Origin of the sequence: Streptomyces sp. NPDC014991, from assembly GCF_043080665.1 — a bacterium.
Lineage (GTDB): Bacteria > Actinomycetota > Actinomycetes > Streptomycetales > Streptomycetaceae > Streptomyces.
On the sequence record NZ_JBIBVY010000006.1, the window covers coordinates 170360 to 270657 of the forward strand.

The following is a 100298-nucleotide window of genomic DNA, read 5'->3' on the forward strand; positions in this document are numbered from 1 at the left end:
CCACGACGGCCGCCGGTCGTGCGGCGCCTGCCCCTGCCGGAGGTCCATGGAGGACGCGGTACTGGTCACCGCGCCATCGTAGGGAACCGCGCTGTGCGAGTCCCGTGCAAGCGCGGTACCGGTAGGGACACGGTCGCCCTCCCCGGCCGCCGGGCGCCCTGAGCCGGCCCCGCGACTCCTGGGAGGATGGGGGCGTGACTGGAACCCTTGTCCTCGCAGGTACCCCCATCGGCGACGTCGCGGACGCGCCGCCCCGGCTCGTCGCGGAACTGGCCGGCGCCGACGTCGTCGCCGCCGAGGACACCCGGCGGCTGCGCCGGCTCACCCAGGCGCTGGGCGTCACGCCCAAGGGCCGCGTGGTCTCCTACTTCGAGGGCAACGAGTCCGCACGCACACCGGAGCTGGTGGAGGACCTGCTCGGCGGGGCGCGCGTCCTGCTGGTGACCGACGCCGGCATGCCGTCGGTGTCCGACCCCGGGTACCGGCTGGTCGCCGCCGCCGTCGAGCGGGACATCCGGGTCACCGCCGTACCCGGTCCGTCCGCCGTGCTCACCGCGCTCGCCCTGTCCGGGCTGCCCGTCGACCGGTTCTGCTTCGAGGGCTTCCTGCCGCGCAAGGCCGGCGAGCGGCTGTCCCGGCTGCGCGAGGTCGCGGACGAACGGCGGACCCTCGTCTACTTCGAGGCCCCGCACCGGCTCGACGACACCCTCGCCGCCATGGCCGAGGTCTTCGGCGCCGGCCGGCGGGCCGCCGTCTGCCGCGAGCTGACCAAGACCTACGAGGAGGTGCGGCGCGGCCCGCTGGAGGAGCTGGCGCGGTGGGCCGCGGAGGGCGTGCGCGGCGAGATCACCGTCGTGGTCGAGGGCGCCCCCGACACCGGACCCGAGGAGGTCGGCCCGGCGGAGCTGGTCCGCCGGGTGCGGGACCGGGAGGAGGCGGGCGAGCGCCGCAAGGAGGCCATCGCGGCCGTCGCGGCGGAGGCGGGGCTGCCCAAGCGGGTGGTCTTCGACGCCGTCGTCGCCGCCAAGCGCGCCGGGGAATGAGCCGGTCCGTGCACTTCACGCCCCATGGGACGGCAAAGGGCTGACGAGCCGGGCAAAGCCCACGCGCCTCATCCGCGGTGCTTGGGCAAGCCCGGTCCAAATCGACTCCAACACTCGGCAGACCCCATGCGTTCAGGCCGCCGGCGCAGTCCACTGGTCGCAAGACGCACCCGTCCACAAGGGAGCTGGCATGAGTGAGATCACAGGGGGGACCGGCCTCCACGGCACGGCCACGGCGGTCGTTCACGAGTCGTACTCGTTCGCCTGCATGCGCTGCGGGCACGGGTGGGAACAGTCGTACGAGATAGAGCACCACACGGACGCGCGGGGGGAGAGGTTCGTGCGGTACGTGGCCGACGGGCGGATCGTGCCGTCGCCGCTGAGCCGGCCGGGCTGCCAGAACTGCGACAGCCACGTCGTCCGGATCATGCGCGCGGGCCAGGTCTCCTCGGTGCGCGGCGCGGCCGGGCGGCAGCACCACCGGGTGCCGCAGGCGGGCCCGGCCGAGGCGCCGCAGGTGCCCGGGCAGGGCGCACCGGCCCGGCAGCCGCACCACTGGCACCTGTCCGACCTCCTGCACCCGTTCCAGCGCAGGGCCAGCTGACCGGATCACCGGCCCGCACGGGGCCGCCCCTTTCGTAGGATCGGGGCATGCCTTCGAACACCGGCCGCGGCTCCACGGACCACCGAAACGCGGCACCACCGCTTCCGGCACCCCTCCAGGTGCCCGTCGCCGACTCGCACACCCACCTCGACATGCAGTCCGGCACCGTCGAGGAGGCTCTGGCGAAGGCCGCGTCGGTGGGCGTCACGACGGTCGTCCAGGTCGGCTGCGACATCAAGGGCTCGCAGTGGGCCGCCGAGACCGCGGCGGCGTTCGAGCCCGTCCACGCCGCCGTCGCCCTCCACCCCAACGAGGCCCCGCGGATCGTCCACGGCGACCCCGACGGCTGGTCCCGGCAGGGCGCCCGCACACCGGGCGGCGACGCGGCGCTGGACGAGGCGCTCGCCGAGATCGACCGGCTGGCCGGGCTGCCCCAGGTGAAGGGCGTCGGCGAGACCGGCCTGGACCACTTCCGCACCGGGCCCGAGGGCAAGGCCGCGCAGGAGCGGTCCTTCCGCGCCCACATCGAGATCGCCAAACGGCACGGCAAGGCGCTCGTCATCCACGACCGCGACGCCCACGCCGACGTCCTGCGCATCCTGAAGGAGGAGGGCGCCCCCGAGCGCACCGTCTTCCACTGCTACTCCGGCGACGCCGAGATGGCCGGTATCTGCGCCCGCGAGGGCTACTACATGTCCTTCGCCGGCAACGTCACCTTCAAGAACGCCCAGAACCTGCGGGACGCGCTCGCCGCCGCCCCGCTGGACCTGGTCCTCGTGGAGACCGACGCGCCCTTCCTCACCCCGGCGCCTTACCGCGGACGGCCCAACGCCCCGTACCTCGTCCCGGTCACGGTCCGTGCCATGGCCGCCGTGCGCGGCACCGACGAGGACACGCTGGCGGCGGCCCTGAGCGCGAACACCGCCCGCGCCTTCGGTTACTGACCCACCCGCCGGCCGCGACACGCTGTAGTCGCTCCGCTTTGGAGAGTGACCGGCACTCGGCTAGGTTCTGGGGGCCCGATCCGGACCCCTGTGGCCTTCTGGAGCGTGTCGGCGTGAGCAACTCCCAGTACGAGACCGAAGAGGCGTACGGCCCCTCGGGCGCGCCGCCCGGCGCGCCCGGCGGCGCGTGGCCCGGCCTGCACGACGCGAAGACGGTGACGTACGGGGTCCAGCTCCCGGTCCCGGTGTACGGGGTGGCGTACGACGACACCTACCGGCCCGCGTACGAGGCCCGGACGCCCCCACCCCCGGCGGCACCCATCCCCATGCTGCCCACACCCACGCTCACGCCCGCGCTCGAGCCGGGCGCGCACGCCGGTACGGACGGGCGGGTCACGCGCCGGCGCAGGGCCCGCTCCACCGGGCGTCCGGACTCCGCGATGCGCCGCCTGCTGCCGCGCGCACTGGTCGTGGCCTTCCTGGCCGGCGGCACCACCGCCTTCGTCGCCGAGGACAAGGCCGTCGACCTGAGCGTCGACGGCCGGCAGCGCGTCCTGCACACCTTCGCCGACGACGTGGGCGAACTGCTCACCGAGGAGGGCGTACGGGTGGGAGCGCACGACATGATCGCGCCCACCCCCGGCGCGTCCCTCCACAGCGGCGACGCGGTCGCGGTGCGGTACGGCCGCCCCGTCCGGCTCACCCTGGACGGCCGCCCGCGCGAGGTGTGGACGACGGCGCACACGGTCGAGGGCGCGCTGGACGAGCTGGGAGTGCGCGCCGAGGGCGCCTACCTGTCGGCCTCCCGCTCCCGGCCCATCGGACGCACCGGGCTCGCCCTCGACGTGCGCACCGAGCGCGCCGTCACCGTCCTCGCGGACGGCCGGACCCGGACCGTCCGCACCAACGCGGCCACCGTCCGGGAGGCGGTCGAGGAGGCCGGGATCACCCTGCGCGGCCAGGACACCGTCTCCGTCCCGCCGGACAGCTTCCCCCGCGACGGGCAGACGGTGACCGTGCTGCGGATCAGCGGCGTCCGGGAGGTCCGCGAGGAGCAGATCCCGTTCGGCGTCCGGCGCGTCGAGGACCCCACCCTGTTCCGGGGCACCGAGGTCATCGTCCGGCCCGGGCGGCCCGGACTGCGCCGCACCACCTACCTGCTGCGCACCGTCAACGGGGTCCGGGAGAAGCCCCGCCGGGAGCGGACCGAGGTGGTGCGCAGGCCGCGCCGGCAGGTGGTGCGGGTGGGCACCAGAGCGCGGCCCGCCTCCGTGCACGGCGCCGACCACCTCAACTGGCGCGGCCTCGCGGCCTGCGAGTCCGGCGGCCGACCGCACGCGGTCGACCCCTCGGGGACGTACGGCGGCCTGTACCAGTTCGACACGCACACCTGGCACAGCCTCGGCGGCAGCGGGCGCCCGCAGGACGCACCGGCACAGGAGCAGACGTACCGCGCGAAGAAGCTGTACATGAGCCGCGGCGCGACCCCCTGGCCGCACTGCGGAGCACGCCTGCACACCTAGGCCCTCTCGTTCGGATCATGCCGGGCTCGCGGGTCCGGCCTGATCCGAACGAAAGACCCCAGCCGGCGCGGGGCGCCCGCGGGCCGGGCGACAAGGGTGGGGGCGGACGCCTGGTGAGAGGGCCGGTGCCGCCCCCGTACCCTTGTCCCGTGAGCAGCCCCCTCCCCGACGCCCTCCTCGGCCCGGCCGACATCCGTGAACTGGCCGCAGCACTCGGTGTCCGTCCCACCAAGCAGCGCGGCCAGAACTTCGTGATCGACGCCAACACGGTCCGCCGGATCGTCCGGACCGCCGGCGTCCGCCCCGACGACGTGGTCGTCGAGGTCGGTCCGGGGCTCGGCTCCCTCACCCTCGCACTGCTGGAGGTCGCGGACCGGGTCACCGCCGTCGAGATCGACGACGTCCTGGCCGCCGCGCTGCCCGCGACGATCGCCGCTCGGATGCCGGAGCGCGCCGACCGGTTCGCGCTGGTCCACTCCGACGCGATGCACGTCACCGAGCTGCCCGGCCCCCCGCCGACGGCCCTGGTGGCGAACCTGCCGTACAACGTCGCCGTCCCCGTGCTGCTGCACATGCTCGACACCTTCCCGAGCATCGAGCGGACGCTGGTGATGGTGCAGTCCGAGGTCGCCGACCGGCTCGCCGCCGTGCCGGGCAACAAGGTGTACGGCGTGCCGTCCGTGAAGGCCAACTGGTACGCCGAGGTGAAGCGGGCCGGGGCCATCGGGCGCCGCGTGTTCTGGCCGGCGCCGAACGTGGACAGCGGGCTGGTCTCCCTCGTCCGGCGGACCGAGCCGGTCCGCACCACCGCCGCCAAGGACCAGGTCTTCCGGGTGATCGACGCGGCCTTCGCCCAGCGCCGCAAGACGCTGCGGGCGGCGCTCGCCGGCTGGGCCGGGTCCGCGGCGGCGGCCGAGGCGGCCCTGGTCGCGGCCGGTGTGTCGCCGCAGGCCCGCGGGGAAGCCCTGACCGTCGAGGAGTTCGCCCGCATCGCCGAGCACCGCGACGCCGGGGACGCCGCCCGGCAGGCCGGGTAACGCCCTCGGGCCGCCGGCGCCGGCCCGCGCGCGCCGGCAGCGCCGGCCACCGCCGGTGACCCCGGCACCGCCGGCGCCCTCGGCGACACCGAGCGCCGTCATAACGCGCTGAAGCCCGCACCGCCCCGTACAGCCCGCACCGCCCCGTACAGCCTTCGTCCTCCAAGGAGCCCGGTCAGCAGTGAGCGTCACGGTCCGTGTCCCCGCCAAGGTCAACGTCCAGCTCGCGGTGGGCGCCGCCCGCCCCGACGGGTTCCACGACCTCGCCAACGTCTTCCTCGCCGTCGGCCTGTACGACGAGGTCACCGTCACCCCGGCCGACGAGCTGCGCGTCACCTGCGCCGGCCCGGACGCCGGCCAGGTGCCGCTGGACCGCACCAACCTCGCCGCGCGCGCGGCTCTGGCCCTCGCCGGGCGCCGGGGCATCGAACCCGCCGTGCACCTCCACATCGCCAAGGACATCCCGGTGGCCGGCGGCATGGCGGGCGGCAGCGCGGACGGCGCGGGCGCGCTGCTCGCCTGCGACGCCCTGTGGGGTACGGGCGCCTCCCGCGCCGAACTCCTCGACCTCTGCGCCGAACTGGGCAGCGACGTGCCGTTCAGCCTGGTCGGCGGCGCCGCCCTCGGCGTCGGGCGCGGCGAGCGGCTCACCGCCCTGGAGGTCGGCGGCACGTTCCACTGGATCTTCGCGATGGCCGCACGGGGCCTGTCCACGCCGGCGGTCTTCCGGGAGTTCGACCGGCTGGCACGGGGCCGGGACATCCCCGCACCGGTCGCCTCCCCCGACCTCCTGGAGGCGCTCGCCAAGGGCGACCCGGAGGCGCTGGCGGCGGCCGTCTCCAACGACCTCCAGCCCGCGGCCCTGTCCCTGTTCCCCGAACTGGCCGACACCCTGGACGCGGGCCGCGCGGCGGGCGCGCTCACCGCGCTGGTCTCGGGTTCCGGGCCGACGACCGCGTTCCTGGCACGCGACACCGAGTCGGCGGAGCGGATCGCGCGGGCGCTGCGCGCATCGGGGACGTGCAGGTCGGTACGGACGGCGGCGGGGCCGGTGCCGGGGGCGACCGTCCTCTGAAAGAGGCTCGAAGGAGCATCCCCTCGCACCCCGCACCCACCCCCCGAAGGCCTACGCTAGAAGGCTGACCGATCCCCGCGCACAGGAGTGAAATGGCCGTCAACCTGGTCAATGTCGAGAACGTCAGCAAGGTGTACGGCACCCGTGCCCTGCTGGACGGCGTCTCGCTCGGTGTGTCGGAGGGGGACCGGATCGGCGTCGTCGGACGCAACGGCGACGGCAAGACCACCCTCATCCGGATGCTCGCCAAGCTGGAGGACGCCGACACCGGGCGGGTCACGCACTCCGGCGGGCTGCGCCTCGGCGTGCTCACCCAGCACGACTCCCTCGACCCCGCCGCCACCGTCCGCCACGAGGTCATCGGCGACATGGCCGACCACGAGTGGGCCGGCAACGCCAAGGTCAGGGACGTGCTGACCGGGCTGTTCGGCGGGCTCGACCTGCCCGGGTTCCCCAAGGGCCTCGACACCGTGATCGGGCCGCTGTCCGGTGGCGAGCGGCGCCGGATCGCGCTCGCCAAGCTGCTCATCGAGGAACAGGACCTGGTCGTCCTCGACGAGCCCACCAACCACCTCGACGTCGAGGGCATCGCCTGGCTCGCCGAGCACCTGCGCAACCGGCGCTCGGCGCTGGTCTGCGTGACGCACGACCGGTGGTTCCTGGACCAGGTCTGCACCCGCATGTGGGACGTGCAGCGCGGTGACGTGTACGAGTACGAGGGCGGCTACTCCGACTACGTCTTCGCGCGCGCGGAACGCGAGCGGATCGCCGCCACGGAGGAGACCAAGCGGCAGAACCTGGTGCGCAAGGAGCTGGCCTGGCTGCGGCGCGGCGCGCCCGCCCGGACGTCCAAGCCCCGCTTCCGCGTCGAGGCCGCCAACGAGCTGATCGCGGACGTGCCGCCGCCCCGGGACAGCAGCGAGCTGATGAAGTTCGCCTCCTCCCGGCTCGGCAGGACCGTCTTCGACCTCGAGGACGTCACCGTGCAGGCCGGACCCAAGGTGCTGCTCAAGCACGTCACCTGGCAGCTCGGCCCGGGCGACCGGATCGGCCTCGTGGGTGTCAACGGCGCCGGCAAGACCTCCCTGCTGCGCGCGATGGCGGCGGCGGCCCGTACGGAGGGCGAGGCCCAGCCGACGGGCGGCCGTATCGCCGTCGGCCGTACCGTCAAGCTCGCCTACCTCTCCCAGGAGGTCTCCGAACTCGACCCCGCCCTGCGGGTGCTGGAGGCCGTACAGCAGGTCCGCGAGCGCGTCGACCTCGGCAAGGGGCGCGAGATGACCGCCGGGCAGCTGTGCGAGACGTTCGGCTTCAGCAAGGAGAAGCAGTGGACCCCGGTGGGGGATCTCTCCGGCGGTGAGCGCCGGCGGCTCCAGCTGCTGCGGCTCCTCATGGACGAGCCCAACGTCCTCTTCCTGGACGAGCCCACCAACGACCTCGACATCGAGACCCTCACCCAGCTGGAGGACGTCCTCGACGGCTGGCCCGGCTCGATGATCGTCATCTCCCACGACCGGTTCTTCGTGGAGCGCACCACGGACCGCGTGTTCGCCCTCCTCGGCGACGGCGCCCTGCGGATGCTGCCGCGCGGCATCGACGAGTACCTGGAGCGGCGCCGGCGCATGGAGGAGACGGTCGCCGCGCAGACCGCCACCGCGGCGCCCAAGCCGGCCACCACGGAGCGGAGCGCCGCCGACCAGCGCGTCGCCAAGAAGGAACTCCAGAAGATCGAGCGCCAGTTGGACAAGATCTCCGAGAAGGAGTCCACGCTGCACGCCCAGATCGCCGACAACGCCACCGACTTCGCGAAGGTGGCCGAACTCGACACCCGGCTGCGGGACCTCGCCGGGGAGCGCGAGGAACTGGAGCTGCGCTGGCTGGAACTGGCGGAGGACGCGTAGCCCGCTCGCACGACGCGTAGTGCGCACGCACGGCGTGATCCAGCCGCGTACGACGCGGTCACCCGCCCCAGCGTGAAGGGGGCGTGAAGGCACATAACGGGGGCGTCACGGGCCGGTCCTCCCTTGGGAACAGCGGGGGGCGCGGACCCGTGCGCTGTCGGCGCCGGGTGATAGAAAGAGCCGTCCGAGAACCGACTCAGTACGACCTTGGGTCCGTCACGAACCTCAGGGTGTGGCTGAAAATCAGTGAACGAGGGGGAAGAGCGCTGATGACTCAGCCGCCCGACCAGCCGCCGCAGGGCGGGTTCGGAGCACCGCAGGACCAGCCGCCGCAGCCCGGCGGTTTCGGGCCTCCGCAGACTCCACCGGCCCAGGACGGTGCCGGTGCCCCCGAGGCCCCGCCGGCCCAGGGCGATTCCGGCGCACCTGAGGCGCCGTCGGCCCGGAGTGGTGCCGGTGCCCCGCAGACTCCGCCCGCGCAGGGCGGTTTCGGTGCTCCCCAGGCCCCGCCCGCCCAGGGTGGTTTCGGGCCTCCGCAGACTCCGCCCGCCCAGGGTGGTTCCGCTGCACCGCAGACTCCGCCCGCGCAGGGTGGTTTCGGTGCACCGCAAGCCCCGCCCGCACAGGGCGGGTTCGGTGCTCCGCCGCCGCCCGCCGGTCCGCCGCCGCAGCCCCAGCCGGGGTACGGCTACCCCCAGCAGCCGGGCCCGTACGCCGGTGCCCCCGGCCCCTACGGCTACCCGCAACCCCCGCAGCAGCCGGGCCCGTACGCCGGCCCGCAGCCCGGTTACGGACACCCGCAGCAGCCGCCGTACCACGGCGCGCCCGGCGATCCCTTCCCGGGCGGCCCGGGCAAGCCGGCCGGCCGGAAGAAGACGGCTCTCATCATCGGCGCGGCGGTCGCGGCGCTGCTCGTCATCGGCGGCACGGTGTACGCGGTCACCTCCGGCGACGGCGACGAAGGCCGGAAGACGCCCGTGGCCCAGGGCAGCGACGACCCGAAGCAGTCCGCGACCGGCACGCCGACCGCAGCCGCCGGCGGTGACGACCCGGAGCACCTCAACGAGGGCCGGCAGGCCGGTGACACGAAGGTCCTCTGGTACAAGCCGGCGCCGGACGCCCCGGCGTCGGGCGCCGACGCGCCCGGCCTGTGGATCAGCGGCGACACGGTCGTGAAGGCGGCGTACAAGCAGGTCTTCGCCTTCGGCACGCAGGACGGGAAGAACGCCTGGGGACCGATCGCCTTCCCGCAGAAGATCTGCGCGGTCACCCCGCAGAAGTCGGCCGACGACAAGGTCGTCGTGGCGTACATGAGCGGCGGCAGCGACCGCGCCAAGTGCAACCAGCTCCAGCAGCTCGACCTCGCCACCGGCGAGAAGGGCTGGAGCGGCGAGGTCGCCGACGGCGGGCTGTTCGACAGCGCGCTCACCGTCGAACTGAGCGTGAGCGGCAGGACGCTGATGGTGGGCCGCTCCCAGTCGGGCACGGCGTACGACATCGACAGCGGCAAGAAGCTGTACGACAAGAAGAGGTACGGCGCGGCCTGCTTCCCGGCCGCGTTCGCGGGCGGCACCGGGCGGCTGATCCAGGTGGCCTCCTGCGGTGTGGGCACCGGGAACGAGCACGAGGAGATCCAGGAACTCGACCCGGCCACCGGCAAGGTCCGCTGGACCCGGCCGGTGAAGAAGGGCTGGGAGGTCTCCCGGGCCTACTCCGTCGATCCCCTGGTGGTCTACCTGACCAACCGGGAGAAGAAGGCCTGGAACATCTCCACCTTCACCAAGGACGGCGCGTTCCGTTCGGAGGTCAAGGTGGACGAGAAGTTCGCCCCCCGCTGCGGCTGGGCGATCCTCGAACGCGAACTCCAGGGCTGCCAGGGTGTCGTGGTCGACGCCGACACGCTCTACCTGCCCACCGACACCACCACGAGCGCCAACGAGATCGTCGCGATCAGCCTCTCCGACGGCAAGGCGAAGTGGCGGGTCAAGTCCCCGGCGAACGAGCCGATGACCCCCGTGAAGATCGAGGACGGCAAGCTCGTCGCGTACGTGCGGCCGTCGTACGACGCGGGCGGCCAGGTGGTCTCGGTGCCGGTCACCGGCTCCTCCCACACGACGACCAGGCTGCTGCGGAACCCGCAGGGCGGCGCCGACGCCGAGAACTCCTTCTACGACGGTGTCGTCGACTACTCCGGCGGGCGGCTCTTCGTCTCCTCGGGCCGGCTGTCCGGCAACGACGCCTCGAAGGAGAAGCTGATCATGGCCTTCGGCGACTGAGCCCGGCGCTCGTTCCCGGCTTCCCTCCCGTGCTCCCGAGTCTCCCTCCACCGTCCGGCCGCCCGACCGTCCCCGAGGTACCCGCGCCATGACCCAGCCGCCCCCGCCGCCCCCCAACCAGCCCCCGCAGCCGCCGAACCAGCCCCCGCAGGCCCCGCCGCCCGGCTACGGCTACCCCCCGCCGGCGCCCCCGCAGCCACCGGCGCAGCCCGGCTACGGCTATCCCCAGCCGCCGGTCCAGCCCGGCTACGGCTACCCCGGCGCCCAGCAGAACCCGTACGCCCAGCAGCCCACGCACCCCGGCTACGGCTATCCGGGCCGGCCCGGCCATCCCGGCCAGCCGGCCACCGTGCCGATGCAGCCCCAGCAGGGGAAGGGCGGCGGGCGGAACAACACGGCGCTGTTCATCGTCGTCGCGGCGGTCGTCGCCATCGCGCTGATCATCGGCGGCGGCGTCTGGTACGCCCGGTCCTCCGGCGACGACGGCAAGAAGCACGACACCGCCTCCTCCGGCGGCGGTACCGGCGGCAAGAACGGCGCGGACACCTCCGGTGGCTCCTCCGGCGGTGGCGGCAAGGAGAAGGTGCCGGCCGACACCGCGTCCAAGGTGCTCTTCCAGGTGCCGATGCCCCGGACGGACGACACGATCGGCACCACCGGCTCGTGGCTGACCGACACGGTGTACGCCAAGAGCGGCATCGCCGAGATAGTCGGCTACGACCCGGCCAAGGGCACCGAGCGGTGGACGCTCAAGCTCCCGGGGCCGGTCTGCGCGGCCAGCAGCCATGTCACCTCCGCCGGCCTGACCGCGATCACGTTCCAGCCGAAGATGCCCACCAAGGACAAGACGGCGGGATGCAGCGAGGTCGCCGCGATCGACCTCACCGCGGGCAAGAAACTCTGGTCGAAGTCGATCAAGACGGGCGACTTCCCGATCACGTTCCAGAACGTGACGGTCGCTCAGCACACCGTCGCGGTCGGCAGTTCCGACGGCGGTGCCGCGTTCGACATCGGCTCCGGCAAGGTCCTGTGGCAGCCCAAGCCGGACGACACCTGCTACGACGCCGGCTACGGCGGCGGCACCCGGCTGGTCGCGGTCCGCAAGTGCGGCGCCTACGACAACCGGCAGCTGCACATCCAGACCATCGACCCGAAGACCGGGAAGGTGATCTCCGAGTACAAGATGCCCGACGGTGTCGAGTACGCCTCCGTCGTCTCCACCGACCCGCTCGTGATCGCGGCCGACGTCGGCCACAGCGCGGGCGACGGCAGCGGCGTCTCGGACTACTTCTCCCTCGACGGCAGGACCGGCCGGCTCCTCGCCCGCATCTCCGCGCCCGGCGACACCTACAGCGGCCACTGCGACGGCATCACCCGCATCGAGGGGTGCAGGCAGATCGCCGCCGGCCACGGCAGGCTGTACCTGGCGACCGAGGTCCACGACGGTTCGGGCCAGTACAACAAGACCAACGAGATCGTCTCCTTCGACCTGAACACCGGCAAGCCGGCCCGCGGACGCGCCGAGGCCGGTGACGGCTACACGCTCTCCCCGCTGCGCATGGACGGCGGCAACCTCCTCGCCTACATGGCGCCCCCGTGGAACAAGGGCGGCCAGGTCGTCAGCATCGACGGCGACTCGCTGAGGACGACGAAGCTGCTGGAGAACCCCGGCAACCGCAGCGTGCACCAGGGCGAGAGCGGCCTGCTGCCCGAGTACGCGGAGATCCTCTTCGGCAAGGGCCGCCTGTACATGTCGGCCGTCTTCGTCCACAAGACGAACCCGGCGTACGGCAAGGAGTACCTGCTGATGGCGTTCGGCACGGACGGCTGACCCGGCGCGGCCCCCGTCACTGGTGTCACCCGAATGAGTGACTTGCCGAGAAGTGCCCCGGATTTCATCGATCCGGGGCACTTCTCGGCAAGACAGGCAGCGCGACGTCGAACAAGCGTGTAGCTTCCGGGGGCATGAAGGGCGGGGGTGCCTGGGGGCTTTGGGGGGTTGCTCTATGGGAGTGCGGCTCGTGGTCGTCGACGACCACCGCCTGCTCGCGGAGGCGTTGGCGTCGGCACTGAAGCTGCGCGGGCACCGGGTGCTGGCCGCGGCGGCACCGGCCGCGGGCGCGGCCGACCTGGTGATCGCACGGGCGCCCGAGGTGTGCCTGCTGGGCACGGCGGCCCCGGCCGAGCCGGGGATCTTCGACCCGGTGGTGAAGATCAAGCGGGAACGGCCGCAGGTTGCGGTGCTGGTGCTGGGCCCGGTGCCCTCACCGCGCGGGATCGCGGCGGCCTTCGCCGCGGGGGCGTCGGGATACGTACGGCACGACGAGCGGATCGAGGGCGTCGAGCGGGCCATCGGCAAGGCACGGGCCGGCGAGGCGGCGGTGGCTCCCCAGCTGCTCCAGCAGGCCTTCGGTGAGCTGCTGAACCCCGCCGCCCAGCCCGACGACGAGGCGCAGCGGCTGCTGGAGATGCTGACGCCGCGGGAGGTGGAGGTGCTCGTCAGGGTGGCCGACGGGGAGGACACCCGGCTGATCGCGGCGGGCATGGGCATCGCCTCGAGCACCGCTCGCACGCATGTGCAGCGGGTGCTGATGAAGCTGGGGGTGGGATCACGCCTGGAGGCGGCGGCACTGGCCGCCCGCACCGGCCTACTGGACCGAGCGGCCTCCTTCCGCCCCACCCCGGACCCCCGCCCCTGACACCACCCCCGCCGAAAGCGGCCCGGGGACCCGCGCGCCCCACCCCCACGCACCCGCACCCGCACGACGGCCGGTCAGGACGCGCCGAAGGGGGCGCGGGGAACCGCGCGCTCATCCCCCGCTCCCGCGCCCGAAGGCGGGCGGTCAGGACGCGCCGAAAGGGGCGCGGGGAACTGCGCGCTCAGCCCCCACACTCCCGCATGCGCACGACGGCCGGTCAGGACGCGCCGAAGGGGGCGCGGGGAACCGCGCGCTCAGCCCCCGCTCCCGCGCCCGAAGGCGGCCGGTCAGGACGCGCCGAAAGGGGCGCGGGGAACTGCGCGCTCAGCCCCCGCTCCCGCGCCCGAAGGCGGGCGGTCAGGACGCGCCGAAAGGGGCGCGGGGAACTGCGCACACCCGCACGACGGCCGGTCAGGACGCGGCGAACGAGGCGAACGGGGCGCGGGGAACCGCGCTCAGTTCCCGCGCCCCCGCGCCCGAAGGCGGTCGGTCAGCTACCGCTTCTCCTCCGGCTCCCCCTCCGGAGGAACCGGCGGCGGAGTGGGCCGCAGCTTCAGCCAGCCCAGGAAGAAGATGCCCAGCAGCAGCATGCCGATGCCGGTCCACAGGTTGATGTTGACGCCCCCGGCCTTGTCGATCGCGGCCTGGGAGTCGGTGATGCCGGTGATCGTGACGATGATGCCGTAGACCACGAACAGGCCGCCGATGATGCGGCGGAGGTCGAAGATGCGGGCCGCCGTGGCGGACTTGCCCTCCAGCTCGGTGACTTCCCGCTGGACGTCCTCCTCCGAGTAGGCGGGACGCTCGGGGTGACGGTCGGAGTGCTCGGTCATGGTTTCCTCGATCCTCCCGCGTCAGAACGAGAACGGGATGTAGCAGGCGGCGGCCAGGATGACCGCGCCCCAGCCCAGCAGGGCCGGCCGGCGGTACCAGGCGTCGTCGCCCGCGGCGGGCGGTTCGGACATGCCGGGGGAGCGGGTGCCGTAGACCAGGCCCTGGAGCTGTTCCGCCGGCTTCGGCTTGGTGAACAGGGACACCGCGACCATCACGACCGCGCCGGCGACGAAGCCCGCGATCGCGGAGACGAAGTTGGCGCCCTGGTCGGAGGGGATGGAGATGATGTCCTTCTTGTAGAGGACGAAGTAGTTGACCATCGCCGTCACGGTGCCGGCCAGCAGACCCCAGAACCCGGACTTGGCGGACGCGCGCTTCCAGAACATGCCGACGATGAAGACGACGAACATCGGCACGTTGAAGAAGGAGAACAGCGTCTGGAGGTAGCTCATGATGTTCGAGAACGACGACGCCAGGAACGCCGTGCCGACGGACGCGGCGACGCCGGCCACGGTGATCAGGCGGCCGAAGCGGACGTAGTAGGCGTCCTCACGGCCCCGCACGACGTACTTGGCCCAGATGTCGTTGGTGAACACCGTGTTGAACGACGACACGTTCGCGGCCATACCGGCCATGAAGGCCGCCAGCAGGCCGGTGACGGCGATGCCGAGCACGCCGTTGGGCAGCAGCTCCTGCATCAGGAAGGGGATGGCGTCGTTGTACTGGTAGCCGGAGGCGGCGGTGCCGAAGTTCGGGATGAGCGCGGCGGCGACCAGGCCCGGGATCATCACCAGGAAGACGATGAAGATCTTCGGGTAGGCGGCGATCAGCGGCGTCCGCTGCCCGGCGGAGAGGTTCTTCGCCGACAGGGCGCGCTGCACCTCGGCGAAGTTGGTGGTCCAGTAGCCGAAGGAGAGCACGAAGCCGAGGCCGAGCACGATGGTGAGCCAGTTGGCGCCGAGCGGGTTGGTGCTGCCGATGCCGGTGCCGCCCCAGGCCGTGGTGAAGTTGCCGCCGTGGGTGGCGGTCAGCTTGTCGGTCAGCCCGCCCCAGCCGCCGACCTTCTTCAGGCCGAGGATGGTGATCGGGATGAGGGCGGCGAGGATCACGAAGAACTGGAGCACCTCGTTGTAGATCGCCGAGGACAGGCCGCCCAGGGTGATGTACGCGAGCACGAAGGCGCCGGCGACGACGATGGCGACCCACTGCGGCCAGCCGAGCAGGGCCTCGACGACGATCGCGAGGGCGTAGAGGTTGACGCCCGCGATCAGGATGGCGGCGAACGCGAACAGGATGGAGCTGAGCAGGTGGGCGGCCCGGTCGAAGCGCAGCAGCAGGAACTCGGGGACCGAGCGGACCTTGCTGCCGTAGTAGAAGGGCATCATCACCAGGCCGAGGAAGACCATGGCGGGGATGGCGCCGATCCAGTACCAGTGCACGGTGTAGGCGCCGTACTGGGCGCTGTTGGCGGCCATGCCGAGGATCTCGGTGGCGGCCAGGTTGGCGGAGATGAAGGCCAGGCCGGTGATCCAGGCGGGCAGTGAGCGCCCGGAGAGGAAGAAGTCGAGGCTGGTCTTCACGGACCGGCGGGCGGCGAGGCCGATGCCGAGGACGACGACGAAGTAGATCGCCAGGATCGTGTAATCCAGCCAGTTGGTGGGGAGCCGTAGCCCCGCCGCCAGGTAGGTGGGTGACTCTGTGGGGGTTTGCATGAGAACTCGCTTCGTTGCGCGAACTGATCCAGAGCGGAACCTACGCCGCCGTGTTCAGTATTTGAACACTTCGACTGGTGTTCTTTGTTTGATTGTGATCGAGCCAGGCGATGTCGAGTTGTGATCTGTTATGTTTGATTGTGTTGAGTCATTGGGTGCGGGCACGCCCCCGCGGGGCGTCGAGCAAGGAGTCCGGCGTGAAGAAGACCTCGACCCGGCTGGCCGACGGTCGTGAGCTGATCTACTACGACCTCGGGGACGACACCGTGCGCGACGCGGCCGACCGCCGCCCGCTGGACCGTACGGTCACCACCTCCGAGATCCGCCGCGACCCGCTGCTCGGCGACGCGGTCGCCGTGGCCTCGCACCGCCAGGGCCGCATCTACCATCCGCCCGCCGACGAGTGCCCGCTGTGCCCGACCCGGGGCGAGCGGCTCAGCGAGATCCCGGACTCCTCGTACGACGTCGTCGTCTTCGAGAACCGGTTCCCGTCCCTCGCGGGCGACTCCGGCCGCTGCGAGGTCGTCTGTTTCACCTCCGACCACGACGCCTCCTTCGCCGCCCTGACCGAGGAGCAGGCGCGCCTGGTGCTGGACGCGTGGACGGACCGCACCTCGGAGCTGTCGCATCTGCCCTCCGTCGAGCAGGTCTTCTGTTTCGAGAACCGTGGTGCCGAGATCGGTGTGACCCTCGGTCACCCGCACGGACAGATCTACGCCTACCCGTTCACCACCCCGCGCACCGCGCTGATGCTCCGCTCGCTCGCCGCGCACAAGGAGGCGACCGGCGGGGAGAACCTCTTCGACGCGGTCCTGGAGCGGGAACTCGCCGGGGAGCGGGTCGTCCTCGAGGGTGAACACTGGGCGGCCTTCGTGCCGTACGCGGCGCACTGGCCGTACGAGGTCCACCTGTACCCCAAGCGCCGCGTCCCGGACCTGCTCGCGCTCGACGAGGCGGCGCGCACAGAGTTCCCCCAGGTCTATCTGGAACTCTTGAGGCGCTTCGACCGGATCTTCGGCGAGGGGGAGCCTCCGACGCCGTACATCGCGGCCTGGCACCAGGCCCCGTTCGGCGCGCTGGAGGAGTTCGACGGTGTCACGCGCGACGACTTCGCGCTCCACCTCGAGCTTTTCACCATCCGCCGCACTTCCGGCAAGCTGAAGTTCCTCGCGGGTTCCGAGTCCGGCATGAACGTGTTCATCAACGACGTGCCGCCGGAGCGCGCGGCCGAGCGACTGCGAGAGGTAGCGAGTTCATGAAGTACCTGGTGACAGGTGGCGCGGGATACGTCGGCAGTGTCGTGGCCCAGCATCTGCTGGAGGCCGGGCACGAGGTCACCGTCCTCGACAACCTCTCCACCGGCTTCCGCGCGGGCGTGCCCGCCGGCGCCGCCTTCGTCGAGGGCGACATCCGCGACGCCGGCAAGTGGCTGGACTCCTCCTACGACGGCGTGCTGCACTTCGCCGCGTCGTCGCAGGTCGGCGAGTCGGTGGTGAAGCCGGAGAAGTACTGGGACAACAACGTCGGCGGCAGCATGGCCCTGCTCGCCGCGATGCGCGACGCGGGCGTACGCTCGCTGGTCTTCTCCTCCACGGCGGCCACCTACGGCGAGCCGGAACAGGTCCCGATCACGGAGAGCGCGCCGACGCGGCCGACCAATCCCTACGGCGCCTCCAAGCTCGCCGTCGACCACATGATCACCAGCGAGGCGCACGCCCACGGCCTGGCCGCGGTGTCGCTGCGCTACTTCAACGTCGCCGGTGCCCACGGCGCCCACGGCGAGCGCCACGACCCCGAGTCGCACCTGATCCCGCTGGTCCTCCAGGTCGCCCAGGGCCGCCGCGAGGCGATCTCCGTCTACGGTGACGACTACGCGACCCCCGACGGCACGTGCGTGCGCGACTACATCCACGTCGCGGACCTGGCCGAGGCCCACCTGCTGGCGCTGACGGCGGCCCGGCCGGGCGAGCACCTGATCTGCAACCTCGGCAACGGCAACGGCTTCTCCGTCCGCCAGGTCATCGAGACCGTCCGCCAGGTCACCGGTCACCCGATCCCCGAGGTGGTGGCCCCGCGCCGGGGCGGCGACCCCGCGGTCCTGGTCGCCTCGGCGGACACGGCCCGCGAGAAACTGGGCTGGAACCCGTCCCGCGCGGACCTCGCGGGCATCGTCGCGGACGCGTGGGAGTTCGCGCAGAGCATCACGAGGGAGCACTAGTGGGGGCACAGCAGGTGGCGGAGCGCTTCGCCGAGCTGTACGGGGCGCCGCCGGAGGGCGTGTGGGCGGCCCCCGGCCGGGTCAACCTGATCGGTGAGCACACCGACTACAACGACGGCTTCGTCATGCCGTTCGCACTGCCGCACCAGGCGCTCGCGGCGGTCTCCCGCCGGGACGACGGGCTGCTGCGCCTGCACTCGGCGGACGTCGAGGGCGGCGTCGTGGAGCTGCGGCTGGACACTCTCGCGCCCGGCAGCGACGCGAACTGGACGGCGTACCCGGCGGGCGTGGTCTGGGCGCTGCGCGAGGCGGGCCACGAGGTCACCGGCGCGGACGTCCACCTGTCGTCCACCGTGCCGACGGGCGCGGGCCTGTCCTCGTCCGCCGCGCTGGAGGTCGTCATCGCCCTGGCGCTCAACGACCTGTACGGCCTCGGCCTGAAGCGCTGGAAACTGGCCCGCCTGTGCCAGCGCGCCGAGAACGTCTACGTCGGCGCACCCACCGGCATCATGGACCAGACGGCGTCGTCCTGCTGCGAGCCGGGCCACGCCCTCTTCCTCGACACCCGTGACCTGTCCCAGCAGCAGATCCCCTTCGACCTCGCGGCCGAGGGCCTGCGCCTGCTGGTCGTGGACACCCAGGTCAAACACGCCCACAGCGGCGGCGAGTACGGCAAGCGCCGGGCCGGCTGCGAGAAGGGCGCGGCCCTGCTCGGCGTCGACGCCCTGCGGGACATCCCCTACGCGGGCCTGGACGCGGCCCTGGCCCGCCTGGGCGACGAGGAGGAGATCGTCCGCCTGGTCCGGCACGTGGTGACGGAGGACCACCGGGTGGAACGCGTCGTCGGCCTGCTGCGCTCCGGCGAGACCCGCACGATCGGTCCCGTCCTCACCGAGGGCCACGCCTCCCTGCGCGACGACTTCCGCATCTCCTGCCCGGAGCTGGACCTGGTCGTCGACACCGCCCTGGCACACGGCGCGCTGGGCGCCCGCATGACCGGCGGCGGCTTCGGCGGCTCGGCGATCGTCCTGGTCGAGGCGACCGACGTGGACACGCTGACCAAGGCGGTCGAGGATGCCTTCACCTCGGCCGGCTTCACGGCCCCCCGTGTCTTCGAGGCCGTCCCGTCCCCCGGCGCCCACCGACTCCCCTGAACCCTCCGCCGGCCCCGCACCCCATCAGGGCGTACGGGGCCGGCGCGGCCGCCCCTCGCTGCCGGACCCGCGGGCCCGCCGCGGCTGTTCCGCTTCCCGGCCGCCCTCGCCGCCGTCAGGTCAGGCGTTTGGCCAGCGTGTACTCCGTGACGCCCGGGGGGTAGTCGGGGACCGTGCCGACCACCTCGTAACCCTGTCCGCGGTAGAAGTCGGGGGCCTGGAAGTCCCAGGTCTCCAGGCGGGCCGCCGTGCAGGCGCGGTCGGTGGCGGCGAGGTGTTCGGCCTCGGCGAGCAGGCGGGTGCCGAGGCCGGTGCCGCGGTGGCGGGCGTCGACCCACAGGTAGGTGATGTGCAGCCAGGTGGCCCAGGTGTGGCCGACCAGGCCGCCCGCCAGATCGCCGGCGCCGTCCAGCGCCCACACGTGGAGCGGTGCCTCGTGTTCGGCGGAGGTGCCGTGCAGCGCGGCGAGCACCGGGGACGCCGCCGCGTTGGTCTCCCGCAGGCGTGCGCGGAGCAGATCACGTCGGTGTCTGTCGACTTCCGCCTCAATACGAAACATGCGGCACACGATAAGCGCGCCGGACGGCCAGTTCTGCGAATCGTCTTCCGCCGCGTGCGCGCATCCGTACTCTGAGGAGCAGCACCGGTGGGGGCCGGTGCCGTTCAGGGGGCGAGACAGGCGGGTACGGCGCCCGCGGTGGGGTAGCGGACGCCGCGACGGCGGCGGCCGTGCGGCGGGCGTCCTCGGCCGCGGGTGCCGTGCCCGCGCATGCCGTCGTCCTCCGCACCTTTTCCGGGCTATCCGGACCGGCTCATCCGGAGTCTTCCGGACCTTGGTATCCCCTGCTCCGCGCGGAGCCTGGGGAAGGGGGTTTCGTGGTTCGTATCCGAGTCCTGGTCGTGGACGACCACCGTATCTTCGCGGAGTCGCTCGCCGCCGCCCTGGCCGCCGAGCCGGACGTCGAGGTCTCCGCCGCCGGCAGCGGCCCTGCCGCGCTGCGCTGCCTGGAGCGCGCGGCGGGCGAGGGCCGCCGTTTCGACGTCCTCCTGGCCGACGCCGACCTGGGCGGCGACCTGCCCGGTGGCCGCCCGGCCGTACCGGTGCAGGACGGCGACGCGGAGGGCCTGGTCGACGGGATCTCGCTCGTCGCCGGGGTCCGGGCCGCCCAGCCGCGGGTACGGATCGTCGTCCTCGCCGAGAAGGACGACCCGCGCCGCGCGGCCTTCGCGTTGCAGGCGGGCGCCTCCGGCTGGGTCGCCAAGGACTGCTCGCTGTCCCGCCTGCTGACGGTGATACGCGGAGTGCTGCGCGACGAGACCCATCTGCCGCCGGCGCTGCTGACCGGCGTGCTCCGGGAGCTGACGGCCGCACGCCGGCACCGCACCGAGAGCGAGCGGCTGGTGGAGTCCCTCACCCCGAGGGAACGGGAGGTGCTGCGCTGCATGGTGGCCGGGCTCGGCCGCAAGGCAGTCGCCGAGCGACTGTTCCTCTCGCCGCACACCGTCCGCACCCATATGCAGAACGTCCTCGGCAAGCTCGGCGTCCACTCGACGCTGGCCGCGGTCGCGCTCGCCCGGCGGGCCGGGGTGGGCCCGGCGGACCTAACCGGGGACGTTGTCGAACGGGGCGGTCAGCTGGCGTAGCAGGCCGGCGAGTTCGCCGCGCTGGGCGTGGGTCAGCTCGCCGAGGATCGCCCGCTCCTGGTCCAGCAGGCCCGCCAGTGCCTGGTCGGCGCGGTCCCGGCCCTCGTCGGTCAGCCGGACCAGCACGCCGCGCCGGTCGCTCGGGTCGGGCAGTCGTTCCACCAGGCCCTTCTTCGCCAGCCGGTCGATCCGGTTGGTCATCGTGCCGGAGGTGACCAGGGTCTGGGTGAGGAGCTGGCCGGGGGAGAGCTGGTACGGCGTTCCGGCGCGCCGCAGTGCGGTGAGCACGTCGAACTCCCAGGGCTCCAGCTGGTGCTCGGCGAAGGCGAGCCGGCGGGCGCGGTCGAGATGCCGGGCGAGTCGGCTCACCCGGCTGAGCACTTCCAGCGGCTCCACGTCGAGGTCCGGACGCTCCCGGCGCCACGCTGCGACCAGCCGATCGACCTCGTCCTCCATGGAGATCAGTGTAGTGGTTGTGTCGACATGAAGTCTCTTGATGTCGAGTCTCTTGACGTTGAGATAAATGGGCGGGGAGAGTGGGTCACATGACGACGCCCGCCTGGGACCCCGCCCAGTACCTCCGCCACGCCGGCCACCGGGCCCGCCCCTTCACCGACCTCCTCGCCCGGATCCCGGACCCGCCCGCGGGCCGGCCACGCATCGCCGACCTCGGCTGCGGCCCCGGCAACGTCACCGCCCTGCTCGCCGACCGCTGGCCCACCGCGCACATCACCGGCTACGACAACTCGCCCGCGATGCTCGACAGGGCCCACGTCGAGCACGAGGGGCCCACCGCAGGGGGCGGCCGGCTCGACTTCACCCACGCCGACGTACGCACGTGGACGCCCACGGAGCCGTACGACCTGATCGTCTCCAACGCCACCCTCCAGTGGGTGCCCGGGCACGCCGACCGCTTCGCCGGCTGGACCGCCGCCCTGAACCCCGGCGGCGCCCTCGCCTTCCAGGTGCCCGACAACACCGACGCGCCACTGCACACCCTGATGCGCGACCTCGCCGCCATGCCCCGCTGGCGGGCCCGCCTCGCCGGCGTCCTGCGCCGACCGGACTCCGTCCACACCCCGGGCGCCTACCTGGACCGACTGGCCCGCCTCGGCTGCGCCACCGACGTGTGGCGGACGACGTACCTCCACGTCCTCGCGGGTGAGGACCCGGTGCTCGACTGGGTCAAGGGCACCGGACTGCGGCCCGCCCTCACCGTGCTCGCCGACGATCCCGGGGCACGGGACGCGTTCCTCGCCGAGTACCGGGACCTGCTGCGCACGGCCTACCCGCGCGCGCCGTACGGCACGGTCCTGCCGTTCCGGCGGCTGTTCGCCGTCGCCCGGAAGCCGGCCTGAGCACGACCCCGGGCACGGCAGGAGGGCTCCGGCCCGGACACGGTCAGCATTTGCGGTGGCCTATCAGCCGGGGCTTCTGCTCCAGTCCGTCCAGGCCGTGCCAGGCCAGGTTCACCAGATGCGCCGCCACCTCCGCCTTCTTGGGGCGGCGCACGTCCAGCCACCACTGGCCGGTCAGCGCGACCATGCCGACCAGCGCCTGCGCGTACAGCGGAGCGAGCTTCGGGTCGAAGCCGCGGGACTTGAACTCGCGGCCCAAAATGTCCTCCACCTGCGTGGCGATGTCCGAGATCAGCGAGGCGAAGGAACCCGTGGACTGGGGAATGGGGGAGTCGCGGACCAGGATGCGGAAACCGTCCGTGTACTCCTCGATGTAGTCCAGGAGCGCGAACGCCGCCTGCTCGCACAGCTCACGCGGGTGACCGGCGGTGAGCGAGCCGGTCACCATGTCCAGCAGACGGCGCATCTCGCGGTCGACCACCACCGCGTACAGACCCTCCTTGCCGCCGAAGTGCTCGTACACCACCGGCTTGGACACCCCGGCCTTCGCCGCGATCTCCTCCACCGACGTGCCCTCGAAGCCCTTGGCCGCGAAGAGGGTACGGCCGATCTCCAGCAGCTGCTGGCGACGCTCCGCACCGGTCATACGGGTCCGGCGGGTCCGCCGCTGCTTGTCGTTGCCCGGAGCACCCGGATTGCTGCTGGAGTCGGTCGCCACGGCGTCAATCATGCCGCCTCGGCGGTCTCCCTCCGGCCCCGCGAACCGCCCTCCCCGGTGTCACGGCGGGAATCGATACGCGAGCGTGACGGCCAGCGCACGTCGTACGCCCAGCCGAGCAGCTCGAAGAAGCGGATGAACCGGGCCGACGAGTCGATCTGGCCGCGCATCACCCCGTGCCGCGCCGAGGTGGGGTCCGCGTGGTGCAGGTTGTGCCAGGACTCACCGCAGGACAGCACCGCCAGCCACCACACGTTGCCCGACCGGTCCCGCGACTTGAACGGCCGCTTGCCGACCGCGTGGCAGATCGAGTTGATCGACCACGTCACATGGTGCAGCAGGGCCACCCGCACGAGTGAGCCCCAGAAGAACGCGGTGGCCGCGCCCCACCAGGACATCGTCACCAGACCGCCGATCAGCGGCGGCAGCCCGAGGGACACGAGGGTCCACAGGACGAACTGGCGGGAGATCGCCCGGATGGCCCTGTCCTTGATCAGGTCCGGCGCGTACTTCTCCTGCGAGGTCTGCTCCTCGTCGAACAGCCAGCCGATGTGGGCCCACCACAGGCCCTTCATCAGTGCCGGCAGCGTCTCACCGAACCGCCACGGCGAATGCGGGTCGCCCTCGGCGTCGGAGAACTTGTGGTGCCTGCGGTGGTCGGCCACCCAGCGCACCACCGGGCCCTCCACCGCCATCGAGCCCATGATCGCCAACGCGATGCGCAGCGGCCGCCGGGCCTTGAACGAACCGTGGGTGAAGTACCGGTGGAAACCGATGGTGATGCCGTGGCAGGCGAGGAAGTAGAAGAAGACCAGCAGGCCCAGATCGAGCCAGCTCACCCCCCAGCCCCAGGCCAGCGGCACGGCCGCCACCAATGCCACGAACGGCACGACGATGAACACGAGCAGCGCGATCTGTTCGATCGAACGCTTCTGCTCGCCGCCCAGCGTGGCGGGGGGAGAGGGTGTGTCGGTGGCCTTACGGGCTTCTTCGATCACATCGGAACGTGAGGTCATGCGGTCCCCTGTGGGGTCGAGGGTCAAGACAGGCAGGCACGGGCCGCCGGGACCGGGTGGACTCGCCGGTGCTCCCTACGGTTCCGTAACCTACGGCGTCGTAAGTATGGCAGTGTGCCGCGCCGCGGCAAGAGCCCCGGCCCCTGCGCGTCCGCACGGCCACCTATCCTTGGATGCGGTCGGACAGCGCGGTCCGCTGACGTTTCCCCTTCCCGGACAGTCCGGCCCGTATGCGGCGCCCGCCGCCTGGCAGCCGGCCGGGTTCCCTCCAGACGAGCTTCAACACTGCAAGGAGCCGCACCTGTGAGCAGTGCCGACGACCAGACCACCACGGCCAGCACCGAACTGCGCGCCGACATCCGCCGCCTGGGTGATCTCCTCGGCGAGACCCTCGTCCGGCAGGAGGGTCCCGAACTCCTCGAACTGGTCGAGAAGGTCCGCCGCCTCACCCGGGAGGACGGCGAAGCCGCCGCCGAGCTGCTGCGCGGCACGGAACTGGAGACCGCGGCCAAGCTGGTCCGCGCCTTCTCCACCTACTTCCACCTGGCCAACATCACCGAGCAGGTCCACCGCGGCCGGGAACTACGGGCCAGGCGCGCCGCCGAGGGCGGCCTGCTCGCCCGCACGGCCGACCGACTCAAGGACGCCGACCCCGAACACCTGCGCGAGGCCGTGCAGCACCTGAACGTCCGCCCGGTGTTCACCGCCCACCCCACCGAGGCCGCCCGCCGCTCCGTCCTCAACAAGCTCCGGCGCGTCGCCGCGCTCCTGGACACCCCCGTCCTCGAATCCGACCGCCGCCGCCACGACATCCGCCTCGCCGAGAACATCGACCTGGTCTGGCAGACGGACGAGCTGCGCGTCGTACGGCCCGAACCCGCCGACGAGGCCCGCAACGCCATCTACTACCTCGACGAACTGCACGCCGACGCCGTCGGCGACGTCCTGGAGGACCTCACCGCCGAACTCGAACGCGTCGGCGTCAGGCTCCCCGACGACACCCGCCCCCTCACCTTCGGCACCTGGATCGGCGGCGACCGCGACGGCAACCCCAACGTCACCCCCCAGGTGACCTGGGACGTCCTCATCCTCCAGCACGAACACGGCATCAACGACGCCCTGGCCACGATCGACGAGCTGCGCGGCCTGCTCTCCAACTCCATCCGCTACGCCGGAGCCACCGAGGAACTGCTGGAGTCGCTCGGCACCGACCTGGAGCTGCTCCCCGAGATCAGCCCCCGCTACAAGCGTCTCAACGCCGAGGAGCCCTACCGGCTCAAGGCCACCTGCATCCGGCAGAAGCTGGAGAACACCAAGCAGCGCCTCGCCAAGGGCACCGCGCACGAACCGGGCCGCGACTACCTCGGCACCGGCGAACTGCTCGCCGACCTGCGGATCATCCAGACCTCCCTGCGCGAGCACCGCGGCGGCCTGTTCGCCGACGGCCGCCTCGCCCGCACCATCCGCACCCTGGCCGCCTTCGGCCTCCAGCTCGCCACCATGGACGTCCGCGAACACGCCGACGCCCACCACCACGCCCTCGGTCAGCTCTTCGACCGGCTCGGCGAGGAGTCCTGGCGCTACGCCGACATGCCCCGCGACTACCGCGGCAAGCTGCTGGCGAAGGAGCTGCGCTCCCGCCGGCCCCTGGCGCCGACCCCGGCACCGGTGGACGCGGCCGCCGAGAAGACCCTCGGCGTCTTCCAGACCGTCAGGAAGGCCCTGGAGGTCTTCGGGCCCGAGGTCATCGAGTCCTACATCATCTCCATGTGCCAGGGCGCCGACGACGTCTTCGCCGCCGCCGTCCTCGCCCGCGAGGCCGGCCTCCTCGACCTGCACGCCGGCTGGGCCAAGATCGGCATCGTGCCGCTGCTGGAAACCACCGACGAGCTGCGCGCCGCCGACACCATCCTCGAGGACATGCTCTCCGACCCGTCCTACCGGCGCCTGGTCGCGCTGCGCGGCGACGTCCAGGAGGTCATGCTCGGCTACTCCGACTCCTCCAAGTTCGGCGGCATCACCACCAGCCAGTGGGAGATCCACCGCGCCCAGCGCCGCCTGCGCGACGTCGCCCACCGCTACGGCGTCCGGCTGCGCCTCTTCCACGGCCGTGGCGGCACCGTCGGCCGCGGCGGCGGCCCCTCCCACGACGCCATCCTCGCCCAGCCCTGGGGCACCCTGGAGGGCGAGATCAAGGTCACCGAGCAGGGCGAGGTCATCTCCGACAAGTACCTCATCCCCTCCCTGGCCCGCGAGAACCTGGAGCTGACCGTCGCGGCCACCCTCCAGGCCTCCGCCCTGCACACCGCACCCCGCCAGTCCGACGAGGCCCTCGCCCGCTGGGACGCCGCCATGGACGTCGTCTCCGACGCCGCCCACGGCGCCTACCGCCGCCTGGTGGAGGACCCCGACCTGCCGGCGTACTTCTTCGCCTCCACCCCCGTCGACCAGCTCGCCGACCTGCACCTGGGCTCCCGGCCCTCCCGCCGGCCCGACTCCGGCGCCGGCCTCGACGGCCTGCGCGCCATCCCGTGGGTGTTCGGCTGGACCCAGTCCCGGCAGATCGTCCCCGGCTGGTTCGGCGTCGGATCCGGCCTCAAGGCCCTGCGCGAAGCCGGCCTGGACGCGGTCCTGGACGAGATGCACCAGCAGTGGCACTTCTTCCGCAACTTCGTCTCCAACGTCGAGATGACCCTCGCCAAGACCGACCTGCGGATCGCCCAGCACTACGTCGACACCCTGGTCCCGGACGAGCTGCGGCACGTCTTCGACACCATCAGGGCCGAACACGAGCTGACGGTCCGCGAGGTCCTGCGGGTCACCGGCGAGACCGAACTCCTCGACGCCCACCCGGTCCTCAAGCAGACCTTCACCATCCGCGACGCCTACCTGGACCCGATCTCCTACCTCCAGGTCACCCTGCTCAAGCGGCAGCGCGACGCCGCCGCCGCCGGAGCCAACCCCGACCCGCTGCTCTCCCGCGCCCTGCTCCTCACCGTCAACGGTGTGGCGGCCGGCCTGCGCAACACCGGCTGACAGCCCCCGCCCCGGCATGCGAGGAAGCCCCCGAGGCCGCCAGGCCCCGGGGGCTTCCCGCGTCCACCGTCAGCGCACGCCCACCGCCGTCCGCGGTACCGGGCTCCAGCACGACGCCGCAGGTCTCCCCGCAGGCACCGCGAACGCCCGCTCGACCCCCGGGCCGCCAGGGCCGGACCTGCCGGGAGCCGCACGACATCCCGGGGTCCACGCGGCGCAGCCTCAGGAGTTGTACGTGCCCTGCGCCCGCTCCAGCCCCTCGATCACCAGGGCCTCCACCGCGTCCGCCGCACGGTCCACGAAGTAGTCCAGCTCCTTGCGCTCCGCCGGGGAGAAGTCCTTCAGCACGAAGTCCGCCACCTGCATCCGCCCCGGCGGCCGGCCGATCCCGAACCGCACCCGGTGATACCCCGGCCCCATCGCCTTCGTCATCGACTTCAGGCCGTTGTGCCCGTTGTCGCCACCGCCCAGCTTCAGCCGCAGCGTGCCGTAGTCGATGTCCAGCTCGTCATGGACCGCCACGACGTTCCCCACCGGCACCTTGTAGAAGTCCTTCAGCGCGTTCACCGGACCGCCCGACAGGTTCATGTACGACATCGGCTTCGCGACGATCACCCGGCGGTTCGCCGGCCCCACCGGACCGATCCGCCCCTCCAGGACCTGCGCCTGCGCCTTGCCCGCCCGCTTGAACTTCCCCCCGATCCGCTCCGCGAGCAGATCCGCCACCATGAAACCGACGTTGTGCCGGTTCATGGCGTACTCCGGCCCCGGATTACCCAGCCCGACGACCAGCCAGGGGCCACTTGCAGGGGTGCTCACGTCCATCTCTCCTCGATACGTGTCTCCGCGATACGGGCGGTCTTCCAGATACGCGCCAGCCGCTGCCCCCGACCGGGAACAGCGGCTGACCACACATCATGACGACGGCGGGGATCAGGCCTCCGCGGCCTCGTCGCCCTCGCCCTCGGCGGCCTCCTCGGCCTGCGCGGACAGGACCTGGAGGACGACCGTGTCACCGTCGACGGCCAGCGTGGAGCCGGACGGGAGCGGGATGTCCTTGGCGAGGACGGAGGCACCGGCCTCCAGGCCCTCGACGGAGACGGTGACCGACTCGGGGATGTGCGTGGCCTCGGTCTCCACCGGCAGCGTGTTCAGCACGTGCTCCAGCAGGTTGCCGCCCGGGGCCAGCTCGCCCTCGGTGTGCACGTAGATCTCGACGGTGACCTTCTCGCCCCGCTTCACCAGCTGGAGGTCGACGTGCTCCAGGAAGCCCTTCAGCGCGTCACGCTGCACGGCCTTCGGGATCGCCAGCTCGTTGGCCTTGCCGTCGATGTCCAGCGAGATCAGGACGTTCGGCGTACGCAGCGCCAGCGCCAGCTCGTGACCCGGGAGGGTCAGGTGCAGCGGGTCGGAACCGTGGCCGTACAGCACACCGGGAACCTTGTTGGCGCGGCGGATACGGCGGGCGGCACCCTTGCCGAACTCGGTGCGCGTCTCGGCGCTGAGCTTGACCTCAGACATGTTGATCACTCCTCGGAACAGAGAACGGACGTGGTCACCCGGCCACGAACGGCCTGCTACGAAGAGCGCGTCGATAACGGAGGTTCGCGGAAACGAACACGGCCTCCCTCGCCGAGCAACTCGTGCAGTTTACTCGGAAAGGGAGGCCGCACCCAAAAGGATCAACGGCTAGCGCCGGCGACGACGGTGCAGAAACCTCACTGCTCGTCGAAGAGGCTGGTCACCGACCCGTCCTCGAACACCTCACGCACCGCACTCGCGATCGTCGTGGCGATCGACAACACCGTGATCTTGTCCAGATCCACCGCCAGCTCACCCGGCGTCGGCAGCGTGTCCGTGAACACGAACTCGCTCACCCGCGAGTTCTTCAGCCGGTCCGCCGCCGGACCCGACAGCACACCGTGCGTCGCCGTCACGATGACGTCCTCCGCACCGTGCGCGAACAGCGCGTCCGCCGCCGCACAGATCGTCCCACCCGTGTCGATCATGTCGTCGACCAGGACACACACCCGGCCCTCGACCTCACCCACGACCTCGTGGACGGTCACCTGGTTCGCCACGTCCTTGTCACGCCGCTTGTGCACGATCGCCAGCGGCGCACCGAGCCGGTCACACCACCGGTCCGCCACCCGCACCCGGCCCGCGTCCGGCGAGACCACCGTCAGCTTGTTCCGGTCCACCTTCCGGCCCACGTAGTCCGCCAGCAGCGGCAACGCGAACAGATGATCCACCGGACCGTCGAAGAAGCCCTGGATCTGATCCGTGTGCAGATCCACGGTCAGCAGACGGTGGGCACCCGCCGTCTTCATCAGATCGGCGATCAGACGCGCCGAGATCGGTTCACGACCCCGGTGCTTCTTGTCCTGCCGCGCGTAACCGTAGAACGGCACGATCACCGTGATGGAACGAGCCGACGCACGCTTCAGCGCGTCGATCATGATCAGCTGCTCCATGATCCACTTGTTGATCGGAGCCGTGTGGCTCTGGATCAGGAAGCAGTCCGCACCACGAGCCGACTCCTGGTAACGGACGTAGATCTCACCGTTCGCGAAGTCGAAGGCCTTCGTCGGGACGACCCCGACACCCAGCTGCTGGGCGACCTCCTCGGCAAGCTCGGGGTGGGCGCGGCCGGAGAAGAACATCAACTTCTTCTCGCCGGTCGTCTTGATCCCGGTCACAGCACTGTCTCCTCAGAGGTTGTCTCAGCCAGCCGGCTGCTCGGCGACCTCTCGGCTGGGCGTGAGAGGCCGTATCAGCTGGCAAGGGTGCGGGTGCACGTGTGCGGATGTGCACTTATCACGGTACGCCGTGTTCGAGGCACCCGTTCGCGCTCAGTCCTCGCTCCCACCCTGCCGGGACGCCGCCTCGGCCGCCCTGGCCGCCGCACTCCCCGGACGCTTCCGCGCCACCCAGCCCTCGATATTCCGCTGCTGGCCACGGGCCACGGCCAGCGAACCGGGCGGCACATCCTTCGTGATCACCGACCCGGCAGCGGTGTAGGCACCGTCCCCGACCGTGACAGGAGCCACAAACATGTTGTCCGAACCCGTCCGGCAGTGCGACCCGACCGTCGTGTGGTGCTTGTCCTGACCGTCGTAGTTCACGAACACACTCGCCGCCCCGATGTTCGTGTACTCACCGATCGTCGCGTCCCCCACGTACGACAGATGCGGAACCTTCGTCCCCTCACCGATCGACGCGTTCTTCGTCTCCACGTACGTCCCGATCTTGCCCTTGGCACCCAGCCGCGTACCCGGACGCAGATACGCGTACGGCCCCACGACCGCCCCCGCACCGATCCGCGCCCCCTCCGCCACCGAGTTGTCCAGACGCGCCCCCGCACCCACGAGCGTGTCCCTCAACCGGCTGTTCGGCCCCACCTCGCACCCCTCACCCAGATGCGTCGACCCGGCCAGCTGCGTCCCCGGATGCACCACGACATCCCGCTCGAACGACACCGTCACATCCACCCAGGTGGTCGCCGGATCCACCACCGTCACCCCGTCCAGCATCGCCCGCGTCAGCAGCCGGTCGTTCAGGATCCGGCGCGCCTCGGCCAACTGCACCCGGTTGTTGATCCCGGCGATCTCCGCGTGATCACCGGCCACGGACGCCCCCACCCGGTGCCCGGCCTCCCGCAGGATCCCCAGCACGTCCGTGAGGTACTCCTCACCCTGGCTGTTGTCCGTCCGCACCCTCTTCAGCGCGTCCGCCAGCAACGGCCCGTCGAACGCGAACACCCCGCTGTTGATCTCCCGGATCGCCCGCTGCTCCCCGGTCGCGTCCTTGTGCTCCACGATCGCGGTGACGGCCCCCGTCACCCCGTCCCGCACGATCCGGCCGTACCCGGTGGCGTCCGGCACCTCGGCCGTCAGCACGGTCACCGCGTTGCCGTCCGCCCGGTGCGTCCCGGCCAGCCGCCTCAGCGTGTCCCCGGTGAGCAGCGGGGTGTCCCCGCACACGACCACGACGGTGCCGTCCACGGTCCCGCCCAGCTCCTCCAGGCCCATCCGTACGGCGTGCCCGGTCCCGTTCTGCTCCGCCTGCACGGCCGTGCGCACGTCCGGGTCGATCTCCGTCAGATGCGCGGAGACCTGCTCACGGGCGTGGCCCACCACGACGACCAGGTTCTGCGGGTCCAACTCGCGCGCGGCGGCCAGCACATGCCCGACCAGCGAGCGGCCGCAGAGCTGGTGGAGGACCTTGGGTGTGGCCGACTTCATACGGGTGCCCTCACCCGCGGCGAGAACGACGACGGCGGCCGGGCGGATGGCGCTCACGGGGTTGCCCTTCGGCTCTGGATGGGTGGGGGTGACAGCCGCAGGATACCGGGGCGGATCGGGGGGGAAATGAGTGCGGGCCCTGACGGCGGTGCTGCCGGTCAGGACCCGAACTGAACATGTGCTCCCGGGGGAGGACTCGAACCCCCATGATCAGAGCCAAAATCTGACGTCTTGCCCTTAGACGACCCGGGATTACCGCTATGTCCGAATTCGTAGATCGGATGCGGTGGCAGCCCCTACTATGCCGTACCACCAGCCTTCGACGCGACGGTACAGCTCGGCACTCCGCCGGACCGTGAGGGCGAGACATCCGCGATAGTCCTCGCCGGTGTTCTTTCTGACGGTCTTCGGGTTGTGCCGTTTCAGGGTCGTTCTGTCGAAGGTGCCGCGATCGGCCCCGACGAGGTCCGCCCAGTACTGCTCGGCGGCGTCCACGTCGGCCGACTCGTGGATCATCAACCGGTAGCCCACGTCCTCGCGGTCCACCTCGAGCAGGTCGAGCCACGCCAGGAACAGGCGGATCATGCCGGGGTCGCTGTTGACGAAGATGATCCGTTCGCGGCGGGCGTGAGGTTTGTCCTTCGCCCCCTCGGCCCAGTACAACGCGACACCGGCGATGAACAGTTCACGGTCGGACAGGACGCCGATCTCGTGCTCCGCGACCGCTTTGGTGTGTCGCCGCTCCTCGTCGCGGACCGCCAGCTCGTGCTCCCACCTCTTGCGCGACGCGAGCCTGGCCTGCTCGGCAGGGTTCCGCCGCTCTGGTCGCGGCAGATCCCGTACCCACAGCGAGATGGAACTCTTCGAGCAGCCCAGCTCCACCTGGATCCGGTCGTACGTCCAGCCCTGGAGCCGCAGTTCCCGCGCCCTCTCCCGGAGGTCGTCCTTCGCGTTCGGGCGCTTGGTCCACTCCGGTGGCGGCTCTCCCTCCAGGAGGCGGTTGAGGATGTCATTGTTGTGGACATGTAGGCGGTCACGGATCTGCCGTCGGCTCAGACCCGCCCGTCGCAGGGCGACCGCCCGTTCGCGCAGGGACTCGAAGTCGGTGGGTGTGCCGGGTGCGTGTGTCATACCCGTACCGTCCGGGTGGAATGTCAGGTTCCGGGGGCTGGCGGAGGTGGTTCACCAGTTCGTGGGATAGCGGTGCGTTTCGAGGCCGCCCGGTCACGGAGTGTGGTGTGTGGAGGTCGGGGAAACTCACCGGAAAAGCCGCACCTCCCGCCCGTAGGCTGGGTGCATGACCACGACGGGGGAATACCACACCAGGGCTCTGACCGGCCCCTGGTGGTGGACCAGGTGGCGCAGCGCGGTGCTCGACGGGAGTGTCGCGCTGGTGTCCGCCGTGGAGTGCGGTGCGGAGGGGATCCCGTTCGCCCGGGACGCGGGTGTCCCGGTGTGGGTGGGGATCGTGTTCGGGGTGATCGCCGGGTCGGTGCTGTTGCTGCGGCGCAAGTGGCCGATCGCGGTGGTGCTGGTGGCGATCGCGATCACGCCGGCGCAGATGGGCTTCCTGCTGGGGGTCGTGGGCCTGTACACGCTCGCCGCCTGTGAGCTGCCGCGGCGGGTCCTCGCCGCGCTGGCGGGGATGTCGCTGCTGGGGACGGCGGTGGTGACCTTCGTGCGGGTGCGCCAGGACATGGCGCGGGGGGATCTGACGCTCGGTGACTGGTTCCTGCCGTTCGCGGCGGTGACGACGGCGCTGGGTCTGACGGCTCCGCCGCTGCTGCTGGGCCTGTACGTGGGGGCGCGGCGGCGGTTGATGGAGAGTCTGCGGGAGCGGGCGGATTCGCTGGAGCGGGAGTTGCAGCTGCTCGCGGAGCGGGCCGAGGAGCGGGCCGAGTGGGCGCGTAACGAGGAGCGGACGCGGATCGCGCGGGAGATGCATGACGTGGTCGCGCACCGGGTGAGTCTGATGGTGGTGCATGCGGCGGCGCTTCAGGCGGTGGCGCGGAAGGATCCGGAGAAGGCTGTGCGCAATGCCGCGCTGGTGGGGGACATGGGGCGGCAGGCGTTGACCGAGTTGCGGGAGATGCTCGGGGTGTTGCGGGCGGGGGAGGGCGTGGGCCGGCGGGCTGCTTCGGCGTCCTCGTTGGCGGCGGTGGGGGAGGCGGCCGCGGCGGCGGCTTCGCGGGTGGCCGAGGCGGAGGGGGCGGCGGAGGGTCCCTGGCTGTCGGAGCTGGAGGAGCTGGTGGGGCAGTCGGCTGCCGCGGGGATGGTGGTGGATCTGTCGGTGCAGGGGGAGGTGCGGTCGTATGCGGCGGAGGTCGAGCAGACGGCGTACCGGGTGGTGCAGGAGGCGCTGACGAACGTCCACAAGTATGCGGCGGGTGCGAAGACGTATGTGCGGCTGGCGCACCGGGTGTCGGAGATCGCGATGCAGGTGGAGAACGAGCCGCCGCCGGAGCCCGCGTCGGCGTCGGCGGGGCTGCCGTCGGGCGGGAACGGGCTGGTGGGGATGCGGGAGCGGGTCGCGGCGCTGGGCGGGGTGTTCGTGTCGGGGCCGACGGATGCGGGCGGTTTCCGGGTGTCGGCGGTGATTCCGGCGGCGTAGGGCGGGTGTCGTTCGTGGTGTGCGGTGGTGCGGGGCGGGTGTTCAGCCGGCGGTGAGGCGTACGGGCGGGATGCCGGTGATGAGGGTGGTCAGGGCGTGGTCGATGTCGGGGCCGAGGTACCAGTCGCCGGTGTGGTCGACGGTGTAGACGCGGCCTTCGCTGTCGATGGCGAGGAGGGCGGCGGTGTCGGTCTCCTCGCCGAGGGGGCACAGCTCGGTGCCGAGGGCGCGGCCGAGGTCGCCGAGGGTGCGGGCGAGGTGGCGGCCGTGCAGGGGGTCGAGGCGGAGGGCGGCGGGGGCGATCTGGCGGCCGGGGCCGGTGGGGGTGATGTCGAGTCCGCCGAACTCGGCCCAGGCCTCTACGGCGGCGGGGAAGATGGTGTGCCGGTGGCCTGCGGGTGAGGTGTGTTCGCGCAGGGTGTCGGCCCAGATCTCGGCCTGTTTTATGTCCCAGCGTCCGGGGTGCCAGCCGGCGGCGCGCAGGGCGGCGTCGACGGGTACGGAGAAGCGTGTGGAGGACCCGGCCGGGGTGCGGGGGGCCGGGGGCTGGGGGATGGAGGCGCGGTCGGGGTGCATCTGCCCTTCGTTCGTCGTGCTCGCGGGGTCGTGCCGGTGCGGCGGGTTCCGTCGGTGGGTTGTGTCGGCGGGTTCTGTCGTGGCGGGCGGTCGGCCGTCGGCCGGGGCGGAGGGGCGGTCAGCCGCCGGTCGCGGTGGGGTCGACGATGCGGACGCCGAAGTGGGCGCTGAGGGCGGTGCAGGCCCGGCAGGGGGCGGCGAAGCTGCCGTGGAGGGGGTCGCCGTCCTCGCGTATGCGGCGGGCGGTGAGCTTGGCGTGTCTGAGGGCTTTGCGGGCCTCGCCGTTGGTCATGGGTCTGCGGGCGGCGCGTTTGCTGCGGGCGGCGTCGGCGGTGGTGAGGTGCCGGGAGATGAGGATGGTCTCGGCGCAGCGTCCGGTGAAGCGGTCGCGTTGGGCGCTGGTGAGGGTGTCGAGGAAGTCCTGGACCAGGGGGTGCAGGGCGGGAGTCTGGTCGCTGCGGGTGGCGGTGCAGGTGAGGGTGGCGCCGCGGACGGAGAGGGCGGCGGCGACGGTGGGCAGGATGCCGTCGCGGCGGTGCCGGAGGGTGGGGGCGGGGGGTGTGCCGGTGCCGCTCCAGCCGATGCGGGGGTCGCCGGCCGGCACTGCGGTACTTCCGGTCTGCAACGCGTTCATGCTCGTTTTCCTCCCCGGGCGTCCCCCTGACGGACACAGGGTGCCAAATGCCGTGGCTGGTGGGGAAGCTGGGGCGGCGCGACACGCCCGTACGGGGGCAGGCGGTGACGGAAGGGTGACGGCTGGTCACCGAGTCGGGTGAGGGGGTGGGGTGCGCGGGGAGTGGGGGCGGTGACGGGGATGCGGCGGGTCGGTGACCGTGGTGGGCGCACCGCATAGGCTGTCGCCGTCCGCGATCCACACCGCCGTTCAGGCGCCACAGACAACGCCGCAGGGGGCAACCGCCATGACGACAGGTCGGCTCGGGCTGGGGGCACCGCCCAGCCGCCGGACCGGGGGGCACGCCGCGCCGCCGAACGCGGCCTACGCCGGGCAGGTCGTGCACTTCCCGGACCCGGTGCGGGCGGCGCGTCACCCGAGAGGGGTACGGGTCGACGAGCGGGGCTACCCGGATTTCTCGCCGTACGCGCGCGTGGCGGTGGAGATCGCCGAGCCTCCGGAGGGGTTCGGGGTGGACGAGCTGCGGCTGACGGACTACGTGTCGGCGAACGCGGCGCTGGCGGCGCAGGGTCACGTGTTGTGGGACACGGTGCCGGATGTGGCGACGCCGCACGGCTGGACGTGGCATCACGTGGCGGGCACGCGGCGGCTGGAGCTGATCCCGGTGGAGGTGAAGGCGTTGCTGCGGCACCACGGTGGGGTGGCGACGGCGCCGGTGGACCACGGTAAGCGGGGGACGCGGCCGTTGCAGGAGGCGCGGCCGGCGCACTTCCGCCTGCCGAAGTCGGGTGTGGCGGTGCCGGAGGCGCAGGTGCAGGGGCTGGAGGAGGATCTGGGTTACCGGCTCCCCGGCGCGTACCGCTCGTTCCTGAAGGCGGCGGGCGGTTGCGCGCCCGTCGGCACGGCGCTGGACGCCGAGCTGGGGCTGCTGCTGGACCAGCCGTTCTTCACGGTGCGGGACGAGGCCGCGGTCAACGATCTGGCGTACGTGAACAAGTGCCTGCGCGACCATCTGACGAAGGACTACCTCGGTGTGGTCTTCGTGCAGGGCGGTCTGCTCGCGGTGAAGGTGAAGGGCGAGCGGGCCGGTTCGGTGTGGTTCTGCGCGTACGACGATGTGCGGGACGTGGATCCGTCGTGGTCGCCGGCGGAGCGGGTGGAGCGCCTGTTGCTGCCGTGCGGTGACGACTTCGACGCCTTCCTGTCCCGGCTGGCCGGCCATCCGCCGGAGTTGGAGACGGTGGCGGACCTGATGGTCGACGGCGGTTTCGCACGTGCCGTCCCGGTGTCTTCCGGTTCGGCGTCGCCGGGCCCGGCGGGGGAGTGAGCTGACGACGATGGTGACGTACGCGCAGGCGCAGGAGCGCGCCGAGGAGTGGGTCAACGGCGATGTGCCGGCGTACCAGCACCGCGAGGTGCGGGTGCGGGAGTTCGGGCTGGGTTTCGTGGTGTGGGGTGAGGACCGGGCGGAGGGTCCGCGGTCCGACGCGGGCGGCCAGCGCCTGGTCATCGCCCGGGACAGCGGGGAGGCGACGCTGTGGCCCGCCCTGCCGGTGGGTGAGGTGATCCGCCGGTACGAGGAGGAGTACGGCCGTGCCGACGGGCCCGAGGACGCGGTGCCGGTGGCTGCCGCCCGGGTGGACCTGAACCAGACGTCGTTCCTGCTGACTCCGCCGGAGTGGTTGCAGGAGGCGGCGGACAGGCTGGGAGTGGGGGAGCGGCCGGGCCAGGCCGATCCGGGGCCGGCTTCCGGGCCGGGCTCCGGTTCTGGTGCGGATGCGGCTGCGGTTGGTGCTGCGGGGCCGGTTCCGGGTTCGCCTGCGGGCTCCGGTCCGGCTTCTGATGCGGTGGTTCCTGACGGGGCGCCGGGTGCGGTGTCCTCGGGCCCTGCGGTGGCCTCGGGCGGGGGCGCGTCGGCGCAGACGCAGGCCGGGGTGCCGGTGGGTGCGTCCGGAGAAGTGCGGAGCGGTGCCGAGGTGCCCGGTGCCTTCGGTGGGACCGGGACGCCCGGACCGGTGGACGTGCCTCCGGGGGCCACGCCCTGGGCCGGTACCGACACGAACGCGGACGGCGGGGAGGACGACCGTTCCGTGCCGCTGCCCGCGACGGTGTTCGCGCCGCCGCTCAGCGACCAGGGCGCCCCGCCGCGCCCGCCGATGGCCGCGCCGGACGCGCCGACGGCGCTGATGTCGGGCGGTAGCCGGCTGCCGCCGACGGCGATCGCACCGGCGCTCGACGCGTCGGTCGCGCCGGGCGCCGGGCAGGGCGGCACGCCCCCGCCCCCGCCGGACGCGCCGGTGTACGGCGCCCGGCAGGCACCGGCTCAGGCGGTCCCGGGCACCCCGCCCGCGCCTCCCACGATGCCGGGCGCGCCGGGCACCCCGCAGGGCAGCACGCCGCCGCCTGCGCCGCCGGACGGCCCGTCGTACGGCTACCCGCTGGCGCCGGCCGGTCCGGGCGGGCCGGGGCGGCAGCTCGCGCCGAACGCCGGGGACATCGCGGACGCCGCGACGAGCAAGGCGGCGCCGCCGCCGAAGAAGGCGCGCGGTGGAGTGGGAGCGCCTCCGCCGCCGCCGGGTGTCCCTGGTCTGCCGGGCGCACGCCCGGGGAACGCGGTGACGCCGCCCGCGCCGGGTGCGCCGCCCGCGGGCGGCTATGTGCCGACGCAGCTTGTCTCGGCGCTCGGGCCGGAGGGGCCTGAGGGGCCTGCCGGGTCCGAGGGCCAGGGTGGCGCGGGTGCGCCGGCCGGTCCGGGGAGCGTGGACGGGACGCACGCGCCGGGCGCGCCGAACACTCCGGGCGCCCCCCGGCCGCCTGTCGCGCCTCCGGGCGCTCCGGGCAGTACGCCTCCGGGCGGCGTCCACCAGGCCGCCACGATGCTGGCCGACCCCGGCCGGCTGGGCGGGGGCGGCACACCCCAGCCTCCTGGCGCGCCCGGTGCCCCTGGCGCGCCCGGCGGGGTTCACGGTGCCGTGCACCATGCCGAGACCGTGCTGTCCGCTCCTCCGCCCGGCGGCCCGGGCATGCCCCCGCCGCCGTCCGGTCCGGGCGTGCCTCCGCCGCCCGCCCCCGGCGCGCTCGGTGCGCCGGGCGCCCCCGGCATGTCCCCGGGCGCTCCGGGAGCCCCGCCGATGCCGCCGGGTGCGATGCCGCCGCCGGGTGCGATGCCACCCCCTGGTGCGATGCCGCCGCCCGGTGCGATGCCGCCGCCGGGTGGGCCGTTGCCGGGGCAGGCCGGGGCGTACGGGTATCCGCCGCCGGGGCAGCCGACGGTCGGCCCCGGTTATCAGGCGGTCCTGCGCTACCGCGCGCAGGACGGTTCGGAGCAGCAGCTGATCCGGCGTTCGGCGCCGGGTACGCCGCACCCGGAGTGGCAGATCTTCCATGAGCTGCGGGCGATGAACGTACCGCCGGACCAGGTGCTGGAGCTGCACACGGAGCTGGAGTCGTGCCAGCTGCCGGGTGCCTACTGCGCGCGGATGATCCGGGAGCAGTGGCCGCAGGCGCGGATCGCGAGCATCGCGCCGTACGGCACGGACCACGCGAGCCGGCAGCAGGGCATGCGGCAGCTGCTGGCGCACCAGGGCGAGTTGCACCAGGTGGCGGACGGCCCCGCGCGGCCGGCGCCGGTGCGGGCGCCGCTGCCGCCGGTGCAGGCCGCGCCGCCCGTCCCGCCGGAGGGCATCGCGCAGGAGCTGGCCGCGGCGTTCGGGCCGGGTGTCTTCCGGTTCGAGCAGCAGGCCGTCTCCCGGCAGGGTGTGCCGCCGGTCGTGGCGCACACGCTGGTGGTGGCGGGGCTGCCGCTGGACATGGGTCCGTTCTTCTGGGCGCAGGCGCAGCCGGGTCGTCCGGTGCCGACGCTGGCGGAACTGGCGGCGGAGCGGAGGGTGCAGCCGGCCGCGGACGCGGGCTCGTACCTCGTCATGGGCACCGACTTCGGCAAGGCGCTCTGTGTGCAGTACGGGACGGCGAACATCGTGGCCGTTCCCGTGGAGGCGGGGCCGGGCGGTGCGCCGGTCCCGCCGCAGTTCGTGAACACCGGGCTGCCGGAGTTCGTCCGCTGCCTGGCCCTGCTGGGCCGGATGTGGCGGCTGCGGTACGGGCTGAACCAGGAGCAGGCGGGCCGCTGGACCGTCGACTTCCAGGCGCAGCTGGCCGCGTTGGACCCGCCGGCGCTCGGCTCGCCGGAGAGCTGGTGGTCGGTGCTGCTGGAGCAGATGTGGGACGGACTGCTGTAGCGGACACCGGCCGGGTGTGAGTCCTCGTGCCCTTCACGCGTGCGCGTGAAGGGCACGAGGCGTTTCCGGGTGTCGGGGCCGCCGTCGGCGCGGAGTGCGGGACATCGACCGTGACGTGACTGCGGAGTGTCGCGTTATGAACACTTACGCCCGATCCATCAAGATGTGCGCGAAATCGTCCTGTCGTGTATGTCCGGTGGAAAGGGGTTCCAGGATGAGCAGCGCAGCGATGCCGCCGCACGGCTTCGTGACCGTCCGGGGGCGCGGCTACCGCCCCGACCAGGTCGACGCGTACCTGGAGGCGCTCTCCGAGGACCGCGACGCCGCCTGGGAGCGTGCCGCCCGGCTGACGGTGCTTGCCCGGGAGATGGAGGAGGAGGCCGTACGGCTGCGGGAGACCGTCGCGCAGCTCGTGCCGCAGACGTACGAGACGCTCGGGGAGCCCGCGCGGCGCCTGTTCCAGCTCGCGCTCGAGACTGCCGCTGACCTGCGGGAGCGTACGCGGCACGAGACCGGGCAGGAGGTCGCGCGGGCGGAGGAGCGGGCCGAGGGCGTACGCCGGGAGGCGCGGGAGGCCGCGGACGCGGTCCGTGCGGAGGCCGACGAACGCGCCCGCCAGTGCCTCCTCGCCGCACGCGCCGAGGCCGACGGCCACCGGGTCGGTGCCCGGCGCGAGGTGAAGGAAGGGCGTGGGCAGGCGCTCGGGGCGTTGCGCGAGACGCGGCAGCGCATCACCGCCATGCTCGCCGAGCACGCCCGGGAGCAGGCCGAACGCTGGGCCGAGGCCGAACGCGAGGAGGCCGGACGGGTGGCCGCGCTGGACGCCCGGCACGCCGAACGGGTGAGCCGGGCGGAGGCGGAGCTGTCCGCGGCCGAGCGGGCTCTGGCGGAGGCCCAGGAGTCCGCGCGCCGCCGTGAGGAGGAGGCACACGCGCGTGCCGCCGAGATCGTCGCCGACGCGCGCCTGCGCGGGGAGCGCATCGCCAGGGAGACCGAGCGGGTGCTGTGCGAGCACAGTGAGACCTGGGACGACGTCCAGGCGCACATGGACTCCGTACGTGACAGCCTCATCTCGCTGACCGGCAAGGTGGCCATGGAGTAGCGGCCGGCACGGCCCACGCCCGCGGCGGTGGCCGGCGCGGCGCAGGTCCTGGACGGTGGCCGGCCCGACGCGCGCCTCGCGGCGGTGGCCGGCGCGGCGCACGCGTCGTCAGTTCTCCTTCCGTACCGCTCCCGCCAGGATCCGGGCCTCCACCGCCTCGTACCGGTGCCGCTGCCGCTGCGCCCCGGCGCGGCCGGACAGCACCGTGCCCAGCCAGCCGAAGAGGAAGCCGGCCGGGATGGAGACGAGGCCGGTGGTGGTGAACGGGAACCAGTCGAAGTGGGCGTGCGGGAACGCCGAGGTGGGTGATCCGGAGACGAGCTTGGTGCCCGGCATGAGCAGCAGCACGGTCAGCGAGCCGCCGATCAGCGTGCCCAGCAGCCCGCCGCGGGTGTAGCGGCGCCAGAACAGGCCGTAGACCAGGGCGGGGGCGAGGGCGGAGGCGCCCAGGCAGAACGAGAGCGTGACCAGGGGCTGGAGGCTGTGCTGCTGCACCAGGGTGGCCAGCAGGATCGTCGGCGCGCCGATGGCGAGCGCCGAGACGCGCGCCAGGGTCATCTCGCGGCGGGCCGGCATCTCCTGCACCCGGGCCGCGAACACGTCGTGGGCGAGGGAGTTGGCGCAGGCGAGGATCATCCCGGCCACCGAGGCGAGCAGGGTCAGGAAGATCGCGGCGGCGACCAGGGTGAACAGGAAGGTCTCCGCCGCGGACACGTCGGCGCCGAACACCGCGCGCGAGCCCAGCAGGTAGGCCGTGTTGCCCCGCGGGTCGGCCGCGGCGATCGCCGTACGGCCGACCAGTGCTGTCGCACCGAACCCCACCACCGTGATCACCAGCACGAACAGGGCGACGATCGACACCGCCCAGGACATCGCGCGGCGCACCTGGCGGGCGCTGGAGGCGGTGTACATGCGCATGGTGACGTGCGGCAGGCAGGCGCCGCCGAGTACGACGGTCAGTTCGGAGGCGATCATGTCGAGGCGGGACGCGGGGGTGGTGCCGAACTCCAGCCCCGAACGCAGGAACGCGGGCCCGGCACCGCTTCGCCGCGCCGCGGCGGTGAACAGGGCGCCCGGGTCCCCGTCGAAGCGGCGCAGCACGAGGACGGCGACCAGGGTCCCGGAGCCGACGAGCAGCACGATCTTCAGGATCTGGATGAGGGCGGTGCCCTTCATGCCGCCGATCGCGGCGTAGGCGATCATCAGGGCGCCCACTCCCACGACGCATCCGGTCTTCAGGGACTCGCTGGAGAAACCCAGGATGAACGCCATCAGCTGCCCGGTACCGGCGAGCTGGACGAGCATCAGCGGCAGCAGCGCGGCGATGGTGACCGCGCAGGCGGTGACGCGCACGCAGCGGCCGGGCAGCCGGCGGGCCAGTGCGTCGCCCATGGTGAACCGGCCGGCGTTGCGCAGTGGTTCGGCGAGCAGGAACATCAGCAGCAGCAGCGACAGGGCCGTGCTGAGGGCGAGGACGACCCCGTCGTAACCGCACAGGGCGATCACGCCGCCGGTGCCGAGGACGGTGGCCGCGGAGATGTAGTCGCCGGCGATGGCGAGGCCGTTGCGCAGCGGGGACAGGGAGCCGTAGCCGGTGTAGAACTCGTCGAGGTCGTCCCCGTCGGGGCCGGTCAGCACGCACAGCAGCAGGGTCACCGTGGCGACGGTGGAGAAGGCCACCAGGGACATCGCCCGGGCGGAGTCGCTGAATCCGGAGAGGGCGGCGGTGCCGGCGGCGCCGGTCATCGGCTCGCTCCTCGCCGCGCGTCCAGTTCGGTCTGCCTGCGGATGCGCTCGGCGAGCGGGTCGACGTACCGGCGCGCGGTGGTCCCGTACAGGCCGATCGCCAGCCAGGTGACGGGGAGTTGGACGAGGGCGAGCAGCAGGCCCGCGGGGATGCCGTCGGCGACCGTGCGCGTCATGACCCCGGGGGCGCACGCGGACAGGACGAGGAACAGCGTGAAGTAGCCCAGCGCGGTCAGTGTGGCGGTGCGGCGTTGCCGGCGGTAGGCGCTGCGCAGCACGCGCAGGTCGCTGTGGTGGCCGAGTGGTTCGCGGAGCGGCCGGCTTGCCGGGCGGGGCGGCTCGGGGGGTGCGGGCTGCCAGGGAAGGCCGAGGCGGGGTGGCGGGTCGTAGGACATCCCGGTGCTCCTTGCGTGGCTCGGGTCCGTGACGACGGACCGCAGGGAGGTGGGAGAGCTGAGCCACGCACGCTACTCGCGCGGTCCGGGTCGCGCGGCGTTTTCTCCGAACTGGCCGGTCGGTATGTGATCACGGGACGAGTACGGCGTACCCACCCACGACACCCGCGCCCGCCCACGGCACCGCTCACTCCTCCAGCACCGGGAAGCGTCGTGGCGCCACCAGCAGGAGGAGGACGAACGCCAGCGCCGCCGCTGCCGCCGCGCCGAGGTACACCGCGTGCACCGCCTCCGCGATCGCCCGCCGGGTGGTCTCCGGGACCGTACCGGCGCGCAAGGCTCGCGTGACGGAGTCCAGGTCGCCCGCCCCGCCGAGCCGCGCGGCCAGCACGCCGTTGGCGACGGCGCCGAACAGGGACGCGCCCACGGTCTGCCCGGTCTGCCGGCAGAAGAGCACCGACGCGGTCGTCGTGCCCCGCTCCGACCAGCCCACCGTCGACTGCACCCCGACGATCAGCGGCAGCTGGAACAGGCCCAGCGCCCCGCCGAGCAGCAGCATCAGCAGCGTCGGCTGCCACCACGAGCCGGGATACGGCAGGAAGGGGAACGCGGACAGGATCAGCGCGGCCAGGCCGATGCCCAGCAGCGCGGTGTCACGGAAGCCGATCCGCCGGTAGACGTGCTGGCTGAGGGCGGCCGACACCGGCCAGCTCAGCGTCCACACCGACAGCACGAACCCGGCGGCCACCGGCGTGAGCCCGAGCACCGACTGCGCGTACGTCGGCAGGAACACCGCCGGCGCCACCATCAGCAGCCCCAGCGCGCCGAGCGCCATATTGACGGCCGCGATCGTCCGGCGCCGCCACACCCACCCCGGGATGACCGGCTCCGCCGCCCGCCGCTCCACCGCGACCACCACGGCGGCCAGGGCGAGGCCGGTGCCGAAGAGGGCCAGTGACGGCGCCGACAGCCACGGCCAGGCCACCCCGCCCTGCACCAGCGCGGTCAGCAGCACCCCGCCGCACGCGAACACCGCCAGCGCGCCGGCCCAGTCCACGCGCGCCTGGCGCGCGCGCTGCCGTTGCGGTTCGTGCAGGTGACGGACGATCAGCCACAGGGCGGCGGCACCGATCGGCAGGTTGACCAGGAAGATCCAGCGCCAGTCGGTGTACGCGGCGAGCACCCCGCCCAGCCCGGGACCGGCCACCGCGGCCACCGCCCACACCGTGGACAGCCTGGACTGGATCTTCGGGCGCTCCGCCAGCGGATACAGGTCGGCGGCCAGGGTCTGCACCGTGCCCTGCAACGCCCCGCCGCCCAGGCCCTGGACGATCCGGAACGCGATCAGCGCCGCCATGTTCCAGGCCGCCGCGCACAGCAGCGAACCCAGCAGGAACACGGCCGCGCCCGCCACGAGCACCGGCTTGCGGCCGAAGGTGTCGGACAGCCTGCCGTAGACGGGGAGCGTGACGGTGACGGCGAGCAGATAGCCGGAGAACAGCCACGAGAAGACGGAGAACCCGCCCAGGTCGCCGACGATCTGCGGTACGGCCGTGGAGACGATGGTGGAGTCGAGCGCCGCCAGGGCCATGGCCAGCATCAGGGCGGCGACCACCGCGCCCCGCCGGCCGGTGCCGAGCTGCCGCGCGGCCCCGCCGCGTATCGCCGGTGTCGTGCTCCCCATCGCGATTTCCCTCCCGTGGCCCCGCCCGTTGACGTTCCGTGTCCCCTGCATCCGTCGCCCGGACGACAGCCTCCCACGGCAGGCGTGACCCGGCTCCGACGCGGCGTGCGGGTGGAGGCCCGCCGCACCGAAGGGTGGAGTCGACCCCGGGAACGGCTCCACCCGGCGGTGGACCACCCCTAGGGGTATCTCCGTACTACGGCTCGGGGAGGGGTCGTCCCGGCGGAGGACGAGACCGGCCGGGGGGAGTCCCTAGATTGGCTTCAACGCCGCTGGGGGGCGGCGGACCGCACCGGCGGGGGTGGGGTTTTCCCCCGGGAAAGACGGGGCTCCGCACCAGCGCGCGCCACCCCCGCCGACCGCGAGACTCGACGGCATACCCAGGACGGCCGCCCGGCACACCCGGGCCTCTCACCGACCTGTCGACGACATAGGAGACATACCGTGACATCGGCTGTAACCATTCCCAGGCACGGGGGCACTGGAGGGCGTACGGCCGTTGCCGCACGGGCACGGCAGGTGGTGAAGGCGTACGGGTCCGGCGAGACCCGCGTCGTCGCCCTGGACCATGTCGACGTGGACATCGCCCGCGGCCGGTTCACCGCGATCATGGGCCCCTCCGGGTCCGGCAAGTCCACCCTGATGCACTGCCTCGCCGGCCTCGACACGGTGACCAGCGGTCACATCCACCTGGACGAGACCGAGATCACCGGGCTGAAGGACAAGAAGCTCACCCAGCTGCGCCGGGACCGGATCGGCTTCATCTTCCAGGCGTTCAACCTGCTGCCGACGCTGAACGCGATCGAGAACATCACGCTGCCCATGGACATCGCCGGCCGCAAGCCCGACCGGGCCTGGCTGGACCGGGTGGTGGAGACCGTCGGGCTCGCCGAACGGCTCAAGCACCGGCCGACCCAGCTCTCCGGCGGACAGCAGCAGCGCGTCGCCGTGGCCCGCGCGCTCGCCGCCCGCCCGGAGATCATCTTCGGGGACGAGCCGACCGGGAACCTCGACTCACGCGCGGGAGCGGAGGTCCTGGGCTTCCTGCGCCGCTCCGTGGACGAACTGGGGCAGACCATCGTGATGGTCACCCACGACCCGGTGGCCGCCTCCTACGCCGACCGCGTGCTCTACCTCGCCGACGGCCGCATCGTCGACGAGATGCACCAGCCGACGGCCGACCAGGTCCTGGACCGCATGAAGGACTTCGACGCCCGGGGGCGTACGTCATGACCGTCCTGAGAACCTCGATGCGCAACTTCTTCGCGCACAAGGGGCGCATGGCACTGTCGGCCGTCGCCGTCCTGCTGTCCGTGGGCTTCGTGTGCGGCACCCTGGTGTTCACCGACACGATGAACACCACCTTCGACAAGCTGTTCCAGGCGACCGCCTCGGACGTCACGGTCAGCGCCAGGAGCTCCTCCGACAGCGGCCAGACCGTCTCCCGCACCGGCAAGCCGCCCGTCATGCCGGCCTCCGTGCTCGGCCGGGTCCGCGGCGCCCGGGGCGTCGAGTCCGCCGAGGGCACGGTGTTCTCCACCTCGGCGACCGTCGTCGACGCCGACAAGGACAAGCTGTCACCGAGCAGCGGCGCGCCCACCATCGTCGGCGGCTGGAACCGCAACGACGCCCGCACGATGGAGATCACCTCCGGTACGGCGCCCGAGGGCCCGAACCAGGTGATGGTCGACGCCGACACCGCCGACAAGCACCACCTGCGTCTCGGCGACGAGATCGGCGTGATCACGGCCGTCGGAAGGCACCACGCGCGCGTGTCGGGCATCGCCGCCTTCCGGGTCACCAACCCCGGCGCGGCCCTGTTCTACCTGGACGCCAGGACCGCCCAGCAGGTCATCGTCGGCCGGACCGGCGTCTACACCGACGTCAACGTCACCGCCGCCAAGGGCGTCACGGACGCCCAGCTGAAGAAGAACGTCACCGCGGCCCTCGGGCACACCTACAAGGTGCAGACCGCCAAGGAGGTCGCCGACGCCAACCAGAAGAGTGTCGGAAGCTTCCTGAACGTCATGAAGTACGCGATGCTCGGGTTCGCCGGGATCGCCTTCCTGGTCGGCATCTTCCTGATCATCAACACGTTCTCCATGCTGGTCGCCCAGCGCACCCGGGAGATCGGCCTGATGCGCGCCATCGGCTCCTCCCGCAAGCAGATCAACCGGTCGGTGCTGGTCGAGGCGCTGCTGCTCGGCGTGATCGGCTCCGTGCTCGGTGTCGGCGCGGGCATCGGCCTCGCCGTCGGCCTGATGAAGCTCATGGGCCAGATGGGCATGCACCTTTCCACCGACGACCTGACGGTCGCCTGGACCACCCCGGCGATCGGCCTGCTGCTCGGCGTGCTCGTCACCGTGCTCGCCGCCTACCTCCCCGCCCGGCGCGCCGGCAAGGTCTCCCCGATGGCCGCCCTGCGCGACGCGGGCGCCCCCACCGACGCCAGGACGGGCGCCGTCCGGGCCGGCATCGGCCTGCTCCTCACCGCCGCCGGCACCTGGAGCCTGTACGCCGCCGCCACCACCGACCGCGCCACGACCGGCTCGGGCTGGCTCGGCCTCGGCGTGGTGCTCACCCTGATCGGTTTCGTCGTCATCGGCCCGCTGCTCGCCGCCGGCCTGGTCCGCGTCCTCGGCGTGGCCCTCCTGCGGGTCTTCGGCCCCGTCGGCCGGATGGCCGAACGCAACGCCCTGCGCAACCCGCGCCGCACCGGCGCCACCGGCGCCGCCCTGATGATCGGCCTCGCCCTCGTGGCCAGCCTGTCGGTGGTCGGCTCCTCCATGGTGGCCTCCGCCACCGACCAGCTGGACAAGACCGTGGGCGCGGACTTCATCATCGAGGAGGACCACGGTCAGGTCGTCGACGCGCAGGCCGTCGAAGCCGTCAAGCACACGCCCGGCCTCGCACGGGTCACCGAGTACAAGGTGCTGGACGCCTCCCTGACCACCCCCGACGGCCGCACCACCGCCAAGGAGACGGTCAACGCCGCCGACCCGGCCTACGCGCGCGACGTGCGCACCAAGACCGTGGCCGGCCGGCTCGCCGACGCCTACGCGCCCGACTCGATGTCCGTCTTCGAAGGCTTCGCCAAGGACCACGGCGTCAAGCTGGGCTCCACCGTCACCGTCCACTTCGACGGCGGCAGGACGGCGAAACTGACCGTCCGAGCGATCACCGGCGACGACGTCGTCATCGACAAGGGCGCCATGTACGCGTCCATCGCCACCGTCGCGCGGTACGTGCCCGCCGGCCGGATGCCGCTGGACCAGCTGGTCCTCGCCACGGCCAAGGACGGCCAGGAGAAGACCGCCTACCAGGCGCTGAAGTCGGCCCTGCACGAGTTCCCGCAGTACACCGTGCGCGACCAGACCGACTACAAGCAGGAGCTGAAGGACCAGATCGGCCAGCTGCTGAACATGATCTACGGCCTGCTGGCGCTGGCGATCATCGTCGCCGTCCTGGGCGTGGTGAACACCCTCGCCCTGTCGGTGGTGGAGCGGACCCGGGAGATCGGCCTCATGCGGGCCATCGGCCTCTCCCGCCGCCAGCTGCGCCGCATGATCCGCCTGGAGTCCGTGGTCATCGCCGTCTTCGGCGCGCTCCTCGGCCTCGGCCTGGGCATGGGCTGGGGCGCCACCGCCCAGAAACTCCTCGCCCTGGAGGGTCTCACCGTCCTGGAGATCCCCTGGCCGACGATCATCGCGGTCTTCGTGGGCTCCGCGTTCGTCGGCCTGTTCGCCGCGCTGGTCCCGGCCTTCCGGGCGGGCCGGCTGAACGTCCTGAACGCCATCGCGACGGAGTGACGCGCGCCGCGCCGACGGCCACCGCGTACGGGGGTCGCGGTGGAGGAACCCGGTGCCGGGACGCCTTCGGGCGCCCGGCACCGGGTTCCGCCGTCGCACGGGGCGCCGGCCGGCGGGGCTCGTCCACAGCGGTTGTCCACAGCCGTCGTCCACGATGGTCGTCCACAGCGGTTGTCCACAGCCCCGGCACCGCCGGGCGAGGCGTCGTACGCTGGACACCCCCGGCCGCTCCAAGCGTCGGGCTCTTCGCGTTGCCCCCCACGACCCGGACGGAAAGCCCCCTCCATGAGCCTGCACGGTCTGCTCGACGCCGTCGTCAAGGACCCCGCCCTCGCGGAAGCGATCGGCGCGGCAGCGGACGGCAACCGCACGCATGTCGACCTCGTCGGCCCCCCGGCGGCCCGCCCCTTCGCGGTCGCCGCCCTGGCCCGCGAGGCCGGCCGCCCGGTGCTGGCCGTGACGGCGACCGGCCGGGAGGCCGAGGACCTCGCGGCGGCGCTGCGTTCGCTGCTGCCCCCCGAGGGCGTCGTGGAGTACCCCTCGTGGGAGACCCTCCCGCACGAGCGTCTCAGCCCCCGCAGCGACACCGTGGGCCGCCGCCTCGCCGTCCTTCGGCGCCTCGCCCACCCCAGCACGGACGACCCCGAGACCGGCCCCGTCTCCGTCGTCGTCGCCCCCGTACGCTCCGTGCTCCAGCCGCAGGTCAAGGGCCTGGGCGACCTGGAACCGGTGTCCCTGAGGACCGGCCGGACCGCCGACCTGGACGAGATCGTCGAAGCCCTCGCAGCCGCCGCCTACGCGCGCGTGGAGCTGGTCGAGAAACGCGGCGAGTTCGCCGTCCGCGGCGGCATCCTCGACGTGTTCCCGCCCACCGAGGAACACCCCCTGCGCATCGAGTTCTGGGGCGACGACATCGAGGAGATCCGCTACTTCAAGGTCGCCGACCAGCGCTCCCTCGAAGTCGCCGGACACGGCCTGTGGGCGCCCCCGTGCCGCGAACTGCTCCTCACCGACGAGGTCCGCACGCGGGCGCGTGCCCTCGCCGAGGAACACCCCGAACTGGGCGAGCTGCTCGGCAAGATCGCCGAGGGCATCGCGGTGGAGGGCATGGAGTCCCTCGCGCCGGTCCTGGTGGACGACATGGAGCTGCTCCTCGACGTGCTGCCCAAGGGCTCGATGGCCGTCGTCTGCGACCCCGAGCGGGTCCGCACCCGCGCCGCCGACCTGGTGGCCACCTCCCAGGAGTTCCTCCAGGCGTCCTGGGCGGCCACCGCCGGCGGCGGGCAGGCCCCGATCGACGTCGGCGCCGCCTCCCTGTGGTCCATCGCCGACGTGCGCGACCGCGCGCGCGAGCTGGACATGATGTGGTGGTCGGTGTCCCCGTTCGCGGCCGACCTCGAACCGGACGCCGACACCCTCAAGCTCGGCATGCACGCCCCCGAGACCTACCGCGGCGACACCGCGCGGGCCCTCGCCGACACCAAGGGCTGGCTCGCCGACGGCTGGCGCACGGTGTTCATCACCGAGGGCCACGGCCCGGCCGCCCGCACGGTCGAGGTGCTCGGCGGCGAGGGCATCGCCGCCCGCCTGGACTCCGACCTCGGCACGCTCAGCCCCTCCGTCGTACACGTCTCCTGCGGCTCGGTCGAGTACGGCTTCGTGGACCCGGCGCTGAAACTCGCCGTGCTCACCGAGACCGACCTGTCCGGCCAGCGCACCGCGAGCCGCGACGGCGCCCGCATGCCGGCCCGCCGCCGCAAGACCATCGACCCGCTCACCCTGGAACCGGGCGACCACATCGTCCACGAACAGCACGGCGTCGGCCGCTACATCGAGATGGTGCAGCGCACCGTCCAGGGCGCCACCCGCGAGTACCTGGTCGTCGAGTACGCGCCCGCCAAACGCGGCCAGCCCGGCGACCGGCTCTACATCCCGACCGACCAGCTGGAGCAGATCACCAAGTACGTCGGCGGCGAGGCGCCCACCCTGCACCGGCTGGGCGGCGCCGACTGGACGAAGACCAAGGCGCGCGCGAAGAAGGCCGTCAAGGAGATCGCGGCCGACCTGATCAAGCTGTACAGCGCGCGCATGGCCGCCCCCGGCCACGCCTTCGGCACGGACACCCCGTGGCAGCGCGAGCTGGAGGACGCCTTCCCCTACGCGGAGACCCCCGACCAGCTCACCACCATCGCCGAGGTCAAGGAGGACATGGAGAAGTCGGTCCCCATGGACCGCCTGGTCTGCGGCGACGTCGGCTACGGCAAGACCGAGATCGCCGTACGGGCCGCCTTCAAGGCCGTACAGGACGGCAAGCAGGTAGCCGTGCTGGTGCCGACGACCCTGCTGGTGCAGCAGCACTTCGGCACGTTCTCCGAGCGGTACGGGCAGTTCCCGGTCAACGTCCGGGCGCTCTCCCGCTTCCAGAGCGACACCGAGGCCAAGGCCGTCCTGGAGGGCCTCAAGGAAGGCTCCGTCGACGTCGTCATCGGCACCCACCGCCTGTTCTCCTCCGAGACCAAGTTCAAGGACCTCGGCCTGGTCGTCGTCGACGAGGAACAGCGCTTCGGCGTCGAGCACAAGGAACAGCTGAAGAAGCTCCGCGCCAACGTCGACGTGCTGACCATGTCGGCCACGCCCATCCCGCGCACCCTGGAGATGGCCGTCACCGGCATCCGCGAGATGTCCACGATCACCACCCCGCCGGAGGAGCGCCACCCGGTGCTCACCTTCGTCGGGCCCTACGAGGAGCGGCAGATCGGCGCCGCCATCCGCCGCGAACTGCTGCGCGAGGGCCAGGTCTTCTACATCCACAACCGGGTCGAGTCCATCGACCGCGCGACGGCGAAACTGCGGGAGATCGTCCCCGAGGCCCGCATCGCCACCGCCCACGGCCAGATGTCCGAGGCGGCCCTGGAAAAGGTCGTCGTCGACTTCTGGGAGAAGCGGTTCGACGTCCTCGTCTCGACCACGATCGTCGAATCCGGCATCGACATCTCCAACGCCAACACCCTGATCGTGGAACGCGGCGACACCTTCGGTCTGTCCCAGCTGCACCAGCTGCGCGGCCGGGTCGGCCGGGGCCGCGAGCGCGGCTACGCCTACTTCCTGTACCCGCCGGAGAAGCCGCTGACGGAGACCGCCCACGAGCGGCTCGCGACGATCGCCCAGCACACGGAGATGGGCGCCGGCATGTACGTCGCGATGAAGGACCTGGAGATCCGAGGCGCCGGCAACCTGCTCGGCGGCGAACAGTCCGGGCACATCGCGGGCGTCGGCTTCGACCTGTACGTCCGCATGGTCGGCGAGGCCGTCGCCGACTACCGGCGGCAGCTGGAGACCGGCGGCACCGAGGAGGAACCGCCGCTCGAGGTCAAGATCGAGCTGCCCGTCGACGCCCACGTCCCGCACGACTACGCGCCCGGCGAGCGGCTGCGCCTCCAGGCCTACCGGGCGATCGCCTCCGCCAACAGCGAGGAGGACATCAAGGCCGTCCGCGAGGAACTCACCGACCGCTACGGCAAGCTGCCCGAGCCGGTGGAGAACCTGCTGCTGGTGGCCGCCCTGCGCATGCTCGCCCGCGCGTGCGGCGTCGGTGAGATCGTCCTCCAGGGCACCAACATCCGCTTCGCGCCGGTGGAGCTGCGCGAGTCGCAGGAACTGCGCCTCAAGCGGCTCTACCCCGGCACGGTCATCAAGCCCACCGCCCACCAGGTGCTGGTCCCGCGCCCCAAGACCGCCAAGGTGGGCGGCAAGCCGGTGATCGGCCGCGAACTGCTCGCCTGGGTCGGCGAGTTCCTCACCTCGATCCTGAGCTGACCGGCGGGGGGCGCAGGCCCGGGATCTTCCCGCACGCGCCGGCCGCCCCCCGTAAAGCCCTGCTCGCCGGGGTAACAGTCCCTTGACGCCCCATCCGACGGGCGTCGAAGGGACGTTACCGTGGGGACCGAACGATCCGCCCTTGCCCGGAGGGCGGTTCAGGGCGAGCGAGGGGGCGCAGCGTGACGCGTCTGAGGGGCGGGGTGGTCACCGCCGTGGCCATGCTGGTCGCCGTGACCGGCTGCACGGTGGAGCAGACGGAGGGGTCCTCCGGCCCGCAGCGGACCGCGGGCGGGGGACCGGCCATGGCCGCCGTCGGCTCACTGACCGTCAAGGGGCGCGCACCGAAGACGGGTTACGCCCGGGAGCGGTTCGGCACCGCCTGGGCGGACACCGACTCCAACTCCTGCGACACCCGCGACGACATACTCAGACGCGACCTGGAGAAGGTCAGGTTCACCAGCGGCGGCTGCAAGGTCTCGTACGGGCTGCTGGCGTCCGACCCCTACTCCGGCAAGGAGATCACGTACCGGCGCGGTCGCAGCCAGGTCGACATCGACCATGTCGTGGCCCTCTCGGACGCCTGGCAGAAGGGCGCCAAGTACTGGGAGCCGGGCAAGCGCATAGCCCTGGCCAACGACCCCCTCAACCTCCTCGCGGTCGACGCGAGCACCAACCGCGGCAAGGGGGACGGTGACGCGGCCACCTGGCTTCCCCCCAACAAGGCCTACCGCTGCGCCTACGTCGCCGCGCAGGTCGCCGTCAAGAAGAAGTACGGCCTGTGGGTGACCGCCGCCGAGAAGGCCGCGATGCGGAAGGTCCTTGCCACATGCCCGGACCAGAAACTGCCGACCGGCGGCAACCCCACCAGCGCACCGGAGCGCTTCCGCGCCCGCTGACCGGACCGGCGGCCGGGGCACACCAGTGGAGCCCGGCCGCCGCCGTGGATCACGCGCCGGTCTTGCCCTTCAGGGAACCCAGGACCTGGGTCGTCAGCTTCTTCGCGGTCGCGGCGCCGTTGTCACTGCCCGCCGTCGACAGCACGGTGACCACGGCGTTGCCGGAACGGGCGGCGATGAGCGTGGTGCCGTTCTCCCAGGCGCCGCTCGTCAGCGTCATGGTGTACGCCTCGTCACCGAGCCCCGTGGTGGACTTCCCGGCGAGCTTCACCTTGGCGTGTGCGTCGGTGTCCGTGAAGGAGGCGCACTCGGTGGCCACGGACCGCAGGCTCTTCATCACGGTCTTCGCCGTAGCACCCTGGAACGCGTCGACCTCCTGGGCCACTTCCTCGGTCTTGTCCTGGTTCACGTAGTCGTTCTGCGCGAAGGACACGCCGCCCTTGAAGCCGGACACCTGTATCCAGGACGTGCCCTCCAGGCGGGTGCAGTCCGGCTTCGCCGTGCTCTTGGTGGACGCGGCGATGAACTCGTCACCGCTGTCCGAGGCGCCGTCGGCCTCCGCCTTGAACCCGGCCGGGAAGGCCGACGCCGGCGCCAGCACACGCTTGAGCTGCGTACCGGTGAGCAGACCGGCGTTGGGGTTCTTCGCCTTGGCCGGCTTGGCGCTCGCGGTGTCGGAGGAGGAACCGGACGAACAGGCGGACAGGGCCAGGGGAAGTGCCGCAACCGCGAGCGTGGTGACGACACGGGACGAGAGACGCATGACAGTCCTTCAGAACGGTGGGACGGGGGCAAAGCGGGGGGTGGCGGGGGGCCGCGGAGACGTTGAGGTGACCGCTCGGCCGCGAGGCCAATAAGATCAAAGCTTGTGAACCGAGTCAACACGGTCCACAGGCATCCTTGTGTACACGTCGTGAAGCTCTGGATCATGCGTACGTCGGTATGCTCGATCACACACGGGACGAGGGGAGCGGCAGCCGTGCACGACAACGCGACAGAGGTGACCGCAGCCGGTATCGCACGGCTCGCCGGAGTGGGCCGTGCGGCGGTGAGCAACTGGCGCCGCCGGCACCCGGACTTCCCCAGGCCGGTGGGCGGCAGCGAGACCAGCCCGTCCTTCGCGCTCGCCGAGGTCGAGTCCTGGCTGCGCGCACAGGGGAAACTGGCCGAAGTGCCGCTGCGGGAGCGGGTCTGGCAGCAGCTCGCCGGCCACCCCGAGGGCCCGCTGACGGCTCTCGTGCACGCCGGCTGCGCGCTGCTGCTGATCCACGAACGCCCCACCGTCTGGCTCGACGCGAGCGCCGGTTCCGACGCGCGGCTCGCCGCGATGCTGCCCGGCGCGCTGGAGCAGGTGCTGACACCGCGCTTCGGCGGCGCGAGCGCCGGGCCGGGCGCTGCGCCGGGCGCCGGGCCGGGCGCCGAGGGTGTGAACACCGCGCCCACGCGATTCGCCGTGGACACCGCATCGACGCCCTCGCCTGTGAACACGTCACCGGCCGCGCTGCCCGTGAACAGCCAGTCAGCAGGGCCGCCTGTGAACGCCTCATCGGCGCCGCCACCCGTGAACCCCGTACCGGCGCCACCACCAGTGCACGCCTCACCAACGGTTCACAAGACAACAGCCGTTCACAGCACCTCAGCCGTTCACGGCGCGACCCCCTTCGGCCGCGCCACCCCGTCCGCCCGCGCCACCTCCGCCGTCCGCGCCCCCACCGGCCCCCAGCTCCTCCCCTCCGTCCCCCTGCTGCGCGGTGCCGCCGAGCTGGCCGCCGAGATGGGGGCGCGGCAGGCGTTCGAGTTCCTGCTGGGGCGGCACCTGGACGCCAACCCCCGCCAGTACACGCTCACCCCGGCCGAACTCGCCGGCCTCATGGCCGACCTCGCCGGCCAGGCCCGTACCGTCCTGGACCCGGCCTGCGGCACCGGCGCCCTGCTGCGCGCCGTGGACACCCGCCCCGGCCAGGAGCTGTACGCCCAGGACAGCGCCCCCGACCTCGCCGCGCTCAGCGCGCTGCGGCTCGCGCTGCACACCCGGGCCGCCGTACGTGGTGCCGCGGGCGACAGCCTGCGCGCCGACGCGCACCCGGAGCTGCGCGCGGACGCGGTCCTGTGCCATCCGCCGTTCAACGAGCGGAACTGGGGCCACGACGAACTCGCCTACGACCCCCGCTGGGAGTACGGCTTCCCGGCGCGCACCGAGTCCGAGCTGGCCTGGGTCCAGCACGCGCTGGCCAGGCTGACCGACGGCGGCACCGCCGTCCTGCTGATGCCGCCGGCCGCCGCCTCCCGCCGCTCCGGACGCCGGATCCGGGCCGACCTGCTGCGCCGGGGCGCGCTCAGGGCCGTGGTCGCGCTGCCGGTCGGTGCCGCACCGCCGTACAACATCCCGCTGCACCTGTGGGTGCTGCGCCGGCCGGACCGTACGCCGGCGGCGCCGGAGGTGCTGCTCGTGGACACCGGGAGGTTCGCCGGCGGCGGGCGCGGCGGGCCGGACTGGGCGGCGGTCCGGGAGGCCGTCCTGGACGCCTGGCGTGCGTTCGGACGGGCCGGCCGGCTGGCGGAGCGGCCGGGGCTCGCCCGTTCCGTGCCGGTGATCGCGCTCCTCGGCGACGAGGTGGACCTGGCCCCCGCCCGTCATCTGCCGCCACCGGCGGTGACCGACGGCACGGCGCAGCTCGCCGAGGTGCGCGATCGGCTCGGCGAGACCCTGCGCCTGACCGCCGGCCTCAGCCCGGCTCCGGCCGATCAGCCATCGGCCGATCAGCCATCGGCCGATCAGCCATCGGCCGATCCGGCGCCGGCCGCGCGCCGGCCGGTCACCACCATCGGCGAACTCGCGCGCGGGGGCGCGCTGGTGCTGCGCACCGGCGGGAACGGTGGCCACGCGCGCGTGCCCGTCCTCACCGACCACGACATCCTCGCCGGGACGGGCCCCTCGGGCACGCTCCCGGAGAGCGAGGAGGAGGCCGTGCTGACCGAGGCCGGTGACATCGTCGTACCGGTGCTGGGCGGGGGTGCGGTGGCGCGGGTGATCGACGAGGGGACCGCGGGCGCCGCCCTGGGGCGCAACCTCGTGCTTCTGCGCCCCGACCGCACGGCGCTCGATCCCTGGTTCCTCGCCGGCTTCCTGCGCGGTACGGCCAACAACCGCCAGGCCAGCAGCTACGCCTCCACCGCGACCCGGCTGGACGTGCGCCGGTTGCAGCTGCCCCGGCTGCCGCTGGAGGAACAGCGGCGCTACGGCGCGCGGTTCCGCGCACTCGACGAGTTCGAGCGGGCCCTGCGCCACGCGAGCCGGCTCGGGGAGCAGCTCGTGCGTGGGATGTACGACGGCCTCACCGACGGCACGGTCACGCCCGGCTGATTCCGGGCCGGGTGGCCGTCGGACAACGGTTCGGTACAACCCGGACCGCTTGTCCCTGCCGGGCCATATGCTCGAAGCGACATGCGCACGACCGGCGTCCGTCCGCCCCGCGGAGGACGCCGGCCGGGCGCGCACGCCCACTTCAGGCATCAGGAGCACCATGCAAGGCCACGGCTACGGACAGCCGGTGAAGCAGCCGCCGCACACCGCGTGGCTGGTTCTCCTGCGCGTGCTGTTCGTGGCGCTCGGGATCCTCACCATCGGCTTCCTGGCGTGGGCCATGCTGCTGAGGCTGGCGGCCGTCACCCGGCGGTCGCTGGACTGGGGGCTGTTCGTGGCCGTGCTGGCGGCCGACATCCTCGGCATCGTGCTGCTGGCGGCCGAGCCGGGCGACGACATCCACACGGCCGGCGGCTACACGGGCATCCTGTTGCTGCTCGGCGCGCTCGTGGCCACGACGGGGTACTACCTGGCCGCGGACATCCGCCACTTCCTGGTGCGGCAGCAGGCCTACCGGGCGCAGCAGCAGGCCTACCAGGCGCAGCGGCAGGCCCCGGCGTACGGGTATCCGGCCGTCGCGACGCCGTACACCGCGGCGACGGTACCGACCATGCCGGCAACGCCCACGGCCCCCGTCCACCCGGTACCCGTGCACCCGGCCGCCCCGCACAACCCGCCCGTGGTGCCGCACCCGCCCGTGCCCCGGCCGCCGCTGGCCACCCCGCCGCCGCAGCGTCCGGCGCCCGCCCGGATCGACCAGGTCCGGGCCGAGCTGGACGAGCTGAGCGACTACCTCCGCCGGCACGACGGCCAGGAGGGCGGACGGTGAGCGTGGCGACCGGGCGCGTCGTCGCGGGCCGTTACGAGCTGTCGACGCTCATCGGCCAGGGCGGCATGGGCCAGGTCTGGACGGCGTACGACCAGCGGCTGGACCGGCGCGTGGCGGTGAAGCTGCTGCGGCCCGACAAGGTGGCGGGCCAGGAGGCGGACGAGCTGCGCCGGCGCTTCCTGCGCGAGTGCCGGGTGACCGCGCAGGTGGCCCACCCCGGCCTGGTGACGGTGCACGACGCGGGCACCGAGGGCGAGGAGCTGTTCCTCGTCATGCAGTACGTCGACGGCGCCGACCTCTCCGACCACCTCGCCGAGCACGATCCGTACCCGTGGCAGTGGACGGTCGCGGTGGCCGCGCAGCTGTGCGCCGCGCTGAGCGCCGTGCACGCCGTGCCGATCGTGCACCGCGACCTCAAGCCGCGCAACGTGATGGTGCAGCAGGACGGCACGGTCACCGTCCTCGACCTGGGCGTGGCCTCGGTCATGGACACCGACACCACCCGCCTCACCCACACCGGCTCCCCGATCGGTTCACCCGCCTACATGGCGCCCGAACAGGCGATGGGCGGCGCGGTCGGGCCGTACACCGACCTGTACGCGCTGGGCGTGCTGATGCACGAACTGCTGAGCGGGGACGTGCCGTTCGCCGGCTCCACGGCGCTCGGCGTGCTGCACCGGCACCTGTACGAGCCACCGCTGCCGGTGCGCCGGATCCGCCCCGAGGTCCCCGAGACGCTGGAAGCCCTGGTGCTGCGGCTGCTCGCGAAGGACCCGCAGCACCGGCCCGCGTCCGCGCAGGAGGTGTACGAGGATCTGGCGCCGCTGCTGCCCGCGCGCGGGACGCCCACCGGGGCGCCCCTTGACCCCACCCGCCCCTTCCTGCGCCCGCACGCCCCCTGGCCGGACCGCGCGCGGACCCCCGCGCCGCAGCCCGCCCCCGTCACGCCGACGCCCACGGCGGCGGGGAAGCCCGACGTCGCCGCCGCCGTCGACGACGTCAAACGGCTGCTGGGAGAGGGCCGTATCACGCAGGCCGTCGACATCCTGGGCGCGATCCTGCCGGCCGCCGCGCAACAGCACGGCGAGCACTCCCCGGTCGTACGCACGCTGCGCAAGCAGTACGCGGCCACGCTCATGGACGACGGCCAGTACCGGCGCGCGCTGCCCGAACTGCGCCGGCTCGCCGACGAACGCGCCGCCGAGGCCGGCCAGGCCGACCCGCAGTCCCTGCGCTACCGCTACGAGGCCGCGCAGTGCCTGGAACAGCTGGGCGAACCGGCGGCGGCGCTCGCCGAGTACCGCGCGCTGCTGCCGTACTACGAGAACCAGTACGTGTCCGGGGACCCGGGGCTCGCCCACGAGGTGCGCCGGCGCATCGGCCATCTGCTGCTCGCCCTCGGCGACCGGCCGGCCGCCCACGACACGCTCGCGCGGCTGCTGATGGACGTGGAGCGGCTGCACGGCCCCGGCCACCCCACGGCCGTGGAGGTCCGGCGGACCTTGCAGTGGCTGGGGCAGGTGCGCGGGTAGATTTCGCCGTTCCCTGAGTGTTCTCGTGCACTCCGGGGACGCGGGTTTCGCGGCGGCGGACCGCCGCCGGGTACCTTGCGTTCGTTTTCTACAGGCACGCGCGCGTGCACGATCAGGGGTGGGGTTCATGGCCGGTCATCGGCAGTCCAGGAAGCGCAGGTACATCACGTGGGCGGTGGCCGGTGCGGCCGTCGTCACCGGGGCCGGGATCGCCGCCCAGGCGTCCATGGCCGCCACCACGTGGCCGGCTCAGAAGACCTTCACCGGCCGCGCCTTCGACACGTGCACCGCGCCGTCGCTGTCCGCCATGAAGGCCTGGCACACCGGCTTCTACGGCGCGGCGGCCGTCTATGTGGGCGGGAAGAACCGCGGCTGCGCCCAGCCCAACCTCACCGCCTCCTGGGTGAAGTCGGTCGACTCCCTCGGCTGGAAGCTCATACCGCTCTACGTCGGCGCACAGCCGCCGTGCCGGTCGGGTGCCGACCCCGAGAAGCTGACCGCCTCCACCGCCGCCTCGCTCGGCGCGAAGGACGCCGCCGACGCCGTGGCCAAGGCGTCCGCGCTCGGCATGAAGGCGGGCAGCGCGGTCTACCTCGACATGGAGGCGTACGACATCACGAACAAGTCGTGCAACGACGCCGTGCTGACGTATGTGCGCGCCTTCGACAAGGGCCTGCACGCCAAGACGTACCGGGCCGGCTACTACGGCTTCAGCAGCTCCAGCGCCAAGGCGATCGCCACCGCCAAGGACCGGACGGACCTGCCGGGCAACCTCTGGTACGCGCTCTGGGACAAGCAGAACACGACGACTGCGGACTGGCCGTGGGGCTCCACGCAGTTCACCCCGCACAGCCGCGCCCACCAGTACCTGGTCAACAGCAAGGAGTCGCACGGCGGCGTCACGCTGACCGTCGACCGGGACGCGTGGGACGCGCCGGTGGCCCTCGTCGGCTGACCCGGCGGCAGGCCCCGTGGCGGGCGGCGGTGCCCGAAGGGCGCGTGAATCGTTGGTCGAATGGGTTGGCCGCAGCCTGCCCACTGCCTACCATCGATCATCGCAAGTCATTGCAATCTCCCCTGGAGGTTTCCTTGCACCGCCGCCGTCGCACCGCGCTCGTCCTCACCGCCGCGATCGCCGCCGCGGCACCCCTGCTGACCGCCTGCGGAAACGACGCGCACCCGGGCGCCGCGGCCGTCGTCGGTGGCGGGCGGATCACCGTCGCCCAGCTGGAGACCCGGGTCGACGAGGTCCGCGAGGCACAACGGGCCGCGGTGGCGGACGACGCCCAGTACCAGCAGGTGGTCTCCTCCACCAGCAGCCTCACCCGGGACACCCTGCACAACATGATCCTCGACCGGGTGCTGCACCGCGCCGCCCGGGACGAGGGCGTCACGGTCACCCGCAAGGAGATCCAGCAGATGCGGGCGGGTCTGGAGCAGCAGACCGGCGGCGCCAAGGGCCTGGAGACGGCGTGGCTCCAGAAGTACGGCATCGCTCCGGAGCGACTCGACGACAACCTGCGCCTCCAGCTGGAGGCGCAGAAGCTCGCCGCGAAGCTGGGCACCGACACCAGCCGGCCGGCGTTCTGGAAGGCCCTGTCCGCGGCGTCCCGGGAACTGCGCGTCGACCTCAACCCGCGCTACGGCTCCTGGGACGTGCAGAAGAGCAGCCGCGTGGACGCCCGGACGCCGTGGGTACGGGAGGTCACGACGGCGGACGGACAGCCGGGCACGGCATAGGCCGGCCACGGGGCACAGGCGGACCACGACACAGGCCGGCCGGTCATACGATCACAGGACTCCTTGGCCCTGTGGACAACGCAATCCGTTCGCTCACGCCGTGGGTTACGTTCGGATCGTGAACGAAACCAGCCGCGAGACCGCTGCCGCCCCCGGCCGTGTCGTCCTGCTCACCACCAGCCACCGTGTCGCTCCCGGCCTGCTGTCCTGGCCCGCCTGGCAGGCCCTGCGCGCCGCCGACGCCGTGCTGTGCGCGGACGGCGCGCATCCGCAGCTGCCGTATCTGCGGGAGGCGGGGATAACGGTGGCGCAGACGTCGCCCACCGCGCGGGAGCTGGTCGACGCCTGCGCCGGCGGGCGGACGGTGGTGGTCGTGGCCACCGGTGAGGGCGAGCCCGCCCTCACCGACGGCCTGGCCCGGCTGGCCGGCACCGGCCGGACCGCCATGCCGGACCTGGAGCTGCTGCCCGCCTCCTACGACCTGCCCGGCGCCCGCCTCCTGGACCTCGTGCAGGTCATGGACCGCATCCGCGCGGAGTGCCCGTGGTCCTCCCGGCAGACGCACGAGGGCCTGGCGAAGTACGGCATAGAGGAGGCGTACGAACTGGTCGAGGCGATCGAGGCCGGCGACCGCGAGGAGCTGCGCGAAGAGCTGGGCGACGTCCTCCTCCAGGTCGTCTTCCACTCCCGGATCGCCGAGGAGCACCCGGACGCGCCGTTCTCCGTCGACGACGTCGCCGGCGGCATCGTCGCCAAGCTCGTCCACCGGCACCCGCACGTCTTCGGCGACGAGTCGGCCGAGACCCCGGAGGACGTCAAGGAGCACTGGCTGCGCACCAAGGCGGAGGAGAAGCGGCGCACCTCGGTCACGGACGGCGTACCCCTCGGCCAGCCCGGCCTGGCCCTCGCCGCGAAGCTCGCCTCCCGCACCCGCACGGCGGACCTGGACGTACCGCTGCCGCGGGGCGAGGGCATCGGGTACGAACTGCTGGCGCTGGCGGTCCGCGCCGAGGCGGCCGGCATCGACCCCGAGGCGGCGCTGCGGGCGGCGGCGCGGGCGTACCGGGACGCGATACGGACCGCTGAGGGCCTGCCCGCCTAGCGCGGTTGCCCGACGGACGGGGCGAGGCGTGCCGACCGGAGCGGCAAGGACGTCGGAGGAGCCGAGGGCCGCGCTGCCGCGCGCGAGCGACGGCTTCCCGGGCACGGCACAGCAGCCTCCGGACGTGCGCCGTCCGTGACGGCGTCGGCCCGGAGGCGTCGGCCCGGAGGCGTCGGCCCGGAGGCGTCGGCCCGGTACGAGGAGGCACTGGCGTGGTGGCGGGCGGGGCACGAGTCCGGAGCCGCGCACGCCGCGCGGCACCTGGTCCGGCTGCTACGCCGGCAGGGCCGGAAGCCGGGCAGCCGGAACGCGAACGGGCCTCCCGGAACCCGGGAACGGAACGCCCGGAAGCTGGAGCGGGAGCCGGAAGCCGGAACCCGGAGACGGGGAACGGGGGCGCAAGGCAGCCGCACCGCGGATGCCGAGGGCCGACCATTGCTGCAAGCGCTTGCGCCGTCACCCCGCCGCGCGCGCCCCGGCGAGCCGGATACCGTCGGGGAGTGACCGACCAGCTCCGCCCCGACGGCCCGGCGCCCGCCCTCTTCACGTGGGAGTTCGCCACCGACCCCTACCCCGCCTACGCCTGGCTGCGCGAGCACGCCCCCGTGCACCGCACACGGTTGCCGAGCGGGGTCGAGGCCTGGCTCGTCACCCGGTACGCCGACGCCCGGCAGGCCCTGGCGGACCAGCGGCTGAGCAAGAACCCGGCGCATCACGACGAGCCCGCGCACGCCAGGGGCAAGACCGGCATCCCGGGCGAGCGCAAGGCCGAACTGATGACGCACCTGCTGAACATCGACCCGCCGGACCACACCCGGCTGCGCAGACTGGTCAGCAAGGCGTTCACACCGCGCCGGGTCGCCGAGTTCACGCCCCGGGTGCAGGAGCTGACCGACGACCTCATCGACCGGTTCGCGACGACGGGATCGGCCGACCTCATCCACGACTTCGCCTTCCCGCTGCCCATCTACGCCATCTGTGACCTGCTCGGCGTCCCGCGCGAGGACCAGGACGACTTCCGGGACTGGGCGGGCATGATGATCCGCCACGGCGGCGGGCCCCGGGGCGGGGTCGCCCGGTCGGTGAAGAAGATGCGCGGTTATCTCGCCGAGCTGATCCACCGCAAACGCGCGGCGCTGCCCGCCGAACCGGCGCCCGGCGAGGACCTGATCTCCGGCCTGATCCGTGCCTCCGACCACGGCGAGCACCTCACCGAGAACGAGGCCGCCGCGATGGCCTTCATCCTGCTGTTCGCCGGCTTCGAGACGACGGTCAACCTCATCGGCAACGGCACCTACGCCCTGCTCACCCACCCCGAGCAGCGCCGGCGGCTCCAGGAGTCCCTGGTGCGCGGGGAACGGGACCTGCTGGAGACCGGCGTGGAGGAACTGCTCCGCTACGACGGGCCGGTGGAGCTGGCCACCTGGCGGTTCGCCACCGAGCCGCTCACCATCGGCGGGCAGGACGTCGCGCCGGGCGATCCGGTGCTCGTGGTCCTGGCCGCGGCCGACCGGGACCCGGAGCGGTTCGCCGGTCCGGACGTGCTCGACCTCGCCCGCCGCGACAACCAGCACCTCGGCTACGGCCACGGCATCCACTACTGCCTCGGCGCGCCGCTCGCCCGGCTGGAGGGCCAGACGGCGCTCGCCACCCTGCTCACCCGCCTGCCCGACCTGCGGCTCGCCACGGACCCGGCCGAGCTGCGCTGGCGCGGCGGGCTCATCATGCGCGGCCTGCGCACCCTGCCGGTGGAGTTCACGCCCACCGCGTGAGGGCCACGGCTGCACGGGAAATGACAGACGTTCAACTTTGTGATCTTCACGTGATCTGTGCGGCATTAACTTGTGACAAGTGATCGTCTGCCGATACGTTCACCCCTCAGTGCGGCGGGCACCGTTCGCCGTGCCGTCCTGCTGTCGCTCGAAAGGCTCCTGCATGCTCTCCGGGAACGGCCGACACCGTCGCCCCCGTCAGGCTCCGGCCCTCCTCGTCGCGGCCGGCGTGACCGGTTCCGCCATCGCCATTCCGCTCCTCGGTGCCGCGAGCGCCAACGCGGCCGACGGCACCACATGGGACAAGGTGGCCGAATGCGAGAGCGGCGGCTCCTGGAGCGCGGACACCGGCAACGGGTACTTCGGCGGCCTCCAGATCTCACAGGACGACTGGGCCAGGTACGGCGGCACCCAGTACGCGGCCAGTGCCGACCAGGCCAGCCGCTCCCAGCAGATCGCCGTCGCCGAGAAGATCCTCGCCGGCAAGGGCACCACTCCGTGGGCCACCTGTGCCCTGCTGTCCGGGCTGACCTCGGACTCGGGCTCGGTGGACGTCGACACGGGCGTCGGCGGCTCGGGCGGTTCCGGTGGCACCGGTGGCACCGGTGGCACCGGTGACACCGAGGGCTCCTCCGGCACGTCGGACTCCACCGGTTCCTCCGGGTCGGCCGGCACATCCGACAGTTCCGGCACGTCCGGTTCGCCGGATTCGCCGTCGTCCACCGGTGCCGGCTCGGACGCCAACTCCGGCTCCGGCGCCGGTTCCTCCTCGGACACGGCCACCAAGCCGGCCACGAAGCCGGGCAAGGGCACCGGCAAGAGCACCGGTTCCACCGGGACCGATGCCCCCGAGTCCGACAAGTCCGCCCCTTCGGGCACCGGGGCCCCGCAGGGGACCGACAGCTCACCCACGGCCGGCCCCGATGCCGGCAAAGCGGACAATCCCCAGCAGGCCGCCGGTTCTTGGAGCCTGGTCGACACCGGCAGCCTCGGCACGGGCGGACGTCATCGCGGCGCGAACGCGGACGAAAGCGTGACAAACGGCCAAAGTCCCGCACTGTCGGGCCGGCATGCCTCCCGGGAGTCGGACGCCTACACCGTCCGCGCGGGTGACACCCTCGCCTCCATCGCCGACTCCCTTGATGTCGACGGAGGATGGCGCGCGCTCTACGCGGGCAACAAGAAGGCCATCGGCGACGACCCGAACCACATCAGCGCCGGTCAGACCCTCGAAGTCGGGGACGAAACGGGCACCGAATAGCGGAAGTTGACGCCTCATTTACCACCTGATGTCCGTTTTGGTGAAAGTGTGGGATGAGTCTCAGAAGCCCTGATCGTCTTTGAAATTCAGGCGATCACGTGTCTACGGTCGAGATCGCTCGTCACCACGAGCCCCGGCAGTCGCAACGCCGAATCCTGCCAGCGGTTGCCCGGGAACAGTCGTCGCGTCAAGCGCCGCAGGCAGGAGCGGGGGACCCAAGGTAAGTGCCGGGACCAGCAGTTGAAGAGGCTGGCACCGGCTGGGGGTGAAGCCGCGCCTCGCGTGACAGCGAGAGGTGCGGCCGGGCAACTCAACCGGCCCGAACCCGACAGCTCACCTCGCAGGCGTCGGTGAGGGGATAGATCCATGCTGTTTTCCGCCAAGGGCAAGCACCGTCGTCCGTCCAAGGCCGTTCGCGCCATCACGCTCGCCGGCGTCACCGGCGCCGCCGTCGCCGCCCCGCTGATGGCGACCGGCACCGCCTCCGCCGCCACCGCCTCCGAGTGGGACGCCGTCGCCCAGTGCGAGTCCGGCGGCAACTGGGCCATCAACACCGGCAACGGCTACTACGGCGGCCTTCAGTTCTCCGCCTCCACCTGGGCCGCGTACGGCGGCACGCAGTACGCCGCCACCGCCGACAAGGCCGGCAAGGCGCAGCAGATCGCCGTCGCCGAGAAGGTCCTGGCCGCGCAGGGCAAGGGCGCCTGGCCGGTCTGCGGCACGGGCCTGTCGGGCGCGTCCTCCAGCGGCTCCGCCCCGACCACCACGTCGGACTCGGCCGGTACGACCACCCGCTCCGCCGACCAGCAGGCCGCCTCCCGCTCCGCCGAGCGCCCGGCCGCGTCCGCGAGCCAGAGCCCGAGCCAGAACAAGAGCAAGACCGTCACCACCCCGACCGGCAAGAAGGTCAAGAAGGGCGACGGCGAGTACAAGGTCGTCACCGGCGACACCCTCAGCTCCATCGCCACCGCGCAGCACGTACAGGGTGGCTGGGAGAAGCTGTTCGAGCTGAACAAGGACATCGTGGAGCACGCCGACCTCATCTACCCGGGTCAGCAGCTGCACCTGAAGTGACACCCGGCTCCGCACGGAGCCACGGCCCCCTCACCTCCCCGCCCCGCATACCGAGGGCCTCGTGAGGGGGTCTCCCCGTCCCCACGGGCCCCCCGTCCCGGCGCGTGTTCCCCCGTACGCGCCGTGGCGGGGCTTTTTGCTGCCGGGCCCCCGCCGTCGCTCCCCGCCGCCCGTCCCCTCCCTCTTCTCCGGGTCTCTTTTCCCGATCCCTTTGTTTCGGCAAGGAACAAAAGGTACCGTCGCCTTGTCCACGGGACGGTCGGTCAGTGGCCGACGCCCCCGGGACGGTTAGGCTCTAGTCGCAAGGCACAGCCGTAAGGCCCACAGCCCCGCACTTCCAGCGTCACATCCAAGAAGGAGATGCTCGTGCCGTCCATCGACGTCGTCGTAGCCCGGGAAATCCTGGACTCCCGAGGCAACCCCACGGTCGAGGTCGAGGTCGGCCTCGACGACGGCAGCACGGGTCGTGCCGCCGTTCCGTCCGGCGCCTCGACCGGCGCCTTCGAGGCCATCGAGCTGCGCGACGGTGACCCCAACCGCTACCAGGGCAAGGGCGTCGAGAAGGCCGTCCTCGCCGTGATCGAGCAGATCGGCCCGGAGCTGGTCGGCTACGACGCCACCGAGCAGCGCCTGATCGACCAGGCCATGTTCGACCTGGACGCCACCGACAACAAGGGCTCCCTCGGCGCCAACGCCATCCTCGGCGTCTCGCTCGCCGTCGCCCACGCCGCCTCCGAGGCCAGCGACCTGCCGCTCTTCCGCTACCTGGGCGGCCCGAACGCGCACCTGCTGCCGGTGCCGATGATGAACATCCTGAACGGCGGCTCGCACGCCGACTCCAACGTGGACATCCAGGAGTTCATGATCGCCCCGATCGGCGCGGAGTCCTTCTCCGAGGCGCTGCGCTGGGGCACCGAGGTCTACCACACGCTGAAGAAGGTCCTGAAGAGCAAGGGCCTGTCCACCGGTCTCGGCGACGAGGGCGGCTTCGCCCCGAACCTCGGCTCCAACCGCGAGGCCCTCGACCTCATCCTCGAGGCGATCAAGGAGGCCGGTTACACCCCCGGCGAGCAGATCGCCCTGGCCCTCGACGTCGCCGCCTCCGAGTTCTACAAGGACGGCTCCTACGCCTTCGAGGGCAAGACCCGCTCCGCCCAGGAGATGACCGAGTACTACGCCGAGCTGGTCGAGGCGTACCCGCTGGTCTCCATCGAGGACCCGCTGTTCGAGGACGACTGGGAGGGCTGGAAGACCATCACCGCCCAGCTCGGCGACAAGGTCCAGCTCGTCGGCGACGACCTGTTCGTCACCAACCCCGAGCGCCTCGCCCGGGGCATCGAGGACGGCGCCGCCAACGCCCTGCTGGTCAAGGTGAACCAGATCGGCTCGCTGACCGAGACCCTCGACGCCGTCGAACTGGCCCAGCGCAGCGGCTACAAGTGCATGATGTCCCACCGCTCCGGCGAGACCGAGGACGTCACCATCGCCGACCTGGCCGTCGCCACCAACTGCGGCCAGATCAAGACCGGCGCCCCGGCCCGCTCCGAGCGCGTCGCCAAGTACAACCAGCTGCTGCGCATCGAGGAGATCCTCGACGACGCCGCGGTGTACGCGGGCCGCTCGGCCTTCCCCCGGTTCCGCTCCGCGAACCAGTAGGCACGGCGAGGGCCGAGCCTGCCCCGGCCAGGTCCTAGCCAGTCGTACGTACGTCCCCGTACCCGGTCCCGTACCGTGTCCGGGGACGTACGCGCGTGTGACGGGAGGCGGGAAACAATGGCCGTGAAGGACCGTGACCGGTTCTCCACCGCGACCAGGCTGCGGCTGCTCGGCGAGCAGACGGCGGCCCGGGTCTACCGTTCCCAGACGAAACGGCAGGCCCGCCGCTCCCGGCTCACCGGACGCGCGGCCCTGCTGGCGCTCGTGCTGTGCTCGCTGGTCGTCGCCCTCGCCTATCCGATGCGGCAGTACGTCTCCCAGCGCGCGGAGATCGACGACGTCCAGCGGCGGCAGCAGCAGGCCCGCGAGCGCGTCGAACAGCTGCGCGACCTCAAGGCCCGCTGGCAGGACGACGCCTACGCCGAGCAGCAGATCCGCCGCCGGCTGCACTATGTGATGCCCGGCGAGACCGGGTACGTCGTCATCGACCCGGGCGCGGCCAAGCAGTCCCGCGCCGACCTTAGGGCCGCCCACCGGCCCTGGTACGCGAACGTCTGGGACGGGGTCGACAAGTCCGACGCCTCCGACCAGTGAGCCGGCGTCAAGACCGGCACATCGACGAGAAAGCCACCCTGAAAGCAGTCATGGAAACCCCTCCGCCGCCCACTCCGCGCACCGAGCCCACCGACGCGGACGTCGAGGCCTTCAAGCAGCAGCTGGGCCGCCCCCCGCGGGGCCTGAGGGCCATCGCGCACCGCTGCCCCTGCGGACAGCCGGACGTCGTGGAGACGGCACCGCGCCTGCCCGACGGCACCCCCTTCCCGACGCTGTACTACCTGACGTGCCCGAAGGCGTCCTCCGTCATCGGCACGCTGGAGGCGAACGGCGTCATGAAGGAGATGACGGAGCGGCTCCAGCGCGACCCCGAACTGGCCGCCGCCTACCGGGCCGCGCACGAGGACTACATCCGGCGCCGGGACGAGATCGAGATCCTCCAGGGCTTCCCGAGCGCGGGCGGCATGCCGGACCGGGTCAAGTGCCTGCACGTGCTCGTCGCCCACTCCCTGGCCGCCGGCCCGGGCGTGAACCCGCTGGGCGACGAGGCCCTGGCGATGCTGCCGGAGTGGTGGCGCAAGGGCGCCTGCGTGACGCTCGACGACACCGAGGGGGACGAGAAGTGACCCGCGTCGCCGCCATCGACTGCGGCACCAACTCCATCCGTCTGCTGGTCGCCGACGCCACCGGGGCCACCGACGGCGCCCTCGGCGCGGCCCCGGCGGCCGAACTGGTCGAACTGGACCGCCGTATGACGATCGTGCGGCTCGGCCAGGGGGTCGACCGCACCGGCCGGCTCGCCCCCGAGGCGCTGGAGCGCACCTTCGCCGCCTGCCGCGAGTACGCGGACGTCATCAAGGAGCACGGGGCCGAGCGCGTCCGCTTCGTCGCCACCTCCGCCTCCCGGGACGCCGAGAACCGGGCGGACTTCGTCCGGGGTGTCGTGGACATCCTCGGGGTCGAGCCGGAGGTCATCACCGGCGCCCAGGAGGCCGAGTTCTCCTTCACGGGAGCGACGAGGGAACTGCGGGGCCGCGACGACCTGGCCCGGCCCTACCTGGTGGTGGACATCGGCGGCGGTTCCACCGAGTTCGTCGTCGGCGACGACCGGGTACGCGCGGCGCGGTCCGTGGACGTGGGCTGCGTGCGGATGACCGAGCGCCACCTGGTGCACGACGGCCAGGTCGCCGACCCGCCCACCGAGCGGCAGATCGCCGCCATGAGGGCCGACATCGAGGCCGCCCTGGACCTCGCGGAGCGGACGGTCCCGCTGCGCGAGGCGCGCACCCTGGTGGGCCTGGCCGGATCCGTCACGACGGTGTCCGCGATCGCCCAGGAGCTGCCCGCGTACGACTCCGCGCGCATCCACCACTCCCGGGTCTCCCACGACCGCGTCCGCGAGATCACCGAGTGGCTGCTGCACGCCACGCACGCCGAGCGCGCCGCGATCCCGTCCATGCACCCGGGCCGGGTCGACGTCATCGGCGCGGGCGCCCTCGTCCTGCTCGCGATCATGGAGCGGATCGGCGCCGAGGAGGTCGTGGTGAGTGAGCACGACATCCTCGACGGCATCGCTCATTACGCGGCGGACGAGGCGCGTTGAGGTCGGTGCCCGTCGGTACGGGGCATCTCCGAGCGCGGTCGGTGCGGTCAGGAGCGCACGGCAGCGCTTCGAAGTCCGAGACCGGAACCACGGCTGCCACCGGAGCGAGTCGCGTTCGTGGGCGGTCCTCGACGGGCACCGCGTGGTCGGTGGCGTAGCTCTCTTTTATTACCGAACGGTAGCCATCTGCTGAGCAGGCTGGATAACGTTTGAGCGGCTTCGGGGGCCCCGCGGGGGGCCCTCTGTCGTAGGTGCGCGAGAAGGTTCGTGAAGTTCTTCACAAGGAAATCCCTCACGTCGGATCCCCGACAGGGGTCCATAGGCCCTTCCGGGGCCCCAAAGGTCGTTTGAACATGTTCAGATGAGAGGCGTGAGGGTGCCCCTGAGGGATGCGTCCCGGGGGTGTCACGCGGCCCTCACGGCCGCCGCGTCGCCCCGGAGAGGCAGCTCACGCGGCATTGACAACGGCGCCGGCCGTTCCTCGGTTCCCCCGTACCCGCATGACCTGCGTCACGCGGGCCGCGGAGTTTAACACAGGCCCCGTCGGAGCTTGTGAAGGGGCGCACGAGCGACCCCCCGGCAGCGGGTGGATACTCGATGGCATGAGCACCACGGAGCGTCCCAGGATCCTCGTAGTAGGCGGTGGGTACGTAGGCCTGTACGCAGCTCGGCGCATCCTCAAGAAGATGCGCTACGGCGAGGCGACCGTCACGGTCGTCGACCCCCGGTCGTACATGACCTACCAGCCCTTCCTCCCCGAAGCCGCCGCCGGCAGCATCTCCCCTCGGCACGTCGTCGTCCCGCTGCGACGCGTGCTGCCGAAGGCGGAGGTCCTCACCGGCCGGGTCACCACCATCGACCAGGACCGCAAGGTCGCCACGATCGCCCCGCTCGTGGGCGAGGCGTACGAGCTGCCGTTCGACTACCTGGTCATCGCGATGGGCGCGGTCTCCCGCACCTTCCCGATCCCCGGCCTCGCCGAGCAGGGCATCGGCATGAAGGGCATCGAGGAATCCATCGGCCTGCGCAACCACGTCCTGGAGCAGCTGGACAAGGCCGACTCGACCGACGACGAGGAGATCCGCCGCAAGGCGCTCACCTTCGTCTTCATCGGCGGCGGCTTCGCGGGCGCGGAGACCATCGGCGAGGTCGAGGACATGGCCCGGGACGCGGCCAAGTACTACAAGAACGTGTCGCGCGAGGACATGCGCTTCGTCCTCGTCGACGCCGCCGACAAGATCCTCCCCGAGGTCGGCCCCAAGCTCGGCCAGTACGGCAAGGAGCACCTGGAGAGCCGCGGCGTGGAGATCTACCTCTCCACCTCGATGGACTCCTGCGTCGACGGCCACGTGGTGCTGAAGAACGGCCTCGAGGTCGACTCCAACACCATCGTCTGGACCGCCGGCGTCAAGCCGAACCCGGCCCTCGCCCGCTTCGGCCTGCCCCTCGGCCCCCGCGGCCACGTCGACTGCGAGCCCACGCTCCAGGTCAAGGGCACGAACTACATCTGGGCCGCCGGTGACAACGCCCAGGTCCCGGACCTCGTCGGCCGCAAGGCGGGCAACGAGAACGCCTGGTGCCCGCCGAACGCCCAGCACGCGCTGCGCCAGGCCCGCGTCCTCGGTGACAACGTGATCTCCGGTATGCGGGGCTTCCCGCAGAAGGAGTACGAGCACGCCAACAAGGGTGCGGTCGCCGGTCTCGGCCTGCACAAGGGCGTGGCGATGATCGTCATGGGCAAGATGAAGATCAAGCTCAAGGGCCGCCTCGCCTGGTACATGCACCGTGGCTACCACGGTCTGGCGATGCCGACCTGGAACCGCAAGATCCGCGTCTTCGCCGACTGGACCCTCGGCATGTTCCTCAAGCGCGAGGTCGTCTCCCTGGGCGCCATGGAGAACCCGCGCGAGGAGTTCTACGAGGCCGCCAAGCCGGCGCCGGTCGCCGCCGCCAAGACCGAGGAGAAGGCCAAGGCCTCCTGACCTCGGGATCACCCCGTACAGCCCGAAGGGGCCGCCTGCCATCCGTGGTGCGGGCGGCCCCTTCGGCGTGCCCGGGCGGATCCTTCGGGTCTGGGCGGGCGGCCGGGCAGACGGTTTTCCCCGTCAGTCAGGTGATCTCCGCGCTCACCACCATGTCGGCGGGGGCACCGGGTGGTACACGACGCAGGTGAGCATCCAACCGCCTCCGGGCCCGCCCCCCGGCCCGCCCTCCGGCCCCCTGGGCCCGCCCACCGTCACCCTGCCGCCGCCGCGGCGCCCCTGGTGGCGCAGGTCCGGCGTGCTGGTCGGCGCGGCGGTGGCGGTCGTCGTCGCCGCGGTGGCCGCGCTGGTGCTGACGCGTCACGGCGACAGGGGCACGCCGTCCGCCACCACCCCCGCTCAGGCCCGGGACATCACCCGCCGGGTGACGCTGGCGCCGGCGGACTGGGGGCCCGACGCCGTCCGGGACGATCCCTACGAGGACGACGACAAGGTGGTACTCGTCGCCGACGACAGCTGCAAGGTGGTGCGGCAGCCCGGGGTCAACATGCTGGGCTACCTGGACCGCAACGTCCGCAAGAAGGACCTGACGGAATACGCCACGTCGACGGTCATGGTCTACCGCAACGCCGGCTTCGCGCAGGCCGATGCCGCCCGGTTCCGGGCGGACGCGCAGCGGTGCGGGAGGGAGGCGGACACCGGGAGCAAGGCGCGCTGGGAGGACATCCACGAGGTGGACATCTCGACGGTGAAGGGCTTCGACGACGCGGTGTCGGCCGAGGAGGGCCACCTGACCGTCGACAGGGACGGGCGGAAGGCGGACTGGTACTACACGACCGCGACCGGCCGCACCGGACAGTTCCTGCTCCAGGTGACCATCCTGCGTGACGCCTCCCCGGGCCAGAACCGCGAGGAGGCGCTGAACGCCCTGTCCGTCATGCGCGGCCGCCTGTGACAGCCGCCGGGGCCCGGTCCGCCGTCGGACCGGGCCCCGGGACGCTGTGCGGTCAGGTGTACTGGGTGTCGTCGCCGGACGGTGCCATGCCGCCATCCGAGGGCGCCGTGCCGTCGCCGGGCGACGCCGTGTCGCCACCCGAGGGCGCCGTGCCGTCGCCGGACAGCCGCACGCTGTCCATGAGCTGGTTGTAGTCGGCCTGCATGGCGTCCACCTTGTCCTGGGTGCCCAACACGTACAGCTCGAGCAGATGGCCCTTTACGACCGTGTAGGTGACGTGGCCGAGGGTGCCGTCGGCGGCGGTGAGGTCCGCGTCCAGGGTGGGGCTCCCGTCGTCCGTGGTGCCCTCCTGGACGTTGTCACTGTGAAGGACGTCGTCGGGGGACCGGGAGTCCTGGTTGTAGGCGTCCAGGTTCTCCTTCAGGGTGCCCGGGAGGTCGAAGTCGTCCCCGTCGAAGACGGAGAAGCCGATGGCTCCGTAGGCGGTCTGCACCTGGTGTGCGCGCCCGTCCTCGTCGGCGAGCCGCTGGGTATCCGGCTCCCCGGGCAGCTGGGCGGATATCCCGCTCTCCTCGTCGGTGGTCTCGGTCCACCGGCCCACCGAGCCGGTGCCGCCGGCGTCGACGCTGCCGGCACCGGCACCGGCACCGGCACCGGCACCGGAGCCGTCCATGGCGAAGGCGGTGGTGTGCGGAGCCGGCGGCGCGGCGAAGGCGCTGGTGGGCAGCAGTGCGACTCCGGTGATCACCGTGGTGGAGGCGGCGAGCAGGGCGAGGCGCTGGTACGTGGAGGAACGGGTCATGAGGCTGCACTTCCTGTTCTGCGGGGATGGGTGGGGGCCGTGCATCCATTAGGGCGCACCCCGCGCACCCGGGTCATGCCGGGGAAATTCGGGGCTTGACCGGTGACGGCTCGGCGCGCACAATCCGCCGGCCCGCGTGTCGGCGAGGGCTTACGAAGGGGAATGACACCGGGGTACGCGATCGTTTCCAGGGACGGATGCAGACGGTACGGGCCGATTTCCCCTCACGGAGGTGTGCGCCATGGCCGACGCCGCGTCGCGGCTGACGAGTCTTGCCGAGCAGATGCTGGGAGCCCCGCTCCCGTTACGGGTACGGGCCTGGGACGGCTCACAGGCCGGGCCGCCGGACGCCCCGGCGCTCGTGGTCCGCAACCGTCGCGCCCTGCGCCGCATGCTGTTCAAACCGGGCGAACTGGGCCTGGCCCGTGCCTGGGTCTCCGGCGACCTGGACATCGAGGGCGACCTGTACACCGCGCTCGACGCGATCTCGGGTCTCGTCTGGGAGCGCGGGGAGGACGCCCGTGGCCTGGTCGAGGCCGTACGCGACCCCGCCGTGCGGGCCGCCGCCCGTGACCTGCTGAGGCTGGCCGGTCCGCCCGTCCCGCCCGCCCCGCCGCGCGAGGAGGTCCGCAGACCACGCCGGGGCCTGCACACCCGGCGCACCGACCGGCGCGCCATCAGCCACCACTACGACGTCGGCAACGACTTCTACGAGCTGGTCCTCGGCCCCTCGATGGTGTACTCCTGCGCGTACTGGGAGGCCGACGCGAGCGGCGCCACCCTGGAGTCCGCCCAGCGCGACAAGCTCGAACTGGTCTCGGTCAAACTCGGGCTGAAGGCGGGTCAGCGGCTGCTGGACGTCGGCTGCGGCTGGGGCTCCATGGCCGTCCACGCGGCCCGCGAACACGGGGTGAGCGTCGTCGGGGTCACCCTGTCGCAGGAGCAGGCGGCGTACGCCCGTAAGCGCGTCGCGGACGAAGGGCTGACCGACCGGGTGGAGATCCGGGTCCAGGACTACCGGGACGTCGTGGACGGGCCCTTCGACGCGATCTCCTCCATCGGCATGGCCGAACACGTCGGCGCCGAACGGTACCTGGAGTACGCACGCCAGCTGTACGCGCTGCTGAGGCCCGGCGGACGGCTGCTCAACCACCAGATCGCCCGCCGGCCGCAGCGGGACGAGTCGACGTACCAGCCGGACGCGTTCATCGACGCCTACGTCTTCCCCGACGGCGAACTCGCCCCCCTCGGCATGACCGTCACCCAGTTGGAACGGGCCGGCTTCGAGGTCCGGGACGTGGAGTCCATCCGCGAGCACTACGCCCGCACCCTGCGCCACTGGGTCGCCAACCTGGAGGCCGGCTGGGACCACGCGGTCGGGCTCACCGGCTTCGGCCGGGCCCGCGTCTGGCAGCTGTACATGGCCGCCTGCGCGCTCGCCTTCGAACACAACCGCATCGGCGTCAACCAGGTCCTGGCCGTCCGCACCCCCGAGTCCGGCGCCTCCGGCCTGCCGCTGCGCACCCGTACCTGGAACACCTGAGACGACGAAAGGCCCCGCTCCGCCACCGCGGGAGCGGGGCCCGTCGCCGTACGGCTACTCGGCCTTGATGGCCGCCAGCATGTTCAGCCGGGCCGCCCGGCGGGCCGGCCACAGCGCCGCCAGCACGCCGACCACCCCCGCCAGCAGCAGGAACACCGCCATCCGCCCCCAGGGCAGGACCAGTTCGTACGTCGGCATCTTCGTGCCCAGCAGCTCGCCCGCCGCCCAGCCGAAGAAGAGGCCCAGCCCGATGCCCAGTACCCCGCCGAACAGGGAGATCACCAGGGACTCCAGGCGGACCATCCGCTTGACCGCCCGGCGGTCCAGGCCGATCGCGCGGAGCATGCCGATCTCCTGCGCCCGCTCGAAGACCGACATGGCCAGCGTGTTGACGACGCCGAGCACGGCGACGATCACCGCCATGGCGAGCAGGCCGTAGACCATGTTCAGCATGAGCGTGAACGTCTTAGCGATCTCATTCGAGATGTCCTGCTTGTCCTGAACCCTGATCGCCGGGTTGGAGCCGAGGACCCTCTCCAGCCGGTCCTTGGCCGCGTCGGACGCGCCGTCCGCGGTCCTGACCATGACCTGCATGTCGGCCGGGTCGGCCAGGTGCGGGGTGAGGACCTTGTCGTCCAGGATGATCCCGCTGAGCAGGTCGTTGCCCTCGTAGACTCCGGCGACCGTCAGCCGCCGCGTCCCGCCGTCCTCGAAGTGCGCGGTGAACCGGGAACCGGCCCGCCAGCCGTGGAGATCGGCCGCGTCCTCGTCCACGACGACCCGCGTGCCGCCCACGGTGAAGGAACCGTCGGTCACCTTCAGGTCGGTCAGCCTGCCGATGGCCGCGCCGTCGACGCCGGTCAGGAACTCCGTGTCGCCGTCGATCCGGGACTCGCCGTTGCGCAGCGGGCTGCTGGCGGTCACCCCGTCGGCCGCGGCAAGCTTGCGCGCCACATCGGGGGAGAGCGGACCGCGGTTGGCCATCGAGACGACGTAGTCCGCGCGGATCGCCGCGCCGGCCATCTTGTCGATCGACCTCTGGAGGCTGCCCGCCATCACCGTCATGCCGGTGATCAGGGTCAGGCCGATCATCAGCGCGGAGGCGGTGGCGGCGGTACGGCGCGGGTTGCGCACCGAGTTCTGGCGGGCCAGCTTGCCCGCCACCCCGAAGACGCGCAGGACCGGGGCGGCGGCCGCGATCAGCGGGCGGGACAGCAGCGGGGTCAGGACGAACACGCCGAGGATCAGCAGGACGGCGCCCACACCCATCGGTCCCTGCGCCGCGTCCGCGTCCATCGACGTCGCCACGAGGACCACCGCGACACCGGCCCCGGCGCACAGCGCGCCCAGCGTGTTGCGCAGCACCAGCGACTTGGTGGTGGCCTTGGCGTGCACGCTGTTCATCGCGGCCACCGGCGGGATCTTCGCGGCCCGGCGGCCGGGCAGCCAGGCGGCCAGCACGGTGACGAGGACGCCGACCGCGAGGGCGGCCACCACCGTGCCGGGGCGGACCACCAGCGGCCCGTCGGGCACGCTCGCACCGAACGAGCCGAGCAGCGCGCGCAGGCCCGCGCCGATGCCGACACCGGCGGCCAGACCGGCCACGCCGGCGACCGCGCCGACCGCGAACGCCTCGGCGAGCACCGAGCGGGTGACCTGGCGGCGGGAGGCGCCGACCGCGCGCATCAGGGCCAGTTCCCGGGTGCGCTGGGCGACCAGCATGGTGAAGGTGTTGGCGATGATGAACGTGCCGACGAACAGGGCGATGCCGGCGAACACCAGCAGCATCTGCCGCAGACCGCTCATCGACTCGGAGATGGCCCGGGCCTGGTCGTCGGCGAGCTGCCGGCCCGTCGTGGTCTCCACCAGGTGGGCGGGCAGGGCCCGGTCCAGCGTGGCCTTGAGCGCCCGCTGGCTCGTGCCGGCCGCGGCCCGCACGTCGATCTCGTCGTACGTGCCCTTCTTGCCGAACAGCGCCTGCGCGGTCGGGGTGTCGAACAGGGCGAGGCTGCCGCCCGCGGCCACGTTGCCGTCGTCGGTGGTGAAGATGCCGCTGACGACCGGGCTGAGGACCGGGCCGTCGACGGACAGGCGCACCCGGTCACCGACCGCGTAGCCGGTCCGCTTCGCGGTCGCGGAGTCGATCAGCACCTCACCCCTGCCGTGCGGCGCCCGGCCGCTCACCAGCGGATAGCGGGGGTCCTCGGTGCCCCAGTAGTTACCGCCGGCGGACTGCCAGTCCCCGCCGACGAGCTTGCCGTCCTTGCCGGCGAGGGCGGTGAAACCGTTGACGACACCGGTGGCGCAGGCGGCCCCGGGGACGTGGGCCGCCTTGTCGAGCAGGGCCCGGGTCAGTTCGGGGGTCCTGCCGACCTTGTCGCCCCTGGAGTCCTGGTAGACGGGCTGTACGGCGACGTCGACCTGGTCGAAGCCCTTGGCGGAACTCCTCTGGTAGGCGTCGGAGACGGTGTCGGTGAAGACCAGCGTCCCGGACACGAACGCCACGCCGAGCAGGACGGCGAGCACGGTCATCAGGAGCCGGGCCTTGTGCGCGAGGACGTTGCGCAGGGCGGTGCGGAACATCAGCGGGTACGGCCCTTCGCGTCGGACTCGGCGGTCCGGGCGCCGCCCCCGGGGAAACTGCGCATGAGGTCGAGCACGCTGTCGGCGGTCGGGTCGTACATCTCGTCGACGATCCGCCCGTCGGCCAGGAAGATCACGCGGTCGGCGTACGCGGCGGCCACCGGGTCGTGGGTCACCATCACCACCGTCTGGCCCAGCTCGCGCACGGAGTTGCGCAGGAAGCCGAGGACCTCGGAGCCGGCGCGCGAGTCCAGGTTGCCGGTCGGCTCGTCCCCGAAGATGATCTCGGGCCGGGAGGCGAGGGCCCGGGCGACGGCCACGCGCTGCTGCTGGCCGCCGGAGAGCTGGGACGGCCGGTGGCTCAGCCGCTCGGACAGCCCCACCATCTGGATGACCCGGTCCAGCCACGCCTTGTCCGGCTTCCGCCCGGCGATGTCCATCGGAAGGGTGATGTTCTCCAGGGCGGTCAGTGTCGGCAGCAGGTTGAACGCCTGGAAGATGAAGCCGATCTTGTCCCGGCGCAGCTTGGTGAGCTGCTTGTCCTTCAGGGAGCCCAGCTCGGTGTCGCCGATGCGCACCGACCCGGAGGAGAAGGTGTCCAGACCGGCCACGCAGTGCATCAGCGTGGACTTGCCGGAGCCGGACGGGCCCATGATCGCGGTGAACTCGGCCTGACGGAAGCCGACGGAGACCTGGTCCAGGGCGACGACACGGGTCTCACCCTGCCCGTAGATCTTCGACAGCTCCGTGGCGCGTGCGGCCACGGCGGTGGTCCGGCCGGCGGTGGGTGTGGTGGTCACGGGGGCGGTGCTCCTGTCGGGACGACATGTGTGCGAGGGGACCTGTCCATCGTCGTGGCGCGGAGCGGGCCTGTAGTCAGTCGCAGTTCCGGTTCCGAAGGGCGACTCGGGGTGGACGGGAGGCCGCCGTGTCATACCTGGGGAGGACGGCCGACCCCGAGAGAGCGGGCCGGCCGTGCCGAACTGCCCCCGCTTGTCGAGAACAGGTGGGCCACCCTCGTTCGGACGGTGAAATTCCGTCATTTCGCGTACAGGCGCACGGACGTCAGGTCAGGCTGTTGGCACGCGCGGACGGCGCATTCCCTGGGCTGATGCACCCTCAGGCGCCAATAAAATAAGACAACATCGGTCCGATACTCCGCTGTCCGGGGGACGGGTGCCGATAGGCTCGGTCAATCGAAGCGGAGCCCATGGCCTGCCCGGATGGTGGAAAGCAGACACGGCGAGCTTAAACCTCGCTGCCCCTTCGCGGGCGTGCCGGTTCAAGTCCGGCTCCGGGCACCTTCCTTCAAGCACGGCCGAGCGACGGGAACGGCCCCCCGGGGCCGTTTTCTCGTATCCGCGCCCATGCGGTGGTGGGACGGAGCGGGCGGGGCTGCGGCACGCCGCGCTCCGGCCGGCGCCGCCACCGCGTCGGCTTCCCCGCTCACCGGGGGCGGTCCGTGACCGTCCACGCGCAGACGGAGATACGCAAGGACCTCGTCGCACTCCGGTTCGAGAAGGGCGGGCCTCCGCCTCCAGCCGGCCCATCTGGAGCGGGTCGCGTCCCCGCGGGCGGCCGAGGCCGACCTCGCCGAGGCGTACACCGGGTTTCCTTTCGATCGGGCGGCGGCTTCGTCAGGGAATGTCATCGTCCGTGGCCGGGAACCGGTCCTGCGCGTAGCGTGTGGGGAAGCACGGCAGGGGAAAGATCCTCCTCAAGTATCATGGTCGATCCTTTGCCAATCCATTACTCTTGAGCCAAGGCTGCGCACGGCAGCCATGGAGGAGTGAAATGAGGAGCAGTAACCCGGTCTTCTCGCGACGGGGGTTCAGCCGCGACAACGGCTACGCCGGCTTCAACACCGCACCGCAGGCCGGGTACGCACAGGGCTCCCCCTACGCACAGGGCAACCCGTACGCGCAGAACCCGTACGCGCAGACCGACGTCCAGCACGGCGCCCCGCCGCAGGCCCCGGTCACCACCGACCGGATGACCATGGACGACGTCGTCGTCCGTTCGGCCCTCACGCTCGGCACGGTCGCCGTCGGCGCCGTCCTCGCCTGGGCGCTGCTGCCGGTCTCCGGCACCAGCTACGGCCTGGCCGTCGGCTCCGCGCTGATCGCGTTCGTCCTGGCCATGGTCCAGAGCTTCAAGCGCACCCCGTCGCCCGCGCTGATCCTCGGGTACGCCGCGTTCGAAGGCGTGTTCCTCGGCGTCATCAGCGAGATGTACAACAGCCGCTGGAGCGGCGCCCCCTTCCAGGCGGTGCTCGGCACCATGGCGGTGTCGGCCGCGACCCTGCTGGTCTACAAGGCCGGCTGGATCCGCGTCACCGCCCGCTACGCCCGCATCGGCATCGCCATCGCGATCGCCTTCATGGTGGTCATGGCGGTCAACCTGCTGCTGGTGGCGTTCGGTGTCGCCGCCGACGGCGGTCTGCGCAGCCTCGGCCCGCTCGGTGCGATCGTCGGCATCATCGCGATCCTGCTCGGCGCGTTCTTCCTGACCCTCGACTTCAAGCAGATCGAGGACGGCATCGCCTACGGCGCCCCGCGCAGCGAGTCCTGGCTCGCCGCGTTCGGCCTCACCATGACCCTGGTGTGGATCTACGTGGAGATGCTGCGCCTGGTGGCGATCTTCAGCAGCAACGACTAGCGGCCCCGACGGTCGTAGGCGAAGGGCCCCGGACATGTTCCGGGGCCCTTCGTCGTCCACTTCGCCGGTGCGGCGGCGCCGGCTAGGGTCTTTCGTTCGGATCAGGCCGGATCAGGGAGCGGGTTCTGGTGCCGTGCATCGCACGGCGGAGGAGGGCGCCATGGCGGAGCCATGGCAACCGACGACAACGCGGCGAGGCGCGGTGCCGGAACCCGCGAGCCCGGCATGATCCGAACGAGAGGGCCTAGAGCAGCTTGCGGGCCGCCCTCCTCAGGTCGTACTCGTGCACGAGCGCCTTCGCGTGGCCGTACGCGAGGTCGTACTCGTGCCGGAGCCAGCTGACCTTCTCCTCGAAGCGGAACAGGGCGGGGCCTTCTTCGACGGTGCGCAGCCAGTCGGAGACCTCGCGGCCGGTGCAGTGGGGAATGCGGGCGAGTATGTTGCGGTGGGTCTCTTCGGACAAGACGTGGGACATCGGCGCCTCCGAAGGCAAAGGGGATGTGAGCCGGTCCTTCCCGTCACCGTGCCCGAGCGTCCGCGTATTGGCAACAGTGCGGCGCGTTACGCTCGGCGGGTGGTTGATACGACGCCCTTGAGCCGAGCAGTGGATCATTTCGCCGACCGCTTGCGGGCCGCTCCGCAGAGCCGGCTGCAACGGGGGGCCGCCGCCGAGGCGCTGGCCGCGGCCCGGGAGCTGTCCCGGCGGGCCCAGCAGCTGGAGGAGCCGGGCGCCGAGACCCGGGAGATGCCGGATGCGGGGATGTTCGCCGCCGCCGACCAGATCCTCGTGGCCGCGCACGACCTGGCGGTCGTGGTGGAGAGCGACGAACAGGTCGCCGAGGCGGTGCGGCTGGTGGAGGAGGCCCGGCAGCGGGCCGGGGTCTGAGCCGGCGTCAGAGGGAGGCGATGACCCGGTCGGCCAGGATGTAGAGCATGTCCTCGCCGCACGCGAACGTCAGGGTGTACGCGCCGGAGATGCCCGAGCCGCCCAGGAGGTACGGGGCCTCGCCCGCTTCCAGGGCCGCCGCCAGACGTTCGGCCGTCTCGCGGTGGCCCGGGGTCATGCACAGCGTGGTGCCGTCGGCGAAGACGTAGACGTCCAGCGTGCCGAGCGGGCCGGGGCGGACGTCGGACAGGGCCACGCGGTCGGCGGCCAGCTGCTCCAGGGCTGTCACCGTGCGCTCGTGGTCGTTGACCGCCGGGGACTGCACGGGGACGAAGTCGGGGTGCGAGGGGTGGCGGCGTCGGGCCGCGGCCAGCTCCGGCGACTCCCCGCCGAACTCGTCGGCGTCCACGGTCGGCTCGGACACCGGCTCCAGCGGCTCCAGTCCGAGGAAGTCGGCCTGCCGGGGCAGGAACAGGTCCATCTCGGGCAGGCCCAGCAGCGAGGGGGCGTCGGAGACGTCACGGGTCTCCTGTGCCGCCCAGAAGGCGCGTGCCTCGGCCAGCTCCCGCTCCCGCTCCTCGGCGAGCGCCTCGGCCACCGCCGCGCGTATCTGGTCGGCGTCCGCGCTGGTGCGGGCGTTCGGCAGCAGGGCGCGCGCGCCGGCCGCCTGGTTCCCGGCCAGCTGCCGCTGGAGCTCCGTGAGCTGGCGGCGCAGCTTCAGCACGGTGCGCAGGACGGCGACGCCCACGGCGCCCGTGGCGGCCGTGGTGAGCAGCAGGGCGATCGGCATTGCGCTCACTGACGTACTCCCGGTTCAGACTCGTCCCCCCGACTTCCTACATCAGCTTGAAGGGCGGACTATCGAGCTGTCAGTGCGTAACGTCACGAAAGGGACAGAAACTTGGCTGGGTGGCGCGGGTGTGCAGTCTGCTGACCCGCTCTGACCTGCGGTGATTGTTCCGGTGAGCGAGATAGGTCACATCATGGGGGAGATTGGATCACGGAAAGGCCCAGAACCTAGGTGTCTCCTCGGTTCCGGGCCCCTGTGCGACGGGACGTGCTCGTCCCGCTACGGACGGTGTGTCAGCTGAGGCGCTCGATGACCATCGCCATGCCCTGGCCGCCGCCGACGCACATCGTCTCCAGGCCGAACTGCTTGTCGTGCCACTGGAGGGAGTTGATCAGCGTGCCGGTGATGCGGGCGCCGGTCATGCCGAACGGGTGGCCGACGGCGATGGCGCCGCCGTTGACGTTCAGCTTGTCGAGGTCGATGCCGAGGTCCTGGTAGGAGGGGATCACCTGGGCGGCGAAGGCCTCGTTGATCTCGACGAGGTCGATGTCGTCGATGGTGAGACCGGCGCGGCGCAGCGCCTGCCGGCTCGCCTCGACGGGACCGAGGCCCATGATCTCGGGGGACAGGCCGGAGACACCGGTGGACACGATCCGGGCGAGCGGGGTCAGGCCCAGCTCGCGCGCCTTGGTGTCGGACATGATGACGAGCGCGGCGGCGCCGTCGTTGAGCGGGCAGCAGTTGGCGGCGGTGACCAGGCCGTCGGGACGGAACACCGGCTTGAGGCCCGACACGCCCTCCAGGGTGACGCCCGCGCGCGGACCGTCGTCCTTGCTGACGACCGTGCCGTCGGGGAGGGTCACCGGGGTGATCTCGCGCTCCCAGAAGCCGTTCTTGACGGCTTCCTCGGCGAGGTTCTGCGAGCGGACGCCGAACTCGTCCATCTCCTGGCGGCTGATGCCCTTGGAGCGGGCCAGGTTTTCGGCGGTCTGGCCCATCGCGATGTACGGGTCGGGCAGCAGGCCGTCCTCGCGCGGGTCGTGCCAGGTGCTGCCCTCCTGCTGGGCGACCTCGGCGGTACGGGCCTCGGCCTCGGCGAACAGCGGGTTGTGGGTGCCCGGCATGTCGGAGCTGCCGTGGACGTAGCGGGAGACCGTCTCGACACCGGCCGAGATGAAGACGTCGCCCTCGCCGGCCTTGATGGCGTGCAGCGCCATGCGGGAGGTCTGGAGGGAGGAGGAGCAGTAGCGGGTGACCGTACAGCCCGGCAGGTGGTCCATGCCCATCTGCACGGCGACGACGCGGCCGAGGTTGTGGCCCTGTTCACCGCCGGGGAGGCCGCAGCCGAGCATCAGGTCGTCGATGTCCTCGGGGTTCAGCTCGGGGACCTTGGCGAGGGCCGCCTGGATGATCGTGGCGGTCAGGTCGTCGGGGCGCAGGTCCTTCAGGGAGCCCTTGTTCGCGCGGCCGATGGGGGAGCGGGCGGTCGAGACGATGACGGCTTCGGGCATCACGGCTCCAGTTGGACTGGGATCGGGCAGGGCCGGTTGGGAAGTTACCCGTCCGTATGGCCCAGGTCACCGTTGTTGCGGTGTGACACTGACCGCAATTGTCTAAGCGCTTGCTTGGCGAGGTCGGCCCGCCCGCCGCGACGGGCCTGACCGGTGTACGCCCGCCCGGCACGGCGGGCGTACACCGGTCAGGCCGAGGGCCGGGCCGGTTCGGCTTCCGGCACCCGGCGCCGCCGCCTCCGCTTGAGCAGCGCCCACGGGCCCCGGGGCCCCGTCGGCATCGCCGCCGTGACCTCCGTACCGGCCTCCGACGCGGCCTCGGCCGCCGCCCGGGCGACGGGCAGGAACCCCTCGCGCCGCGACGCGTCCGGCCGTTCCTCGTCCGCCGGCCACAGGCCCAGCGCCGCGCACACCGTCGGCAGCACCGCCATGGCGGCCGTCGCGTACCCCTCCGCCGACGGGTGGTAGTTGTCCGGCCCGAACAGCTCCCGCGGGTTCGCCTCGAACTCCGGGCCGAGCAGGTCGCCCAGCGACACCGTGCGTCCGCCCTGCTCCACCGCCCCGATGGTCTGCGCCGCCGCGAGCTGCCGGGACGCCCGCCGGGCCAGCCAGCGCAGCGGCTGCTGCACGGGCTCGATCGTGCCGAGGTCGGGACAGGTGCCGACCACGACCTCGGCGCCGGCCGTGCGCAGCCGTCGTACCGCCGCCGACAGGTGCCGTACCGAGCGGGTCGGCGGCATCCGGTGGGTCACGTCGTTCGCCCCGATCATGATCACGCAGACGTCCGGGACCGGGAACGCGGACGAGAGCACCAGAGCCACCTGGCGGTCGAGGTCGTCGGACCGGGCCCCGGGCAGCGCCACGTTCCGCAGCTCCACCGGGCGTTCCGCCACCGCCGCCAGGCCGGACGCCAGCAGCGCCCCCGGGGTCTGGCCCGACCGGTGCACGCCCTGCCCCGCGGCCGTGGAGTCGCCGAGCATGGTCAGACGGAGATGAGGTTCACCGGGGATGTCGTACCCGTGGCCGTACACCCCGTCGGCCGTCGGCACCCGGCCGCTGCTGCCGTTGCCCACGTGGCGCCGGGCGAGCCGCAGCTCCGTCAGCACCAGGCCGACGACCGCGGCGCCGACCAGCCCGACCCCGCCCCCGCCGTACGCCGCTCCGGCCGCGATGCGCCGGGCCACTCTCGCCCTGGACATGCTCGTCATGCGTCGCCGCCACCTCCTCGTAGCCGTACACCCACTCCTTGCCCCGTACGGACCGTCCGCCAATCTCGACGGGGAGTGAACGACCGCCCCGGTTCTCCCCGGGGCCTTAGGCTGGCGGCACCACTTACGACCACATTTTGCGCAAGCAACCGGAGACAACGGTGCGATTCCACGACTCGATGATCAGCCTCGTCGGCAACACCCCGCTGCTGAGGCTCAACAGCGTCACCAAGGGCATCCAGGCGACCGTCCTGGCCAAGGTGGAGTACTTCAACCCGGGCGGCTCCGTGAAGGACCGCATCGCCCTGCGCATGATCGAAGCCGCCGAGCAGAGCGGGGAACTGAAGCCGGGTGGCACGATCGTCGAGCCGACCAGTGGGAACACCGGCGTCGGGCTGGCCATCGTCGCGCAGCAGAAGGGGTACAAGTGCATCTTCGTGTGCCCCGACAAGGTGAGCACCGACAAGATCAACGTGTTGCGCGCGTACGGCGCCGAGGTCGTGGTGTGCCCGACCGCCGTGGCTCCGGAGCACCCGGACTCGTACTACAACGTCTCCGACCGGCTCGTCCGTGAGACGCCGGGCGCGTGGAAGCCCGACCAGTACTCCAACCCCAACAACCCGCTCTCGCACTATCACTCGACCGGCCCCGAGCTGTGGGAGCAGACCGAGGGGAAGATCACCCACTTCGTCGCGGGCGTCGGCACCGGCGGCACCATCTCCGGCACCGGGCGGTACCTGAAGGAGGCCAGCCAGGGCGCGGTCAAGGTGATCGGCGCCGACCCCGAGGGCTCCGTGTACTCCGGCGGCTCCGGGCGGCCGTACCTCGTCGAGGGCGTCGGTGAGGACTTCTGGCCGACCGCCTACGACCGCACCGTCGCGGACGAGATCGTCGCCGTCTCCGACAAGGACTCCTTCCAGATGACCCGCCGGCTGGCCAAGGAGGAGGGTCTGCTGGTGGGCGGCTCCTGCGGCATGGCCGTCGTCGCCGCGCTGGAGGTCGCCGAGCGGCTCGGCCCGGACGACGTCGTGGTCGTCCTGCTGCCGGACAGCGGCCGTGGCTACCTCAGCAAGATCTTCAACGACGAGTGGATGGCCGACTACGGCTTCCTGGAGGACGAGGGCCCGAGCGCCCGCGTCGCCGACGTCCTCAGTGACAAGGCGGGCGGCACCATCCCGTCCCTGGTGCACATGCACCCGGAGGAGACCGTCGGCCAGGCCATCGAGGTGCTGCGCGAGTACGGCGTCTCGCAGATGCCGGTCGTCAAGCCGGGCGCCGGGCACCCGGACGTCATGGCCGCCGAGGTCGTCGGCTCGGTCGTGGAACGGGAGCTGCTGGACGCCCTGTTCAGCCAGCGCGCGTCGCTGGAGGACCCGCTGGAGAAGCACATGTCGGCGCCGCTGCCCCAGGTCGGCTCCGGCGAGCCGGTCGGCGACCTGATGTCGGTGCTCGGCGCGGCGGACGCGGCGATCGTCCTCGTCGAGGGCAAGCCGACCGGTGTGATCAGCCGGCAGGACCTCCTGGCCTTCCTGGCCAAGGGCGGCGGCAAGTAGCGGACCGCGGCGCCCGGCCCGGGGGCGCCGCGAGCGCCGGGGGACGGGGTTCGCGGAAGTGGTACGCGCGTGTCATGTGCGCGCAGCACCCGCTTAACACGGGCCCGGCACAGTGGTCGGTGTCGGCAGGGGCGGTGGGAGCACCTCCCGGGCTTCGCGCCCGGGGAGATGGCTTCCCGCCCAGGCCGGCGCCGAACGGCGCCTTGGACCTCCGGAGCGGCTCCCGGACCTCCCTGGACGCCACGGACGCGGGTGACCGGCCTGACCCGGCCCGCGTCCAGCGCGGGGACCGCCGTCGTCCCGCCCCCCGGAAACGGGGGTGCGGCGGTCCCCGCGAAAGTCTTCCGCGGGGTCGCCCCGCTGCCGGGCACCGCGAGTCCCCCGGCCGTCTCCGGTCCGCGCACGGCTGCCGGGTCCGTGGACGCGGGTCGCCGGCATGGCCCCCGGGTCCGACGCGCGGGTCACCGGCATCGGCCGGGCCGGTCGGTCGTCCCCGGCATCGGCCGGGTCGGTCAGTCGTCCTCGGTGGACCCGTTACGGGCGGGGAAGAGCCCGGGGTTCAGCCGGACCGCCTGCACCGCGTTGACGCCGACGATGCCGAGCCAGGTGACGACCATTCCCGACAGCCCTGCGAAGGCGGCGGCGATCGCGGACAGCGGAATCGCCAGGACCAGCGTGATCAGGGCGAAGCCGTAGCGCTCGGCCCAGGAGTCGGCCGGTTTCGGCCGCCGGGTGCCGCGTGCCGCCGCCATGTCCTGCTCGGCCAGCCGGCGCCGCACCCGGCGGTCCACCACGTCGTCGATCCGCTGTTCGACCTTCTCCAGGAAGGAGTCGACCAGCACGGAGTCGTAGTCGTCGCCCAGTTCCCTGCGGGCCTGCACGGCGGCGTCGAGGTCCCTCCCGAGGTCGGTGCCTCGCGGGTCGAGTGTGCTCATGCGGGCCAGCCTAGGGAGCGGCCGGCCGTGGCGCACTGGGGCTGGCCCCCGTTCCGGCCCCGCGGGATGTATAACGGTATGCAGTGACACGCTCTCTGAATAAACAACCGGTGTGTGTCCGGGCCCCGGCGCTGTACTCTCCCGGGGCGTCGAGGACTCGCAGAGGGGGAGTACGTCATGAGTGCGACCGACAGCCCGGCCAACCGGTTGCAGGCCCTCTTCGAGGGCCACCGGCTCACGCCGACCCAGCGCCGCATCGCGCACAGCATGGTGCGCCGGGCCGCCGACGTGCCCTTCCTGTCCAGCGTGGAGCTGGCCGACCTGGCCGGGGTCAGCCAGCCGTCGGTGACCCGGTTCGCGGTCGCCCTCGGCTTCGACGGCTACCCGGCCCTGCGCAGGCACCTGCGCGAGGTCGTGCCGGCCGAGCCGGCCACCGGGGCCGGCGCCTACAACGAGTACCAGCAGGCCGTCGAGGCCGAGATCGAGAACCTCAGGCACCTCGCCGAGCTGCTCGCCGACCCGCGCCCGGTGCAGAAGGCCGGGCGGATCCTCGCCGCCTCCCGCCCGCTGCCGGTGCTCGGACTGCGCGCCGCCGCCTCCCAGGCGTACGGCTTCGCCTACTTCGCCGCCAAGGTCCACCCCGACGTCCGGCTGCTCCACGAGGGCGGCACCATGATCCACGACCGCATCGACGCCGCCGTCCGCGCGGGTGCCACCGCCCTGCTGTGCTTCGCGCTGCCCCGGCATCCCCGCGAGGTCGTGGACACCCTCGCCTACGCCAGGGACGCGGGCCTGACCGTCGTCACGGTCGCCGACTCCGCGTTCGCGCCCGTCGCGAAGTACTCCGACCTGCTGCTGCCCGCCGCCGTCGGCACCGGGCTGGCCTTCGACACCGCGTGCGCGCCGATGCTGCTCGGCCGGGTGCTGCTGGAGGCGGTCTGCGACGACCTGCCGGACGCCCAGGCCCGCCTGGAGGAGTTCGACGCGGGCGCGGCCGCACGCGGGCTGTTCGTGGAGTGAGAATCCCGCGCGACCTCTCTCAGACTCGTCTCACGTTCTGCTATTAGCTTCCCTGGGGAACACAGGCGCTCACTGCAACGTGACACGGGAGGCTGACGTGGCGCGCGGAGGACAGGGACTGGCCCGGGTGGCCGTCGTCGTACGGGCGGGGGCCGCTCCGCTCTGGTGGACCGGTGTGGTCGCCGCGGGGATCGGTGCCGTGCCGCAGGGACTGACCGGACGCCGGATCGGCGTCCTCGCCGGGGCGGCGCTCTTCCTGCTCGGCGCGGCCGGCGTGGTGCTCGCCCGCCGGGGCCGGTACGCCGACCTCGCCCGCGGCGCGGCCCGCGCCGGCAAGTACGACGTCCTGCAGGACCGGGCGGTGACCGTGCGCAACTGGCGCCGGGGCCACCGCTGGTGGCTGCTGCTGGGGGGCGCCTCCGCCCTCGGGTCCGCCTTCGCCGTGCCCGTGGCCGGCGGCCTGCTGCTGGCCGGGCTGGGCACCGGGCTGTGGCTGAAGGCCGCGTGGCTCGGCCGGCTGGAGCGAGCCGCGCAGACGCTGCTGTGGGTGCGCGTCGACTGGCTCGGCCGGTACGGCGGACGCCCGGCGGGCAAGGCCGTCAGGGGCCTGCGCGGTACGGGCGTCGCGGCCGGCGACGCGGCCCCGGGCGGGGCCCGCCGCCGTACCGCGGCACTCGTGTGAGCCGCCGTCAGACCTCCAGCTCCTCCTCGATCCGCCTCAGCTGGTGCCGGGCCATCGCCAGGTTGGCCCGGCTGGAGTCGAGGACCAGGTAGAGGAACAGGCCGTTGCCGCCGCGGCTGTTGAGCAGGCGGATCAGGTGGTACTGGTCCGACAGGGTGATGAGGATGTCCTCGATGCCGCCCTTGAGGCCCAGCATCTCCATCGTGCGCATCTTGGCGCGGATCACGTCGGTGTTGCCGGCGGCGGCCACGTTCAGGTCGAAGGTCTTGCTGCCGCCCATCGTGCCCAGCGCCATCCCGCTGGTGTAGTCGACGAGCGCGACGCCGGTGGCACCCTCGATGGAGGTCAGCGCCTCTTTCAGCGCGGTCTCGGTGTTGGCCATGGTGGGTCCTCTCGGATCGTTCAGCTGTCGGTTGCGGTGCGCGCTTCGGCGCTCGTGGTGCGGGGGGTCGGGCGGGCGCGGGCCGGGAGCGCGGAGCTGACGGCGCCCGGCGGCCTCCGGGCCGGGCGGGCGGCCCGGGCCGCTGCCTCGGCGGCGTCGAGCAGTTCCCCGACGCGCGCTCCGGCCCGGCGGCCCTCCAGGTGCAGCCGGCCGACGTTGACCCGGTCCTGGGCGAGCAGGGTCAGTACGGCGGTACGGCCGGCCGCGTAGGTGGCGACGTAGCCGCGCTCGCCGCGCACCAGCAGCTCGCGGAAGCCGCCGTGCCCGGTGGTGTCGGTGACGCGTACGGCGACGCCGAGCGCGGCGGCGGTGAGCGCGGACAATCCCTCCGGGTCGACCCCGGGGGTGTCGTGGGCGATGACGAGACCGTCGGCACCGGCCGCCAGGGCGCCGGTGAGCTGGGGCACCCGGGTGCGCAGCCGGCGCAGCTCCTCCAGGACGGCCTGGAGGTCCTCCTCGGACGCCATCAGCTTGCTCCTCTCGGCGGGGCGGTGCCGTTCAAAGTGCCTCCAGCGCATCCCTGAGCCTCTTCAGCAGCGCGATGTCGGGGTCGGTGACCGGCGGTGGGGGTGGCGGAGCGGGCCGCGCGCTCCCGGCTGTCGCCGGGGCGACGTGGCCGGCCGCCGCGAGCCGGCGTACGTCGACGAGCGTGTGGAAGGCCTGCCGCCCCAGGTTCCGGGCGATCTCGACGGCCGAGCGGACGCCGTCCACGCGGTCCAGGACCCCCCGCTGCCGGGGCGTGAGCGGCGTGGCCGCAGCCGGGTCCGCGCGGATCAGCGGGGCGCCGTCGACGGCCGGGTCGGGCCACAGCCGGTGCAGCAGCAGGCGGCGCCGCAGCGTCTCGCGTTCCAGCGCGACGACCGGGACCGAGGGCAGCGGGCCGGGCCGGGGCGTGCTGTCGTAGCGGAACCGGCCCGGGGTGCTGCTCGGCGCCAGCGCGAAGTACCCGGCGTCGTACAACGCGTCCAGGTGGCACAGCTCCAGCGCGCCCGCGGGCAGCAGCCCGGAGTCCAGCAGGAGTCCGGCGGCCTGCGGGGGGCCCGCGGTGCGGGCCGCGGCCCACTGCCAGGCGGTGGCCGCGAGGGTGCCGTGGGCGGTGAGGAGCACGTCGAGACCGGGGGCGAGGGGGCTCTCGGCGTGCACCACCCGGCCCTCGGCGAGGTACAGCATGCCGTACTCGCGGAGCAGGACGCCGGTGGCCCGCTCCTCGGCCAGCCGGGACAGCATCGGCGACAGCGCGCGCGGGCCCGTCCTGTCCCGCACCGGCAGGGGCGGGGTGGGTATCCGGACCATGGTCATCCCAGCACCAGCCGGGCGGCCATCTCGCCGAGCCGGATCCGGGCGAGCGCGAGGTTGCCCTCCTCGCGGCCGAGCCACAGGTGCAGGAACACGCTGCTGTCGAAGGAGGTGTCCAGGAACCGCAGCAGGTGGTAGCTGTCACCGTTGCTGATGATCACGTCCTCCACGGGGAGCAGGTCGTCCCCGCGCGCCGCGAAGGTGCCGTGTTCGGTGGCCATCCGGGCCAGTTCGGCGGCCTCGGCGGCGGTCGTCTCGTGGTCGCCGCCGGGCGCCTCCCCGACGGTTCCGAGGGCCAGTCCGCTGGTCCAGTCCACCAGCGCGGCTCCCCGGGCACCCGGTAACCGCATCGCTTCCAGCAGGCACTCGTCGATTCCGGGCACCGTGGCTCCCCTCCCGCCTGGGACTCCGGCTGAGTGACAGAGACACTACGCAACGTGTGTGCGGGAGGTGATGCGTTTGGCATTTTCCGCTGGAACATGCTTGCGGCGCACTAGTGTGGGTCGACTGACCTCTGTGACGCAGGAGTTGATCACCGTCGGCGGGGGGTCTGTCAACGGCGCGCGGGCGCTCAGGGGTGGTGAGAGCGGGCGCGTGCGCCCCCTCCAGGCCCCCGCGCCACTCCTGTGCCACCCCGGGACATCCCTGCGCCGCCCCGAAGGCGCCTCCATCCGGCAGGGCCGGCCGTCCGGTGCGCGCGGACCCGGCCGCCCCGATGTATTGACTAGCTCTATTCAGAGGGACAGGATGTGAATAGACGTAGGCACCGGAGGAGGCAGACGATGTCGGGACCCCGCCCCGTACGAGCACCGCGCGGCACGGAACTCAGCGCGCTGGGATGGCAGCAGGAAGCCGCCCTGCGCATGCTCCAGAACAACCTCGACCCCGAGGTCGCCGAGCACCCCGACAAGCTCGTCGTCTACGGCGGCACCGGCAAGGCCGCCCGTGACTGGCGCTCCTTCGACGCCATGGTGCGCACGCTCCGGACCCTCAAGCAGGACGAGACCATGCTGGTCCAGTCCGGCCGCCCGGTCGGTGTGATGCAGACCCACGAGTGGGCCCCGCGCGTCCTCATCGCCAACTCCAACCTCGTCGGCGACTGGGCCAACTGGGAGGAGTTCCGCCGCCTGGAGGCCCTCGGCCTGACCATGTACGGCCAGATGACCGCCGGCTCCTGGATCTACATCGGCACCCAGGGCATCCTCCAGGGCACCTACGAGACCTTCGCCGCCGTCGCCGCGAAGAAGTTCGGCGGCACCCTCGCCGGGACGATCACCCTCACGGCCGGCCTCGGCGGCATGGGCGGCGCCCAGCCCCTCGCCGTGACCATGAACGACGGTGTCGCCCTCTGCATCGACTGCGACCCGCGCGCCATCGAGCGCCGCATCGAGCACCGTTACCTCGACGTCGCGGCCGACAGCCTGGACCACGCCCTCCAGCTGGCCGTCGAGGCCCGCGACGCCCGCCGCCCGCTGTCCATCGGCGTCCTCGGCAACGCGGCCGAACTGGTTCCGCAGCTGCTCGCCATGAACGCGCCCATCGACATCGTCACCGACCAGACCTCCGCGCACGACCCGCTGGCCTACCTCCCCACCGGCATCGCCTTCGAGGACATGGCCGACGCCGCCGCCAAGGACCCGGCGGGCTTCACCACCCGCGCCCGCGAGTCCATGGCACGCCACGTCGAGGCCATGGTCGGCTTCATGGACGCCGGCGCCGAGGTCTTCGACTACGGCAACTCCATCCGCGGCGAGGCCCGGCTCGCCGGCTACGACCGCGCCTTCGCGTTCCCCGGCTTCGTCCCCGCCTACATCCGCCCCCTCTTCTGCGAGGGCAAGGGCCCCTTCCGCTGGGCCGCCCTGTCCGGCGACCCCGCCGACATCGCCAAGACCGACAGGGCGCTCCTGGAGCTGTTCCCCGAGAACGAGTCCCTGGCCCGCTGGATCAAGATGGCCGGCGAGCGCGTCCACTTCCAGGGCCTGCCCGCCCGTATCTGCTGGCTCGGCTACGGCGAGCGCGACAAGGCCGGCGAGCGCTTCAACGACATGGTGGCGAGCGGCGAACTGGCCGCCCCGCTGGCCATCGGCCGCGACCACCTGGACTGCGGCTCCGTCGCCTCCCCGTACCGCGAGACCGAGGCCATGCTCGACGGGTCCGACGCGATCGCCGACTGGCCGCTGCTGAACGCCATGGTCAACGTCGCCTCGGGCGCCTCCTGGGTGTCCCTCCACCACGGCGGCGGTGTCGGCATGGGACGGTCCATCCACGCCGGCCAGGTCACCGTGGCCGACGGCACGAAGCTGGGCGGCGAGAAGATCCGGCGCGTCCTCACCAACGACCCGGGCATGGGCGTCATCCGGCACGTGGACGCCGGGTACGACAGCGCCGAGTCGGTGGCCGCCGAGCGCGGGGTCCGGGTGCCGATGCGCGAGGGTGACGAGGCGTGACCCAGCGTTCTGCCGAGTCCGTCGTGGGCAGCTCCTTCCACGAGATGTGGGCGGAACTGCTCCCCGTCGGCCGCCACCCCGGCTCCCGGGGATACCGCCGCTACGCCTGGACCGGGGCCGACGCCGACTGCCGGGCCTGGTTCGAGGAGCAGGCCCGCATCCGGGGGCTGGCGTACGAGGTCGACCGGAACGGCAACCAGTGGGCCTGGCTGGGCGATCCGGCCGCCGGCGACGCCGTCGTCACCGGGTCGCACCTGGACTCCGTGCCGGACGGCGGCGCCTTCGACGGGCCCCTCGGAGTGGTGTCCGCCTTCGCCGCCCTGGACGAGCTGCGCGGCAGGGGAGCCGAGTTCACCAGGCCCCTGGCCGTCGTCAACTTCGGGGACGAGGAGGGTGCCCGGTTCGGGCTCGCCTGCGTCGGGTCCCGGCTGACCGCCGGGCAGCTGACCGTCGAGCAGGCCCACCGGCTCACCGACGGCGACGGGGTCAGCCTGCCGCGCGCCATGGAGGCCGCCGGGTACGACCCCGAGGCCATCGGCGCCGACCCCGAGCGGCTGGCCCGGATCGGTGCCTTCGTCGAACTGCACGTCGAACAGGGCCGCGCGCTGGACCTGTCCGGCGACCCGGTCGGCATCGCCAGCGCCATCTGGCCGCACGGCCGCTGGCGGTTCGACTTCCGCGGCGAGGCCAACCACGCCGGCACCACCCGGCTGGCCGACCGCCGCGACCCGATGCCGTCCTACGCCGAGACCGTGCTCGCCGCCCGCCGCGAGGCCGAACTCGCCGGCGCCGTCGCCACCTTCGGCAAGATCTCCGTCGAGCCGAACGGCGTCAACGCCATTCCCTCGCTGGTGCGCGGCTGGCTCGACTCCCGCGCCGCCGACCAGGAGACCCTGGACACGGTCGTCGGGGGAGTACAGAAGGCCGCCCGCGAGTACGCCGCCGCCCACGGCGTCGAGCTCGACGTCGTCCGGGAGTCCTTCACCCCGGTCGTCGAGTTCGACCACGCCCTGCGGGACGAACTCGCCCGCATCCTGGGCCGGGACACCGGCCTGCGGGTGCCCGTCCTCGGAACCGGTGCCGGACACGACGCCGGGATCCTGTCCGGGAGCATCCCGACCGCCATGCTGTTCGTGCGCAACCCCACCGGTGTCTCGCACTCCCCGGCCGAGTCCGCGGCCGAGGACGACTGCGTGGCCGGGGTGCGCGCACTCGCCGACGTACTGGAAGGACTGGCCTGCCGGTGACCGAGGGAACCTTCTGGCTGGAGCACGCCTGGCTGGGCGACCGGGTCGAGCCGGGCGTGACGGTCGAGGTGACGCGGGGCCGCGTCACGGCCGTCCGCACCGCGACCCCCGTCCCGCCGCCCGGCGCCGAGGTGCTGCGCGGGCTGACCCTCCCGGGCCTGGCCAACGCCCACAGCCACGCCTTCCACCGCGCGCTGCGCGGCACCGTCCAGGTCGGCAGCGGAACCTTCTGGACCTGGCGCGAGGTGATGTACTCCGTCGCCGACCGGCTGACCCCGGAGACCTACCACGCCCTGGCCCGCGCGGTGTACGCCGAGATGGCCCTCGCCGGCATCACCTGCGTCGGCGAGTTCCACTATGTGCACCACGCGCCCGGCGGCACCCCCTACGCCGACCCCAACGCCATGGGCGAGGCGCTGATCACCGCCGCCGCCGAGGCCGGGATCCGGATCACCCTCCTCGATACCTGCTACCTCTCCGCCGGTTTCGGGCAGCCGCCCGACAGCCACCAGCTGCGCTTCTCCGACGGCGACGCGGAGACCTGGGCCGCACGCTGCGCGGGTCTCCGGGAGCGGGACCACGCGCGGATCGGGGCGGCGATCCACTCCGTACGGGCCGTGCCCGCCGGTCAGCTGGCGACCGTGGCACGGTGGGCCGAGGAGCGGCGCGCCCCGCTGCACGTGCACCTGTCGGAGCAGACCGCCGAGAACGACGCCTGCCGGGCCGCCCACGGCCGCACGCCCACCCGGCTGCTCGCCGACCACGGCGTCCTCGGGCCGCGCACCACCGGTGTGCACAACACCCACCTCACCGACGAGGACATCGCCCTGCTCGGCGGCTCGGGCACCGGCACCTGCATGTGCCCCACCACCGAACGGGACCTGGCCGACGGCATCGGCCCGGCCGCCGCGCTGCAACGGGCCGGCTCCCCGCTCTCCCTGGGCTCCGACAGCCACGCCGTCATCGACCTGCTCGAAGAGGCACGCGCGATGGAGCTGGACGAGCGGCTGCGCACCCGCACCCGCGGCCACTGGACCGCCGCGGCACTGCTGCGGGCCGCCACCGCCGACGGACACGCCGCCCTCGGCTGGGACGACGCCGGCACCATCGAGCCCGGCGCGCTCGCCGACCTGACGACGATCGCCCTGGACTCGGTCAGGACGGCCGGGCCGCCGCCGAGGCTGGGTGCCGAGACGGCCGTCTTCGCGGCGGGCGCGGCGGACGTACGGCACACGGTCGTGGGCGGCCGGCATGTCGTACGCGACGGCGCGCACACGCTCGTACCGGACGTGCCGCGGGCGCTGGCCGCCGCCGTCGAAGCCCTGCGCGGCTGAGGACCGCCGACCCCCCTGAGGACGACACCATGAGCAGCAGCACCGTCATCACCAACATCGCCACGCTGGTCACCAACGACCCCTCCCTCACAGGCTCCCCCCTCGGTCTGGTGCAGGACGCGGCCGTCGTCATCGACGGCGACCGCATCGCGTGGACCGGTGAATCAAGCAAAGCACCCGCCACTGACAACCGCGTCGACGCGGGCGGCCGGGCGGTGCTGCCGGGGTTCGTGGACTCCCACTCCCACCTGGTCTTCGCGGGCGACCGCACGCAGGAGTTCAACGCCCGCATGTCCGGCCGCTCCTACACCGCGGGCGGCATCCGCACCACGGTCGCCGCCACCCGGGCCGCGAGCGACGCGGTGCTGGAGGCGAACCTGACCCGCTACCTGGCGGAGGCGCTCCGCCAGGGCACCACCACCCTGGAGACCAAGTCGGGCTACGGCCTGACCGTCGAGCACGAGTCGCGCGCCCTGCGCATCGCGGCCGGGCACACCGACGAGGTCACCTACCTCGGCGCGCACATCGTCCCCCCGGAGCACGCCGACGACCCGGCGGCCTACGTCGCCCTGGTCACCGGCGAGATGCTGGACGCCTGCGCGCCGCACGCCCGCTGGATCGACGTGTTCTGCGAGAAGGGCGCCTTCGACGGTGACCAGGCCCGTGCGATCCTCACGGCCGGCCGGGCGAAGGGCCTGCACCCGCGCATCCACGCCAACCAGCTCTCCTACGGCCCCGGCGTCCAGCTGGCCGTCGAACTCGACGCGGCCAGCGCCGACCACTGCACCCACCTCACGGACGCGGACGTCGACGCCCTGTCCCAGGGGCGTACGGTCGCCACCCTGCTCCCCGGCGCCGAGTTCTCCACCCGCGCCGAGTGGCCCGACGCCCGCCGCCTGCTGGACGCGGGCGTCACCGTCGCCCTCTCCACGGACTGCAACCCGGGCTCCTCCTTCACCTCGTCGGTGCCGTTCTGCATCGCCCTCGCCGTCCGCGACATGGGCATGACCCCCGACGAGGCGGTCTGGTCGGCCACGGCGGGCGGCGCCGCCGCCCTGCGCCGCACCGACATCGGCCGCCTCACGCCCGGCGCCCGCGCCGACCTGACCCTCCTGGACGCCCCGAGCCACGTACACCTGGCCTACCGGCCGGGTGTGCCGCTGGTCAGCGGGGTGTGGCGCGGAGGCGTCCGCGTCGTCTGACCGGCTGCCGGCTGCCGGGAACCCCGGCAGCCGGCCCGCGCGGCGTCCCCGCGGACGGGTCAGGCGGGCTCCACCGCGGTGCCTTCGCAGCCACCGCCCGCCACGGGGACCTGCCCGCCGCCCGTCACCGGGGCCTGCCCGCCGTCCGCCGTGACGCCGTCCGCGACGGCGTCGTCCGCGCCGGCACCGGCCTTCCGTCCCCGGTCCGCGGGCGTCCGCCCCCACGCCGTACCGGCAAGCACCAGGACCGCGCCGAGGTACCCGAGAGGGCCCGGCCGGTCGCCGCCCAGGGCGATACCGACGGCCGCGGCCCACACCGGCTCCGTGCCGAGCAGCAGGCTGACCCGGGACGGGGACGTGCGCCGGACCGCCCACATCTGCACGAAGAACGCGAGCAACGTGCAGAACGCGGACAGGTACAGCAGCCCCAGCCAGTCCCCGAGGCCGAACCCGGCCGCGGCCGACCAGGGCGAGGCGCCGGTGCCCGGAAGCGCGACCAGGGCGGCGAACACGAGGACCGCCCCGCCCAGCTGAACGGTCGTCAGCGACAGCGCGTCCGCCCCGCGCACCGACTCCATGCGGGACATGGCCAGGACGTGTGCCGTACGGGCGGCGGCGGCCCCGAGCATCAGCAGGTCGCCGCCGGTCGGGGCGGTGAAACCCGCGCCCAGGGTCAGCAGGGCGACGCCCAGCACCGACAGTCCGGCCGCCGCCACGAAGGACCCGGGAAGCCGGGTGCCGCGCACCCAGCTCTCGGCGACCGGCGTGAACACCATGGTGAGGCTGATGATCAGGCCCGCGTTCGTCGCCGAGGTGTGCACCACCCCGTACGTCTCCAGCAGGAAGATCCCGGCGAGGATCAGCCCCAGCAGCCCGCCCCCGCGCAGCTGGGCCGCGCTCAGCGCGCGCAGCCGGCGCCGGCCGGCGACGACGAGCACCGGCACGGCCACGGCGAACCGCAGCACCAGCACGGCGAGCACCGTCCGCTCCGTGGTGACGCCCTTGGCGGCCAGATAGCTGGAACCCCACACCACCGCGACCAGCAGAACGGGAAGATCGGTGAGCCGGCCGCCGCGGGCCGCGGTGACAGTCATGGGCATCCTTCGGGGGACGTACGGACGGGGCGTACTGCGGCGGCATGACGGTTGCCCGGTCGGGTACCCACCAACCGGTGGAGTGCGTCCGCGAACGCGGGAGCGGCCCGGCGCGTCGGCCGGGCCGCTCCCAGGGTGCACGCGGGGTCACTCCTCCACGGTCAGTCCCTTGCGCAGCTGGACCAGCGTGCGCGACAGCAGCCGGGACACGTGCATCTGGGAGATGCCGAGTTCCTCACCGATCTCCGACTGCGTCATGTTCGCCACGAACCGCAGCGAGAGGATCTTCCGGTCGCGGGACGGCAGACCGGCGATCAGCGGCTTGAGCGACTCGATGTACTCGATGCCCTCGAGCCCGTGGTCCTCGTAGCCGATGCGGTCCGTGAGCGCGCCCTCGGACTCGTCCTCGTCGGGCTGGGCGTCGAGCGAGGAGGCGGTGTAGGCGTTCGAGGCGGCCATGCCCTCGACGACCTCCTCGTTGGAGAGGCCGAGACGCTCGGCGAGTTCCGCGACCGTCGGGGCGCGGTCCAGCTTCTGCGCCAGTTCGTCCCCGGCCTTGGCGAGGTCCAGCCGCAGTTCCTGGAGCCGGCGCGGGACGCGCACGGACCACGAGGTGTCCCGGAAGAAGCGTTTGATCTCGCCGATGATGGTCGGCATCGCGAATGTGGGGAATTCCACACCCCGGGCGAGTTCGAAGCGGTCGATCGCCTTGATCAGGCCGATCGTGCCGACCTGGATGATGTCCTCCATCGGCTCGCTGCGGGAGCGGAAGCGGGAGGCGGCGAACTTGACGAGCGCGAGGTTCAGCTCGACGAGCGTGTTGCGGACGTACGCGTGCTCGTGCGTCCCTTCCTCCAGCGACTCCAGGCGCTCGAAGAGGGTCTTGGACAGCGCCCGCGCGTCGACCGGGCCGATCTCGTCGTACGGGGGGATCTCCGGGAGTCCCTCGGGGAGATCGAGGGCGCCGATGGGATGATCCAGTTGTTCCGGTGGGGGTGTCGACGTCGCGATCGGGGTATGCGATGCGTCGAGCCGGGGTGACATGGGTGTCCTCCATCGTTCTCGGCATATGGCTGCCGAAGCCAGTGCGTGCACTACGGTGTGCGGCGCCTCCGAAGCCGGCGTGTAGGGATGTGTGTCCTTACTAGCCCTACCCGCTGTACCGAGCGAGTCGCAAGTGCATTGTGTTGCGATATGTCCGTTTGTGCGCGGTTGTTCGGGTGTCGGAGTGCGCGGGGAAGGCGTAATGTTCGAGGGCATCAGCAGCCACGACCTCGGGAGAGAGACGGCATGGACCACGGGACGGTCGGCAGCGCACAGTCGGGCCGGCTTCTGGTGGAGGTGCGGGAAGAGGGCTCCAGCGCCGTAGTGACACCGGCCGGAGAGCTGGACCACCACACCGCCGATCTTTTGCGGGAGCCCCTCGACGACCTTCTGGCCAAGGGCTTCGCGCGGCTGGTGGTGGACTGCTCACGCCTGGAGTTCTGCGACTCCACAGGGCTGAACGTTCTGCTCGGCGCCCGGCTGAAGGCGGAGGCCGCCGGAGGCGGTGTCCACCTGGCCGGAATGCAGCCAGTGGTGGCCCGCGTGTTCGAGATCACAGGAGCCGAGGCGGTCTTCACCGTCCATGACTCCCTGGAGGCGGCCCTGGCCGACGGTGCCGACTGACCGCCGCCCCGCGCGGCCCGGTCCGCGTGCCCGTCGCCGGCCGCTTCCGGGCGTTGCACGCGTCACGCCGAACACAGGGGTGTTCCGCCGGATCGGTCGGGCAGGAGAGGGCAGAAGAACCAGGAGGCGACCGGACGGCCGCCGGACCCTCCCGGGCCCGGCGAACGGCCTGGACGGAACCTGCCTCGGCGGACCGGTGGTCACAGGACCCCGCACGGCGACGCGCGGGCGACGGCCGGACGACGTACGACCCGGCACCGGTGGTGCCGGACCTTTGACCGCACTTTTTGGATCATGAACTGGTGAATCGGTGAGGTGAAGCGCTGATGAGCACCACCCGGCCTTACTCGCCGGGCGACCGCGGCCCGGAGCCCAGCGGCGCTTCCGGGGCGTCCGAGGGGGTCGCGCCGGCCGTCGGCGCAGCCACGGGGGCAGCCGCGCCGTCCGTGCCGTCCGGCTCGTCCGGCGGCACACCGCAGGAACGGAGCCGGCAGCTCCGCAGACTCCGTCTGGAAGGCGAGAGCGGGGTCGTCCCGCTCGCCCGCGACTTCACCCGCCAGGCGCTGTACGCGTGGGGCTGGCTGCCCGCCGACTCCGCGGACCAGCGGGCCGCCGCCGAGGACGTCCTGCTCGTCGTCTCCGAACTGGTCACCAACGCCTGCCTGCACGCCGAGGGCCCCGACGAGCTGTTCCTCTCCTGCGACAACAAGGTGATCCGGGTTGAGGTCTCGGACCGGGGCGCCGGCCAGCCGGCCCCGCGTACCCCGCACCGCGCCGGCCGCCCGGGCGGGCACGGCATGTTCATCGTGGAGCGGCTGTGCCTGGACTGGGGCGTGGTCCGCACCGCCGACCGCCCCGGCAAGACCGTCTGGGCGGAAATGGGCGCGCCCGCCTGACCGTTGGTGTGAGGCGGCGCGCGAGCGCCGCCCGCCCCTCACCGGAGCCTTCGCCCCACCGAGGCGTGCCCGGTGCCCCCGCGCCGTCACGCGCCGCGTCTCCGCTCCCCGCGACCGCGGCCCCACTCCGACGGCCGTTCCGACACTCCGTCACAGGCTCCTGCCCCGCCGAGCCTCGCCCCGCCCGGCAGACCGACGTTCAGGACACGGGGTACGGCCCTGACGTGCCCGCCGCCGACGGCGGACGCCGCCGACCCCGCCGAGTTCTCCGAACCTTGGCCTGCCGGGTACGTGGGTGCGCTCGCCGGGCGTGCCGGCGGCCGGGCGCGCGGTACGGCCCTGACCTTCCCCCGGCCCGGACGGACGCCCTGCCCCCTGCCCCCTGGCAACGGCCGGGCGGTGGGCGGCACGCCGGTCCCGCCGAGTTCTACGAGCCTTGGCCTGCCGGGTACGTGGGTGCGCTCGCCGGGCGTGCCGGCGGCCGGGCGCGCGGTACGGCCCTGACCTTCCCCCGGCCCGGACGGACGCCC

83 protein-coding genes, 2 tRNA genes, 1 pseudogene and 1 riboswitch (1 of these 87 cut by a window edge) are annotated in these 100298 nt (G+C 72.5%); of the genes and pseudogenes, 53 read left to right on the forward strand and 33 right to left on the reverse strand.

The window, feature by feature from the left end:
* A protein-coding gene (locus tag ACF1BE_RS12760) for a dolichyl-phosphate-mannose--protein mannosyltransferase (RefSeq protein WP_392199016.1) crosses the window boundary here: on the reverse strand, positions 1-69 show its start. 1689 nt of this gene lie to the left of the window's left edge; 69 of the gene's 1758 nt are visible here — the first part of the coding sequence; it begins with the start codon at positions 67-69; its stop codon lies beyond the left edge, outside the window.
* 125 nt (positions 70-194) lie between these two features.
* Between ACF1BE_RS12760 and rsmI the strand changes: the two genes are divergently transcribed.
* The 10 genes from rsmI to ACF1BE_RS12810 all read left to right on the forward strand — a co-directional run bounded on the left by rsmI (position 195) and on the right by ACF1BE_RS12810 (position 13102).
* On the forward strand, positions 195-1043 hold the full coding sequence (gene rsmI, locus ACF1BE_RS12765; protein ID WP_392199017.1) for a 16S rRNA (cytidine(1402)-2'-O)-methyltransferase: 849 nt from the start codon (positions 195-197) through the stop codon (positions 1041-1043).
* A 190-nt stretch (positions 1044-1233) separates the two neighbouring features.
* Complete coding sequence (locus ACF1BE_RS12770) at positions 1234-1647, forward strand: hypothetical protein (protein WP_392199018.1); 414 nt, start codon at positions 1234-1236, stop codon at positions 1645-1647.
* 47 nt (positions 1648-1694) lie between these two features.
* Positions 1695-2591 (forward strand): TatD family hydrolase, encoded by an 897-nt coding sequence (locus ACF1BE_RS12775; protein ID WP_392199019.1) that lies wholly within the window; start codon positions 1695-1697, stop codon positions 2589-2591.
* A gap of 113 nt (positions 2592-2704) precedes the next feature.
* A complete protein-coding gene (locus ACF1BE_RS12780) occupies positions 2705-4114 on the forward strand; it encodes a ubiquitin-like domain-containing protein (RefSeq protein WP_392199020.1) in 1410 nt (469 codons plus the stop codon).
* A 149-nt stretch (positions 4115-4263) separates the two neighbouring features.
* A complete protein-coding gene (gene rsmA, locus ACF1BE_RS12785; RefSeq protein ID WP_392199021.1) occupies positions 4264-5151 on the forward strand; it encodes a 16S rRNA (adenine(1518)-N(6)/adenine(1519)-N(6))-dimethyltransferase RsmA in 888 nt (295 codons plus the stop codon).
* Between the two features lie 181 nt (positions 5152-5332).
* Positions 5333-6226 carry a 4-(cytidine 5'-diphospho)-2-C-methyl-D-erythritol kinase gene (locus tag ACF1BE_RS12790; RefSeq protein ID WP_392199022.1) on the forward strand — a complete coding sequence of 298 codons (894 nt, stop codon included), beginning with the start codon at positions 5333-5335 and terminating at the stop codon, positions 6224-6226.
* Between the two features lie 92 nt (positions 6227-6318).
* On the forward strand, positions 6319-8127 hold the full coding sequence (locus ACF1BE_RS12795) for an ABC-F family ATP-binding cassette domain-containing protein (RefSeq protein WP_392199023.1): 1809 nt from the start codon (positions 6319-6321) through the stop codon (positions 8125-8127).
* A gap of 269 nt (positions 8128-8396) precedes the next feature.
* Positions 8397-10403 (forward strand): PQQ-binding-like beta-propeller repeat protein, encoded by a 2007-nt coding sequence (locus ACF1BE_RS12800; RefSeq protein WP_392199024.1) that lies wholly within the window; start codon positions 8397-8399, stop codon positions 10401-10403.
* Positions 10404-10491: 88 nt separating this feature from the next.
* Complete coding sequence (locus ACF1BE_RS12805; protein WP_392199025.1) at positions 10492-12234, forward strand: PQQ-binding-like beta-propeller repeat protein; 1743 nt, start codon at positions 10492-10494, stop codon at positions 12232-12234.
* Between the two features lie 175 nt (positions 12235-12409).
* Positions 12410-13102 carry a LuxR C-terminal-related transcriptional regulator gene (locus ACF1BE_RS12810; RefSeq protein WP_392199026.1) on the forward strand — a complete coding sequence of 231 codons (693 nt, stop codon included), beginning with the start codon at positions 12410-12412 and terminating at the stop codon, positions 13100-13102.
* 494 nt (positions 13103-13596) lie between these two features.
* Here ACF1BE_RS12810 and ACF1BE_RS12815 read toward each other — a convergent pair whose 3' ends face one another.
* Positions 13597-13935 (reverse strand): hypothetical protein, encoded by a 339-nt coding sequence (locus tag ACF1BE_RS12815; protein ID WP_392199027.1) that lies wholly within the window; start codon positions 13933-13935, stop codon positions 13597-13599.
* A 21-nt stretch (positions 13936-13956) separates the two neighbouring features.
* Positions 13957-15648, reverse strand: coding sequence for a sodium:solute symporter family protein (locus ACF1BE_RS12820; protein ID WP_392199028.1), 1692 nt, complete (start codon positions 15646-15648; stop codon positions 13957-13959).
* A gap of 197 nt (positions 15649-15845) precedes the next feature.
* Here ACF1BE_RS12820 and galT point away from each other — a divergent pair, with 197 nt between their 5' ends.
* Genes galT through galK form a run of 3 tightly spaced genes read left to right on the forward strand, consistent with a single transcriptional unit; the run spans position 15846 to position 19020 of the window.
* Complete coding sequence (gene galT, locus ACF1BE_RS12825) at positions 15846-16907, forward strand: galactose-1-phosphate uridylyltransferase (protein ID WP_356817590.1); 1062 nt, start codon at positions 15846-15848, stop codon at positions 16905-16907.
* On the forward strand, positions 16904-17866 hold the full coding sequence (gene galE / locus ACF1BE_RS12830) for a UDP-glucose 4-epimerase GalE (protein WP_392199029.1): 963 nt from the start codon (positions 16904-16906) through the stop codon (positions 17864-17866). The genes galT and galE overlap by 4 nt, the downstream gene beginning before the upstream one ends.
* Positions 17866-19020 (forward strand): galactokinase, encoded by a 1155-nt coding sequence (gene galK, locus ACF1BE_RS12835; RefSeq protein ID WP_392199030.1) that lies wholly within the window; start codon positions 17866-17868, stop codon positions 19018-19020. The genes galE and galK overlap by 1 nt, the downstream gene beginning before the upstream one ends.
* Positions 19021-19135: 115 nt before the next feature.
* Here the strand turns inward: galK and ACF1BE_RS12840 are convergent, their stop codons facing one another.
* Entirely contained in the window at positions 19136-19579 is a 444-nt protein-coding gene (locus tag ACF1BE_RS12840) for a GNAT family N-acetyltransferase (RefSeq protein ID WP_392199031.1), read from the reverse strand.
* A gap of 317 nt (positions 19580-19896) precedes the next feature.
* On the opposite strand from ACF1BE_RS12840, the gene ACF1BE_RS12845 reads away from it, so the two are divergent.
* Positions 19897-20664, forward strand: coding sequence for a LuxR C-terminal-related transcriptional regulator (locus tag ACF1BE_RS12845; RefSeq protein ID WP_392199032.1), 768 nt, complete (start codon positions 19897-19899; stop codon positions 20662-20664).
* On the opposite strand, the gene tamR is transcribed toward ACF1BE_RS12845, so the two are convergent.
* The gene (gene tamR / locus ACF1BE_RS12850; protein ID WP_392199033.1) at positions 20623-21120 is read right to left on the reverse strand and encodes a MarR family transcriptional regulator TamR; all 498 of its coding nucleotides are present in this window, start codon (positions 21118-21120) and stop codon (positions 20623-20625) included. The genes ACF1BE_RS12845 and tamR overlap by 42 nt on opposite strands.
* A gap of 89 nt (positions 21121-21209) precedes the next feature.
* Between tamR and ACF1BE_RS12855 the strand changes: the two genes are divergently transcribed.
* A complete protein-coding gene (locus tag ACF1BE_RS12855) occupies positions 21210-22022 on the forward strand; it encodes a trans-aconitate 2-methyltransferase (RefSeq protein ID WP_392199034.1) in 813 nt (270 codons plus the stop codon).
* 43 nt (positions 22023-22065) lie between these two features.
* On the opposite strand, the gene ACF1BE_RS12860 is transcribed toward ACF1BE_RS12855, so the two are convergent.
* Together ACF1BE_RS12860 and ACF1BE_RS12865 are read right to left on the reverse strand one after the other, a co-directional pair.
* Positions 22066-22752 carry a TetR family transcriptional regulator gene (locus ACF1BE_RS12860; RefSeq protein WP_392199035.1) on the reverse strand — a complete coding sequence of 229 codons (687 nt, stop codon included), beginning with the start codon at positions 22750-22752 and terminating at the stop codon, positions 22066-22068.
* Positions 22749-23756, reverse strand: coding sequence for an acyl-CoA desaturase (locus tag ACF1BE_RS12865; protein WP_392199036.1), 1008 nt, complete (start codon positions 23754-23756; stop codon positions 22749-22751). The genes ACF1BE_RS12860 and ACF1BE_RS12865 overlap by 4 nt, the downstream gene beginning before the upstream one ends.
* A 303-nt stretch (positions 23757-24059) precedes the next feature.
* On the opposite strand from ACF1BE_RS12865, the gene ppc reads away from it, so the two are divergent.
* Positions 24060-26792: a phosphoenolpyruvate carboxylase gene (gene ppc / locus ACF1BE_RS12870; RefSeq protein ID WP_392199037.1), complete on the forward strand. Its 2733-nt coding sequence runs from the start codon at positions 24060-24062 to the stop codon at positions 26790-26792.
* A gap of 222 nt (positions 26793-27014) precedes the next feature.
* On the opposite strand, the gene pth is transcribed toward ppc, so the two are convergent.
* The 6 genes from pth to ACF1BE_RS12900 form a co-directional block, all read right to left on the reverse strand.
* Positions 27015-27617, reverse strand: coding sequence for an aminoacyl-tRNA hydrolase (pth, locus tag ACF1BE_RS12875; RefSeq protein ID WP_392199038.1), 603 nt, complete (start codon positions 27615-27617; stop codon positions 27015-27017).
* Between the two features lie 108 nt (positions 27618-27725).
* On the reverse strand, positions 27726-28313 hold the full coding sequence (locus ACF1BE_RS12880) for a 50S ribosomal protein L25/general stress protein Ctc (protein WP_392199039.1): 588 nt from the start codon (positions 28311-28313) through the stop codon (positions 27726-27728).
* Positions 28314-28510: 197 nt separating this feature from the next.
* The gene (locus ACF1BE_RS12885) at positions 28511-29491 is read right to left on the reverse strand and encodes a ribose-phosphate diphosphokinase (protein ID WP_392199040.1); all 981 of its coding nucleotides are present in this window, start codon (positions 29489-29491) and stop codon (positions 28511-28513) included.
* Between the two features lie 153 nt (positions 29492-29644).
* Positions 29645-31093, reverse strand: a complete 1449-nt coding sequence (gene glmU / locus ACF1BE_RS12890) for a bifunctional UDP-N-acetylglucosamine diphosphorylase/glucosamine-1-phosphate N-acetyltransferase GlmU (protein ID WP_392199041.1) — start codon at positions 31091-31093, stop codon at positions 29645-29647.
* A 124-nt stretch (positions 31094-31217) separates the two neighbouring features.
* Positions 31218-31288: transfer RNA gene (locus ACF1BE_RS12895), tRNA-Gln, on the reverse strand.
* Positions 31289-31294: 6 nt separating this feature from the next.
* Positions 31295-32167, reverse strand: coding sequence for a hypothetical protein (locus tag ACF1BE_RS12900; RefSeq protein ID WP_392199042.1), 873 nt, complete (start codon positions 32165-32167; stop codon positions 31295-31297).
* A gap of 166 nt (positions 32168-32333) precedes the next feature.
* On the opposite strand from ACF1BE_RS12900, the gene ACF1BE_RS12905 reads away from it, so the two are divergent.
* Positions 32334-33647, forward strand: a complete 1314-nt coding sequence (locus ACF1BE_RS12905) for a sensor histidine kinase (RefSeq protein ID WP_392199043.1) — start codon at positions 32334-32336, stop codon at positions 33645-33647.
* A 42-nt stretch (positions 33648-33689) separates the two neighbouring features.
* Here ACF1BE_RS12905 and ACF1BE_RS12910 read toward each other — a convergent pair whose 3' ends face one another.
* Both ACF1BE_RS12910 and ACF1BE_RS12915 read right to left on the reverse strand, forming a co-directional pair.
* Positions 33690-34223 carry an SUKH-3 domain-containing protein gene (locus tag ACF1BE_RS12910; RefSeq protein ID WP_392199044.1) on the reverse strand — a complete coding sequence of 178 codons (534 nt, stop codon included), beginning with the start codon at positions 34221-34223 and terminating at the stop codon, positions 33690-33692.
* Between the two features lie 118 nt (positions 34224-34341).
* Positions 34342-34857, reverse strand: a complete 516-nt coding sequence (locus tag ACF1BE_RS12915; protein ID WP_392199045.1) for a YwqJ-related putative deaminase — start codon at positions 34855-34857, stop codon at positions 34342-34344.
* Between the two features lie 286 nt (positions 34858-35143).
* Between ACF1BE_RS12915 and ACF1BE_RS12920 the strand changes: the two genes are divergently transcribed.
* The 3 genes from ACF1BE_RS12920 to ACF1BE_RS12930 all read left to right on the forward strand — a co-directional run bounded on the left by ACF1BE_RS12920 (position 35144) and on the right by ACF1BE_RS12930 (position 40197).
* Positions 35144-36184 (forward strand): HNH endonuclease, encoded by a 1041-nt coding sequence (locus ACF1BE_RS12920; RefSeq protein ID WP_392199046.1) that lies wholly within the window; start codon positions 35144-35146, stop codon positions 36182-36184.
* A gap of 10 nt (positions 36185-36194) precedes the next feature.
* Positions 36195-39095 carry an SUKH-4 family immunity protein gene (locus tag ACF1BE_RS12925; protein WP_392199047.1) on the forward strand — a complete coding sequence of 967 codons (2901 nt, stop codon included), beginning with the start codon at positions 36195-36197 and terminating at the stop codon, positions 39093-39095.
* Positions 39096-39309: 214 nt separating this feature from the next.
* Positions 39310-40197, forward strand: coding sequence for a DivIVA domain-containing protein (locus ACF1BE_RS12930; RefSeq protein ID WP_392199048.1), 888 nt, complete (start codon positions 39310-39312; stop codon positions 40195-40197).
* Positions 40198-40305: 108 nt separating this feature from the next.
* On the opposite strand, the gene ACF1BE_RS12935 is transcribed toward ACF1BE_RS12930, so the two are convergent.
* The 3 genes from ACF1BE_RS12935 to ACF1BE_RS12945 form a co-directional block, all read right to left on the reverse strand.
* Positions 40306-41943, reverse strand: coding sequence for a cation acetate symporter (locus ACF1BE_RS12935; protein WP_392199049.1), 1638 nt, complete (start codon positions 41941-41943; stop codon positions 40306-40308).
* A complete protein-coding gene (locus tag ACF1BE_RS12940; RefSeq protein WP_392199050.1) occupies positions 41940-42338 on the reverse strand; it encodes a DUF485 domain-containing protein in 399 nt (132 codons plus the stop codon). Before ACF1BE_RS12940 ends, ACF1BE_RS12935 begins: the two co-directional genes overlap by 4 nt.
* 187 nt (positions 42339-42525) lie before the next feature.
* Positions 42526-44022, reverse strand: coding sequence for an MFS transporter (locus ACF1BE_RS12945; RefSeq protein ID WP_392199051.1), 1497 nt, complete (start codon positions 44020-44022; stop codon positions 42526-42528).
* Positions 44023-44466: 444 nt separating this feature from the next.
* On the opposite strand from ACF1BE_RS12945, the gene ACF1BE_RS12950 reads away from it, so the two are divergent.
* From ACF1BE_RS12950 to ACF1BE_RS12965, 4 genes are all read left to right on the forward strand, one after another.
* A complete protein-coding gene (locus tag ACF1BE_RS12950; RefSeq protein WP_392199052.1) occupies positions 44467-45255 on the forward strand; it encodes an ABC transporter ATP-binding protein in 789 nt (262 codons plus the stop codon).
* Positions 45252-47831, forward strand: coding sequence for an ABC transporter permease (locus ACF1BE_RS12955; RefSeq protein WP_392199053.1), 2580 nt, complete (start codon positions 45252-45254; stop codon positions 47829-47831). The genes ACF1BE_RS12950 and ACF1BE_RS12955 overlap by 4 nt, the downstream gene beginning before the upstream one ends.
* A 285-nt stretch (positions 47832-48116) precedes the next feature.
* Positions 48117-51647, forward strand: a complete 3531-nt coding sequence (gene mfd, locus ACF1BE_RS12960; RefSeq protein ID WP_392199054.1) for a transcription-repair coupling factor — start codon at positions 48117-48119, stop codon at positions 51645-51647.
* 221 nt (positions 51648-51868) lie between these two features.
* Positions 51869-52546: an HNH endonuclease family protein gene (locus tag ACF1BE_RS12965; protein ID WP_392199139.1), complete on the forward strand. Its 678-nt coding sequence runs from the start codon at positions 51869-51871 to the stop codon at positions 52544-52546.
* A 49-nt stretch (positions 52547-52595) separates the two neighbouring features.
* Here the strand turns inward: ACF1BE_RS12965 and ACF1BE_RS12970 are convergent, their stop codons facing one another.
* A complete protein-coding gene (locus tag ACF1BE_RS12970; protein ID WP_392199055.1) occupies positions 52596-53309 on the reverse strand; it encodes a hypothetical protein in 714 nt (237 codons plus the stop codon).
* Positions 53310-53525: 216 nt separating this feature from the next.
* Here ACF1BE_RS12970 and ACF1BE_RS12975 point away from each other — a divergent pair, with 216 nt between their 5' ends.
* From ACF1BE_RS12975 to ACF1BE_RS13045, 15 genes are all read left to right on the forward strand, one after another.
* Positions 53526-55910, forward strand: a complete 2385-nt coding sequence (locus ACF1BE_RS12975; protein ID WP_392199056.1) for an N-6 DNA methylase — start codon at positions 53526-53528, stop codon at positions 55908-55910.
* Between the two features lie 160 nt (positions 55911-56070).
* Positions 56071-56739, forward strand: a complete 669-nt coding sequence (locus ACF1BE_RS12980; protein WP_392199057.1) for a hypothetical protein — start codon at positions 56071-56073, stop codon at positions 56737-56739.
* 38 nt (positions 56740-56777) lie between these two features.
* The gene (locus ACF1BE_RS12985; protein ID WP_392199140.1) at positions 56778-58271 is read left to right on the forward strand and encodes a protein kinase; all 1494 of its coding nucleotides are present in this window, start codon (positions 56778-56780) and stop codon (positions 58269-58271) included.
* Between the two features lie 127 nt (positions 58272-58398).
* On the forward strand, positions 58399-59226 hold the full coding sequence (locus ACF1BE_RS12990) for a glycoside hydrolase domain-containing protein (RefSeq protein WP_392199058.1): 828 nt from the start codon (positions 58399-58401) through the stop codon (positions 59224-59226).
* Between the two features lie 134 nt (positions 59227-59360).
* On the forward strand, positions 59361-60011 hold the full coding sequence (locus tag ACF1BE_RS12995; protein ID WP_392199059.1) for a SurA N-terminal domain-containing protein: 651 nt from the start codon (positions 59361-59363) through the stop codon (positions 60009-60011).
* Between the two features lie 118 nt (positions 60012-60129).
* The gene (locus tag ACF1BE_RS13000; RefSeq protein WP_392199060.1) at positions 60130-61113 is read left to right on the forward strand and encodes a nucleoside triphosphate pyrophosphohydrolase; all 984 of its coding nucleotides are present in this window, start codon (positions 60130-60132) and stop codon (positions 61111-61113) included.
* Positions 61114-61613: 500 nt separating this feature from the next.
* A complete protein-coding gene (locus tag ACF1BE_RS13005) occupies positions 61614-62885 on the forward strand; it encodes a cytochrome P450 (RefSeq protein WP_392199061.1) in 1272 nt (423 codons plus the stop codon).
* A gap of 163 nt (positions 62886-63048) precedes the next feature.
* Positions 63049-64146: a transglycosylase family protein gene (locus ACF1BE_RS13010; RefSeq protein ID WP_392199062.1), complete on the forward strand. Its 1098-nt coding sequence runs from the start codon at positions 63049-63051 to the stop codon at positions 64144-64146.
* Between the two features lie 182 nt (positions 64147-64328).
* A riboswitch (cyclic di-AMP (ydaO/yuaA leader) is annotated at positions 64329-64508 on the forward strand.
* 4 nt (positions 64509-64512) lie between these two features.
* Positions 64513-65220: a transglycosylase family protein gene (locus ACF1BE_RS13015; protein ID WP_392199063.1), complete on the forward strand. Its 708-nt coding sequence runs from the start codon at positions 64513-64515 to the stop codon at positions 65218-65220.
* A 366-nt stretch (positions 65221-65586) separates the two neighbouring features.
* Positions 65587-66876, forward strand: coding sequence for a phosphopyruvate hydratase (gene eno / locus ACF1BE_RS13020; RefSeq protein WP_392199064.1), 1290 nt, complete (start codon positions 65587-65589; stop codon positions 66874-66876).
* 117 nt (positions 66877-66993) lie between these two features.
* The gene (locus ACF1BE_RS13025; protein ID WP_392199065.1) at positions 66994-67470 is read left to right on the forward strand and encodes a septum formation initiator family protein; all 477 of its coding nucleotides are present in this window, start codon (positions 66994-66996) and stop codon (positions 67468-67470) included.
* A gap of 50 nt (positions 67471-67520) precedes the next feature.
* Entirely contained in the window at positions 67521-68057 is a 537-nt protein-coding gene (locus ACF1BE_RS13030; protein WP_392199066.1) for a DUF501 domain-containing protein, read from the forward strand.
* Positions 68054-69034 (forward strand): exopolyphosphatase, encoded by a 981-nt coding sequence (locus tag ACF1BE_RS13035; RefSeq protein ID WP_392199067.1) that lies wholly within the window; start codon positions 68054-68056, stop codon positions 69032-69034. The genes ACF1BE_RS13030 and ACF1BE_RS13035 overlap by 4 nt, the downstream gene beginning before the upstream one ends.
* A 602-nt stretch (positions 69035-69636) precedes the next feature.
* On the forward strand, positions 69637-71016 hold the full coding sequence (locus ACF1BE_RS13040; protein ID WP_392199068.1) for an NAD(P)/FAD-dependent oxidoreductase: 1380 nt from the start codon (positions 69637-69639) through the stop codon (positions 71014-71016).
* A gap of 187 nt (positions 71017-71203) precedes the next feature.
* Positions 71204-71971, forward strand: a complete 768-nt coding sequence (locus ACF1BE_RS13045) for a hypothetical protein (protein WP_392199069.1) — start codon at positions 71204-71206, stop codon at positions 71969-71971.
* Between the two features lie 52 nt (positions 71972-72023).
* Here the strand turns inward: ACF1BE_RS13045 and ACF1BE_RS13050 are convergent, their stop codons facing one another.
* Complete coding sequence (locus ACF1BE_RS13050; protein ID WP_392199070.1) at positions 72024-72773, reverse strand: hypothetical protein; 750 nt, start codon at positions 72771-72773, stop codon at positions 72024-72026.
* A 241-nt stretch (positions 72774-73014) separates the two neighbouring features.
* Here ACF1BE_RS13050 and ACF1BE_RS13055 point away from each other — a divergent pair, with 241 nt between their 5' ends.
* On the forward strand, positions 73015-74316 hold the full coding sequence (locus ACF1BE_RS13055; RefSeq protein ID WP_392199071.1) for a class I SAM-dependent methyltransferase: 1302 nt from the start codon (positions 73015-73017) through the stop codon (positions 74314-74316).
* A gap of 54 nt (positions 74317-74370) precedes the next feature.
* Here ACF1BE_RS13055 and ACF1BE_RS13060 read toward each other — a convergent pair whose 3' ends face one another.
* Complete coding sequence (locus tag ACF1BE_RS13060) at positions 74371-76899, reverse strand: ABC transporter permease (protein WP_392199072.1); 2529 nt, start codon at positions 76897-76899, stop codon at positions 74371-74373.
* On the reverse strand, positions 76899-77699 hold the full coding sequence (locus ACF1BE_RS13065; RefSeq protein ID WP_392199073.1) for an ABC transporter ATP-binding protein: 801 nt from the start codon (positions 77697-77699) through the stop codon (positions 76899-76901). The genes ACF1BE_RS13060 and ACF1BE_RS13065 overlap by 1 nt, the downstream gene beginning before the upstream one ends.
* A 417-nt stretch (positions 77700-78116) precedes the next feature.
* Between ACF1BE_RS13065 and ACF1BE_RS13070 the strand changes: the two genes are divergently transcribed.
* From ACF1BE_RS13070 to ACF1BE_RS13080, 3 genes and pseudogenes are all read left to right on the forward strand, one after another.
* Positions 78117-78200: transfer RNA gene (locus ACF1BE_RS13070), tRNA-Leu, on the forward strand.
* A gap of 107 nt (positions 78201-78307) precedes the next feature.
* Positions 78308-78430 (forward strand): annotated as a pseudogene (locus ACF1BE_RS13075) (4-hydroxybenzoate 3-monooxygenase); the annotation flags it as partial.
* A gap of 263 nt (positions 78431-78693) precedes the next feature.
* Positions 78694-79557, forward strand: a complete 864-nt coding sequence (locus ACF1BE_RS13080) for a Bax inhibitor-1/YccA family protein (RefSeq protein WP_392199074.1) — start codon at positions 78694-78696, stop codon at positions 79555-79557.
* Positions 79558-79801: 244 nt separating this feature from the next.
* On the opposite strand, the gene ACF1BE_RS13085 is transcribed toward ACF1BE_RS13080, so the two are convergent.
* Entirely contained in the window at positions 79802-80032 is a 231-nt protein-coding gene (locus tag ACF1BE_RS13085) for a DUF4287 domain-containing protein (protein WP_356817497.1), read from the reverse strand.
* Between the two features lie 99 nt (positions 80033-80131).
* Here ACF1BE_RS13085 and ACF1BE_RS13090 point away from each other — a divergent pair, with 99 nt between their 5' ends.
* Entirely contained in the window at positions 80132-80443 is a 312-nt protein-coding gene (locus tag ACF1BE_RS13090; protein ID WP_392199075.1) for a hypothetical protein, read from the forward strand.
* A gap of 7 nt (positions 80444-80450) precedes the next feature.
* Here the strand turns inward: ACF1BE_RS13090 and ACF1BE_RS13095 are convergent, their stop codons facing one another.
* From ACF1BE_RS13095 to ACF1BE_RS13105, 3 genes are all read right to left on the reverse strand, one after another.
* Positions 80451-81233 (reverse strand): hypothetical protein, encoded by a 783-nt coding sequence (locus tag ACF1BE_RS13095; protein ID WP_392199141.1) that lies wholly within the window; start codon positions 81231-81233, stop codon positions 80451-80453.
* A 293-nt stretch (positions 81234-81526) separates the two neighbouring features.
* The gene (locus ACF1BE_RS13100; protein ID WP_392199076.1) at positions 81527-82744 is read right to left on the reverse strand and encodes an acetyl-CoA C-acetyltransferase; all 1218 of its coding nucleotides are present in this window, start codon (positions 82742-82744) and stop codon (positions 81527-81529) included.
* Positions 82745-82932: 188 nt separating this feature from the next.
* Positions 82933-83952, reverse strand: a complete 1020-nt coding sequence (locus ACF1BE_RS13105; RefSeq protein ID WP_392199077.1) for an SGNH/GDSL hydrolase family protein — start codon at positions 83950-83952, stop codon at positions 82933-82935.
* A gap of 161 nt (positions 83953-84113) precedes the next feature.
* On the opposite strand from ACF1BE_RS13105, the gene ACF1BE_RS13110 reads away from it, so the two are divergent.
* On the forward strand, positions 84114-85505 hold the full coding sequence (locus ACF1BE_RS13110) for a cystathionine beta-synthase (RefSeq protein WP_361986836.1): 1392 nt from the start codon (positions 84114-84116) through the stop codon (positions 85503-85505).
* A 512-nt stretch (positions 85506-86017) separates the two neighbouring features.
* Here ACF1BE_RS13110 and ACF1BE_RS13115 read toward each other — a convergent pair.
* Positions 86018-86440, reverse strand: coding sequence for a hypothetical protein (locus tag ACF1BE_RS13115; protein ID WP_392199078.1), 423 nt, complete (start codon positions 86438-86440; stop codon positions 86018-86020).
* Between the two features lie 177 nt (positions 86441-86617).
* On the opposite strand from ACF1BE_RS13115, the gene ACF1BE_RS13120 reads away from it, so the two are divergent.
* Complete coding sequence (locus tag ACF1BE_RS13120; RefSeq protein ID WP_392199079.1) at positions 86618-87460, forward strand: MurR/RpiR family transcriptional regulator; 843 nt, start codon at positions 86618-86620, stop codon at positions 87458-87460.
* A 97-nt stretch (positions 87461-87557) separates the two neighbouring features.
* Positions 87558-88142 (forward strand): hypothetical protein, encoded by a 585-nt coding sequence (locus ACF1BE_RS13125; RefSeq protein ID WP_392199080.1) that lies wholly within the window; start codon positions 87558-87560, stop codon positions 88140-88142.
* 7 nt (positions 88143-88149) lie between these two features.
* Here the strand turns inward: ACF1BE_RS13125 and ACF1BE_RS13130 are convergent, their stop codons facing one another.
* Genes ACF1BE_RS13130 through ACF1BE_RS13145 form a run of 4 tightly spaced genes read right to left on the reverse strand, consistent with a single transcriptional unit; the run spans position 88150 to position 90263 of the window.
* Entirely contained in the window at positions 88150-88524 is a 375-nt protein-coding gene (locus ACF1BE_RS13130) for a hypothetical protein (RefSeq protein ID WP_392199081.1), read from the reverse strand.
* Between the two features lie 20 nt (positions 88525-88544).
* Positions 88545-89051 (reverse strand): roadblock/LC7 domain-containing protein, encoded by a 507-nt coding sequence (locus ACF1BE_RS13135; protein WP_392199082.1) that lies wholly within the window; start codon positions 89049-89051, stop codon positions 88545-88547.
* Between the two features lie 31 nt (positions 89052-89082).
* Positions 89083-89883, reverse strand: coding sequence for a transcriptional regulator (locus ACF1BE_RS13140; protein ID WP_392199083.1), 801 nt, complete (start codon positions 89881-89883; stop codon positions 89083-89085).
* Positions 89880-90263 carry a hypothetical protein gene (locus ACF1BE_RS13145; protein ID WP_121788415.1) on the reverse strand — a complete coding sequence of 128 codons (384 nt, stop codon included), beginning with the start codon at positions 90261-90263 and terminating at the stop codon, positions 89880-89882. The genes ACF1BE_RS13140 and ACF1BE_RS13145 overlap by 4 nt, the downstream gene beginning before the upstream one ends.
* A 399-nt stretch (positions 90264-90662) precedes the next feature.
* On the opposite strand from ACF1BE_RS13145, the gene hutU reads away from it, so the two are divergent.
* Genes hutU through hutI form a run of 4 tightly spaced genes read left to right on the forward strand, consistent with a single transcriptional unit; the run spans position 90663 to position 96110 of the window.
* A complete protein-coding gene (gene hutU, locus ACF1BE_RS13150) occupies positions 90663-92327 on the forward strand; it encodes a urocanate hydratase (RefSeq protein ID WP_392199084.1) in 1665 nt (554 codons plus the stop codon).
* Between the two features lie 44 nt (positions 92328-92371).
* Positions 92372-93574 carry an allantoate amidohydrolase gene (locus ACF1BE_RS13155; protein WP_392199142.1) on the forward strand — a complete coding sequence of 401 codons (1203 nt, stop codon included), beginning with the start codon at positions 92372-92374 and terminating at the stop codon, positions 93572-93574.
* Positions 93571-94908: a formimidoylglutamate deiminase gene (locus ACF1BE_RS13160; protein ID WP_392199085.1), complete on the forward strand. Its 1338-nt coding sequence runs from the start codon at positions 93571-93573 to the stop codon at positions 94906-94908. The genes ACF1BE_RS13155 and ACF1BE_RS13160 overlap by 4 nt, the downstream gene beginning before the upstream one ends.
* A 29-nt stretch (positions 94909-94937) precedes the next feature.
* Complete coding sequence (gene hutI / locus ACF1BE_RS13165; RefSeq protein WP_392199086.1) at positions 94938-96110, forward strand: imidazolonepropionase; 1173 nt, start codon at positions 94938-94940, stop codon at positions 96108-96110.
* 59 nt (positions 96111-96169) lie between these two features.
* On the opposite strand, the gene ACF1BE_RS13170 is transcribed toward hutI, so the two are convergent.
* Together ACF1BE_RS13170 and ACF1BE_RS13175 are read right to left on the reverse strand one after the other, a co-directional pair.
* Positions 96170-97204, reverse strand: a complete 1035-nt coding sequence (locus ACF1BE_RS13170) for a DMT family transporter (protein ID WP_392199087.1) — start codon at positions 97202-97204, stop codon at positions 96170-96172.
* Positions 97205-97351: 147 nt separating this feature from the next.
* Positions 97352-98248, reverse strand: coding sequence for an RNA polymerase sigma factor SigF (locus ACF1BE_RS13175; protein ID WP_392199088.1), 897 nt, complete (start codon positions 98246-98248; stop codon positions 97352-97354).
* 246 nt (positions 98249-98494) lie between these two features.
* Between ACF1BE_RS13175 and ACF1BE_RS13180 the strand changes: the two genes are divergently transcribed.
* Both ACF1BE_RS13180 and ACF1BE_RS13185 read left to right on the forward strand, forming a co-directional pair.
* Positions 98495-98872, forward strand: a complete 378-nt coding sequence (locus ACF1BE_RS13180; protein WP_356817472.1) for an STAS domain-containing protein — start codon at positions 98495-98497, stop codon at positions 98870-98872.
* Between the two features lie 326 nt (positions 98873-99198).
* Positions 99199-99768: an ATP-binding protein gene (locus tag ACF1BE_RS13185; protein WP_392199089.1), complete on the forward strand. Its 570-nt coding sequence runs from the start codon at positions 99199-99201 to the stop codon at positions 99766-99768.
* The last annotated feature ends 530 nt before the right edge of the window (positions 99769-100298 follow it).

Excerpts from the sequence above, each read along its gene's own strand:
- ACF1BE_RS12770 (WP_392199018.1), top strand. The coding sequence starts at position 1,234 with ATGAGTGAGATCACAGGGGGGACCGGCCTCCACGGCACGGCCACGGCG.
- ACF1BE_RS12775 (WP_392199019.1), top strand. The coding sequence starts at position 1,695 with ATGCCTTCGAACACCGGCCGCGGCTCCACGGACCACCGAAACGCGGCA.
- ACF1BE_RS12795 (WP_392199023.1), top strand. The coding sequence starts at position 6,319 with ATGGCCGTCAACCTGGTCAATGTCGAGAACGTCAGCAAGGTGTACGGC.
- ACF1BE_RS12800 (WP_392199024.1), top strand. The coding sequence starts at position 8,397 with ATGACTCAGCCGCCCGACCAGCCGCCGCAGGGCGGGTTCGGAGCACCG.
- ACF1BE_RS12805 (WP_392199025.1), top strand. The coding sequence starts at position 10,492 with ATGACCCAGCCGCCCCCGCCGCCCCCCAACCAGCCCCCGCAGCCGCCG.
- ACF1BE_RS12810 (WP_392199026.1), top strand. The coding sequence starts at position 12,410 with ATGGGAGTGCGGCTCGTGGTCGTCGACGACCACCGCCTGCTCGCGGAG.
- ACF1BE_RS12815 (WP_392199027.1), bottom strand. The coding sequence starts at position 13,935 with ATGACCGAGCACTCCGACCGTCACCCCGAGCGTCCCGCCTACTCGGAG.
- ACF1BE_RS12820 (WP_392199028.1), bottom strand. The coding sequence starts at position 15,648 with ATGCAAACCCCCACAGAGTCACCCACCTACCTGGCGGCGGGGCTACGG.
- galE (WP_392199029.1), top strand. The coding sequence starts at position 16,904 with ATGAAGTACCTGGTGACAGGTGGCGCGGGATACGTCGGCAGTGTCGTG.
- ACF1BE_RS12840 (WP_392199031.1), bottom strand. The coding sequence starts at position 19,579 with ATGTTTCGTATTGAGGCGGAAGTCGACAGACACCGACGTGATCTGCTC.
- tamR (WP_392199033.1), bottom strand. The coding sequence starts at position 21,120 with ATGGAGGACGAGGTCGATCGGCTGGTCGCAGCGTGGCGCCGGGAGCGT.
- ACF1BE_RS12855 (WP_392199034.1), top strand. The coding sequence starts at position 21,210 with ATGACGACGCCCGCCTGGGACCCCGCCCAGTACCTCCGCCACGCCGGC.
- ACF1BE_RS12860 (WP_392199035.1), bottom strand. The coding sequence starts at position 22,752 with ATGATTGACGCCGTGGCGACCGACTCCAGCAGCAATCCGGGTGCTCCG.
- ACF1BE_RS12865 (WP_392199036.1), bottom strand. The coding sequence starts at position 23,756 with ATGACCTCACGTTCCGATGTGATCGAAGAAGCCCGTAAGGCCACCGAC.
- pth (WP_392199038.1), bottom strand. The coding sequence starts at position 27,617 with ATGGACGTGAGCACCCCTGCAAGTGGCCCCTGGCTGGTCGTCGGGCTG.
- ACF1BE_RS12880 (WP_392199039.1), bottom strand. The coding sequence starts at position 28,313 with ATGTCTGAGGTCAAGCTCAGCGCCGAGACGCGCACCGAGTTCGGCAAG.
- ACF1BE_RS12900 (WP_392199042.1), bottom strand. The coding sequence starts at position 32,167 with ATGACACACGCACCCGGCACACCCACCGACTTCGAGTCCCTGCGCGAA.
- ACF1BE_RS12905 (WP_392199043.1), top strand. The coding sequence starts at position 32,334 with ATGACCACGACGGGGGAATACCACACCAGGGCTCTGACCGGCCCCTGG.
- ACF1BE_RS12910 (WP_392199044.1), bottom strand. The coding sequence starts at position 34,223 with ATGCACCCCGACCGCGCCTCCATCCCCCAGCCCCCGGCCCCCCGCACC.
- ACF1BE_RS12915 (WP_392199045.1), bottom strand. The coding sequence starts at position 34,857 with ATGAACGCGTTGCAGACCGGAAGTACCGCAGTGCCGGCCGGCGACCCC.
- ACF1BE_RS12920 (WP_392199046.1), top strand. The coding sequence starts at position 35,144 with ATGACGACAGGTCGGCTCGGGCTGGGGGCACCGCCCAGCCGCCGGACC.
- ACF1BE_RS12925 (WP_392199047.1), top strand. The coding sequence starts at position 36,195 with ATGGTGACGTACGCGCAGGCGCAGGAGCGCGCCGAGGAGTGGGTCAAC.
- ACF1BE_RS12930 (WP_392199048.1), top strand. The coding sequence starts at position 39,310 with ATGAGCAGCGCAGCGATGCCGCCGCACGGCTTCGTGACCGTCCGGGGG.
- ACF1BE_RS12935 (WP_392199049.1), bottom strand. The coding sequence starts at position 41,943 with ATGACCGGCGCCGCCGGCACCGCCGCCCTCTCCGGATTCAGCGACTCC.
- ACF1BE_RS12940 (WP_392199050.1), bottom strand. The coding sequence starts at position 42,338 with ATGTCCTACGACCCGCCACCCCGCCTCGGCCTTCCCTGGCAGCCCGCA.
- ACF1BE_RS12945 (WP_392199051.1), bottom strand. The coding sequence starts at position 44,022 with ATGGGGAGCACGACACCGGCGATACGCGGCGGGGCCGCGCGGCAGCTC.
- ACF1BE_RS12955 (WP_392199053.1), top strand. The coding sequence starts at position 45,252 with ATGACCGTCCTGAGAACCTCGATGCGCAACTTCTTCGCGCACAAGGGG.
- mfd (WP_392199054.1), top strand. The coding sequence starts at position 48,117 with ATGAGCCTGCACGGTCTGCTCGACGCCGTCGTCAAGGACCCCGCCCTC.
- ACF1BE_RS12965 (WP_392199139.1), top strand. The coding sequence starts at position 51,869 with ATGCTGGTCGCCGTGACCGGCTGCACGGTGGAGCAGACGGAGGGGTCC.
- ACF1BE_RS12970 (WP_392199055.1), bottom strand. The coding sequence starts at position 53,309 with ATGCGTCTCTCGTCCCGTGTCGTCACCACGCTCGCGGTTGCGGCACTT.
- ACF1BE_RS12980 (WP_392199057.1), top strand. The coding sequence starts at position 56,071 with ATGCAAGGCCACGGCTACGGACAGCCGGTGAAGCAGCCGCCGCACACC.
- ACF1BE_RS12990 (WP_392199058.1), top strand. The coding sequence starts at position 58,399 with ATGGCCGGTCATCGGCAGTCCAGGAAGCGCAGGTACATCACGTGGGCG.
- ACF1BE_RS13010 (WP_392199062.1), top strand. The coding sequence starts at position 63,049 with ATGCTCTCCGGGAACGGCCGACACCGTCGCCCCCGTCAGGCTCCGGCC.
- ACF1BE_RS13015 (WP_392199063.1), top strand. The coding sequence starts at position 64,513 with ATGCTGTTTTCCGCCAAGGGCAAGCACCGTCGTCCGTCCAAGGCCGTT.
- ACF1BE_RS13025 (WP_392199065.1), top strand. The coding sequence starts at position 66,994 with ATGGCCGTGAAGGACCGTGACCGGTTCTCCACCGCGACCAGGCTGCGG.
- ACF1BE_RS13030 (WP_392199066.1), top strand. The coding sequence starts at position 67,521 with ATGGAAACCCCTCCGCCGCCCACTCCGCGCACCGAGCCCACCGACGCG.
- ACF1BE_RS13040 (WP_392199068.1), top strand. The coding sequence starts at position 69,637 with ATGAGCACCACGGAGCGTCCCAGGATCCTCGTAGTAGGCGGTGGGTAC.
- ACF1BE_RS13050 (WP_392199070.1), bottom strand. The coding sequence starts at position 72,773 with ATGACCCGTTCCTCCACGTACCAGCGCCTCGCCCTGCTCGCCGCCTCC.
- ACF1BE_RS13055 (WP_392199071.1), top strand. The coding sequence starts at position 73,015 with ATGGCCGACGCCGCGTCGCGGCTGACGAGTCTTGCCGAGCAGATGCTG.
- ACF1BE_RS13060 (WP_392199072.1), bottom strand. The coding sequence starts at position 76,899 with ATGTTCCGCACCGCCCTGCGCAACGTCCTCGCGCACAAGGCCCGGCTC.
- ACF1BE_RS13080 (WP_392199074.1), top strand. The coding sequence starts at position 78,694 with ATGAGGAGCAGTAACCCGGTCTTCTCGCGACGGGGGTTCAGCCGCGAC.
- ACF1BE_RS13085 (WP_356817497.1), bottom strand. The coding sequence starts at position 80,032 with ATGTCCCACGTCTTGTCCGAAGAGACCCACCGCAACATACTCGCCCGC.
- ACF1BE_RS13095 (WP_392199141.1), bottom strand. The coding sequence starts at position 81,233 with ATGCCGATCGCCCTGCTGCTCACCACGGCCGCCACGGGCGCCGTGGGC.
- ACF1BE_RS13100 (WP_392199076.1), bottom strand. The coding sequence starts at position 82,744 with ATGCCCGAAGCCGTCATCGTCTCGACCGCCCGCTCCCCCATCGGCCGC.
- ACF1BE_RS13105 (WP_392199077.1), bottom strand. The coding sequence starts at position 83,952 with ATGACGAGCATGTCCAGGGCGAGAGTGGCCCGGCGCATCGCGGCCGGA.
- ACF1BE_RS13115 (WP_392199078.1), bottom strand. The coding sequence starts at position 86,440 with ATGAGCACACTCGACCCGCGAGGCACCGACCTCGGGAGGGACCTCGAC.
- ACF1BE_RS13120 (WP_392199079.1), top strand. The coding sequence starts at position 86,618 with ATGAGTGCGACCGACAGCCCGGCCAACCGGTTGCAGGCCCTCTTCGAG.
- ACF1BE_RS13130 (WP_392199081.1), bottom strand. The coding sequence starts at position 88,524 with ATGGCCAACACCGAGACCGCGCTGAAAGAGGCGCTGACCTCCATCGAG.
- ACF1BE_RS13135 (WP_392199082.1), bottom strand. The coding sequence starts at position 89,051 with ATGGCGTCCGAGGAGGACCTCCAGGCCGTCCTGGAGGAGCTGCGCCGG.
- ACF1BE_RS13140 (WP_392199083.1), bottom strand. The coding sequence starts at position 89,883 with ATGACCATGGTCCGGATACCCACCCCGCCCCTGCCGGTGCGGGACAGG.
- hutU (WP_392199084.1), top strand. The coding sequence starts at position 90,663 with ATGTCGGGACCCCGCCCCGTACGAGCACCGCGCGGCACGGAACTCAGC.
- ACF1BE_RS13155 (WP_392199142.1), top strand. The coding sequence starts at position 92,372 with ATGTGGGCGGAACTGCTCCCCGTCGGCCGCCACCCCGGCTCCCGGGGA.
- hutI (WP_392199086.1), top strand. The coding sequence starts at position 94,938 with ATGAGCAGCAGCACCGTCATCACCAACATCGCCACGCTGGTCACCAAC.
- ACF1BE_RS13170 (WP_392199087.1), bottom strand. The coding sequence starts at position 97,204 with ATGACTGTCACCGCGGCCCGCGGCGGCCGGCTCACCGATCTTCCCGTT.
- ACF1BE_RS13175 (WP_392199088.1), bottom strand. The coding sequence starts at position 98,248 with ATGTCACCCCGGCTCGACGCATCGCATACCCCGATCGCGACGTCGACA.
- ACF1BE_RS13180 (WP_356817472.1), top strand. The coding sequence starts at position 98,495 with ATGGACCACGGGACGGTCGGCAGCGCACAGTCGGGCCGGCTTCTGGTG.
- ACF1BE_RS13185 (WP_392199089.1), top strand. The coding sequence starts at position 99,199 with ATGAGCACCACCCGGCCTTACTCGCCGGGCGACCGCGGCCCGGAGCCC.